This window comes from Enterobacter sp. Ap-867, from assembly GCF_011752855.1.
GTDB lineage: Bacteria > Pseudomonadota > Gammaproteobacteria > Enterobacterales > Enterobacteriaceae > Cedecea.
Window position 1 is genome coordinate 1 of the sequence record NZ_VWWS01000007.1, and the last position, 112,946, is coordinate 112,946.

Sequence of the window (112,946 nt, forward strand, 5' to 3'; positions counted from 1 at the left end):
CTGGCGGCCGTAGCGCGGTGGTCCCACCTGACCCCATGCCGAACTCAGAAGTGAAACGCCGTAGCGCCGATGGTAGTGTGGGGTCTCCCCATGCGAGAGTAGGGAACTGCCAGGCATCAAATTAAGCGTGCTGATATGGCTCAGTTGGTAGAGCGCACCCTTGGTAAGGGTGAGGTCCCCAGTTCGACTCTGGGTATCAGCACCACTTTTTAGGTTAAAGTTCGGCACGTAGAAAAGAATTTGCCTGACGGCCGTAGCGCGGTGGTCCCACCTGACCCCATGCCGAACTCAGAAGTGAAACGCCGTAGCGCCAATGGTAGTGTGGGGTCTCCCCATGCGAGAGTAGGGAACTGTCAGGCATCAAATAAAGCATTAACCCCGACCGAAAGGCCGGGGTTTTTTGCTTTCAGAGATGTGCAAAACAGCATAAAAAAGGCCGCGTCCGCGGCCTTTGTCGTTTAATGGATAACCTGAGACAAGAAAGCTCGCGTTCTTTCCGATTTCGGATGGGCAAAAAACTCTTCAGGCGGTGCCTGCTCTACGATCTCTCCACGGTCCATAAAGATAACCCTGTCGGCAACGGTACGCGCAAACCCCATTTCGTGAGTCACGCACAGCATCGTCATCCCGGATTCGGCCAGGCCAATCATGGTATCCAGCACTTCCTTCACCATTTCCGGGTCAAGTGCAGACGTCGGTTCATCGAAGAGCATGATTTTAGGCTTCATGCATAACGAGCGAGCAATGGCCACACGCTGCTGCTGGCCACCGGATATTTGCCCCGGGAATTTATGCGCATGTTCAGCGATTCGTACTCGTTCGAGATAATGCATCGCCAGCGCTTCCGCTTCTTTCTTCGGCATCTTACGCACCCAAATCGGAGCCAGGGTGCAGTTCTGCAAGACCGTTAAATGTGGGAACAGGTTAAAGTGCTGAAAGACCATGCCGACTTCGGTACGGACTTTTTCTATATTGCGGAGATCGTCATTCAACTCTGTGCCGTCAACGACAATACGCCCCTGCTGATGCTCTTCAAGATGGTTAATACAGCGAATAGTCGTTGATTTCCCGGAGCCCGATGGCCCACACAGCACGATACGCTCACCCTGCTTCACATTGAGATTAATATCTTTTAAAACATGGAATTGCCCGTACCATTTGTTCACATTTTCCAATGTGATCATCGTGTCGGCAGCCTGCAGTGTCATTTTACTCATCATAATCCTTAGTGCGGCGTGCGGCCGGTGTGGAAGCGCTTCTCCAGATGCTGGCTATAGCGCGACATACTGAAACAGAAAATCCAATAGACGATAGCGGCAAAGACATAGCCTTCTGTCGACATCCCCAGCCAGGCCGGATCGACAGTGGCTTGCTGTACGCTACTAAACAGATCGAACAGGCCGATGATGATCACCAGACTGGTGTCTTTAAACAGCGCAATAATCGTGTTCACCAGCCCCGGGATCACCAACTTCAGGGCCTGAGGTAAAATCACCAATCCTTGCATTCTCCAGTAACCAAGCGCCAATGACTCTGCTGCCTCATATTGCCCTTTGGGCAGAGCCTGCAGCCCGCCACGAACCACCTCGGCCACATAGGCTGACTGGAATAAAATCACCCCGACCAATGCCCGAATCAGTTTATCGATGGTGGTGCCTTCCGGTAGAAACAGCGGCAGCATCACGGAAGACATGAACAGCACCGTGATCAGCGGTACACCTCGCCAAAATTCGATAAACATTATTGAAAGGATTCTCACAACCGGCATGCGCGATCGTCTGCCTAGTGCCAGCACAATACCCAGCGGCAGGGCGCCTGCGATGCCGACGGAAGCAATGATTAGCGTGAGGGTTAATCCGCCCCAAAGACGAGTCTCCACGCGGTCCAGCCCCAGGAATCCACCGTACATCAAGAGCCAAACGAGGAGCGGATAGGTCACGGCCCAGGCGGCGATATAGCGACCACGGTGAGGAAGCGACTTCCAGAACATTGCGGCTACGGAAAGTAACCCAATGATCAGTGCAAGGTTGATGCGCCAGCGCAATTCGTGAGGATAAAGTCCATACATAAACTGCCCGAAGCGGTCGTGGATAAAGACCCAACACGCCCCTCCCTGAGTACAGTCGGCTCTTGTCTCACCTACCCAATTCCCCTGGAAAACCGCCCAGTTCAGAAGCGGAGGGATAAGCGTCCACATCAGCCCGAGACAAAGCAGTGTGAGCAGAGTATTCAGCCAGCTGGAGAAGAGATTTTTACGCATCCAGCGCCAGATTCGTTCCGGGTGGTTAGCTGCCTGGCGGGCGTCGTGCGCCGTTAAAACTTTAGTCATCGACATTCCTTAACGCTCGACGAGGGCGATACGGCGGTTATAGACGTTCATCAGCAGCGAAATAACCAGGCTGATAAGCAAATAAACGGACATCGTGATAGCGATGGTTTCGATAGCCTGGCCCGTTTGGTTAAGCACGCTGCCGGCAAACAAAGACACCATATCCGGATAACCAATGGCTGCTGCCAGGGAAGAGTTTTTGACGATGTTCAAGTACTGGCTGGTCAACGGCGGAATGATGACTCTCAGCGCCTGGGGCACAATCACCTGGCGAAGCGTCACCTGCTTAGGCAGACCCAGGGACAAAGCCGCCTCATGCTGGCCAAAGGGGACGGACTGAATACCTGAGCGAATGATTTCCGCGATAAAGACCGAGGTGTAAACCGACAGCGCCAGCGTTAAAGCCGCCAGTTCAGGGATAAGTACAATCCCACCGCTGAAGTTGAAACCGTGCAGAGCTGGAATATCCCAGTGAAGGGCTGCCCCGAAGATCAAATGCGCCAGCAGCGGAAGCACAACGATCAACGCGATCGTCACGGGCCAGGTGCGACGAATCTGCCCGGTTCTCATTTGGTGCATTTTGTTATAGCGATACAGGCCAGCAGAAACGATCAGTGCGCACAGAATGGCAACCGCAAATGCCAGCAGACCTTCCCCCATAATCGGAGCCGGAAGAGACAGCCCGCGATTGCTCAGGTACATCAGGCCAAAGGCATCCAGAGCCTGGCGTGGGCCCGGCAGATTACGCAGCACGGCAAAGTACCAGAAGAAAATTTGCAGCAGTGGGGGGATGTTGCGAAACGTCTCTATATAAAAGGTAGAGAGTTTACGCACCAGCCAGTTATCAGAGAGGCGTGCCAGGCCCACAAAGAAGCCGATAAATGTCGCGAATACAATACAGAGAACAGACACCAGCAGGGTATTCAGCAGCCCAACAACAAAGACTTTGCCGTAGGTATCTCCCTGATCGTAGTCGACAAGATGCTGGACAATGCCGAACCCGGCGGCGCGATCGAGAAAGGCAAAACCGGAGGTAATACCGCGGCTGTCCAGGTTGGTAATGGTGTTGTGAATCAAATAAACCGCCACGCCAATAACCAAGGCGATGGCGATGATTTGATACAGCCAGGCGCGAACCGAGGGGTTAGAAAAAGATAAGTCGGCCTTCACGGCTGGGCGGTGATGACGCATAAGCAAACCTCAGTAACAGGAACATAAATCTGGGGCACCGCAATGGGCAGTGCCCTGTTCTGGTATGTCGCTTAGCGAACTGGTGGGGCGTACTGAATCCCACCGTTGTTCCACAGGTTGTTCTGGCCGCGTTTTATTTTCAGCGGGCTTTGGGCACCGACGTTACTCTCGAAAATCTCAGCGTAGTTACCGACCTGCTTCACGATGTTGTAGGCCCACTTGTTGTCCAGCTTCAGGTCTTTGCCGAAATCACCCTCTTTCCCTAACAGGTGCGCCATATCCGGCGTGGTCGGGTTGGCGGCCATCTGGTCGACGTTTTTAGAATTAATGCCCATCTCTTCGGCATTCAGCATGGCGAACAGCGTCCAGCGCACGATGGAGAACCAGTCATCGTCCCCGCGGCGTACAACGGGTCCCAGGGGTTCTTTAGAGATGACTTCTGGCAGCACAAGCCATTCTGCCGGATTGCTGAGCTTGATGCGCAGGGCGTACAACTGAGACTGATCTGAGGCCAGAGTATCGCAGCGCCCGGACTCCAGCGCTTTGGCCGACTCGTCTGAACGGTCAAAGGTGACCGGCGTGTACTTCATCTTATTGGCTTTGAAGTAGTCGGCGACGTTCAGCTCGGTGTCGGTTCCGGCCTGAATACAAACCGTGGCACCGTCGAGCTCTTTCGCGCTTTTGAGGCCGGCTTTATTGTGGGTCAGGAAGCCGATACCGTCATAGTAAGTGACGCCGGTGAACACCATCCCCATGCCCGCGTCGCGGGAAGAAGTCCAGGTGGTGTTACGGGAAAGAATATCTACCTCGCCGGACTGCAGCGCCGTAAAGCGCTCTTTTGCTGTCAGAGGCGTGTATTTGACTTTAGAAGCATCGCCGAAGACTGCCGCCGCCACGCCACGGCAAACATCCACATCGATACCGGTAAACTTGCCGCTGCCGTCAGCGTAAGAAAAGCCCGGCAGACCATCGCTGATTCCACATTGCACGAAGCCTTTCTTTTTGACGGCATCCAGCGTGGTGCCTGCATGAGCCTGATTAGCCATCGCAAACAGCGTGCCGGTAGCGACCAGAGTGGCGATCATCATCTTCTTCATAAATGCATCCTGAGTGGCAAAATTATCATTATTGGCGAAATGGCATCCGGGAGGTGCCAGATCCGTATTCGTGGCAAATGCCCGAGTCATAGTCTTTAAAGCAAAGGGGATGCCAGGTTTTTGCGGGGGCGTCTTATGAAGAAGAAGGCAGGTAGCCATGAAGGTATGGGCAAGAAAATGCGCCGAAATAGTGCAGGCCTGCAACTAACGGCGCATTTCAGAGCAAAATGATTCAGGTGTTGCAGGAAGAAGAAACAAAAAAGCGCGAGAGCCTCGCGCTTTGGTCGAGGGGGGAACTTATTTGGTGAGTGCCACGATACCCAGGGCTACGCCTGCCACTGCAGCGGTACCGGCGGCAATCGCGCCAGCGGTTTCCCAGTTATCCTGAGTGGTGCCTTTCATACAGGTATTGGTGTGCACCAGGCGCCCCTGGTCATCATAGACCGGTACGCAAGGGGAATCGGTCGCACAGCCAGCCAGAAAAGTAGTGAGCAACGCGACAGCGATGAATTTAGTCATTTTGAACCTCGGTTTTACCAAACGCCGGAACAGGGATTGCTCTCGTAGGTGCCCATAAAGGTACGAAGCTTTCACGGATGCTGCACCGGTGTGAATGTGGCTATTTTACCACTGCGACTCAGACCACAGGATCGAGGAATAATTGCAAAGCGTGTGAAGTGTAAACAAAGTGAAGGAAAGGGCGATGCAGCGATGAATGATGAGGAAAAACGTCAGATTCGGGGTGTAGAAAAGAGAAAAGGCGCTTTCCCATGCCGAGTCGCGCCTTTTCACAACACTAACTGATTAGTATCAGTTCATGCCGTATTTTTTCAGTTTCTTACGCAGCGTACCGCGGTTGATACCCATCATCAGGGCAGCGCGGGTCTGGTTGCCGCGGGTGTATTGCATCACCATGTCCAACAGTGGCTGTTCAACTTCAGCCAGTACCAGCTCATACAGGTCATTCACATCCTGACCATTCAGTTGAGCAAAATAGTTCTTCAGTGCCTGTTTAACCGAGTCACGCAGGGGCTTTTGAGTTACCTGATCCTGAGAGTTAACGGTGGAAACGGTCAGTACGTCAGAATTTACGCGTTGTTCGAACATAGTTCTGTCAGCTCTTTATTTCATTACGCAAGATTTTCGAAGTATGCCTCCAACGCCTCCAGCTGTTCGCTGGTATCCTCAATGGCGTTGAATGTGCGCCGAAACTGGTCATCTGGAGCGTGCTCCTGGAGATACCAGGAGACGTGTTTACGAGCAATTCGGTAACCTTTTACATCGCCATAAAAGCTATGCAGTTCCCGAACGTGCGAGCAAAGTAAGCGCTTCACCTCTGCCAGAGGCAAGGGGGGCAGCAGCTCTCCAGTGTCCAGATAATGCTGGATTTCCCGAAAGATCCAGGGTCTTCCCTGAGCCGCACGGCCTATCATCAGGGCATCAGCCCCCGTATAGTCAAGTACAGCTCTGGCTTTAAGCGGGTCAGTAATGTCACCATTCGCGATAATCGGAATGGAAACTTTCTGCTTAACTGCCCGAATGCTGTCGTATTCAGCATCGCCCTGGAATAAACAGGCGCGTGTGCGTCCATGAATTGTCAGAGCCTGAATCCCACAGTCTTCAGCCAGTTGGGCAATCTCTACACAGTTACGGTGCGCGGGCTCCCAGCCGGTACGAATTTTCAACGTCACAGGAACATCCACTGCCTTCACTACCGTCGTCACGATGTCCTTTACCAGACTCGGGTACTGTAGAAGCGCTGAACCTGCCAGCTTACGATTCACCTTTTTTGCCGGACAACCCATATTGATATCAATAATCTGGGCGCCATTAGCCACGTTAATTCGCGCGGCTTCTGCCATCTCTTCCGGTACGCTGCCGGCAATTTGCACGGTGCGAATACCCGGTTCATCCACATGAACCATGCGTAAACGGGACTTATCGCTCGCCCAAACTTCTGGGTTAGAGGACATCATCTCGGAAACGGTTAACCCGGCTCCCATCTCGTAGCACAGCGTCCTGAATGGTCTGTCAGTGATGCCAGCCATAGGTGCTGCGATCAGGCGATTTCTGAGCTGGTGGTGTCCGATGCGCATGAGTTAAGAAATGACCATACTGTGCCTGCAAGGCGGCGTATATTACGCATTTTTCACACGAGATGAAAGGCCAAACTTTGAACAATCCTCTGTCACAGATCAATGAAGCGGCAACAAATGCGGCGAGAATACGTAATTCATTCAATTAATCAGATGGTTAGGATTTTTCGTTTATTTCATGCTGTTTTAAATTTTCCTGAAAGTTAGCAGAAATATGCTGTCCAACAGGCTATTTTTACCAGATAAACCGCTGTTTTTGTGGTCGGTTTTGGGGTTTTTATGCGAACAAGCTCTCATTTTTACATGTGGCTTGTTCACTAAAACTGGCTGAAAACGGCACACGGCGCGATGTCCGTATGCCGTTATTTTGATCAGCCTTGCTTGCGGCCGGTGATACGGCACCACTCTTCTTTTTCCGCAACCGGGTCAAGCGTGAACTTATCGACATAAGCTTCACACACCCCTTCGGCTTGGCTTGCCAGAACGCCGGAAAGGCCAAGTAAACCGCCCTCAACAGGCAGCACGCTGATTAACGGCGCTAACTCACGCAAAGGGCCTGCCAGGATGTTAGCGACCACCACGTCGGCGCTCATGACTTCTGGCTGATCTTTCGGCAGGTAAAGCTCAAGCCGGTCAGAAACACCGTTACGCTCAGCGTTATCGCGGCTCGCCTGAATTGCCTGCGGATCGATATCGATGCCGATAGCTTTTGCGGCCCCCAGTTTAAGAGCGGCAATCGCCAGGATCCCGGAGCCGCAACCAAAGTCGATCACAGTTTTGCCCGCCAGGTCCAGGCCGTCGAGCCATTCGAGGCACAGCGAGGTGGTTGGATGGGTTCCGGTGCCAAACGCCAGACCCGGGTCGAGCATCACGTTCACGGCAGTTGCATCCGGCACATCGCGCCAGCTTGGGCAGATCCACAGGCGGTTGCCGAAGCGCATTGGGTGGAAGTTGTCCATCCATTCGCGCTCCCAGTCTTTATCTTCCAGCTGTTCCACTTTGTGGTGGAAACCCTGGCCTAACAAAGGGCAGTGCTCGAGGATAGCGACAACTTCTTCCATGTCGGTTTCCGCGTCATACAGGCCGATAACGTCGGTATCGCCCCAAAGGCGAGTTTCACCCGGCAGCGGTTCAAAGACCGGCGTATCGTGGGTGTCCTGGAAGGTGACGGAAACCGCCCCGCTTTCAATCAGCGCATCGCCTAAGCTTTCAGCGTTGCCGCCGGTGGTGTTAATTTTCAGTTGGATCCATGGCATGGCGAAACTCTTTATTTATCAGTAGTGGAAACAAGAAGGGGCTCCGGAACGGCACGACCAAAACGGTTACCTATCAGGAACGCCAGCAAGCTGAACAGGAGCGAAGGCACAATCGGGTGGAAGCCCAGAAGCTGCAGGCCAAAACTGGCGAGCACCGCGTATAGTCCGCCGCCGACAATCATGCCGCTCAGCGCGCCTGCTGCGTTCGCTTTCTCCCAATAGAGGCCCAGCACCAGCGGCCACAGGAAAACGGCCTCAAGGCCCCCGAAGGCCAGCAGATTAAGCCAGATAATCATCTCAGGTGGTCGCCAGGCGGCCAGCATCATCAGAATGCCCAGCACCAGCGTAGTGGTGGTGGAAATGCGCTTCAGGCGGCGCTCCTGATGAATTTTAGTCGGACTTGCGCTAAGCCACAGGTCTTTCACGATCGTCGCGGAGGCCTGCAGCAAGTGGGCGTTCACGTTGGACATAATGGCGGCCATTGGCGCGGCCAGGAATAACCCAGCGGCCCAGGGCGGCAGAACCTGCATCATCAGCGTAGGGATAACCAGATCCGGCACCGTCAGGCCCGGGAGTACCGCTCTGCCCAGCGCGCCAGCAAGGTGCATACCCAGCATCAGGATTGCGACCACAATGGTGCCTATGATGATGCCGCGGTGCACGGCTTTGCTGTCTTTATAAGAGATACAGCGTACCGCCGTGTGGGGCAGGCCGATCACGCCAAAACAGACCAGTACCCAGAAGGAAGCCATAAACGTTGGCGTCAGAATGTCACCCGCGCCCTGAGGGCTGACGAGTTTCGGATCGATGTGTTCTAACGTTTGTACCGCGTTGCCCAGCCCGCCAGCGGCATGAACCACGCCGACCAGCAGCACGATGGTGCCTATGAGCATTACCATGCCCTGCATGGTGTCGTTGAGCACGCTGGCGCGGAAGCCGCCGAAGGACGTATAGAGCGCGATGGTGATCCCGAAAATCAGCAGGCCAGTTTCATACTTTATCCCTGCGGCGGTTTCCAGCAGACGCGCGCCACCGATGAACTGGACGGCAATCGCGCCAACAAACGCGACCAACAGGCTAATGCTGGCAATCCAGACGACGGCCCGATTCTGGTAGCGAGCCTGGAGCATGTCATTCAGCGTGATGGCGTTATAGCGGCGTGCCAGGATAGCGAATTTCTTCCCGAGGATCCCCAGAGAAAGCCAGATCGTTGGGATCTGAATCATGGCCAGCAGCACCCAACCCAGACCGAACTTATAGGCTGCACCCGGGCCGCCGATAAACGAACTGGCGCTGATGTAGGTGGTGGTGAGCGTCATGGCCAGGACGAAGCCGCCCATCGAACGGCTGCCGAGGAAATATTCACTCAGAAAGGTGCCTGATGTGCGCTGGCGCATGGCATAAACGGAAAGACCAAAGACCGCGATCAGGTAGATAACCAGCACGGCAATCACTTCATTTTGCATGGTCATCCCCCAGAGGAATGTCGCGGAATATGTATTTCACCATCAGCCAGCAAAGCAGGATAAACAGTAGCGGCACCAGCAGGCAGGCCATCTCGAACCAGTGCGGCAAGCCGGTGATCCCCTGTGTATTGTCAGGTAAGTAAGCAGCCACTAACCATGCGGCAAGATAGAGCAAGGTCAGCCAGAGCGCCCAGCGCGCTTCTTTATGGGCCTGAACAAAACGGTTGTCCATTTTTGTCCCTTGAGTTCGCAGAAAGCGGGGATTGTAACGCATCCATCCTGTCGGAGGATAAAAAAAGAAAAAGGCCGGAAATCCGGCCTTTTGTCGACATGTTCAACGGAAACTTAGTGCTGAAGACCGAGTTTCTTCTCCAGATAGTGGATGTTGGTTCCACCGTGCTGGAAGTTTTCGTCGTTCATGATTTTGGTCTGCAGATCGATATTAGTTTTGATGCCATCGATAATCAGTTCTGCCAGGGCGTTTTTCATGCGGGCAATAGCCACTTCACGCGTTTCGCCGTAGCAGATGAGCTTCCCAATCATTGAATCGTAGTACGGCGGTACTGTGTAACCGGCGTAGATATGCGATTCCCAACGCACGCCAAAACCACCAGGCGCGTGGAAGCGCGTGATTTTGCCCGGGCTTGGCAGGAAGGTGTTCGGGTCTTCGGCGTTGATACGGCATTCCACCGCGTGGCCGGTAACGTGAACGTCTTCCTGTTTGATGGACAGCGGCTGACCGGCTGCGATACGCAGCTGCTCTTTGATCAGGTCAACGCCGGTGATCATTTCGGTAACCGGGTGTTCTACCTGAATACGGGTGTTCATTTCGATGAAATAGAACTCGCCGTTTTCGAACAGGAACTCAAAGGTACCTGCGCCGCGATAGTTAATGTCGATACAGGCTTTGGCGCAGCGGTCGCCGATGAATTTACGCAGCTCAGGCGTGATGCCCGGGGCAGGTGCTTCTTCAACGACTTTCTGGTGGCGGCGCTGCATGGAGCAGTCACGTTCAGCCAGATAGATAGCGTGCCCCTGGCCGTCGGCCAGAACCTGAATCTCGATATGGCGTGGGTTCTCGAGGTATTTCTCCATGTAAACCATGTCGTTGTTGAAAGCTGCTTTGGCTTCCGCACGGGTCATGTTGATGGATTGCTCGAGCTCCGCGTCGCTGCGCACTACGCGCATACCACGACCGCCGCCGCCGCCGGAGGCTTTGATAATCACCGGGTAGCCGATGCGTTTTGCATGGGCACGGTTTTTATCCATGTCGCCGTCCAGTGGGCCGTCAGAACCTGGTACCGTTGGTACGCCCGCTTTTTTCATCGCGGTGATCGCGGAAACTTTGTCGCCCATCAGGCGGATAGTTTCAGCTTTCGGGCCGATGAAGATAAAGCCGGAACGCTCAACCTGCTCGGCAAAGTTGGCGTTTTCTGACAGGAAGCCGTAACCCGGGTGAATCGCTACCGCGCCGGTGATTTCCGCCGCAGAGATGATTGCCGGGATGTTCAGGTAGCTTTTTACGGACGGAGCCGGGCCGATACAGACCGTCTCATCCGCCAGTAATACGTGTTTCAGATCGCGGTCCGCGCTTGAGTGCACAGCGACAGTCTTGATGCCCAGTTCTTTACAGGCACGAAGAATACGCAGTGCAATCTCGCCGCGGTTGGCGATGACAATTTTATCCAGCATGTTCGCCTCGTTACTCGATGACGACCAGCGGCTCGTCAAATTCTACCGGCTGACCATTCTCAATCAGAATTGCTTTCACCACACCGGCTTTATCTGATTCGATCTGGTTCATCATTTTCATTGCTTCAACGATGCACAGGGTGTCGCCCACGTTAACTTTCTGGCCCACTTCCACAAACGCTTTGGCATCCGGGCTAGGGGTACGGTAGAAGGTACCGACCATTGGGGAACGTACGATGTGACCACTGACTTCAGCAGCTGCAGGGGCTTCCATTGCTGGGGTTGCGGCTGGTGCAACGGCCTGAGCCAGACCCGGCTGTGGCTGCGGCTGGTACATTGGCGCAGCGTAAGCCTGTTGCATCATTGGGAAACCAGCGTTTGCCGGGGAGCGGCTGATGCGTACAGACTCTTCGCCTTCAGAAATTTCCAGTTCAGCGATGCCTGATTCTTCAACCAGCTCGATCAGTTTTTTAATCTTACGAATATCCATGAGTGGGTTCCGTACTCTTTGTTTAGATGGATTTTGACAGGCGTTTTACCGCCGTCTGTAAAGCATATGAATAGCCGTCAGCGCCTAATCCGCAGATCACGCCGATGGCCTTATCTGATAGATAGGAATGATGGCGGAACGGTTCACGCGCGTGCACATTGCTGAGGTGAATCTCGATAAACGGGATATCCACCGCCAGTAACGCATCGCGCAGCGCGACGCTGGTATGCGTGAACGCGGCCGGATTAATCAGGATAAAGTCGACAGTGTCTTTGGCCTGATGAATTCGGTCAATCAACGCATATTCGGCGTTAGATTGCAGGTGACTGAGCGTCACGCCAAGGCTGGTTGCCTCCGCCTCAAGCGTGTTAACAATTTCTGCTAACGTCTGGTGGCCGTACTTCTCCGGCTCCCGCGTGCCCAGCATGTTTAGATTAGGGCCATTCAAAAGCAAAATGTGAAATTCACCCGACATCGTGCTGCCATCTCCTGCGATTAGTAGGCAATTTACAAAATATACCTAAGTTTTCCGGTTGTCACCTTTTCGAACCGAAAATGGTCGTCAGAAAAAACCGAAGTCGCACATTATAACGATTTCGTAGCATTTGGCAGCTAAATACTGGTCTTATCAGGGAAGATGATCAACCGATATCCAGTTAAGGATACCGATCGATGTTTATTCTGCGGAGAAGCACACGCTTTTTGGCTAGCGCCACCACTGGCGAAACTTCTTGTAGCGAAGTGCAAGAAGAATGATCGCGCCCAGCGCATAAAGCAAGGGTTGAGGGGACAAAATCTTAACCGACCAGAGGAAATGAATCGGTGCGAGGATCGCGACCAGATAGACGAAGTTATGCAATTTCTGCCAGCGGGCACCCAAAAAACGCTGCGCTCGCTGGGTCGACGTCACGGCCAGGGCCAGCAGGATAATCCAGCAAATGATACCCAGCGTAAGATAAGGGCGGGAAACCAGTTCCTGGCCAAGCAGGCCAAGATTGCTGATCCCTAGCTCAAGCAGGGAATAGCTGGTGAGGTGCAGCGTCGCCCAGACGAAGCACCACACGCCCAACAGGCGGCGGGTACGAATCAATAGCGGCTGTTTAGCGTAACGCGCGAGTGGCGTGACAAGTAACGTCGCCAGCAGCAGTTTGAGCGCCATTCTGCCGGTAAAATGCTGAATGTCTTTTGCCGGGTCGGCGCTAAAAAGTCCCTGGCTTGCCGCGTAAAACAGCCAGACGAAGGGCAGGAAAGCGGCCAGATGAAGCCCCACTTTCAGCCAGGTAATCTGTTTTACCGTCAGGCGCACTCAGAAGTTCTCCTTCAGGTTCAGGCCGCGATACAGCGAGGCGACCTGGTCTGCGTAGCCGTTGAACAGCAGGGTGGGTTGGCGCTTAACGTCCAGCACGCCGCCCGAGCCAATAAAGCGTTCTGAAGCCTGTGACCAGCGAGGGTGATCAACGTGCGGGTTTACGTTGGCGTAGAAACCATATTCATTCGGTGCGGCAAGGTTCCATGTCGTAGGCGGCAGCTCGCGCACCAGTTTTATGCTGACAATCGATTTAATGCCTTTAAAACCATATTTCCACGGCACCGTAAGGCGAATCGGTGCGCCGTTTTGCGGCGGCAGAGCTTTACCATAAACGCCCACGGTTAACAGCGTGAGCGGATGCATTGCTTCATCCAGCCGCAATCCTTCTACATAAGGGTATTGCAGCCCGCCCCCGATAAACCGGTCCTTTTGGCCCGGCATCTGCTCCGGGTCATAAAGCGTTTCAAAGGCAACGTATTTTGCGTTGCTGGTGGGCTCAACCATAGCGAGCAGCTTGTGAAGCGGGAAGCCAATCCAGGGGACGGCCATCGACCATGCCTCAACGCAGCGCATACGGTAAATGCGCTCTTCCAGCGGGAAGCGCTTATAAAGGTCATCGTGATCGAGCGTCATGGGTTTAGCCACTTCGCCGCTGATTTTAATCTGCCAGGGATCGGTTTTTAGCCCGCCGGCGTTAGCGGCAGGGTCGGCCTTATCCAGGCCAAATTCATAGAAGTTGTTGTAGCCCGTGACTTTGTCTTCCGGGGTCAGGGCCAGTTTGGCCTGGTACTCTTCTGGCTTAGTGAACGTCAGCGGTTTGCCGGCAGGTGCCGGGGGGCGATCGTGACCTTTGAACCAGGACAGAATATCGGCGTTGGCTGTCTGAGGGAGTGACAGGGCGGCCGCGCTGATGCCCAGCGCTTTCAGTACCTGGCGGCGCTTCATCATAAACACGGATTCTGGCGTAACGTCGGCTTCGGTGAGCCGGGTGACCTTTTTCATGACGTTCTCCTCGTAGCGATAGCCTAAGCATGACCGAGAGAAAGCGTTCCGGCGAATATGTCACGAAAAATTGAAATTTGAGGAGCGACAGGGCGTCGCTCCTCGGGCAAGGTTTAACGCACTTTTACCAGGGTTCTGCCCTGAGCGGCGTTGTTAATGATATCGCTGGCGTACTTTGGCGCTTCTGCCAGGCCGATTTCGGTCGTTGCTTGCTGGTAGAAGGCATCCGGCAAGTCTTTCACGAGGCGTGCCCAGGCGGCCGCGCGGCGATCCGGCGGCGTCATGACGGAATCCACACCCTGCAGGCGAACATTACGCAGAATAAACGGCATGACGGTGGTTGGTAGCGCGAAGCCACCGGCTAAGCCACAGGCCGCCACGCAGCCGCCGTAGTTCATTTGCGCCAGAACTTTCGCCAGCACTTTATCGCCGACGGTATCAATGGCGCCGGCCCAGAGCTGTTTTTCCAGCGGACGGGTTTCGGCGAACTCATCGCGGCCAAGAATACGGTCGGCACCGAGGCTGCGAAGGTAATCATGCGTACTTTCGCGGCCGGATACGGCGGCCACCTTATAGCCCAGTTTGTGCAGCAGCGCGATGGCAGTGCTGCCTACGCCGCCGCTTGCGCCAGTGACGACGATTTCGCCGCTTTCTGGCGTCACACCTGCGTCTTCAAGTGCCATCACGCAGAGCATCGCGGTAAAACCGGCCGTGCCGATAATCATCGCCTTGCGCGCATCTAAACCTTCGGGCATTGCAACCAGCCAGTCACCTTTTACCCGTGCGGCTTCTGCCAGGCCACCCCAGTGGTTTTCTCCAACGCCCCAGCCGGTGAGCAGCACCGCCTGGCCCGGCTGAAAACGAGTGTCCTCACTGGTGAGCACTTTGCCAGCAAAGTCGATGCCCGGCACCATCGGGAAATTACGGATGATTTTGCCTTTGCCGGTGATGGCCAGCGCGTCTTTGTAATTCAGGCTGGAGTAATCAATCTCCACGGTGACGTTGCCTTCTGGCAACGCGTCGTGGTCGATCGTTTTTACCGCGGCCAGGGTTTGGCCTTCGGACTGTTCCAGGATTAATGCCTGCATGGGCGTTCCTCGGTCGGTAGCAATGGGAAAAAAATCTTAGCAGACTATACTCCGATACTGATGTGAAGAGCCGACCTGACGCAATAAATGCTCAGAAATTCCCGAGGGGTTTCGTTTGCCTGAGGTCGGCCTTTGCTATTTAATGCTTCCTCGTTTGGGGCCCATGATGAGTGTGGTTAATTTTCACTAACCGGAGTTAACACAGGGATGCGATTAACGACGAAACTTTCAGCCTTTATTACCCTTTTAACCGGGCTTGCGATTTTCGTTACGCTCTTTGGGTGCCTGCTAAGTTTCTATAACTCTGTTCACGACAAAACTCAGCAGCGCATTATGGCGGTTGCCACGATCGTTGATAACCAACTGGTCTCACGCTCGCCCCAGGATCTGGTGGATCACTTTAGCGAGCTGATGATACCGGTGGATATCACCGAAATTCGCCTGATGGCGGATAAAACTTACCTCTTCCAGCACGTTTTACCCGAAGGCTATCGCCCGGCAGGGACGCAATATACCTACCGCACTATTAACGTCGCGTTGATGAAGCACCCAGGTATGACGCTGCAGCTGACTTATCTCGACCCGATTGCTGTCTACTATCACGCCATGTTTACCACGACGCCATTAACTGCGGCGGTCGCTTTTATGCTGGTGGTGCTCTTCCTGGCCGGGCGCTGGCTGAGACGACAGCTTTCCGGGCAAGAGCTGCTGGAAATCAGAGCCGGAAAAATCATTAGCGGGGAGCGAGGGGCAGAAGTGCGTGGTTCCGTGCATGAATGGCCGCCGCTGGTGAGCAGCGCAATGGATGCCCTACTTTCGGACCTGCAAAGCGCCAGCGAGCAGCGAAGCCGCGTGGATACCCTCATCAGGGCATTTGCCGCCCAGGACATTAAAACCGGCCTCAATAACCGTTTGTTCTTTGATAACCAACTGGCCACGCTGCTGGAAGGCCAGGAGCAAGTCGGTGCTCACGGCGTGGTGATGATGATTCGCCTGCCTGATTTCGAGCTATTAAAAGAGACCTGGGGCAACGGCCCGGTTGAAGAATACTTATTCACTTTGGTTAACCTGCTCTCGACCTTTGTGATGCGCTACCCTGGCGCGTTATTAGCCCGCTATTTCCGCAGTGATTTTGCGGTATTGCTGCCGCACCGTACGCTGAAAGAAGCGGATGGTATTGCCAGCCAACTGCTGAATTCCGTGGATGCACTGCCGTCAACCCGTATGGTTGATCGTAGCGATATGCTGCACATTGGCATTTGCGCATGGCGCAGCGGGCAAACAAAAGAGCAGGTTATGGAGCATGCGGAAATCGCGACCCGCAATGCCGCTTTCCAGGGGGCCAACAGCTGGTCCGTCTACGACGATAAGCTCCCTGAACAGGGCCGGGGCAACGTGAAATGGCGCACTTTGCTTGAGCAGGTCCTCAAGCAGGGCGGCCCGCGCTTTTACCAGAAACCCGCGGTTGATAAACATGGGGTGGTTCACCACCGTGAAATCATGTGCCGTATCTTCGACGGTGAGCAGGAGGTGTTGTCGGCTGAATACATGCCGATGGTCAGGCAATTTGGTTTATCCGAACAATATGATCGGCAGATCGTGTCCAGGCTGTTGCCGCTGCTAAACTTCTGGCCGGAAGAAACCCTTGCCATTCAAATTACCGTTGACTCGCTGATCCGCGCCCCATTCCAGCGCTGGCTGCGTGATTCGCTGATGCAGTGCGAAAAATCGAAGCGCGCACGGATTATTTTTGAACTTGCTGAGGCAGATGTCTGTCAACACATCAGCCGATTGCAACATGTTGTAAGGTTAATCACTGCATTAGGGGCAAGGGTTGTGATTATCCAGGCGGGATTAACGGTCGTCAGCACAACTTATATAAAAGAGCTGGATGTGGAGTTAATCAAGCTGCATCCGGGTCTGGTCAGAAGCATCGGCAAGCGTACCGAAAACCAGCTTTTTGTGAAGAGCCTGGTTGAAGCCTGTAACGGGACGCGAATCCATGTTTTTGCCACAGGAGTGAGGACCCGCGGCGAGTGGCAGACGCTGATTGATAACGGGGTTGCGGGGGCGCAGGGCGATTTTATCGCCGCATCTCAGCCGCTTGACAGTAATGTGAAAAAATATTCACAAAGATACTCGGTTTAACCTGCCGTTTGCCATTATTTCACGTAGAATAACGCGCGCTGCATCTCAAGGGGGCTAGTCAGCCTGCCAGCCAGATTGTCGCAGCCGTTATGAACCGGTTTGCTGCTGTTAGCTGTTCGTTTATTCTACCGCGTTTGCCGCATTTCTGAACGCCATGTAGGAAGACGTTTCAAAAGTGTTACAGCCGTAGTGAACTGCACTATTTTTCACCGTTGCAGAACATTTTTGCGCCTTGTCGCTGTAGCGTGTGGTTGGTAAAGTAAGCGGATTTTGTATCCGCCCCAGCTTTCAGGATTATCCCTTAGTATGTTGAAAAAATTTCGTGGCATGTTTTCCAATGACCTGTCCATTGACCTGGGTACTGCGAATACCCTGATTTATGTGAAAGGACAAGGCATCGTACTGAATGAGCCCTCCGTTGTGGCCATTCGCCAGGACCGCGCCGGCTCGCCAAAAAGCGTTGCGGCCGTAGGCCATGATGCTAAACAGATGCTGGGCCGTACCCCGGGCAACATCGCGGCTATTCGTCCGATGAAAGACGGCGTTATCGCTGACTTCTTCGTGACTGAGAAAATGCTGCAGCACTTTATCAAACAGGTTCACAGCAACAGTTTCATGCGCCCAAGCCCGCGCGTGCTGGTGTGTGTGCCGGTAGGTGCTACCCAGGTTGAACGCCGTGCTATTCGTGAATCCGCACAGGGTGCAGGCGCACGTGAAGTGTTCCTGATTGAAGAACCTATGGCTGCGGCAATTGGCGCAGGCTTGCCGGTATCTGAAGCAACCGGCTCCATGGTTGTGGATATCGGTGGCGGTACCACCGAAGTGGCCGTTATCTCCCTGAACGGCGTGGTTTACTCCTCTTCCGTACGTATCGGCGGTGACCGCTTCGATGAAGCTATCATTAACTATGTGCGCCGTAACTACGGTTCACTGATTGGTGAAGCGACCGCGGAACGTATCAAACACGAAATCGGTTCTGCCTACCCGGGCGATGAAGTGCGTGAGATCGAAGTTCGCGGCCGTAACCTGGCTGAAGGTGTGCCACGCGGCTTCACCCTGAACTCTAACGAAATCCTCGAAGCATTGCAGGAGCCACTGACCGGTATTGTTAGCGCGGTGATGGTTGCGTTGGAACAGTGCCCGCCAGAGCTGGCATCCGATATCTCCGAGCGCGGTATGGTTCTGACCGGCGGTGGCGCATTGCTGCGTAACCTCGATCGCCTGCTGATGGAAGAGACGGGTATCCCGGTAGTAGTTGCAGAAGATCCACTGACCTGTGTTGCCCGCGGCGGCGGCAAGGCACTGGAAATGATCGACATGCACGGCGGCGACTTGTTTAGCGAAGAGTAACAGCCACAGGCCAGGGGGAGCTTTGCGCTGCCCCTGCTTGCTGGTTTGGGAATACGCATAGCCTATGAAGCCAATTTTTAGCCGTGGCCCGTCGCTACAGATTCGCCTTATTTTGGCGGTGCTGGTGGCGCTTGGTGTCATTATCGCCGACAGTCGCCTCGGTATGTTCAGCCAGATTCGAACATACATGGATACAGCCGTCAGTCCTTTCTATTTTGTCTCTAATGGTCCCCGTGAATTACTCGACAGCGTGTCTCAAACGCTGGCCTCGCGCGACCAACTTGAACTTGAAAATCGGGTTCTGCGTCAGGAGTTAATCCTGAAAAACAGTGAATTGCTGATGCTGGGTCAATACCGGCAGGAGAACGCGCGCCTGCGCGAGCTGCTCGGTTCCCCGCTGCGTCAGGATGAACAAAAAATGGTGACCCAGGTCATCTCCACCGTTAACGATCCGTACAGCGATCAGGTGGTGATCGACAAGGGCAGCGTGAACGGCGTGTACGAAGGTCAGCCGGTTATCAGTGATAAAGGCGTTGTCGGCCAGGTTGTCGCAGTCGCGAAGCTGACCAGCCGGGTGCTGCTGATTTGCGATGCCACTCACGCGCTGCCTATTCAGGTACTGCGTAACGATATCCGCGTGATTGCCGCCGGTAACGGCTGCACGGACGATCTGCAGCTGGAGCATCTGCCGGCCAATACCGATATTCGTGTCGGCGATGTGCTGGTGACTTCTGGTCTTGGCGGCCGCTTCCCTGAAGGCTACCCGGTTGGCGTTGTATCATCCGTTAAGCTGGATACCCAGCGCGCCTATACCGTGATTCAGGCTCGTCCTACCGCCGGTCTGCAGCGTCTGCGCTATCTGTTGCTGCTTTGGGGCGCGGATAAAAACGGCTCGTCGCCAATGCCGCCAGAGGAAGTCCACCGCGTGGCCAATGAGCGTCTGATGCAGATGATGCCTCAGGTTCTGCCGCCGCCGGGTTCAATGGGCCCTCCTGCGCCGGTCCCAGCGCCAGCAACCGGTATCACACAGCCTGCTACGGGAGCACAGTAGTGGGAAGTTATCGCAGCCAGGGCCGTTGGGTTATCTGGCTTTCATTTTTGATTGCCCTGCTACTGCAGGTCATGCCCTGGCCGGATGACCTCAAGTTTTACCGGCCGGATTGGGTATTGTTGATTCTGCTTTACTGGATTTTAGCTCTGCCGCACCGCGTTAACGTCGGGACGGGTTTTATTGTGGGCGCCATACTGGATTTGATTAGCGGCTCCACGCTCGGCGTGCGTGCTCTATCATTGAGTATTGTGGCTTACCTGGTGGCGCTGAAATACCAGCTTTTCCGTAACCTCGCCCTTTGGCAGCAGGCGCTGGTTGTCATGCTGCTCTCGCTGGTCACAGACATCATTGTTTTCTGGTCAGAATTTTTAGTGATCAACGTCTCTTTCAGACCGGAAGTGTTCTGGAGTAGTGTAGTTAACGGTATCCTGTGGCCCTGGATTTTCCTGTTAATGCGCAAAGTTCGCCAGCAATTCGCTGTGCAATAAAAGGTAAACATGACTACGTTGTATCTGGCATCCGGTTCGCCTCGCCGTCAGGAGCTTCTGACCCTGCTGGGCGTTTCTTTCGAGCGCCTCGTGCCTGGCATTGAAGAACAGCGGCAGCCGCACGAAAGCGCGGAACAGTATGTTCGCCGTCTGGCGCGCGAAAAAGCGCAGGCCGGGGTGGCGATGGCCGCCGAAGATTTGCCTGTACTGGGTGCGGATACAATCGTTATCTTCAACGGCGAAGTGCTGGAAAAACCACGGGATACAGAGCATGCCGCACAGATGCTACGTTTGCTCTCCGGCAATCAGCATCAGGTGATGACGGCAGTTGCTATTGCCGACGCCAGTCAGGTGCTGGAAGCGTTGGTGGTGACCGATGTGACGTTCCGCCGCTTATCCGAACAGGATATTGCCGATTATATTGCCAGCGGTGAACCTATGGACAAAGCCGGAGCTTACGGCATTCAGGGGCTTGGTGGCTGTTTCGTTAAAAGGATTAATGGCAGTTATCATGCAGTGGTGGGATTACCGCTGGTGGAAACTGGTGAGTTGCTGAGCAATTTTCACGCGCTGCGTGACGGACGAGGAAAAGATGACGGCTGAACTATTAGTCAACGTTACCCCATCAGAGACGCGGGTGGCCTATATTGACGGTGGCATACTGCAAGAAATTCATATTGAGCGCGAAGCGCGCCGCGGAATAGTAGGGAATATCTACAAAGGTCGCGTTAGCCGGGTGTTGCCTGGAATGCAGGCGGCGTTTGTAGATATTGGCCTGGACAAGGCGGCATTCCTTCATGCTTCTGACATTATGCCGCACACCGAGTGCGTCGCCGGTGAGGAGCAAAAGAACTTTAGCGTGCGCGACATCGCCGAACTGGTTCGCCAGGGGCAGGATTTAATGGTGCAGGTGGTCAAAGATCCGCTGGGCACCAAAGGCGCTCGCCTGACCACCGACATCACGCTTCCTTCCCGTTACCTCGTTTTCATGCCCGGCGCTTCTCACGTCGGTGTTTCCCAACGTATCGAAAGCGAAGCCGAGCGCGACCGCCTGAAGCGTATCGTGAATGAGTATTGCGATGAGCAAGGTGGTTTCATTATTCGTACCGCTGCGGAAGGCGTGTGTGAAGAAGATTTAGCCTCTGATGCGGCTTACCTGAAGCGCGTATGGACCAAGGTCAGCGAGCGTAAAAAACGCAATCAAACCCGCTACCAGATGTACGGTGAACTGGCGCTGGCCCAGCGCGTATTGCGTGATTTTGCCGACGCGGCGTTGGACAGAATTCGCGTTGATTCCCGCCTGACTTACGAAATGCTGCTGGAATTTACCGCCGAGTACATGCCGGAGATGACCAGCAAAATCGAGCATTACAGCGGCCGCCAGCCGATTTTCGATCTCTACGACGTTGAGAATGAAATCCAGCGTGCGCTGGAGCGTAAGGTGGAACTGAAGTCTGGCGGCTATCTGGTGATTGACCAGACCGAAGCGATGACCACGGTGGATATTAATACCGGCGCGTTCGTGGGCCATCGCAATCTCGACGACACAATTTTTAATACAAATATCGAAGCGACTCAGGCCATCGCGCGCCAGCTCCGGCTGCGTAATCTGGGCGGCATTATCATCATCGACTTCATCGATATGAGTAATGAAGATCACCGCCGCCGCGTGCTGCATTCTCTCGAGCAGGCGCTGAGCAAAGATCGCGTGAAGACCAGCATTAACGGCTTCTCCCAGCTCGGCCTGGTCGAGATGACTCGCAAGCGCACGCGCGAAAGCGTAGAGCATGTGCTGTGCAACGAATGCCCGACCTGCCACGGTCGCGGCACCGTAAAGACGGTGGAAACGGTTTGCTACGAAATTATGCGTGAAATCGTTCGTGTGCATCATGCCTACGATTCCGACCGTTTCCTGGTCTATGCTTCTCCTGCGGTGGGCGAGGCGTTGAAAAGCGAAGAGTCTCACGCGCTGGCTGAAGTAGAAATCTTTGTGGGTAAACAGGTCAAAGTTCAGATTGAACCGCTCTACAATCAGGAGCAGTTCGACGTCGTGATGATGTAAATGCGCATTGCAGACGACTGACAAACCTCTGATGATAGAAGAAATACCAGACGTTTAGTCAAAAAAAACAGGAAAATCAATTCGTTGATTTTCGGTTGATAATCACAAAGAGGGAAAAACCACGCTTTTTCCCTCTTTGTCAGCAACCTCAAATGTGCGGATGTGCATTTTGCCCGTAAGGCTGACAAGGAGAGAAAGGTGAGGCGACTGCCCGGCATTCTGCTGCTCACAGGCGTAACGTTGGTTGTTATCGTCGCGCTACTGGTGAGTGGCCTGCGGCTCGTTTTGCCGCACCTGGATGCCTGGCGGCCCGCGCTGCTGGATAAAATTGAAGCCGCCACAGGTTTGCCGGTGGAAGTCAGTAAGTTACAGGCAAGCTGGGAGAATTTTGGCCCCACGCTTGATGTTCGCGACGTTAAGGCCGGCCTCAAAGACGGCGGCACGCTGAGTATCAAACGCGTTACGCTGGCGCTGGATGTCTGGCAAAGCCTGCTGCACGCTCGCTGGCAGTTTCGTGACCTGACCTTCTATCAGCTGCAAATGCGTACCAACACGCCGCTCAGCCAGAACGGTGGAGATGGTACGCTGGAAGCGGACAAAATCAGCGATCTTTTCCTTCGTCAGTTCGATCACTTCGATCTTCGCGACAGCTCCCTTAGCTTCCTGACGCTCTCCGGCCAGCGGGCCGAACTTTCTATTCCTCAACTGACCTGGCTTAACGGTAAAAACCGCCACCGCGCAGAAGGCCAGGTCAGCCTGTCCAGCTTTAACGGCCAGCACGGCGTGGCCAACGTTCGTATGGATCTGCGGGATGAAAACGGGATTCTGAACAACGGCAAGGTCTGGCTGCAGGCAGATGACGTCGACGTGAAGCCCTGGCTGGGCCGCTGGATGGAAGACAATGTCGACCTGAAAAGCGCCCGTTTTAGCCTCGAAGCCTGGATGGATGTGAAAGAAGGGGATATCAGCGGCGGCAGCATCTGGCTGAAAAAAGGCGGGGCAAGCTGGCCGGGTTCCGGCAGCGTGACGCACTCGCTTTCGGTCGATAATCTTACCGCTCAGGTCAGCCGGGAGAAATCCAGCTGGCAGATCTCCGTCCCTTCTACCAATATCACGCTGGATGACCAGGCGTGGCCGAAAGGCTCGCTCTCTGTGGCCTGGGTAGCCCCGCAGGATGTAGGCGGGAAACAAAGCCAGCGCAGCGATGAACTTCGCGTACGCGCCAGCAATATGGAACTGGACAGGTTTAATGGCCTGTTGCCGATTGCCGCCAAAATTTCGCCGCAGCTGGGGGATATCTGGACTTCGCTGCAGCCTCAGGGCCACATTGACGTGCTGGCGCTGGACATTCCGCTCCAGCAAACCGAGCTGACTCGTCTGCAGGCCCGGTGGAAAGATGTGAGCTGGAAGCAGTGGAAACTGTTGCCTGGCGCGGAGCACTTCTCAGGATCGGTGACCGGCAGCGTCGCAAACGGGCAGCTTAATGCCGAAATAACCGACGCAAAAATGCCTTATGAAACCGTCTTCCGCGCGCCGCTTGAGATTGAGAAAGGCGTAGCGACGCTTGCCTGGCAGAAAAACGCAGACGGCTTCCAGCTAGACGGCAAGAATATCGACGTTAAGGCTCGCTCCGTTTGGGCGCGTGGCGATTTCCGCTACTTCCAGCCCGCCAGCGGCGATCCGTGGCTGGGCATTTTGGCGGGCATTAGCACCGATAACGGTGCGGACGCCTGGCGCTACTTCCCGGAAAACCTGATGGGCAAAGAGCTGACGGATTATCTCAGCTCGGCGATTCAGGGTGGCCAGGCCGATAACGCCACGCTGGTGTACGGCGGCAACCCACATCTTTTCCCCTACGAGCACAATGAAGGCCAGTTTGAGGTGTACGTCCCGCTTCGTAACGCAAAATTTGCTTTCCAGCCGGACTGGCCTGCGCTGGAAAACCTCGATATCACGCTAGATTTCATCAATAACGGGCTGTGGATGAACAGCAAGTCGGTCAAGCTGGGCGGTGTAACGGCCACTAACTTGACGGCAAACATCCCCGATTATGCCAAAGAAAAGCTGCTGATAGATGCCGACATCAATGGCCCGGGCAATGCGGTAGGGCCTTATTTCAAAGATACGCCGCTGGAGGATTCCCTGGCTGCCGCGCTGGATGAACTCCAGATTGGCGGCGATGTGAATGCCCGCTTACATCTGGATATTCCTCTCACTGGTGAAATGACAACGGCCAAAGGCGATGTGCGGCTGAACAACAACACGCTGCTGATCAAACCGCTGAACAGTACGCTGCATAATCTGAGCGGCAAATTCAGCTTTACCAACGGTGACCTGCAGAGTGAAGCGATGAGCGCGAGCTGGTTTAATCAGCCGGTGAGCCTGAACTTCAACACCAAAACTGGCGATAAAGACTATCAGATTGGCGTCAACCTGAGCGGCGACTGGCAGCCCAATAAAACCGGTGTGTTGCCGAAGCAGGTCAACGACGCGCTCAGCGGAAACATCGCGTGGAAAGGCGACGTGGGTATTACGCTGCCTTATCACGGCAGCGCCAGTTACAAGGTCGATCTGGCGGGCGATCTGAAGAATGTGAGCAGTCACTTACCTGCGCCTGTAGATAAAAAATCCGGGGCAGCGCTGCCGCTGAATATCGCCGTTAAGGGCGATTTAAAGAGCTTCGATCTCACGGGCAATGCAGGCGCGCTCAATCACTTCTCCAGCCGCTGGCTGCTGAATAAGAAACTCACCCTCGACCGGGCTATTTGGGCGACGGACAGTAAAACTGTGCCGCCTCTGCCAGAGCAACCGGGCGTGGAGCTCGATCTCCCTGCAATGGACGGCGCTCAGTGGCTGGCGCTCTTCAGTGAAGGCGCGGCGGACAGCGTTGGGGGATCTGCCGTCTTCCCGTCCGCAGTGACACTGCGGACCCCGGCATTAACGCTGGCGGGCCAGCAATGGCATAACCTGAGCCTGGTTTCTCGCCCGGAGATGAACGGCACGCAGGTTGAGGCCCAGGGGCGTGAAATTAATGCCTCGCTGAACATGAAGAACAACGCGCCCTGGCAGGCCAGCGTTAAGTATCTTTATTTCAACCCGAACTGGAGCGTTCTCCCGAGTGGTGCAAACGGAACGAAGACGCAGCAGGTCCCGGAAAGCGGCGATACGCTTAGCTTCCGTGGCTGGCCAAATGTGCAGTTGCGCTGCGCGGAGTGCTGGCTGTGGGGACAGAAATATGGCCGTATCGATGGGGATGTGACCATTAATGGCGACACGCTGCAGCTGGCCAATGGGCTGATTGATACCGGCTTTGCTCGCCTCACCGCCGACGGTGAATGGGTGAATAAACCCGGCAGCGAACGTACTTCCCTGAAAGGCAAGCTGAAGGGCGAGAAGCTCGACGCGGCCGCGAACTTCTTTGGCGTGAAAACGCCGCTGCAGGGCTCTTCTTTCGACGTTGATTATGACCTGCACTGGCGGGCGGTACCCTGGAAGCCGGATGAAGCTTCGCTGAACGGTATTCTGCATACCAGGCTGGGGAAAGGGCAAATTACCGACGTCAGCACGGGCCATGCGGGCCAACTTCTGCGCCTGGTCAGCTTTGACGCGCTGCTTCGCAAACTCCGTTTCGATTTTAGCGATACCTTTGGCAGCGGATTCTACTACGACTCGATTCGCAGCACCGCCTGGATAAAAGATGGCGTATTGCATACTGACGACACGCTGGTTGACGGGCTTGAGGCGGATATCGCGATGAAAGGCTCGGTGGACTTAGTCCGTCGTGAGCTAAATATGGAAGCGGTTGTTGCCCCTGAAATCTCCGCGACGGTAGGCGTGGCTACCGCTTTTGCGGTTAACCCAATAGTCGGCGCCGCGGTGTTTGCCGCCAGTAAAGTGCTTGGCCCGCTGTGGAGCAAAATCTCGGTGCTGCGCTACAGCATTACCGGCCCGGTAGATAAACCGAAAATTGATGAAGTGCTGCGGCAGCCGCGCACCAGCGAAGCTCACTGATTTGACGTTAGCGGTTAATTGCCGCAAGCTCCATAAATAAACCATTCCTCGCCAAACGGGCGATAAGCAATAAGAGTAGCGAAACGATGAGTCTTAACCTGGTAAGTGAGCAGTTGCTGTCTGCGAATGGCTTAACCCATCAAGATCTGTTTTCCATTCTCGGGCAGCTGTCCGAGCGCCGTCTCGACTACGGCGATCTCTATTTCCAGTCCAGCTATCATGAATCCTGGGTGCTGGAAGACCGCATTATTAAAGACGGTTCATGGAATATCGATCAGGGCGTTGGCGTTCGTGCGGTTAGCGGTGAGAAAACCGGGTTTGCCTATGCCGATCAAATTACTTTGCAAGCGCTGGAGCAAAGCGCTCATGCGGCCCGCAGCATCGTTCGTGAGCAGGGCGACGGACGCGCCCGTACGCTGGGTAACGTTCCGCATAGTGCGCTTTATACCAGCGCCGATCCGCTGCTAAGCATGACGCGTGAAGAGAAGCTCGACATCCTGAGACGCGTGGACAGCGTTGCGCGCGCCGCGGATGCCCGAGTGCAGGAAGTTAGCGCCAGCCTGACCGGCGTGTATGAATTGATCCTGGTTGCGGCCACGGACGGGACGCTGGCGGCTGATGTTCGCCCTCTGGTGCGCCTGTCGGTTAGCGTTCAGGTTGAGGAAGACGGCAAGCGCGAGCGCGGTGCAAGCGGCGGCGGCGGTCGTTTTGGCTATGAGTATTTCCTGGAAAGCGTGAACGGCGAAGTGCGGGCTGATGCCTGGGCGAAAGAAGCCGTGCGCATGGCGATGGTTAATTTGTCCGCCGTTGCTGCTCCGGCGGGAATGCTTCCGGTGGTACTGGGCGCAGGCTGGCCAGGCGTGCTGCTGCACGAAGCGGTCGGGCACGGTCTGGAAGGCGACTTTAACCGTCGCGGGACTTCGGTCTTCAGCGGCCAGATGGGCCAGCTGGTGGCCTCCGAACTCTGTACCGTGGTGGATGATGGCACGATGGCTAACCGCCGTGGTTCCGTCTCTATTGATGACGAAGGCGTGCCGGGTCAATACAACGTGCTGATCGAAAACGGCATTCTTAAAGGCTATATGCAGGACAAGCTCAATGCCCGCCTGATGGGCGTGGCGCCTACCGGGAACGGTCGCCGTGAGTCCTATGCCCACCTGCCGATGCCGCGCATGACCAACACCTACATGCTGGCCGGGAAATCCACGCCGCAGGAGATTATCGAGTCCGTGGATTACGGCATCTTCGCGCCAAACTTCGGCGGTGGTCAGGTAGACATCACCTCCGGCAAGTTTGTGTTCTCCACCTCGGAAGCCTACCTGATTGAAAAAGGGAAGGTGACCAGGGCAGTGAAAGGCGCCACGCTGATTGGGTCCGGCATCGAAACCATGCAGCAAATTTCGATGGTTGGGAACGATCTGGCGCTGGATAACGGCGTCGGCGTCTGCGGTAAAGAAGGCCAAAGCCTGCCGGTTGGCGTCGGCCAGCCAACCCTGAAGGTTGATAACCTGACCGTGGGCGGCACTGCCTGAGTTAATATGAGGCCGGACTAGCTCCGGCCCGTTTGTTTTGCCTTCCCGTTCCTGCCCTGCACGCCCTGATAAAGCTCCGCTACCTTCACAAAATAGTTCGTCAGATAGTTAATACATACCTGCACCTTCAGCGGCAGTTTGTCTTTTTCGGTATACAGCGCGTACACAGGACGGGGATCGGACTGATAGCGTGGGAACAGGATCTCCAGCTGTCCGCTATTGATCTCGTCGATCACCCACATCAGCGGCGCATAGCCAATACCTGCCCCGGCTTTCAGCCACCGGCTGAGCGTCATCGGATCGTTGGTGACAAAGCGGCCCTGCGGCAACAGGCGGGTCGAGATCCCTTCGGGCGCAATCAGCTCAAATTCGTTATCCGGCCGGATGCTGTATTCCAGCCATGAATGGTTAGCCAAATCAGCCGGTTTTTCCGGCGTACCGTGAATGTGCAGATAGCTTTTGGCGGCACAAACCACCATTGGCATTGACCCCAGCCTGCGGGAAAACAGGCTAGAATCCTGCAAAGCGCCGACGCGAATGACCAAATCAAGACCATCGGCAATCAGGTCAGGTGCCGGTATGCCGGTGACCAGGTTGACGGTCAGGCCGGGATGTTCACGCAGCATTTCGGCGGTCATGTCGGCGAGAACATTCTGTGCCATAGTTGAAGAGCTACCGATGCGCAGCGTGCCGATAGGCGTGTTGTTAAAGGCGTAAAGCTGCTCGTGGACTTCCTGTGCTTCGTGCAGCATTTTGCGGCAGCCTTGATAATAAATTTTACCGGCTTCGGTCAGGCCAATGCTGCGGGTGCTGCGGTTAAGCAGCTTAACCTGTAGCTCATCTTCCAGCTTGGACACGATCTGGCTGATGGAAGAGACGCTCATTTGTAGCTGCCTTGCGGCAGCGGTGTAGGAGCCAAGTTCAACGACTTTGGCAAACACCGACATACGTTTCAGTCGTTCCATTGTTCACTCTGAGTGAAAAGTGATTTAGATCACACATTATAGATAACAGGGTAACAGTTACGTTAATATATTATTATTAACATAACTCATACCGCACGCTCGCCCGCCTTTTCTGGCCTCTCCGTCGCGGTTTGTCGTCGAGTTATGTATCGCCTGCATTATCTTATCAAGGTCAAAATGAGTCTATTTCCGGTTATCGTAATATTCGGTCTTTCCTTTCCGCCGATATTCTTCGAATTAATTCTGTCGCTCGCCGCGTTCTGGCTGGCGCGTCGGCTGCTGACCCCAACCGGCATTTATGATTTTGTCTGGCACCCTGCATTATTCAATACAGCGCTCTATTGCTGCCTTTTTTATCTGATTTCGCGTTTGTTCGTTTGAGGTTGATGTGAAAATACTAACAAGAAACATAACCCGTACCGCTATCACGCTTTTGCTGGTGCTGCTGGCCTTCATCGCTATCTTCCGTGCGTGGGTGTTTTACACCGAATCCCCGTGGACACGAGACGCGCGTTTCACCGCTGACGTTGTTGCCATTGCGCCGGACGTGTCCGGGCTTATTACCAGCGTGAACGTTCAGGACAACCAACTGGTGAAAAAAGACCAGGTGCTGTTCACCATCGACCAGCCGCGCTACCAGAAAGCGCTCGAGCAGGCCGAAGCAGACGTGGCTTATTACCAGGCGCTGTCCTCTGAAAAACGTCGTGAAGCCGGACGGCGTAACTCCCTTGGCATTCAGGCCATGTCGCGCGAAGAGATTGATCAGTCCAACAACTCGCTGCAAACCGTTCTTCATCAACTAGATAAAGCCCAGGCGACGCGCGATCTGGCCAAACTAGACCTGCAGCGCACGGTCATTCGTGCCCCAGCGGACGGCTGGGTAACCAACCTTAACGTGCACACCGGGGAATTTATTAACCGCGGCGCGGCGTCCGTCGCGCTGGTGAAACAGAATTCGTTCTACATTCTGGCCTACATGGAAGAAACCAAACTGGAAGGAATTCGTCCGGGCTATCGCGTACAGATCACGCCGCTTGGCAGTAACCGCGTGCTGCGCGGCAGCGTCGACAGCATCTCTGCCGGAGTGACAAACGCCAGCAGTACCAGCGATTCAAAAGGCATGGCAACGGTCGACTCCAACCTTGAGTGGGTGCGCCTTGCTCAGCGTGTGCCGGTCAGAATCCGCCTTGATGAACAGATGGGGAATCTGTATCCCGCCGGGACAACGGCCACCGTCGTTGTGACGGGAGAAAAAGACCGCAAAGCGGAGAATGACTCAGCCTTTATTAAGCTGATGCATCGTCTGCGCGAGTTCGGTTAAGCAGGCCGCTATGTATAACATTTCCAGGCTGCACGTCCGCTTTGCGATAAAGCTCGCTTTCGCCATTGTTCTGGCGGTGTTTGTCGGTTTTCACTTTGAGCTGGAAACGCCGCGCTGGGCGGTGCTGACCGCCGCGATTGTGGCCGCCGGGCCAGCCTTTGCCGCTGGAGGAGAGCCTTATTCCGGGGCCATACGCTACCGCGGGATGCTGCGCATTATCGGGACATTTATTGGCTGTGCGGCCGCGCTGGTCATCATTATCACGCTGATCCGTGCCCCGGTTGTCATGCTGCTGGTGTGCTGTATCTGGGCCGGATTCTGTACCTGGATCTCCTCGCTTGTTCGCGTCGAAAACTCCTACGCCTGGGGCCTCGCGGGCTACACTGCGCTGATTATTGTGGTCACTATTCAGGTTGCTCCGCTCACTACGCCGCAGTTTGCCGTTGAACGCTGTAGCGAAATCGTTATCGGGATTGTGTGTGCCATCGTCGCCGACCTGCTGTTTTCTCCGCGTTCCATCAAGCAGGAGATTGACCGGGAACTGGATAACCTGCTGGTGGACCAATACCGCCTGATGCAGCTTTGTATTGCCCACGGCGACAAAGAAGAGGTGGATAAAGCCTGGAGCGGGCTGGTGCGTAAAGTCACCGCGCTGAACGGCATGCGTGCCAACCTGAATATGGAATCCGCCCGCTGGGCGAAGGCCAACCGACGCCTGAAAGCGATCAACACCCTTTCGCTGACGCTGATCACCCAGGCCTGTGAAACTTTCCTGATTCAAAACACCCGGCCCGAATACGTCACGCCAGAATTCCGCCAGCTTTTTGCCGTCGAAGTGGAAACCGCCGACGACGTTTATAAGCGGATGAAATTGCTGCGCCGAGCGATATCTGCGATGGGCGAAAAGGCCACACCGATAACCATCGGATCCTGGGTTTCCGCCTCGACCCGCTATCTGTTGCTGAAGCGCGGGTTTATCAGTAATAGCCGCGTGAGCGCGATTGAAGAAGAAGTGCTGAACGGTGAAGCGGTGGTGAAGGTGGAATCCGCCGAGGGCCACCACGCGATGATTAACTTCTGGCGCACGACGATTTCCTGCGTGCTTGGAAGCCTGTTCTGGCTCTGGACCGGCTGGACATCCGGTAGCGGCGCGATGGTGATGATTGCGGTGGTGACGGCGCTGGCAATGCGCCTGCCTAACCCGCGCATGGTTTCGCTCGACTTCCTGTATGGCATGCTGGTGGCGCTGCCGCTCGGCGCGTTCTACTTCCTTGTGGTGCTGCCGTCCACGCAGCAGAGTATGCTGCTGCTGTGTATCAGCCTTGCCCTGCTGGGTTTCTTTATGGGCATTGAGGTGCAGAAGCGGCGGCTGGGTTCTATGGGGGCGCTGGCCGGGACGATAAATATTATCGTGCTGGATAACCCGATGACTTTCCATTTCAGCAGCTTCCTCGACAGCGCGCTGGGGCAGATCGTCGGTTGTTTCCTGGCCATGATGGTGATCCTGCTGATCCGAGATAATTCGAAAGAGCGCACGGGCCGCACGCTACTGAACCAGTTTGTCTCCGCTGCGGTATCGGCGCTGACGACCAATAATGCCCGGCGGAAAGAGAACCACCTTCCGGCGCTGTATCAGCAGCTGTTTTTACTGTTGAACATGTTCCCTGGCGACATAGATCGTTATCGCCTTGCGCTGACGCTAATCATCGCGCATCAACGCCTGCGCGATGCGCCTATCCCGGTCAATGACGATCTCTCTGCCTTCCACCGGCAGTTGCGTAAAACGGCGGATAAGGTGATTTCTGCCAGCAGTGATGATAAGCGAGAGCGCTATTACGAAAGCCTTTTAGGCGAGCTGGAAATCTATCAAGAGAAACTTCGCCTGTGGGAAGCGCCGCGGCAGGTCACCGAGCCGGTGAAGCGGCTGGCGGACATTTTACATCGCTACCGGCATACGCTGATTAACGCCTGAGCCCAACCTTAGCCTGAAGAGCCGACGCCTGCGTCGGCTTTTTTCTATCTATACTTAACTGCGGTCCATGGGATGAACACTTATGAACAGGAGCTATTATGACGAATCAGACACTCCCGCAAAGTGAGCTCTTTAAAACCGGCTATCTGGTCGCAGGCAAGTGGCATTCGCTCGAAGACACTTTTGATGTGCTGAATCCTGCTACGGGAGAAATAGTGGCCAGAGTGGCAAGAGCCGGCAAACGAGAAACCGACGCCGCGATTGAGGCCGCCAGCAAAGCTTTCCCCGCCTGGCGGGCGAAAACCGCCAAACAGCGATCTGAAATTCTCTACCGTTGGTTTGAACTGATGCTGGCGAACAAAAGCTGGCTCGCCCGGTTAATGACCCTTGAGCAGGGGAAACCGCTCAAAGAGGCTGAGGGTGAAGTGGATTACGCCGCCAGCTTCATTCAGTGGTTTGCTGAACAGGGCAAACGCGCCAACGGCGAGATTATTCCTCCGGTTAAGCCCGGTTCTCGCATTCTGGCCACGCGTGAACCCGTCGGCGTAGTCGCGGCAATCACGCCGTGGAATTTCCCCATGGCGATGCTGACCCGCAAGCTCGGGCCTGCTCTGGCCGCTGGCTGTACCGGAGTGATAAAGCCCGCGAATAACACGCCTCTTTCCGCTTTTGCTTTGCTGGAACTGGCGAAGCAGGCCGGCGTGCCGGACGGCGTATTGAATGCCGTGGCCGGGAAAACCCAGGAAATTAGCGATGCCATTATGGCCAGCCATCAGGTGCGCAAAATCTCCTTCACGGGTTCAACGGCGGTGGGCAAAACGCTGATGCGCAATGCCGCAGAAACGATGAAAAAAGTGTCGATGGAGCTGGGGGGAAATGCGCCTTATATCGTGTTTGATGACGCGGATATTGACGCGGCGGTAAAAGGTGCCATTGCTAACAAATTCCGTAATGCTGGCCAGGTTTGCGTCAGCGTTAACCGTTTCTTCATCCAGCAAAATGTGTACGACAGTTTTGTGAATAAGCTTGCTGCAGAGGTTGGGAAGCTGAAAGTAGGCAACGGCCTGGAAGAGGGCGTGATTGTCGGGCCGCTGATTGAGCAATCTGCGGTGGAAAAAGTACGAGAGCATGTTGATGACGCGCTGGCGAAAGGTGGGAAAGCGCTTGTCGGCGGCAAGCCCCATGCGCTGGGCGGCAATTTCTGGCAGCCCACCGTTATCATCAACGCTAACGATGATATGAAACTGGCCAGGGAAGAGACGTTTGGCCCCCTTGCGGCCTGCTTCCGCTTTGAAACGGAAGAAGAGGTCATCGAAAGAGCCAACAATACGCCATTTGGGCTGGCGGCCTATTTCTATACCCAGAATTTACAGCGCGTTTTCCGCGTCTCTCAGGCTCTGGAAAGTGGCATGGTTGGGATCAATGAATGTGCTGTTTCTACGGAACTGGGGCCCTTCGGCGGCGTGAAAGAGTCGGGGTTAGGGCGTGAAGGCTCCGTGCTGGGGCTGGACGAGTTCCTTGAAGTGAAAACGCTACATATCGGCGGGCTTTAGCTCAGCGCTTGCTTAAAAGAGTCGGGGCGGCAGCGATGAAAAAATTTACTTTTGATTTTAACCACATCGAGGACAACCTGGCTTTCTATCGCCAGTTTGCGGAGCAACTCGCGCTACGCAAAGAGCAGGTTCACGACCTGGATAGCCTGTGGGACGTGGTCACGGCGTCAATGTTACCGCTGCCCGTGGAGATCGAATTTGCGCATTTGCCGGAGAGCAAGCGGCGCAGGTTCGGGGCGCTCATTCTGCTTTTTGACGAGGCAGAAGAAGAACTGGAAGGCCAGCTCCGCTTTAACATTCACGGCTAGCGTTTGATCAGCGGCCATAAAAAAGCCCCCGGCGAGCGGGGGCAAAGTCGTAGGACAAGTACGACGAGGGTTTATTTGTACAGCTCTGCAGTTGCGTGCCAGTTATCGCCGCTACGGGCTTCAATCACGCGGTAAGCAGAGGCACCTTGTTCTGTGGCTTTCTGGGACAATTCCTGACGCATATCCATTGGTGCGCTGCCGACCTGGCTTACAGAAATGGAACCCATGGATTGCAGGCCTTGAGCTTGTTCGCTGTTGATCTGGTGTGCGGCAGCGCTAGCGCCTAAAGAGATAACGGACAGCAGGCTCAGTGCGGCGATAGTTAATTTGGTTTTCATAGTCTTTACTCCTGAAGGTTTAACGTGGCGGCCGGAAGGGCTTAATCGCGATTTTTCTACTTGGGGCCGCCGAGGCTTAACGTTTCTACTCAACTCTATTCAACTGGCTTAGGGCTAAGAACGCTTATTTGTACAGTTCTGCCGTTGCGTGCCAGTGTCCACCGGTGCGTGCTTCGATCACGCGATAAGCGGAAGCGCCGTTTTGCTCTGCTTTCTGGTTCAGCATCTCGTGCATATCCATCGGAGAACTGCCGATGTCATCAACGGAAACGGTACCCAGTGACTGGCGATTCTGCGCTTGCTGAGCGTCGATAGAGTCAGCGGCGAAAACGCCGAATGACAGAGCGGAGAGCAGGCTGGCGGTAACTAAAGTGGCTTTCATGTTCATGGTTTTTTCCTCGTCGTATTCTTTTGGTTGGGTCATCGTTCTGTGACCCTCATCACGAAATCAAGTATACACTAGTTACGGGAAAAATTAATACCCTGCTAATTGTTGCCTATGCAACTTTAAATTAACGTAATGATTTTTTATTCCTGATAGTTATTAAAAAGACGTTTTTATCACGGCTTTTTTGTTAAATATAAGTAAAATCATAGATATGGGTGAATTTGACTATTTGTGCGGTAACACGCAGAACAATGCCCTGTGGAATGGTATTGAAGCAATTCCATACGCTGGATTGAGGTTTATTTACGGAAGATTACCGACTGAGAGGCCCGCCGCGTCGTGACGGCGGGCTGAGAAGAGGGGGAGTGATTACAGCTCTTGTTCGAACAGCACCAGGATGGCTTCGTACAGCTCTTTCACCGTGAAGTTATTGGCTGGCGTGGTGAAAATAGTGTCGTCCCCGGCAATGGTGCCCAGAATACCCTCCGCTTTTCCCAGTGAGTCCAGCAGGCGAGCAATGAGCTGTGCGGCGCCAGGGCTGGTATGGATCACTACGACGGCGTCGTTATAGTCGATATCCAGAACCAGGTTTTTTAGCGGGCTGGAGGTCGTCGGGACGCCCAGCTCGGCAGGCAGGCAGTAGACCATTTCCATTTTTGCATTACGCGTTCTTACCGCGCCGAATTTGGTCAGCATGCGGGACACTTTGGATTGGTTGATGTTTTCGAAGCCGTCGTTTTGTAACGCCTGAACTATCTCGCCCTGTGAGCTGAATTTCTCTTCTTTAAGTAATGCTTTGAAAGCCTTTACTAATTCTTCTTGTTTTGAGGAGTTACGCATAAATAACCTATCCTGGGTAAAAGAGATAACATTATTATGCATTTAAATGAATTTTTATGCAAATTGTTCATCTTCCTTCAGGTGCCTGATTTTACGGCGGCCTGAATAGCGTGGGAGAATCATCCGGCGGAGATCAGCCTGAAATAATGTTATGAAAGCGGGCGATTTTATCAAATTTCGTTATCGGCGAACATGCCTGTGTCACGACTCGCAAATAAGCTTCAAAGTAAATTAAATGTTATCAAAATGATGTTGTTTTGGTGTGCGCGGAGGGGTAATGTAACCGCCGTTGATGTAACCACATCAGGTCGTGACCGGGCGCTATGGCGTCGTTCCTCCCGGCGAGTAAATGCAGCAGCAACGCGGTCGGTGATTGCTTTATATCGCAATCTGGCGGCGGGAAGATTGTAATTATCTCCTCTCTGGATTATGGTCGCCACCGCATGGAGTTACGGCACGATTTTGCTAACCATAATAAGGAGTTTAGGATGAAAGTTGCAGTCCTCGGCGCAGCTGGCGGTATCGGCCAGGCGCTTGCCCTTCTACTTAAGACCCAACTGCCTTCAGGCTCAGAACTCTCTCTGTATGACATTGCGCCAGTAACCCCAGGGGTTGCGGTGGATCTGAGTCATATCCCGACTGACGTGAAAATCAAAGGTTTCTCCGGCGAAGATGCTACCCCTGCGCTGGTGGGTGCAGATGTGGTGCTGATCTCCGCAGGTGTTGCACGTAAACCAGGTATGGATCGTTCCGACCTGTTCAACGTGAACGCGGGTATTGTGAAAAACCTGATCGAGCAAGTGGCGAAAACCGCCCCTAAAGCTTGCATCGGTATTATTACCAACCCGGTAAACACCACCGTGGCGATTGCCGCAGAAGTGCTGAAAAAAGCGGGCGTTTACGATAAGAACAAACTGTTCGGCGTCACTACGCTGGATATCATCCGCTCCAACACCTTTGTTGCCGAGCTGAAAGGCAAGCAGCCAACGGATATCGAAGTCCCGGTGATTGGCGGCCACTCTGGCGTAACCATTCTGCCGCTGCTGTCCCAGATCCCTGGCGTGAGCTTCACCGAGCAGGAAGTCGCTGACCTGACCAAACGTATCCAGAACGCGGGTACTGAAGTGGTTGAAGCGAAAGCCGGTGGCGGGTCCGCAACGCTGTCTATGGGCCAGGCTGCGGCTCGTTTCGGTCTGTCTCTGGTTCGCGCTTTGAAAGGCGAAAGCAACGTTGTGGAATGCGCTTACGTTGAAGGCGACGGCGAGCACGCACGTTTCTTCTCCCAGCCGCTGCTGCTGGGTAAAAATGGTATCGTTGAGCGTAAAGCTATCGGCACCCTCAGCGCATTTGAGAAAAACGCGATGGAAGGCATGCTGGATACCCTGAAGAAAGATATCCAACTGGGCGAAGAATTCGTTAAGTAATCGACGCCTGAATAAAAAAAACCGGAACTCAGGTTCCGGTTTTTTTATGTCTGCCGTTTAGCTTCCGGCGGGGTATTCCTGCACGGTGACCTGCAGCGTGAGTTTCTTGTCTTCACGCATGACCTCGACCGGAATCACCGAGCCCGGGCGAATTTCCGCCACCTGGTCCATGGTTTCCAGCGCCGAGATAGCCGGTTTGTGGTTAACCGAGATAATCACGTCGTTAACCTGAATACCAGCCTGAGCTGCCGGGCCGTCCGGGGATACAGCATTAACGATAATCCCTTGCAGCTGATCGATGCCGGTGGAAGGGCCATGCAGCGGGGTGATTTCTCTGCCGCCAATGCCGATGTAGCCTCGAATAACCCGGCCATCGCGGATGAGCTTATCCATTATTTTGGTCGCCAGTTGGGTTGGTATCGCAAAACCAATCCCTTCCGGCGTTTCGCCGTCATTGCTCTTGTCAAACGACAGGGTGTTGATGCCCATCAGTTCCCCGAGCGAATTCACCAGCGCCCCGCCGGAGTTACCGCGGTTAATTGAGGCGTCAGTTTGCAGGAACGACTGTCGGCCCGAAGGGCTCAGGCCGATGCGGCCGGTCGCGCTGATAATGCCCTGCGTGACCGTCTGCCCCAGGTTGTAAGGGTTACCGATGGCCATGACCACATCGCCAATATGGGGCTGGCGCTTGCCGTTAATAGGAATGATCGGCAGGTTGGTGGCGTTGATTTTCAGCACAGCCAGGTCGGTCAGGCTATCGGACCCAATAAGCAGGGCTTCAAACACTCGCCCGTCCTGGAGCGCAACGATGATTTGCTCGGCATCGTTGATCACGTGTTTATTGGTAATGATGTAGCCGCGTCCGTCCATGATAACGCCGGAGCCGAGCGTCTTGATTTGAAGCTGGTTTTGGCCGTTATTGCCGACGCTGCGATTGTATACGTTCACTACCGCCGGGGCAGCGCGGCGCACGGCCGGATTAAAGCTCATCGGCGTTTCGTCGGTGCTGTCATATTGTGCAGGCGCAAGTGGGCCCACGGCTTTGCGTAACGACGGCATCGCGAGCAGCAGCAGCCCCGCAACAATCAGCCCAATGATCACCGAACGTAAGATCTTTAGAAACATGAGTTTGAGTTAATAAGTGAGAGATCGACCGCAGAATAGCATGAGTTGGACGGACATCGTACAGACGATGTCCGTTTCTCTGCTTCCGTTAACGCAACAGCAAATAGAGGCTCTGTTCGCCGCGAACAACATGCAGCGCAATGACCGCAGGCTTGGTTTCCAGCACTTTGCGCATTTCGGCGATGGTATGAATTCGCTCACGGTTAATGCCGACGATGATATCGTCTTTGTGCAGACCAACCTGAGCCGCAGGCGTGCCTTTATCCACGTTATCCAGACGAATGCCCTTGCCGCCGTCCTTCAGTTGCCCATCGCTTAGCGTGGCACCCTGCAGCGCCGGCAGGATCATTTCTGCGCTTGCGGAAGAGGCGGTGCTCTTGTCCAGCGTCACGCTCACTTCCAGTGGTTTGCCGTCGCGCAGCAAGCCCAGTTTCACCACGGTGCCGGGCTCGGTTGTGGCAATTTTCGCTCGTAATTCGGCGAAACTGCTCAGCGGGTTACCGTTCAGGCTGGTGATGATATCCCCGGCTTTAACGCCCGCTTTTGCCGACCCTGACTGAGGCAGAACTTCACTGACAAAGGCACCGCGCTGGGTGGAAAGGTTAAACGCTTTGGCGATGTCGGCGTTCATCTCCATGCCTTTGATTCCCAGCAGGCCACGTTTGATTTCACCAAATTCCATCAGCTGTTTAGCGAGGGTTTGGGCCATATTGCTCGGGATAGCAAAACCAATCCCTACGCTGCCGCCTGCGGGAGCAAGAATCGCAGTGTTGATGCCAATCAGTTCGCCGTTCAGGTTGAGCAGCGCGCCGCCGGAGTTACCACGGTTGATTGAAGCATCTGTTTGAATAAAGTTTTCCAGACCTTCAAGGTTCAGGCCGCTGCGGCCCAGTGCGGAAACGATGCCGGAAGTCGCTGTTTGACCGAGGCCAAATGGGTTACCCACCGCAACCGCAAAATCACCCACTTTGAGCTTGTCAGAGTCGGCCACTTTGATTTCGGTAAGCCCGGTTGCGTTTTGCAACTGAAGTAGCGCGATGTCGCTCTGATCGTCCCCGCCAATCAGTTTGGCATCAAATTCACGCCCGTCATTCAGCTGCACGCTGATTTTCTGTGCCTGATTAATCACATGATTGTTGGTCAGGACATAGCCTTTTGCGGCGTTGATGATGACGCCGGAACCCAAGCCTTCAAACTGTTGAGGTGTGTCGGAGGGGGCTTCATCGCCGTAGAATTTTTTGAACTCTTCCGGCACTTTCTGGCTGGACGCTGAGGCGGTGCCTTCAACCTGTACGCTGACGACCGCCGGTAAGACTTTTTCCAGCATCGGCGCAAGGCTTGGCAAAGCCGGCTGGCCTGGAACCTGGGAAGGCAGTGACGCGCTTGCCAGAGGGGATACGCCGAGCGTCAGAGCGACGCTTAACGCTAATGCATTCAACAGCCGTGTTTGTTTCTTCATTGGATGCTGGCTCTCGTCACCTGGAAAAAGGAATGCCCACTCACGCAATTGATGTTATTGAAAGATCAATCGACTCACAATGGCGTAATAAGAAAGCACAAGATAATTAAATGATAGCTGGGTCAGGAATGGATGGGGCACCTGAACTGTGCCCCGGAAAAGCTAAAACAGGGATTAATCGCGTTTTGCACCGGCGCGAAGCAGGCCGGAAGCACCGTCTGAATAATCGCGCGGCATCTGAACTGGCGCCTGATCGTTCCCGGCTTCAGACTCGGCAAGACGGTTACGGAACGGATTGGCTTCCGCTGTCATCTCCGGCAGCAGGCTGCTGGAGCTTTTTGCCATGTGCTGATACAGCTGGCGATAATCGTGCGCCATGTTATCCAGCAGCTCGGCGCTGCGGGCAAAATGGCTGACTAACTCTTCGCGGTACTCTTCAAGCTCCGCTTTGTTTTTTTCCAGCTCATACTGCAGAGCTTGCTGTTGGCGCAGCTTACGATTGCCGAAACGCATGGCTACGGCGCCGATAATAAGGCCCACTACTAACCCAATAAGCGCATATTCCCAAGTCATGAACTTCTCCCGTTATCTTGTGATTCCGTAGGGTAATGTAGCCACTATAACCGTTAACCTAAGAGAAGTGGAATCCTGACGCTGCATCGCTTAGGGTAGAACGGCCTTTTTTTGGACAACCGGTTCGAAAAAGGCAGTTAACGGCTATCCGATTATAAAGGGAAGATAATAATACCATGCAAAATCTCTCTCCTGCATCGCGCTACCAGCAGGCCCTGGCAGAAGGCAGTTTTCAACCTGATGATGTGCAGCGCGAAGCGATTATGCGCCTGGACGCTATCTGGCAAGCATTGTCCGTTGCACCTACGCCCGCGCCTGCCGGTGGGTTGCTGACTAAGTTCGGCAAGCTGTTCGGTAAAAAAGAGGTTCAGGCCGGGCAGGAGCCCGCCCGGGGTTTGTATATGTGGGGAGGCGTGGGGCGAGGTAAAACCTGGCTGATGGATATGTTTTTTCAGAGTTTGCCGGGAGAGCGCAAACTCAGGCTGCACTTTCACCGCTTTATGCTTCGGGTTCACGAAGAGCTGGCGCAGCGGCAGGGCCACACGGATCCGCTGGAAATTATTGCTGACGGCTTTAAGGCCGAAACGGATGTGCTGTGCTTCGACGAATTTTTTGTCTCTGATATCACCGATGCCATGCTGCTGGGTACATTAATGAAAGCGCTTTTTGCGCGAGGCATCACGCTGGTGGCCACCTCGAACATCCCGCCGGATGATTTGTACCGCAATGGGCTGCAGCGCGCGCGGTTCTTACCCGCCATCGAAGCAATCAAACGCTATTGCGACGTGATGAACGTGGATGCCGGGATTGATTACCGCCTGAGAACGCTGACTCAGGCGCACCTTTGGCTGTCACCGCTGAATGCAGACTCCGCGCTGCAAATGGAAAAGCTTTATGTCGCTCTGGCCGGGGCAAAGCGCGAAGGGGCGCCGGTACTGGAAATCAACCATCGGCCAATGGTGACGATGGGGGCCGCAAACCAGACGCTGGCTATCGATTTCAACACGCTATGCGTGGACGCGCGCAGCCAACATGATTACATCGCGCTTTCGCGCCAGTTCCACACCGTCCTGCTGTTTAATGTAACGGTGATGACAACGTTGATGGAGAGTGAGGCTCGCCGTTTTATCGCTATGGTGGACGAATTCTATGAGCGCCACGTCAAGCTGGTGGTGTCTGCTGAGACCGAGCTATTCAATATTTATCAAGGGGAAAGGCTTAAGTTTGAGTTCCAGCGTTGTCTTTCCAGGCTGCAGGAAATGCAAAGTGAAGAGTATTTACGCCGGCCTCATCTGCCGTGACGATGAATATGTGATATCAACGACAAATTGTGGTCGATCTTTGAGGTCGACTTCTCTATAATCTTGCGACCCCACGTTACAACCAAAGTTTTTTTCCCAAAACTTTTGTCGTGCCGGCATAGGCTATTCGAAGGGGTAGGTTTGCTGGACAATGTCGCGTGAACCTCGACTGATTTTAAACGTTTGGGTGTTCACCAACGTGTAACTATATATTGGGTAAGCTTTTAATGAAAACTTTTACAGCTAAACCAGAAACTGTACAGCGCGACTGGTATGTCGTTGATGCTGAAGGTAAGACCTTAGGTCGTCTGGCTACTGAACTGGCTCGCCGTCTGCGCGGTAAGCACAAAGCGGAATACACTCCGCACGTTGATACTGGTGATTACATCATCGTTCTGAACGCTGACAAAGTTGCTGTAACCGGCAACAAGCGTACTGACAAAGTGTACTACCACCACACCGGCCACATCGGTGGTATCAAACAAGCGACCTTTGAAGAGATGATTGCCCGCCGTCCTGAGCGTGTGATTGAAATCGCGGTTAAAGGCATGCTGCCAAAGGGCCCGCTGGGTCGTGCAATGTTCCGTAAACTGAAAGTTTACGCGGGCACCGAGCACAACCACGCGGCACAGCAACCGCAAGTTCTGGACATTTAATCGGGATTATAGGCAATGGCTGAAAATCAATACTACGGCACTGGTCGCCGCAAAAGTTCCGCAGCTCGCGTGTTTATCAAACCGGGCAACGGCAAAATCGTTATCAACCAACGTTCTCTGGAACAGTACTTCGGTCGTGAAACTGCCCGCATGGTAGTTCGTCAGCCGCTGGAACTGGTCGACATGGTTGAGAAACTGGATCTGTACATCACCGTTAAAGGTGGTGGTATCTCTGGTCAGGCTGGTGCGATCCGTCACGGTATCACCCGCGCTCTGATGGAGTACGATGAGTCCCTGCGTTCCGAGCTGCGTAAAGCTGGCTTCGTTACCCGTGATGCTCGTCAGGTTGAACGTAAGAAAGTCGGTCTGCGTAAAGCACGTCGTCGTCCTCAGTTCTCCAAACGTTAATTGTTCTCTGCCTGTTCAGGCAGCAAGACAGTTGGCAAAAAGCCCGGTCCTGGTACCGGGTTTTTTTATGCCTGTAATTTATATTATTGCTTCTAACATTTTGAAATTATTTGCCTTTCAGGCAAATTCGATATACGACCACCACAAAACCAGTAAAATCTGGTAAACTATCATCCAATTTTCTGCCCAAATGTCGGCATCCAGTTGTTTTCGCCCTGATAAGGCGTCAGCGATGTTTCGGCGAAGCATTGGGTAATAACGGTCAGGTTAGTCGCCGCTTGCGGCTATTAGCAGTAATTTTCTGGATAAACTTGGAGGTTTTCATGGCTGTCGCTGCCAACAAACGTTCGGTGATGACGCTGTTTTCCGGTCCTACTGACATCTACAGCCACCAGGTCCGTATCGTCCTGGCTGAGAAAGGTGTTAGCGTTGAAATTGAGCATGTGGAAACGGATAACCTGCCTCAGGATCTGATTGACCTCAACCCCAATCACAGCGTACCGACCCTGGTTGACCGCGAGCTGACGCTGTGGGAATCCCGCATCATCATGGAATACCTTGATGAGCGTTTCCCGCACCCACCTTTGATGCCGGTTTATCCGGTTGCGCGTGGTGAAAGCCGTCTGTACATGCACCGCATTGAGAAAGACTGGTATTCGTTGATGAACGTGGTGATGAACGGCTCAGCGCAGGAAGCGGAAGCCGCTCGTAAGCAGCTGCGTGAAGAGCTGTTGAGTATCGCCCCGGTCTTTACCCAGAAGCCTTTCTTCCTGAGCGACGAGTTCAGCCTGGTCGACTGCTATCTGGCTCCGCTGCTGTGGCGCTTGCCGCAGATGGGCATTGAGCTGACAGGTGCGGGCTCCAAAGAGATGAAAGGGTACATGACCCGCGTCTTCGAGCGTGACTCCTTCCTGGCCTCTTTGACCGAACCTGAGCGCGAAATGCGTCTGCAGACCCGAGGCTAATTGATGGATATGTCGCAGCTGTCGCCGCGCCGTCCTTATCTGCTGCGGGCCTTTTATGAGTGGCTGCTGGATAACCAGCTCACGCCGCATCTGGTGGTAGATATCACACTACCGGGCGTACAGGTTCCGATGGAGTATGCGCGTGACGGGCAAATTGTGCTGAACATCGCCCCGCGAGCCGTAGGGAATCTGGAGCTGGCCAATGACGAAGTGCGCTTTAACGCGCGTTTCGGCGGCGTACCTCGCCAGGTTAACGTACCTATGGCTGCCGTGCTGGCTATCTATGCACGTGAAAATGGCGCGGGCACCATGTTTGAGCCGGAAGCGGGCTATGATGAAGACGCTGAAAGCCACAACGATGACCAGCCCGTTATCGGTGAGACTGAAACAGTTATGCAGGTTATTGACGGCGATCGCCCGGATCACGGCGATGATGACAATAACCCGGATGACGATCCGCCGCCGCCTCGCGGTGGTCGCCCCGCACTGCGCGTGGTGAAATAACAAAAAGCCAGTCGAAAGACTGGCTTTTTTTATGGAGGATTCGGCGCAATCTGGCAGCCTGAGCCGCCAGATTTTAACGCTTATACTTCGAGGAAGTTCAGGATCCCGTCTGCGGCTTTGCGCCCTTCAGCAATAGCGGTGACCACCAGATCGGAACCGCGAACCGCATCGCCACCGGCGAAGATTTTCGGGTTGCTGGTCTGGAAAGCGTTCTCGCTAGCTTCTGGTGCGAGAATACGCCCCTGGCTGTCCAGCTCAACGCTGTGCTGCTCCAGCCAGGTCATGCTGTGAGGGCGGAAACCGAAGGCCATTACCACCGCATCGGCAGGCAATACGTGCTCGGAGCCGGCGACGATCTCCGGGCGACGACGGCCATTCGCATCCGGCGCACCCAGCTCGGTACGGGCCACTTTCACACCGCACACCCGGCCATTTGCGTTAATTTCCACGCCCAGCGGCTGCAGATTGAACTGGAACTCCACGCCTTCTTCGCGCGCGTTTTTCACTTCGCGTTTAGAGCCCGGCATATTTTCTTCGTCACGACGGTAGGCACAGGTCACGTGGGTTGCACCCTGGCGCACTGAAGTACGCACGCAGTCCATAGCGGTGTCCCCGCCGCCCAGCACGACAACGCGTTTACCTTCCATGCTGACATACGGCTCTTCAGCTGTTTCGCCGAAGCCCATGATCTGCTTGGTATTGGCGATGAGGAACGGCAGGGCGTCATACACGCCAGGCGCGTCTTCATTTTCGAGACCACCGCGCATCGACTGATAGGTGCCGACGCCCAGGAACACGGAATCGTATTCGCTCAGCAGCTCGTCCATCTGCACATCGCGGCCCACTTCGGTATTGAGTTTGAATTCAATCCCCATCCCGCTGAAGATTTCGCGACGCTTGGTCATCACCTCTTTTTCCAGCTTAAAGGCTGGAATACCGAAGGTCAGCAGACCGCCGATTTCTGGGTGTCGGTCGTAAACCACCGCCTTCACGCCGTTACGTGCCAGAACGTCGGCACAGGCAAGCCCGGCAGGGCCTGCCCCGATGATAGCCACGCGTTTACCGGTTTGCTTCACGCCGGTCAGGTCCGGCTTCCAGCCCATCTCAATCGCTTTATCGTTGATATAGCGCTCGATGTTACCGATAGTCACCGCCCCGAACTCGTCGTTCAGCGTACAGGAGCCTTCGCAAAGGCGGTCCTGCGGGCAAACGCGGCCGCAGACTTCCGGCAGGCTGTTGGTCTGGTGAGACAGCTCGGCTGCCTCAATAATGCGCCCCTCATTGGCCAGTTTCAGCCAGTTTGGAATGTAGTTATGAACCGGGCACTTCCACTCGCAGTACGGGTTGCCGCAGGAGAGGCAGCGGTCGGCCTGAGCCTTGGCCTGCCCCTCAGAGAACGGCTCGTAGATTTCCACAAATTCAATTTTGCGGATCTTCAGCGGCTTCTTCGGCGGATCAACGCGCTGCAAGTCGATAAATTGATAAACGTTTTGACTCATCGTGACCTCTTACTGCGCCTGCACCCGCAGCTCAGCTGCGGAACGACTGCGGTGACCCAACAATGCTTTAACATCACTGGACTTCGGTTTAACCAGGGTGAATTTCGAGGCGAATGCCGGCCACTTGGCCAGGATTTCTTCGCCGCGCTGGGAGCCGGTCAGCTGAACGTGTTCGGTGATCATGCCTCGCAGGTGCTCTTCATGAATCGCCAGCTCTTCCACATTCAGTAATTCAACCAGTTCCGGGTTCACGCGTTTGCGGAATTCACCGTCTTCGTCCAGTACGTAGGCGAAGCCGCCCGTCATACCAGCCCCGAAATTAACCCCCGTTTTGCCCAGAATACAGACGATACCGCCGGTCATGTATTCACAGCCGTTATCACCGATGCCTTCAACCACGGTAATCGCCCCGGAGTTACGCACCGCGAAACGCTCGCCTGCACGGCCTGCGGCATACATCTTCCCGCCGGTGGCGCCATACAGGCAGGTGTTGCCGATAATGGTCGCTTCGTGGCTACGGAAGGCTGAGCCTACCGGTGGACGCAGAGAAATCAGCCCGCCCGCCATACCTTTACCGACATAGTCGTTGGCATCGCCGGTCAGGTGCAGCTCAACGCCGCCCGCGTTCCAGACGCCGAAGCTCTGGCCTGCGGTACCGTTAAAGTGCGCCTTGATTGGGTCAGACGCCAGGCCTTGATCGCCATGTTGCTGGGCAATGTAGCCGGAGAGAGAAGCTCCAATCGAACGGTCGGTGTTGCGAATATCAAACCAGAACGTTTTACTCTGCTTGTCGTCCACATACGCCTGTGCCTGGTTCAGCAGCTGTGCGTTAAGGTCGCCCTTATCGAACGGCGGGTTATGCTCGGTGCAGTACACCGCTTTGCCCGGCATCGGTTCAGCCGTTTTCAGCAGGGCAGAGAGATCCAGCTTCTGCTGCTTCGCCGTAAACCCGTCCAGCTCTTTCAGCAGGTCGGTACGGCCAATCAAATCAACCAGACGTTTCACGCCCAGCAGCGCCATCAGTTCTCGGGTTTCGCGGGCGATGAATTCAAAGTAGTTGGTCACTTTGAACGGCAGGCCGTGGTAATGGTTTTTACGCAGTTTGTCATCCTGAGTTGCCACGCCGGTAGCGCAGTTGTTCAGGTGACAAATTCGTAGGTATTTACAGCCCAGCGCAACCATTGGCCCGGTACCGAAACCGAAGCTTTCTGCCCCAAGAATTGCTGCCTTGATGATGTCGAGGCCGGTTTTCAGGCCACCGTCCACCTGCAGACGAATCTTATGGCGCAGGCCGTTAGCCACCAGTGCCTGCTGGGTTTCCACCAGACCAAGTTCCCACGGGCAGCCCGCGTATTTCACGGATGACAGTGGACTTGCCCCAGTGCCGCCGTCGTAGCCAGCAATAGTAATCAGGTCCGCATAGGCTTTGGCTACGCCCGTTGCGATGGTGCCGACGCCCGGTTCGGAAACCAGCTTCACGGAAATCATCGCCTTCGGGTTAACCTGCTTCAGGTCAAAAATCAGCTGCGCCAGATCCTCGATAGAGTAAATATCGTGGTGAGGCGGAGGGGAAATCAGCGTCACGCCCGGCACGGAGTAGCGCAGCTTGGCGATATAAGGCGTCACTTTATCGCCCGGTAGCTGACCGCCTTCGCCCGGCTTCGCGCCTTGCGCAACTTTAATCTGGATAACGTCGGCGTTGACCAGGTAGGCAGGCGTCACCCCGAAGCGGCCGGAAGCAACCTGCTTGATACGGGACACTTTATTGGTGCCGTAGCGCGCCGGATCTTCACCGCCTTCGCCGGAGTTAGAGTTCCCGCCGATTCTGTTCATCGCTTCAGCCAGGGATTCGTGTGCTTCCGGGCTCAGAGCGCCGATGGACATTGCCGCGGTATCGAAGCGTTTGAACAGCTCGGTCGCTGGCTCAACGTCTTCAATTTTGACGGACTCGTCCTGCGGATTCAGCGCAAGCATATCGCGCAGCGTGGCGACCGGGCGCTCGTTAACCAGTTTCGCGTATTGCTGATAGTCGCTGTACTCGCCGCTTTGCACCGCTTTTTGCAGCGTCTGCACTACGTCCGGGTTATAGGCGTGGTATTCCCCGCCGTGAACGAATTTCAGCTGGCCACCCTGATCCAACGGCTTACGTACCAGCCAGGCGCGTTTGGACAGGTTCAGCAGATCCTGCTGGAAGTCGCCGAAGCCTGCCCCGCCGATGCGGCTGACCGCGCCCTGGAAGCAAAGCTCGGACACTTCTTTATGCAGACCCACCGCTTCGAACAGCTTAGAGCAACGGTAAGAGGCGATAGTCGAGATGCCCATTTTGGACATGATCTTGTACAGCCCTTTGTTGATGCCGTTGCGGTAGTTTTGCATCACCGTGCGGTAGTTTTTATCGATGGCGCCGTTGTCGACCAGCTTCGCCAGGGTTTCATAGGCGAGATACGGGTAGATAGCGGTCGCACCGAAGCCCAGCAGCACGGCGAAGTGGTGCGGATCGCGGGCGCTGGCGGTTTCAACAATGATGTTGGCATCGCAGCGCAGGCTCTTCTCAACGAGGCGAGTCTGGATGGCGCCTACGGCCATCGGGGCCGGAACCGGCAGGCGATTTTTCGCAATATTACGGTCGGACAACACCAGCAAGACGGTGCCATTCCGAACCATGCGTTCAGCTTCGTCGCACAGCGCCATCACCGTTTCGTGCAGCGACTTCTCGGTCACGTCATAGGTGATGTCGAGCGTATCGGCGCGATAGTGTTCCTCTTCCAGCGTGGTGAGCTGCTGGAAATCAGACCACAGCAGAATCGGCGATTTAAAGCTCAGGCGGTGTGCCTGGCCTTCTGCCTCGCAGAAGACGTTCATTTCACGGCCAATGCTGGTGGCCAGGGACATAACGTGCGCTTCACGCAGCGGATCGATTGGCGGGTTGGTCACCTGCGCAAACTGCTGGCGGAAGTAATCGTAAATAATGCGTGGCTGGCTGGAAAGCACGGCAAATGGGGTGTCATCGCCCATTGAACCCACGGCTTCCTGGCCATTCTCGCCCAGCACGCGGATCACTGAATCCAGCTCTTCGCTGCTGTAGTTAAACTGTTTCTGATAGCTGGCAAGCGTATCGTCGTCCAGCTCCCGCGAACCTACTTTTTCATCCGGCAGGTCTTCAAACGGCACCAGGCGGCGAACGTTGTTCTCCATCCACTCTTTATACGGATGGCGGCTTTTCAGCTCGGCATCGGTTTCAGCGGAGTGCAGAATACGCCCGACACGGGTGTCGATAACCATCAGCTCACCCGGGCCAACGCGGCCTTTCTCTACCACTTCATCCGGCTGGTAGTCCCAGATTCCGACTTCAGAGGCGCAGGTGATGAGCTTGTCTTTGGTGATCACGTAGCGCGCCGGACGCAGGCCGTTACGGTCCAGGTTACAGGCGGCGAAACGTCCGTCAGACATCACGATCCCGGCCGGGCCATCCCACGGCTCCATGTGCATGGAGTTAAAGTCAAAGAAGGCGCGCAGCTCGGGATCCATGTTCGGGTTGTTCTGCCATGCAGGCGGAACCAGCAGACGCATGGCGCGTACGATATCCATCCCGCCGGCCAGCAGCAGCTCAAGCATGTTATCCATGGAGCTGGAGTCGGAGCCGGTTTCGTTCACGAACGGCGCAGCGTCGTGCAGATCGGGGATCAGCGGCGTCTGGAATTTATAGGTACGGGCGCGCGCCCACTGGCGGTTACCGGTGATGGTGTTGATTTCGCCGTTGTGCGCCAGATAGCGGAACGGCTGAGCCAGCGGCCAGCGTGGCACTGTGTTGGTGGAGAAGCGCTGGTGGAACAGGCAAATGGCCGATTCCAGGCGCAGGTCCGCCAGGTCCAGGTAGAAGCGCGGCAGGTCAGCCGGCATACACAGACCTTTATAAATGTTCACCAGGTTAGACAGGCTGCAGATATAGAAGTCTTTATCTTCCTGGATACGTTTTTCGATACGGCGACGGGCGATAAACAGGCGGCGTTCCATATCACGAGGGCGCCAGCCCGCCGGGGCGTTAACGAATATTTGTTCAATACGTGGCAGAGAGGAGAGGGCGATTTCACCGAGCACGTCCTTGTTCACCGGCACTTCACGCCAGCCAACAATAGACAGGGTTTCGTTTTGCAGCTCTTCTTCAACAATGCGGCGGCTGGCGCGGGCAAGCGCGTCATCCTGGTTCAGGAAAATCATGCCAACGGCATAGTTCTTGGCCAAACGCCACTGGCGTTCTTCTGCAACAATGCGGAAGAAACGATCGGGTTTTTGCAGTAGCAGGCCACAACCGTCGCCGGTTTTACCGTCGGCAAGGATGGCACCACGGTGCTGCATGCGGGCTAGCGCGTGAATAGCGGTACGCACTACCTTGTGGCTAGGTTCGCCTTCTATGTGGGCGATCAGGCCGAAACCACAGTTATCCTTCTCAAGGGATTTATCGTACAACATATCAGTGAACCTCCCCAGGCTCTACGTTACTCCCAACCGTTTGCGCGTGGACGCAGCAAGGGCATGGCGACGGGGTTTGCGCATCATACGCTTGCCTCGCGTGTCGCCCTCTTAATGTCCAACGCATCCGGTGTCACAAGTGTTGAGGACTTGCTTTAGAGGGAATCTCAATTACTGCATAAATATGATGGGCACAGAACCCATCCAGAAAGCTTCCAGCGGATTTCCAACTTATCGGGAAAGAGCACACAGGTCAAATGGCATTCTTATTTATACGGAATCGTACTAAGAGTGGCTTAATTAAATGAATTTAATGGTTTTTTTTGCCTTTTTGGCTGTGGGGGGACGACGGTGAACGCCGAGTGTTATGTGATCGTCCTCACTATCCGAATGGCCGTGAAACTCCAGACCATGCTGGCATGAATGATATTGCCAGCATGATATGCTGCTTAACCCCCGCGGAGTGCAGCATGACACTGTTTTTCACCGTTCGTCATATTCTTTAAATAAAGGGCGGCGTCATAAGGAAAAGTAATCAAGTGCTATGTGAATAGAGTTGCACTTATTTTGAGTTTATATGCAATGGATAAGGCTGCGCCAAAGCGATTGATCCAGGTCATCGCCGGTGCGAGAAGAAAATGGCAGGCTAGGTCCCTTTTTCGGGACGGCCCCTCAGATTATGCAGTTACAGAAATTAGTCAATATGTTTGGCGGCGATCTCTCTCGTCGCTATGGGCAAAAAGTCCATAAACTCACGCTGCATGGTGGTTTCAGTTGCCCCAATCGCGATGGGACTATCGGGCGAGGCGGCTGTACTTTTTGCAACGTGGCCTCTTTCGCTGACGAAGCGCAGCAGCACAATTCCATCGCTGAGCAGCTCGCACACCAGGCCAGCCGGGTGAACCGCGCTCAGCGTTATCTGGCCTATTTCCAGGCCTATACCAGCACCTGGGCTGAAGTGCAGGTGTTGCGGTCGATGTACCAGCAGGCGGTGAGCCAGACCAGCATCGTGGGGCTGTGCGTCGGTACCCGGCCTGACTGCGTGCCCGACAGCGTGCTGGATTTGCTAAGCGATTATCATGCACAGGGCTATGAGGTATGGCTGGAGCTGGGGTTACAGACGGCGAATGACAAAACGCTGCACCGTATCAACCGGGGGCACGATTTTGCCTGTTATCAGGAAACTACCCGCCGGGCCCGAGCGAGAGGTTTAAAAGTTTGCAGCCATCTTATTGTCGGTTTACCGGGTGAAGGCCAGCAGCAATGTATGGACACGCTGGAGAAAGTGGTTGAAACCGGTGTGGACGGCCTGAAGCTGCATCCTTTGCATATTGTTGACGGCAGCGTAATGGCCAAAAGCTGGCGGGCTGGTCGCCTTGAGGGGATCGCGCTGGATGAGTATGTCGTCACCGCGGGAGAAATGATTCGCCATACACCGCTTGATGTCGTGTTCCATCGTATTTCGGCTAATGCCCGGCGCCCAACCTTGCTTGCGCCTTTATGGTGTGAGAACCGCTGGGCCGCGATGGTGGATATCGACAGGTATTTGCAAACGCACGGGGCGCAGGGGTCAGCGCTGGGTACGCCGTGGGATCTCTCAGTTCTTTCGTAAATCCTGAGCCCGGTTCCTTTTTGCGGTATATTTAGCGCATCCAAGGCGAAGGAATCGTTCCATGAAGCAAATTCGGTTATTGGCGCAGTATTACGTTGATCTTATGGTGAAGCTGGGGCTGGTGCGCTTCTCCCTGCTGCTGGCCTCGGCGCTGGTCGTGCTGGCGATGGTGGTGCAAATGGCCGTCACCATGCTGCTGAGCGGCCAGGTTGAAAGTATCGACGTTGTCCGCTCTATCTTCTTTGGTTTATTGATTACGCCCTGGGCGGTTTACTTCCTGTCGGTTGTGGTAGAACAGCTTGAGGAGTCCAGGCAGCGGCTGTCGAAGCTGGTGGAAAAGCTGGAGGAGATGCGCGAGCGAGACCTCATTCTGAACGTGCAGCTTAAGGACAATATCGCCCAGCTAAACCAGGAAATCGCCGACCGTGTCAAAGCGGAGGCCGAGCGCCAGACCATGCTGGAGCAGCTCAAAGTTGAGATGCAGGAGCGTGAAGAGACGCAAATCCGGCTTGAGCAACAATCCTCTTTCCTGCGCTCTTTCCTTGATGCTTCGCCCGATCTGGTCTTCTACCGCAACGAAGACCGGGAGTTTTCAGGCTGCAACCGGGCGATGGAGCTGCTGACCGGCAAGAGCGAGAAACAGCTTATCCATCTCAAGCCGCAGGATGTGTACTCTGCCGAAGCCGCTGAGAAAGTGCTGGAAACAGACGAAAAAGTGTTTCGTCATAATGTCTCTCTGACCTATGAGCAGTGGCTGGATTACCCGGATGGCCGCAAAGCCTGCTTTGAAATTCGTAAAGTGCCTTATTACGACCGCGTCGGTAAACGCCACGGGCTGATGGGCTTTGGCCGCGATATTACCGAGCGTAAACGCTATCAGGACGCGCTGGAGCGTGCGAGCCGGGACAAGACCACCTTTATCTCCACCATCAGCCACGAGCTGCGTACGCCGCTGAATGGCATTGTCGGCCTGAGCCGTATTCTGCTGGACACCGATCTCACCGCCGAGCAGACCCATTACCTGAAAACGATCCACGTGTCGGCCATCACGCTGGGAAATATTTTCAACGATATCATTGATATGGATAAGCTCGAGCGCCGCAAAGTGCAGCTCGATAACCAGCCGGTGGATTTCACCAGCTTCCTTGCCGATCTGGAAAACCTCTCAGGCCTGCAGGCTCAGCAGAAAGGGCTGTCATTTGTGATGGACCCAGCGCTGCCGCTGCCGCACAAGGTGGTGACGGACGGGACGCGTCTGCGCCAGATCCTCTGGAACCTGATCAGCAATGCCGTGAAGTTCACGCCGAAGGGGGGATTAGTCACGGTACGCGTTCGTTACGAAGAAGAGAGCTGCCTGCGCTTTGAGGTTCAGGACTCCGGGATTGGCATTCCGGTGGACGAGCAGGACAAAATCTTTGCTATGTACTATCAGGTTAAAGACAGTCACGGCGGCAAGCCCGCGACAGGAACGGGGATTGGGCTGGCGGTTTCTCGCCGTCTGGCAAAAAGCATGGGCGGGGATATTACCGTGACCAGCAAGCCGGGTGAAGGTTCGCTGTTCACGCTGACCGTTCAGGCGCCGAGCGTGGCTGAGGAAGTGGAAGACACGCTGGAAGATGACGATATGCCGCTGCCAGCCCTGCATGTGCTGCTGGTGGAGGATATTGAGCTTAACGTCATCGTGGCGCGTTCTGTACTCGAGAAGCTTGGCAATAGCGTTGACGTAGCAATGACTGGGAAAGATGCGCTGGAGATGTTTATACCGGGCGAATATGACCTTGTGCTGCTGGATATCCAGTTGCCGGATATGACCGGGCTTGATATTTCTCGCGAGCTGAATAAACGCTTTAGCAAAGAGGAACTGCCGCCGCTGGTGGCGCTCACGGCCAACGTGCTGAAAAACAAGACTGAGTATCTTGAGGCCGGGATGGATGACGTGCTGAGTAAGCCGCTCGCCGTGCCGGCCTTGATGTCGATGATCCAAAAATTCTGGGATAAGCAGATAACGGATAAGGAGCCTGTGGTGACAAAAGTCGATAGTGAAAAACAGCAAGCATTACTCGATATTCCGATGCTCGAACAATATATCGAGCTGGTGGGCCCAAAACTCATTACCGATGGCCTGGCGATGTTTGAAAAAATGATGCCGGGTTATTTAGAGGTGCTCGATTCCAATATGACCGCGCGGGATAACAAAGGCGTGGTGGAAGAGGGGCATAAAATTAAAGGTGCGGCAGGCTCCGTTGGTTTGCGGCATTTACAGCAGGTTGCCCAGCAAATTCAGTCCCCGGACTTGCCTGCGTGGTCTGATAATGTCGGTGAATGGATCGAAGAGCTGAAACAAGAGTGGCAACATGACGTTAGCGTATTAAAAGCGTGGGTTGCGGAAGCTGGAAAAAAATGACCCCGGCCAGGCCGGGGTGCGCGAATACTGCGCCAACACCAGGGAAAACAGGGTTGCGCCTTTTTTAGCGTTGAATTATTGAACGGCACAACCAGCAATTCGCGGGCTGTCAGCCATATAAGATAGCAAACCTTAAAATATTTGTTACGTGAATCAGTAAAATATGTGAAGCATAGCGATCAAATTAACGTGGCTGATACTGATTCACCCGGAACGAAAAGGAACTGACGGATGAAAAAAATAGGCGTAGTGCTGAGCGGCTGTGGGGTTTATGACGGCAGTGAGATTCATGAGGCCGTATTAACGCTGTTGGCCATTTCTCGCGCTGGTGCGGAAGCCGTTTGCTTCGCGCCGGATAAACCTCAGTCTGACGTGATCGATCATTTAACCGGCGAAGCTGCAGCAGAAACTCGCGACGTGCTGGTGGAGGCTGCGCGTATTACTCGTGGCAATATTCAGCCGTTGCATGAAGCTTTGTCTGAAAACCTTGACGCATTGATTGTGCCCGGCGGTTTTGGCGCGGCGAAAAATCTAAGCACTTTTGCTTCAAAGGGGGCAGATTGTGAGGTTGATGCCGATCTCCGTCGCGTTGCACGGGAATGCCACGAACAGGGCAAGCCGCTCGGTTTTATGTGTATTGCCCCGGCGATGCTGCCAAAGATTCTGGATATGCCTGTGCGTCTGACCATCGGCACCGACATCGATACCGCAGAGTTACTGGAAGCCATGGGGGCAGAACACATCCCTTGCCCGGTGGATGATATCGTGGTGGACGAAGAACAGAAGGTTGTCACCACTCCTGCTTACATGCTCGCGCAAAATATCGCTGAGGCCGCTGCCGGGATCGACAAGTTGGTTGCCCGCGTGCTGGAACTTAGCGCATGAGTAAAGGGCGTTTCGCGCCGTGGCAGTGGGTTAAACGCTGGCTGTTAAAAGCGGTTCTGGCGGTTTTGGCGATTTGGTTCATGGGCATCATGACCTTCCGCTTCCTCCCGGTGCCGTTTTCCGCAGTGATGGTGGAGCGGCAGTTCAGCGCGTGGTTCAGCGGTAACTTCGGTTACGTTGCCCATTCTGACTGGGTTTCCATGGATGATATTTCGCCGTGGATGGGGCTGGCAGTGATCGCCTCTGAAGATCAAAAATTTCCCGAGCACTGGGGCTTTGATACTGATGCCATCGAAAAGGCGCTGGCCCATAATGAACGCAACGAAAATAGGGTACGAGGCGCGTCGACGCTTTCCCAGCAAACCGCAAAAAATTTGTTCCTGTGGGATGGACGGAGCTGGCTACGTAAAGGGCTGGAAGCCGGCCTCACGGTGGGGCTCGAAACCGCGTGGAGCAAGCGACGTATTCTGACGGTGTATCTCAATATCGCCGAATTTGGTGAAGGTGTTTTCGGCGTGGAAGAAGCCTCCCGTCGTTACTTCAACAAGCCAGCTAGCCGCCTGACACCTGCCGAAGCAGCGCTGCTCGCCGCCGTCCTGCCTAACCCAATTCGTTTTAAGGCTAATGCGCCTTCAGGCTATATTCGCCAGCGCCAGCAGTGGATTTTGCGACAGATGCGCCAGCTGGGCGGAGAGTCATTCCTTGAGCAGCACAATTTAAAATAAGCCGCATCCAACGCACTCGCGCGCTCTCCACGACAAGGTAAACGCTATGATGACCTCTTGCCTGAAAGAAGATACCGCCCGGCAAATTGTCCAGCGCACCATGAACATCATCGATCACTCGGTGAATGTGATGAGCGAGCAGGGGGTGATTATTGCCTCTGGCGATCCACGCCGTCTGTATCAGCGCCATGAAGGTGCTGTCCTGGCGCTGACGGAAAACCGGACCGTGATTATTGATGAGGCTTCTGCCCGGCGGCTGAAAGGGGTTAAACCCGGTATTAATTTGCCCATCGTCTTTCGCCAGAAAATCGTTGGCGTGGTGGGGATTTCTGGTGAGCCAGAGAAAGTGCAGGCTTATGCCGAACTGGTCAAAATGGCGGCCGAGCTGATCCTTGAGCAGGCGGAAATGCTTGAGCAAAATCAGTGGGAAAAGCGCTACCGGGAGCAGCTCGCCGCGCAGATTATTTCAGGCCAGCAAAGTCTGGCGGAACTGCGCCCTATGGCCAGCGGCCTTGGCGTAGACCTTGAATTGCCACGGTTTGCGCTGATGATTCATTTTCCCTCTCGAGATGTTTTGCGTCAGCGGGAGCTGCTCGAGCGGCTTGGCGGCTACGACAACCAGGCATTAGTCACGCCATTCGGTTTTGAACAAATCGCAATGCTACTACCCCTTGGCGGTGGCCGGCCTGAGGAGTGGCAGGCATTGCTGAAAAAAACGCTGCGCAAACTTCATTCTCAGCTGCTGGCGCATTTTGAAGTCACCCTGTCAGTTGGGGGATGCTTCGACGGCGACGACGCGTTACGACGATCCTGGCTTAGCGCCGTGGCGCTGCATGAGATGGCTTCACGGCAAAAAATTGGCCGGTCGATTTTGTACTATCAGGATTTTTTATTGCCTGTGTTGCTCAACGGACTTTCCGGCAGCTGGCAGGCCGAGGAAATGGGGCGAGCATGGAAAACGCTTTGTGAAGCCGATCCGAAAGGCGTGCTTCGCCGCACGCTGCGCTGCTATTTTGAACAGAATTGTGATCTGTCTCAAACGACAAAATTGCTGCATATTCACGTCAATACATTGCGCTATCGGCTAAGTAAAATAGAGTCGATAACGGCTTTAGATATTAATAAGTTAGATTCGACTCTTCAGCTGTTTATTGGTATGCAGCTCAGCGACTGATTTGTAGTAATCTACAAGAAAACGTTTCTTTCACCGCCCATTTTCTGGTGTTTTCTCTCAAGCTATTTGCAGCCCGCTCAGGGTAATGTCCCGCCGTACCTTTCGATCTCCCTAAAAAAATCAAAACAGGAGTGATTCATGACCACGGTTTCGGCTCTGGGCGCCCTGGTGGCGCTGGTTGTTTCTATTGTCCTAATTTTACGCAAGGTTCCTCCGGCCTACGGCATGATTGCTGGCGCTCTGGCTGGCGGGTTAGTTGGCGGCGCTGATTTAGTGCAGACGCTTTCGCTTATGATTACCGGGGCGCAGGGGATTACCAATGCGGTACTGCGCATTCTCGGGGCAGGCATACTGGCGGGCGTGCTGATTGAGTCCGGGGCAGCCAACACAATTGCCGAAACCATTGTCCGTAAGGTGGGTGAGAAAAGGGCGCTGTTCGCTTTGGCAGTGGCGACCATGTTGCTGACCGCCGTCGGCGTATTTATTGATGTTGCCGTTATCACGGTCTCTCCTATTGCCCTGGCGATTGCCCACCGGGCCGATATTTCGAAAATGGCTATACTGCTGGCGATGATTGGCGGCGGGAAGGCCGGCAATGTAATGTCGCCCAATCCTAATACGATTGCGGCGGCTGACGCTTTCCACGTTCCACTCACCGACTTAATGATGGCGGGCGTTGTACCGGGTCTGTTTGGGCTGGCGCTCGCCTATTTTCTGGCGAAGCGGTTGCAGCATCGGGGCTCTAAAGTTGCCAGCAGTGAGTTGATTGCCGGGGAAAAAGAAAAGGCCTTGCCTGCGTTTGGCGCGGCAATAGCGGCGCCGCTGGTGGCTATTTGCCTGCTTGCACTTCGCCCGATTGCCGGCATTGCGATTGATCCGCTGGTTGCGTTGCCGATAGGCGGCCTGATTGGGGCTATAGTGATGGGGCAGTGGCGGCAGACAAATCATTTTATGGTGTCGGGGCTGGCGCGTATGTCTCCGGTGGCGATTATGCTGCTGGGGACCGGAACGCTGGCCGGGATCATCGCCAACTCCGGCTTGAAGGATGTGCTGATTAACGGTTTAACGGCCTCCGGTATGCCGTCCTACCTTCTGGCACCTTTTTCCGGGGCGCTGATGTCCATGGCTACCGCATCAACAACGGCAGGAACGGCGGTGGCTTCTGCGGTGTTTAGCTCAACGCTTGTCGATATGGGAATTTCTGCACTCGCCGGGGCGGCAATGATCCATGCCGGGGCGACGGTGCTTGACCATATGCCGCACGGCAGCTTTTTCCATGCCACCGGGGGCAGCGTGAATATGCAGGTTCATGAACGCTTAAAACTGCTTCCCTACGAAACAGCCGTTGGTTTGGCCATCGCTTTTGTTTCAACCCTGATGTTTGGTGTGTTTAATTTAGCGGGTTAATGAGGTTGCCATGAAAATTGTTATTGCCCCCGATTCTTTCAAAGAGAGCCTGAGCGCGATGCAGGTCGCCGAGGCCATTGAGCAAGGTTTTCGCGAGATTTACCCGAACGCAGAGTATATCAAGCTGCCGATGGCCGACGGAGGAGAAGGGACCGTTGAATCGATGGTTGCCGCGACGCACGGGCAAATTATCCCTGTAACGGTGACCGGCCCGCTGGGGCTGCCTGTTGAGGCTTTCTTTGGCATCACGGGCGATAGCGAAACAGCCATCATTGAAATGGCGGCCGCTTCAGGGCTGCATCTGGTGCCGCCCGAAAAACGAAATCCGCTGCTGACCGGCACTTTTGGCACCGGGGAGCTTATTCTGGCGGCGCTGGATCGCGGCGCACGTAAAATCATTATTGGTATCGGTGGCAGTGCGACCAACGACGGCGGGGCCGGCATGATGCAGGCGCTGGGCGTCAGGCTTCGTGATGCACAGGGTAATGTGCTTTGCGCAGGCGGTGCTGCCCTGGCTGAGCTTGCAGAGATTGATGTTAGCCAACTGGATGCCCGCCTGGCACAGTGCGACATTCTGGTGGCCTGTGATGTCGATAATCCGCTGTGCGGTGAGCGCGGTGCGTCAGCGGTCTTTGGGCCGCAGAAAGGCGCTACGCCCGAGCAGGTTATGCAGCTTGATACTGCACTCAGGCATTATGGCGAACAGCTGGAGCACATCAGCGGTAAGGATGTGATTGCCGTAGCAGGTGCCGGGGCGGCAGGGGGCATGGGGGCGTCTTTGTTTGGTTTGCTTCATGCCCGCCTGCAGCCCGGTGTGGAAATTGTCACCGAAGCTTTGCGGCTTGCCGAGGCTGTTCAGGGGGCGGACCTGGTTATCACCGGAGAAGGGCGTATAGACAGCCAGACCATTTATGGCAAAACGCCGATAGGCGTGGCGAGAGTGGCGAAGCGTTTTCAGGTGCCGGTTATCGCGCTGGCTGGCGGTATGACGACTGATTACGGCGTAGTCCATCAGCACGGGCTCGACGCTGTATTTTCGGTGCTTAATCGGGTTCAGACGCTGGCGGAGGCGTTGGAAAAGGCGGGCGAGAATATTTGCGTGACAGCGCGTAACGTTGCCGCAGTATGGAAAATAGGGCGCGGTTAGATCCGCGCACGGCGGTTAGTCTTCGTCAAATCCGGCATTGAACAGAGCAATCACGGCCGCCAGGGCTTGCTCTTCTTCCGGGCCTGTGACTTCTATTTCTATGTGGCCTCCTTTGGCGGAGTCCAGCATCAGGAGGGCAATCACGCTGCTGGCTTCAGCTTCGGTGCCCGCTTCGTTTCTCAGCATCACTTCTGCGTCAAAACTTTGTACCAGCTCAAACAGTTTCATCGCCGGGCGCGCGTGCATGCCCAGCTTGTTGGTGATTTCAACGGTCTGCTTTACGCTCATGTTTTACGTTTTTCCAGCGTGCGGTGACGGGACTGGACGTTCTTCCCGCGTGAGCGGAAGTAGTCAGCCAGCTGCTCTGCAATATAAACCGAACGGTGTTTACCGCCGGTACAGCCAATCGCCACGGTCAGGTAGCTACGGTTGTTGGTTTCAAGCATCGGTAACCATAACTCAAGATAGCTGCGGGTCTGGTAGATAAAATTGTGTACTTCTGTGTGCCTGTCGAGGAAGGCGGCGACAGGGCGATCGAGGCCGGTCATTGGACGCAGTTTTGGATCCCAGTGCGGGTTAGGAAGAAAACGCACGTCGAACACATAATCGGCGTCAATCGGTATGCCGTGCTTAAAGCCAAAAGACTCGAACACCATGGTGAGTTCGCGTTCACGTTTTCCCAACAGACGAGTACGCAGCATCTCCGCCAATTCGTGTACCGACATTTCGGAGGTGTCGATGATCAGGTCCGCGCGGGATTTTAGTGGTTCGAGGAGATCGCTTTCTTCGTCAATCGCACTTTCCAGAGAGAGATTTTTGCTGGAAAGCGGATGAAGGCGGCGCGTGTCACTGTAGCGGCGGATTAGCGTATTACGATCGGCATCAAGGAACAGCAGCTGCGGAGAAAAAGCGTCCGGCAGGCTGTCCATTGCGTGCTCGAAGATTTCCGGCGACTCCGGCATGTTGCGCACGTCTATGCTGACGGCAGCAGAGATTTGCCGATCGGCAAGCGTTTTTGCCAGCTCTGGCAACAGGACAACCGGCAGGTTATCCACGCAATAGAATCCCATATCTTCCAGTGCGCGCAAGGCTACAGACTTCCCTGAACCTGAGCGGCCGCTGACAATCATCAGCACCATGTAATCATTCTCCCGATTTATCTGTCTGAGACATCAAACGCGCCGATTATTCATTTTCGCTGTCGTGATCGACTTCTGTTTCAGTAATTATCTGGTAAAGCTCTTCGTCACTGCCGGCTGAGCGCAGCCTGCGACAAATGGTTTTATCCGCCAGACGCTTGGCCACCAGGGAAAGCGTGTGCAGGTGGGTTTTTGTCTGGTCAGCAGGTACCAGTAACGCAAATAACAGGTCAACCGGTTGATTGTCGATGGCATCAAAAGCGATTGGCGTTTCCAGTTGAATAAAGACGCCGACGGCGCGAAGCGTATCTTCCTCCAGCTTGCCGTGGGGAATAGCGATACCGTTGCCAATGCCGGTACTGCCCATACGCTCACGGGTCAGTACGGCTTCGAAAACGACCTGCGGTGGAAGGCCAAGCTGTTTGGCTGCCAGTTCGCTGATGATTTCCAGCGCACGTTTTTTACTCTGGCAGTGGACGCCACTGCGAGTACATTCCTGGTTAAGGACATTGCTCAGTTGTAGAGCGGAATCGTTGTTCATCATAAGTTCACCTAAGCACTTTTGTGCAAACGGCCCGCGACTTAAGCAGCGGGCCGGCCATATGCACATCGGATGCCCGGATTATCAGTGTTGTTTTAGTTTATCTTTGTGTTTCGTTAACTGTCGGGCCAGTTTATCAATCAGGCCGTCAATCGCCGCATACATGTCCTGGCCTTCGGCACTGGCATGCAGTTCTCCACCGTTCACATGCAGCGTAGCATCCGCTGTATGGGTGACTTTTTCCACCTTTAATACAATATAGACCTGGTTGATTCTTTCGAAGTACTGCTCCAGTTTGGCAAACTTCGAGTTCAGAAATTCACGCAGTGCTTCAGTGATCTCGACGTTTTGTCCCGTAATGTTGAGCTGCATAGTGTCTTCCTTATCGGTAAAGTCACACCAGCTGTTTACGCTGGTTTGACGGTGGAATGGATAAAGACTCTCGGTACTTCGCAACTGTGCGGCGCGCCACCATAATACCTTGATCCGACAGTATTGAGGTTAACTTACTGTCGCTCAGCGGTTTGGCGGGGTTTTCCGCAGCAATTAACTTCTTCACCAGCGCCCGAATTGCCGTGGAGGAGGCTTCACCGCCGCCTTCGGTATTGACGTGGCTGGAGAAGAAATATTTCAATTCAAAGATGCCGCGTGGGCTATGCAAATATTTCTGAGTGGTCACCCTCGAAATTGTCGACTCGTGCATGTCCACTGCCTGAGCAATATCGGCCAGCACCATCGGTTTCATATGCTCTTCACCGTGCTCAAAGAAGGCCTGCTGCTGTTCGACAATGCATCGGCTCACGCGCAATAACGTATCATTGCGGCTTTCCAGGCTTTTAATCAACCATTTCGCTTCCTGCAGGTTGCTGCGGATGAACTGCGAGTCGCTGTCATTGCGCGTGTTGCCGCTCATGGCTGCGTATTGCTGATTGATTTTGAGGCGCGGGATGCTGTCTGCGTTAAGCTCTACAACCCAGCGCGTCAGGTGCTTACGCACCAGTACATCAGGAATAACGTACTCAGGTTCACCCGTTTGGATCGACTGGCCGGGGCGAGGATCGAGGGACTGAATCAGGCACATGGCCTCTTTAAGCGCGTCCTCTTTGATACGCGTGACCCGCATCAACGTCCGGAAGTCGTGATTTGCCAGCAGATCTAAATGATCGCTAACAATAAGCCGGGCTTCCGCCAGCCATGGGGTCTCTTTGGCGTACTGAGAAAGCTGAATTAACAGGCAATCGCGTAAGTCTCGTGCTGCGACGCCGACGGGATCAAAACGTTGGATGCGTTTGAGGACGGCTTCCACTTCGTCAAGGCTTACATCGTCGTGGCCCAGACTTTCCAGAATGTCTTCCAGCGGCACGGTGAGATACCCGGTTTCATCCACTGCATCGACAATAGACGTCGCGATAGCGGCGTCCGTATCGGAAAATGGCGTCAAATCGACCTGCCACATCAGGTAGTCCTGCAGGGACTGGGTGGTCTCGCCCTGGTAGACAGGCAGCTCGTCGTCCAGATAGTCAGTTCCCGTACCTGAAGGCGTTCCAGCGGTGTAAATTTCATCCCAACTGGCATCCAGCGGCAGCTCATCGGGCATCTCTTTCTGCTCGAGGGCTTCACGGGTGTCCATTGCTTCGCTCTCAGGCACTTCCTGAGTATCGATCTCATCATGCAGGTCGGTTTGCTCAAGCAATGGATTACTGTCCAGTGCCTGCTGGAGTTCTTGCTGAAGCTCTAACGTTGAGAGCTGAAGCAGACGGATGGCCTGCTGCAGCTGGGGCGTCATAGCAAGTTGTTGGCTAAGCCGTAATTGCAAACCTTGCTTCATGTTCAGAGCAAACGTCCTCAAATAAGTCGTGTAAGACTTCCCACCCTATCAGAGTCTGAACTCTTCGCCCAGATAGACTCGCTTAACTTGCTCGTCTTCAAGGATTTCTTCCGGTGTACCGTGGGCAATCAGGTGCCCCTGACTAACGATGTAGGCGCGTTCGCAGACGGCCAGCGTTTCGCGGACGTTATGGTCTGTAATCAATACGCCGAGGCCGCTGTCACGCAGGTGCTCGATAATGCGTTTGATATCAATAACGGAAATAGGATCAACCCCGGCAAAGGGTTCATCCAGCAAAATGAACTTCGGGTTTGCCGCAAGCGCGCGAGCAATTTCTACGCGGCGGCGTTCACCGCCGGACAGTGACTGCCCGAGGTTATTACGCAGGTGCGAGATATGGAACTCTTCCATCAGCTCGTTAGCGCGATCGTCACGCTGCTCTGACGTCAGATCATCGCGAATCTGCAGCACCGCCATCAGGTTATCAAACACGCTCAGGCGGCGGAAAATGGACGCTTCCTGCGGCAAATAGCCGATGCCGCGACGCGCACGAGCATGAAGTGGCAGCAAGCTGATGTCTTCTTCATCAATAATGATGTTACCTGCATCGCGTGGCACGATCCCCACTACCATGTAAAACGTCGTGGTTTTACCGGCGCCGTTTGGCCCGAGCAGCCCAACGATCTCACCTGATTTAACGGTCAGGCTGACGTCTTCGACTACGCGGCGGCCTTTGTAGGCTTTGGCCAGGTTTTTCGCAATTAAAGTTGCCATAACGAATCAGTTACTCTTTTTTGGTGCCGGTTGCTGGCCGTTTTTGTTTTGCAGCTGAGACGGCACCAGCACGGTGGTCACGCGTTTGCCTTTCTCGCTAAACGCCTGCATTTTTTGCTCTTTCACCAGGTAGGTGATCTTGTCGCCGGTGATGTTGCTGTCCAGCTGTTCAAGGTAAGCGTTGCCGGTCAGTACAACGAAATCTTTAGCCAATTCATAATGCATGGTGGACGCGTGGCCTTTTACCGGCTTACCGTTGTCCTGCATTTGATAGAAAGTAGCTGGGTTACCGTAGCCATCAATCACCTCTTTGCCTTGTTCACCGCCTGGGCGGGTCACAACGACTTTATCGGCGTTGATTTTGATCGTGCCCTGAGTCACAACGACATTGCCGGTAAAGGTAACGACGTTGCCCTGCATATCGAGAGACTGTTGGTCGGATTCGATATGAATAGGTTGGTCGGTGTCACCGGTCAGTGCCCAGGCTGACAGCGGTACGGCAAAAAGCGAACCAAGCAGAACAAGTTTAAGGCTGAGTTTGTTTATTCTGGATTTCATATGAGGTTTTAACCTTTTCAATCAGCTGTGCAGTTTGGCTGCGTAAGTTGCCACGCATTTTCAGGCCACTGGAGTTAAATGTGGTGCCGTACAAAGTCACCAGGTCGTCAGAAGCGACATCCTGAGTAATTAAATTCACCTGCGCATTGTCCGTCGTGATTCTGCGTAACTGAGAGTCAGGTGTTAACGCAGTGACGACGACGTTGCCATACAAATAAAGCATTTTGTCATCGGTAAGTTTGGCGCGATCCGCCTGAATTTCCCAGGTGGCGATTTTATTTTCATCGTACTGGGTCATGACGGGTTTGGTGAACCATGAAATACCCGTATCCGAGAAGTATTCAACGTGTTGAGCAATAAGCTTATAGTTCAGCGCGCCCTGTGGGTTGTATACGACTGTCGTGGAAAATTCGCTTTGATAAGTTGGCGTATCGCTGTTAACGGTTACGCCGGACTCGTCCTTCTCCGTCAGATTCAGGCCGATAAGCACTAATGCCGCAATGGCAAGCAGGAAAATAATCCAACGTCTGGTCTTGCTCATATGGATTGCCCTTTCGCCTCATCAAGCTTGCCTTGCGCCATCAACAGGAGATCGCAGATTTCCCGCACTGCGCCTCGCCCGCCGCTGATTCTGGTCACGTAATCCGCTTTTGGCGTCAATAATGGGTGGGCGTCTGCAACGGCAACGCTTAAACCGACCCGTTCCATGACTGGCCAGTCGATCAGGTCATCGCCAATGTAGGCAACCCGATCGGGAGAAAGCGCAACCTTTGACAACAGATCGTGGAACGCCACAACTTTATCGGATTGCCCTTGATAAAGGTGGGTAATGCCCAACGTTTCGCAGCGATCTTCCAGCAGTTTTGCTTTCCTGCCTGTAATAATAGCGACTTCAATTCCGGAGGTCAGGGCGCAGCGAATGCCATAGCCATCGCGTACGTTAAAGGCTTTCAGCTCTTCACCGCTGTTGCCCATGTAAATAAGGCCGTCAGACATTACGCCGTCAACGTCCAGAATCAGCAGGCGAATCTCTTTCGCTTTCGCTATGACCTGCGCGCTTACCGGCCCGTAGCAGGTATTAAGCAGCGCATCATGGTTACTCATTAAGGCTAATCCTTTTTTAAACTACGCCCGCGCGTAGCATGTCATGCATATGTACCACACCCAGCAACTGGTCGCCATCCGCCACCATAACCGAAGTAATATGGCGTGACTGCATCAGGTTTAATGCGTCCACAGCTAATGTGCCAGGGCGTACGCGAATGCCTCCCGTTGTCATGACATCCGCAATACGTAAGGTATGTAAATCAACACCCATATCGAACACGCGACGTAAATCGCCATCGGTAAAGATGCCCTCTATTTTCATCAGGTCATTGCAGATGACCGTCATCCCCATATTTTTACGGGTAATCTCCAACAGCGCATCCCGCAAAGAGGCTTCTTTGCTTACGTGCGGGATATCATCACCCGTGTGCATGATATCGTTCACGCGGAGTAATAGCTTACGCCCCAGCGCGCCGCCAGGATGAGACAGAGCAAAATCTTCAGCGGTAAAACCACGAGCCTTCAGTAACGCCACGGCCAGCGCATCGCCCATAACCAGCGTCGCCGTTGTGCTGGAGGTTGGCGCGAGGCCGAGAGGGCAAGCTTCCTGAGGCACTTTGATGCACAGATGAATATCCGCTGCACGGCCCATTGAGCTTTCCGGGCGGGCGGTCATGCAAATCAAAGGCACCTGAAGGCGCTTTAATACCGGGATGAGCGCCAAAATTTCGTTCGACTCGCCGGAATTAGAAATCGCCAGGACGATATCCTGTGCCGTGACCATGCCTAAATCACCGTGGCTGGCTTCTCCTGGGTGCACAAAAAAGGCTGGCGTGCCGGTACTGGCAAAGGTTGCCGCGATTTTTTTCCCAATATGACCCGATTTTCCCATCCCCATGACAACAACTTTACCGGGACAATAGAATATCTTCTCACAGGCCAGCGAGAAATCGTCGTTGATGTACTGGTCGAGTTGAGCCAGGCCTTCACGTTCAATATTGAGCACGTCTTTGCCCGCTTGTTGAAAGTCAAAACCCGGCGCTAAATCTATATGAGACATAATTCCCGTTTCCGCTTTATTCGACGACAGGTGGCGCAACGAACCACAGCACCACAATCCATATGATGAATCCACATGTTAACAGAGCGCCCGCGAGCTTGCCGATTTGGCGAGGTTTGCGCCAGCAGAGCAGGGCAAAAACAGCACTTACCGCTAACATCAACCAATAATCCCGGGCAAAAGCTAACGGGTTGAGGTGGCCCGGTGCCACCAACGCAGGAATGCCAAGCACAAACACAACGTTAAAAATGTTCGAACCGATGATATTACCAATCGCAATATCATCTTCGCCCTTGCGCGCGCCGGCTATGGCGGTCGCTAATTCCGGCAGACTGGTACCAATCGCAATGATCGTCAAACCGATAACCAGTTCGCTTACGCCAAAATAATGGGCAAGCACCGAGGCATTATCGATGACCATTCGCGTTGCCATCGGCATAATAACCAACGCCACTCCCAGCCATAAAAATGCGACGGACAGACTGCCTTCTTGAGGGAGTTCGGCCTGCTGCTCCCGCGTCAGACTATCGATCCCCTGCCGTTCCGCAAGGCGGCCTATTCTAATGATAAAGAGTAGATATAACACTGCGATTGTCAGCAGCATGACGCCCTCGGCCTGCGTCAGTTCACCGTCATAGAGAAACAGACCTGCGGCGGCACTCACCGCCAACATTAGAGGCAATTCACGACGTAGAATATCGGAATTAACGGTAAATGGGTGCAGCAGCGCGGCGAGCCCCAGGATCAGCATAATGTTAGTGATATTTGAGCCGATAGCTGTCCCTACGGCCAAATCCAACTGGCCGTGCAGCGCTGACGTACTGGCGATGATAATTTCAGGCAGTGAAGTGCCAATGCTGACCACCGTCATGCCGATAATCAGCGGCGGGATCCCGATGCTGCGACAAAGTATCGCTGCGGCGAAAACTAAACGGTCGGCACCATAGACCACCAGGAGTAAACCAATAATTAATAGCGCCGTAGCTAACAGCATGAAAAATCCTTTATTAGGGTATAATCGCCGATCCTGAGGGGCTGAAGGGTCGGGCAAAACGAAGTGCAGCCTGAGCCTGGCGATAAGTCTTAATTCTGACTTTATGCGGCGAAAAAGTAAAACAAATGCCAGCTTTCGCTAACCTGCGCAGGTAATATTCTGTAAAAATGTTGGGTTTTAGCATCCCTTTGAGGCCATGCTTGCCGGCAAACATAAAAAAGGAAGGGCGATGAGTCAGACAGAAGCCAATCTGGTTGAGATCCGTGGGATGAGTTTCTCTCGCGGCGAGCGCCAGATCTTCGAGAATATTTCGCTGACGGTACCACGCGGCAAGGTGACGGCGATCATGGGGCCATCGGGGATCGGTAAAACTACGCTGTTGAAGCTTATTGGTGGGCAGATCCAGCCGGACAGCGGCGAGATCCTTTTTGATGGTGAGAACGTACCGTCGATGTCGCGCTCACGGCTTTTTACCGTGCGTAAACGCATGAGTATGCTGTTCCAATCCGGCGCCTTATTTACCGATCTTAATGTGTTTGAAAACGTGGCTTATCCACTGCGTGAACATCTTCAGTTACCAGAACCGCTATTGCACAGCACGGTGATGATGAAACTGGAAGCCGTGGGGCTTCGCGGGGCGGCCAATCTTATGCCTTCTGAATTATCTGGCGGGATGGCGCGCCGCGCGGCGTTGGCCCGTGCTATAGCGCTTGAGCCAGACTTGATTATGTTTGATGAACCTTTCGTCGGACAGGATCCCATTACCATGGGCGTGCTGGTTAAGCTTATTTCAGAACTTAACAGCGCTCTTGGCGTCACCTGCATTGTGGTATCACACGATGTACCAGAAGTATTAAGCATCGCGGATTACGCTTATATTGCTGCCGATCAGCACATTATTGCTCAAGGTAGCCCGGCGGAATTGCGTGAAAACCACGATCCACGCGTTAGACAGTTCCTTGATGGGATCGCGGATGGCCCGGTGCCATTCCGTTATCCAGCCGGGGATTATCAACAAGATTTATTACCTGGAACGAGGAGCTAAACTGCTCATGCTGCTAAATGCACTGGCATCTCTCGGGCGACGCGGGATAAAAACCTGCGCTTCGTTTGGACGTGCCGGACTGATGTTATTCAACGCGCTGGTAGGGAAACCGGAGTTTCGCAAGCATGCGCCGTTGCTGGTTCGTCAGCTTTATAATGTCGGCGTACTGTCGATGTTGATCATTATGGTTTCCGGCCTGTTCATCGGGATGGTGCTTGGCTTACAGGGCTATCTTGTGCTGACGACTTACAGCGCTGAGTCGAGTCTAGGCATGCTGGTGGCGCTTTCACTGCTCCGTGAACTTGGCCCGGTTGTTGCCGCGCTACTGTTTGCCGGGCGTGCGGGTTCTGCTTTAACCGCCGAAATTGGCCTGATGCGTGCGACGGAACAGCTGTCCAGCATGGAGATGATGGCTGTCGATCCGCTGCGCCGCGTCGTTTCACCGCGATTTTGGGCTGGGGTTATCTCGCTGCCGCTTCTGACGCTTATCTTCGTTGCCGTGGGCGTTTGGGGTGGTGCTCTGGTGGGCGTGAACTGGAAAGGCATTGATGCCGGTTTCTTCTGGTCAGCAATGCAAAATGCAGTCTCATGGCGGCTGGATTTGGTTAACTGCGTGATTAAAAGCGTAGTCTTCGCCATTACCGTAACGTGGATTGCGTTATTCAACGGGTACGATGCTATTCCGACTTCTGCCGGGATTAGCCGGGCAACCACGCGCACCGTTGTGCACGCTTCTCTGGCCGTTTTGGGCCTCGATTTTGTGCTGACAGCACTGATGTTTGGGAATTGAGTTCATGCAAACAAAGAAATTTGAAGTTTGGGTTGGTGCTTTTCTGCTGGTCGCGCTGGTCGCTATTATTTTTCTCTGTCTGAAAGTGGCGAATGTTACCTCTCTGCGTAGCGAACCGACTTATCGGGTATATGCCACCTTCGACAACATCGGTGGCCTGAAAATGAGTTCGCCGGTTCGTCTTGGTGGTGTTGTTATTGGTCGAGTTGATGGTATCGCTCTTGACCCGAAAACCTATTTGCCTCGCGTAACGCTGGACATTGAACAGCGCTACAACCAGATTCCGGATACCAGCTCTCTGGCGATTCGCACGTCTGGCCTGTTGGGTGAGCAATATATTGCTCTTAACCTCGGCTTTGACGACCCGGAACTGGGGTCATCTATGCTGAAAGATGGCAGCACCATTCAGGATACGAAATCTGCTTTGGTTCTTGAGGATCTGATAGGTCAGTTCCTTTACAAGAGCGGCAACGGCGACAATAAGAATTCTGGCGATGCTGAAGCGCATTCCGCAGGCCATACTGATGCTGCACCGCAGTCAGGTACTACGAATTAATTTAAGAGGAACAAGTGATGTTTAAGCGTCTTATGATGGTAGCTATGCTGGTTATCGCCCCATTTGCGATGGCGGCAGACCAGACCAACCCTTACAAATTAATGAATGAGGCGGCGCAGAAGACCTTTGATCGCCTGAAAAACGAGCAGCCTCAAATTCGACAGAATCCGAATTATCTGCGGGATATCGTTGGCCAGGAACTGCTGCCTTATGTTCAGGTAAAATACGCGGGGGCGCTGGTGTTAGGGCGTTACTACAAAGATGCTACGCCTGCGCAGCGTGACGCTTACTTCAAGGCTTTTGAAGAGTACCTGAAGCAGGCCTATGGTCAGGCGCTGGCGCTGTATCACGGTCAGACTTATCAAATCGCCCCGGAGCAACCTCTTGGTAATGCTGATATTGTGGCGATCCGTGTGACGATAATCGATCCAAATGGGCGTCCACCAGTGCGTCTTGATTTCCAATGGCGTAAAAATAGCCAAACCGGGAACTGGCAGGCATACGATATGATTGCCGAAGGGATCAGCATGATCACCACCAAACAAAACGAGTGGAGCGATCTGCTCCGTACGAAAGGTATCGATGGTTTGACCGCGCAGCTGCAGTCGATTTCGAAACAGCCAATTACCCTGGACAGTAAAAAGTAATGGCGGAAGAACTAAGCTGGAAGCAGGACGGTGCAACGCTGCATTTCTTCGGAGAGCTGGATGGCGTCACCGTTAATTCGCTTTGGCAGCAGCGTGAGAAAATGGTCACGGGTATCAGTCTCTTTGAGCTAAGTGGCTTAACTCGCGTTGATACCGCCGGGCTGGCGTTGCTTATTCACCTGACAGCCATCGTGGCTCGCCAGGGGAACAAGATTGAGCTTAGGGGCGCTACTGATAATTTGCGCACACTGGCTCAACTCTACAATCTGCCAGAGGCGCTATTGCCACATCTGGCAGGCTAATGATTTCAGCACGTTACTTTCAAAGCCCTCGAACTGCTAAGTTCTGGGGCTTTTTGCTTATTTAAGCGGACGCCACTTTCCTCTAAGATGTGTGGCTTATTTCATCATTTATTAATCGACGAATAGATACCCCATGGAAAATCATGAAATTCAGACAGTGCTGATGAACGCACTGCCCCTCCAGGAAGTCCACGTCTCAGGCGATGGCAGCCACTTTCAGGTTATAGCGGTGGGTGAGTTATTCGCCGAGTTAAGTCGCGTCAAAAAACAGCAAACCGTGTATGCCCCGCTGATGGAATTTATCGCGGATAATCGCATGCATGCTGTGTCTATTAAGACCTATACGCCAGAAGAGTGGGCGCGCGATCGCAAACTGAATGGTTTTTGAATCATCGGCTCAGGCTGGTGATAACGTTTTGAATTTAAAAGAGAGCAGTTTCAATGGATAAATTTCGTGTGCAGGGGCCTACCCGCCTGAGTGGAGAAGTCACAATCTCAGGGGCTAAAAACGCCGCGCTGCCAATCCTCTTCGCCGCGCTTCTGGCGGAAGAGCCGGTAGAGATTCAGAACGTTCCAAAACTGAAAGACATTGATACCACGATGAAGCTGCTGAGCCAGCTGGGTACCAAAGTTGAGCGCAACGGTTCCGTCTACATTGACGCCAGCGGCGTAAATATTTTCTGTGCGCCATATGACCTGGTGAAAACCATGCGAGCCTCTATTTGGGCGCTAGGGCCACTGGTTGCTCGCTTTGGCCAAGGGCAGGTTTCTCTGCCTGGTGGTTGTGCCATTGGCGCTCGTCCGGTGGATTTGCACATTACTGGTCTGGAGCAGTTGGGTGCGGAGATTAAGCTCGAAGAAGGCTACGTTAAGGCGTCGGTAAATGGCCGCCTTAAAGGTGCTCATATCGTGATGGATAAGGTCAGCGTGGGTGCAACCGTGACCATCATGAGTGCGGCCACGCTTGCGGAAGGCAAAACGATCATTGAAAACGCTGCCCGTGAACCGGAGATCGTCGACACTGCGAACTTCCTTAACACCCTGGGCGCGAAGATCAGCGGTGCGGGCACCGATCGTATTACTATCGAAGGCGTTGCTCGTTTGGGCGGGGGCGTTTACCGCGTGCTGCCTGACCGTATTGAAACCGGGACGTTCCTGGTGGCTGCGGCAATCTCTGGCGGTAAAATTCTTTGCCGTAACGCGCAGCCGGATACTCTGGATGCTGTTCTGGCGAAGCTGCGTGAAGCTGGCGCGGAAGTTGAAACGGGTAAAGACTGGATCAGTCTTGATATGCATGGCCAACGTCCAAAAGGCGTAACGGTGCGTACTGCTCCACACCCAGGTTTCCCTACCGATATGCAGGCGCAATTCACCCTGCTGAACCTGGTGGCGGAAGGGACGGGCGTTATCACCGAAACTATCTTCGAAAACCGCTTTATGCATGTGCCTGAATTAATCCGTATGGGCGCGCATGCTGAGATCGAAAGCAATACAGTTATCTGCCACGGTGTCGAAAAGCTTTCCGGCGCTCAGGTAATGGCAACCGATCTTCGTGCGTCTGCAAGTCTGGTTCTGGCGGGCTGTATCGCAGAAGGGACAACGATAGTGGATCGTATTTACCACATTGATCGCGGCTATGAGCGCATTGAAGATAAGCTTCAGGCGCTGGGGGCTAAGATCGACCGCGTCAAGGGAAGCGAGTAAACATCCTCCCTTCAAGACGGATAGCCGGGGCATGCCCCGGCTTTTTTATAGCTGCCGGATCTTCCGTGTTCGGTCGATAAACTCACGTGTCACCGGGTCGTGGTAGCGTGAAGGCCAGATAACCTGTGGTGCAACACCTAAAGCCTTAGCGATAATAAACTCCCCTTTGGGCCAGGGGCGAGACAGCGCATTGGCGAGCGTTGATGAGCTTAAACCTGACTGGCGTGATAAGGCGGCGAGCGACGTTTTCTTTTTTCGCAGTCCGGCAATAATGTCCGCCGGATGCCAGTCCACAAATTGATTTTCCATAATCTCTCCCTGTGATCTTACTAATCCTGCTCTGAGATGAGCGATGGCACAGGAAATTTATAACATAAAAATTTCCAAATAATTCCAGTAAGTGCAAGGAATAATAGATTCTGTGTTTTCATCCGCAAATATGATGAAAGCTAGTGAGAATGAAATATTCAGGAAAGAGGGAAGGGTTGAGGATCTGTTTTACTGGAAACTTTAGCGCGCCAACTGGCGCGCTAAAGTTGATGTTAGTGGTCGCGTTGAACGGACATGTGCGCCAAAGAAATTAGCGCTTCACGGTAAGGAGTATCAGGCAGCACTGAAAGGGCATCGATTGCTTTATCTGCCTCTTCTTCGGCGCGTTGACGAGTCCATTCCAGAGAACCGCAATCCGACATAGCTCTCAGTACGGGATCCAGTAAATGACGGCCATTTCCCTGTTCGATCGCTTCACGAATCATCTGAGCCTGCTCTGGTGAGCCGTTGCGCATGGCGTGTAACAGCGGCAGCGTCGGTTTGCCTTCGTTCAGATCATCGCCGACATTTTTACCCAGCGTTTGCCCATCTGAGCTGTAATCCAGCAGGTCATCAATGAGTTGAAACGCAGTACCCAGGTACCGCCCATAATCCTGCAGCGCTTTTTCCTGAATCTCCGTTGCGCCTGCCAGAATCCCCGAGCATTGAGCCGCAGCTTCAAACAGGCGGGCCGTTTTGCTGTAAATGACCCGCATATAGCTTTCTTCAGTAATGTCTGGGTCATTACAGTTCATCAGCTGTAGCACTTCGCCTTCAGCGATAACGTTTACGGCCTCTGACATCACTTCCAGCACTTTCAGCGAACCGAGGCTGGTCATCATCTGGAATGCTCGCGTATAGATGAAATCGCCGACCAAAACGCTCGCAGCGTTGCCGAAAGCGGCATTGGCTGTGGCTTTACCCCGACGCATATCTGATTCGTCCACGACGTCATCATGAAGTAGCGTGGCGGTATGTATAAATTCGATCAGCGCTGCAATTCTGACATGTGCTTGCCCTTCGTAAGCAAGCGCCCGCGCGGCAAGTACGGCAATCATTGGGCGGATGCGTTTACCGCCACCGCTGACGATGTAGTAGCCCAACTGGTTGATCAGTTGAACATCGGAATTCAATTGCTCAAGGATTGTCGCATTGACACCCGCCATATCTTGCGCGGTTAACTCATTAATTTTTTCTAAATTCATCGCAAAAGTCTGGCTTTCGTCCTGTTTATTCCATATCCATATGGCATAACGAGAGGGTTGAGGTTCGATACTGTAGTACAGATTGTACTGAAAAAACGAGGCAGATAAACGGTGTGTGTGCTGTTGCGTTTTTTTTCTACGGTAATTGACGATCGGGCTTGTCAAACCCTCACGATTTGCGTAATATTCGCGCCCTATTGTGAATATTTATAGCGCTACCTGAAACCTATGTAAGGTAAGCGCGGAAAGCGGAGTTTTATATGTACGCGGTTTTCCAAAGTGGTGGTAAACAACACCGAGTAAGCGAAGGTCAGACCGTTCGCCTGGAAAAGCTGGACATCGCAACTGGCGAAACTGTTGAGTTCGCTGAAGTTCTGATGATCGCAAACGGTGAAGAAGTCAAAATCGGCGTTCCTTTCGTCGATGGTGGCGTTATTAAAGCTGAAGTCGTTGCTCACGGTCGTGGCGAGAAAGTTAAAATCGTTAAGTTCCGTCGCCGTAAACACTATCGTAAGCAAGCGGGCCACCGTCAGTGGTTCACTGATGTGAAAATCACTGGCATCAGCGCCTAAGACCTGAGGAGTAGATTAAATGGCACATAAAAAGGCTGGCGGCTCAACTCGTAACGGTCGCGATTCAGAAGCAAAACGCCTGGGTGTAAAACGCTTTGGTGGTGAAACTGTACTGGCTGGTAGCATCATCGTTCGTCAACGTGGTACCAAATTCCACGCTGGCAACAATGTAGGTTGTGGTCGTGACCACACCCTGTTTGCTAAAGCAGACGGTAAAGTGAAATTCGAAGTTAAAGGCCCGAACAATCGTAAATACATCAGCATCGTTGCTGAGTAAGTTTTTCGGTCCGGTAACGGATGAAAGCCCCGCAACGTGTTGCGGGGCTTTTTACATTGTACGCCTGGTAAATTAAGACAGGGAATGGGCATGGGGCAGCAGGCGGGAATCGGTATTCTTTTAGCGTTAACCACGGCGATGTGCTGGGGGGCGTTACCCATAGCGATGAAGCAGGTGCTTCCGGTGATGGCGCCACCAACCGTGGTATTTTATCGATTTCTGATGGCCAGTATTGGCCTGGGTATTTTCCTTGCGATTCGGGGGAAATTACCGCCGCTCAGGATGTTCCGTAAGCCCCGGTGGCTAGTACTGTTAGCGATCGCCACTGGGGGATTATTTGGCAACTTTCTGCTCTTTAGTTCTTCCCTGCAGTATTTAAGTCCTACTGCGTCTCAGGTTATTGGCCAGCTTTCTCCTGTCGGGATGATGGTGGCGAGCGTAGTAGTGCTAAAAGAGAGAATGCGTGGCACGCAGATTATTGGTGCCATGATGCTCTTGTGTGGTCTGGTGATGTTCTTCAACACCAGTCTTGTAGAGATTTTTACCCGCCTGACGGATTACACCCTTGGTGTTATCTTCGGCGTGCTGGCGGCAACGGTTTGGGTCAGCTATGGTGTGGCGCAGAAAGTGTTATTACGCCGGTTAGCCTCACAGCAGATCCTCTTTTTGTTGTACACTTTATGTACTATTGCACTTTTGCCGCTGGCAAAACCTGGTGTGATTTTCCAGCTCAGTAGCTGGCAACTGGCATGTCTGGTTTTCTGCGGTCTGAATACGCTGGTAGGCTATGGCGCGCTCGCTGAGGCGATGGCGCGCTGGCAGGCCTCCCAGGTTAGCGCCATCATTACGCTAACCCCGTTATTTACGTTGCTGTTCTCAGACCTGCTGTCTCAGGCCTGGCCCGAGTATTTCGCCATACCGATGCTTAACCTTGTGGGTTATATCGGGGCTCTCGTGGTTGTGGCTGGTGCGATGTATTCCGCGATTGGCCACCGCCTTTGGGGGCGCTGGCATAAAACCGAAACGATCACGCCGGTGCAGCGTTCGGGCGAATGATTTACGGAGAAGTAAGATGAAGTTTGTTGATGAAGCAACGATCCTGGTCGTAGCAGGTGATGGCGGTAACGGCTGCGTTAGCTTCCGTCGTGAAAAATATATCCCGAGAGGCGGCCCGGACGGTGGTGATGGTGGTGACGGTGGTGACGTATGGCTTGAAGCCGACGAGAACCTGAATACGCTTATCGATTATCGTTTTGAAAAGGCCTTCCGCGCAGAACGTGGCCAGAACGGCCAAAGCCGCGATTGTACCGGTAAACGTGGGCATGACGTCACTGTAAAGGTACCAGTGGGTACCCGAGTGATCGATCAGGGCACCGGTGAAACCATGGGCGATATGACGCAGCATGGCCAAAAGCTGATGGTTGCCAAAGGCGGCTGGCACGGTCTGGGTAATACCCGTTTTAAATCCTCCGTAAACCGTACCCCACGTCAGAAAACGATGGGGACTCCGGGTGAAAAACGCGATCTGCAGCTAGAGCTGATGCTGCTGGCCGATGTCGGTATGCTGGGTATGCCAAATGCGGGTAAATCTACCTTTATCCGCGCGGTATCTGCAGCGAAGCCAAAAGTGGCTGATTATCCGTTTACTACGCTAGTGCCAAGCCTGGGCGTTGTTCGTATGGACAATGAAAAGAGCTTCGTTGTCGCGGATATCCCGGGGCTTATCGAGGGCGCCGCTGACGGCGCTGGTTTGGGCATTCGCTTCCTTAAACACCTTGAGCGCTGCCGCGTATTGCTGCATCTCATTGACATTGAACCTATCGATGGCTCTGACCCGGTTGAAAACGCCCGCATCATCGTTGGCGAACTGGAGAAATACAGCGAAAGCCTGGCGTCAAAACCTCGCTGGCTCGTGTTTAACAAAATCGATCTGATGGATAAAGCGCAGGCCGAAGAAAAAGCGAAAGCCATTGCCGAAGCGCTTGGTTGGGAAGATAAATACTACCTGATCTCCGCTGCCAGCCAGATGGGCGTCAAAGATCTCTGCTGGGATGTGATGACCTTTATCATCGAGAACCCGATTACGGCGGCTGAGGTCGCTAAGCAGCCAGAGAAAGTCGAGTTTATGTGGGATGATTACCATCGCCAACAGCTCGATGAAATGGAAGCTGAAGCAGAAGAAGACTGGGATGACGACTGGGATGATGAAGACGACGAAGGCGTCGAAATTATCTACCAGAAGTAAGTCTCAACGAAGAAGGCCGGTGCTCCCGGCCTTTTTTATTGGATGCTGTTCGGAAGCCAGCAGTCAGCCTGCAAGCCGCCTTCCGCACGATTGCCTAATGCCAGGCGGCCATGGTGAAGTTGAACAATCCGCTGCACAATGTTCAGACCCAGTCCGCTACCGCCATAGCGCTGATCCATACGCCTGAAGGGTTCCGTGATTTGTTGAAGATATTCGTCTTTAATGCCCGGGCCGCTGTCGGCCACGCTCAAGATCGTTCCACCCTCTTTTTCCGTCAATGCTATATGAATTTCGCCTTTTTCCGGGCTATAGCGGGAGGCATTTTCCAGCAGGTTACGCAACATTAAACGCAGCAGCACGGCATCACCTTGCACGGTCAGAGCGGATGCTGCAGGCCAGGTTAGCTTTTGCGAGCGCTGTGCCGCCAACTCTTCCATTTCCATTTTAAGCGGCGCAATGATGTCGTCACTCCAGACCAGCGTATTGTAATGCCCGCTGGCCAGAGCTTGCCCGGCGCGCGAAAGCATCAGGAGCTGTTCAATGGTATGCATAAGCTGATCGATACGTGTTAGCAGCATCGGGGCCTGCGCTACCCCATTTTTTACCATCAATTCCAGATGTAACCTGAGACCAGCAAGCGGTGTTCTCAGTTCATGGGCCGCATCGGCAGTGAATAAGCGCTCCTGTTGAATCGTATGATCCAGCCGGCCAAGCAGCTGGTTGAGGGAATTGGTTACAGCCACCATTTCGTCCATGTCGGAAAACATAGGCAGGGGAGTGAGGTTGTCGGCTGAGCGGTTAGCCAGGCTTGAACGCAGCTGATTCAGCGGGCGGGTTATCCAGGTAATTGCCCAGAAAGAGAAAAACAGCGTAAAGGCAACCATGACCAGAGAAGGCACCAACAGGGAAGCAATCGCTTCACGAATCTCTTTTTCGACCTGCTGGTTTCGGGCTTTTGCGGAGAGCGTTTCACTCACCAAAAAACCAATCTGCTCACGGCTTTCATGCCACAGCCAGACAACGCTAATCAACTGGAAGAAAAGAAGAATAAGCGCCAGCAGGATCATCAGGCGCCGGCGCATGCTGCTCATGAGCGGCTTTCCAGCCTGTAGCCAACGCCGCGCACGGTTTTGATTCTGTCTTTGCCTAATTTTCGGCGTAGGTTGTGAATGTGTACTTCAAGAGTGTTGGAGCCAGGATCGTCCTGCCAGCTGTAAATATCCTGCTGTAGCGTTTCACGGTGGACCGTCTGGCCGATTCGCATCATCAGGCGTGTCAGAAGAGCGAACTCTTTGGGCGTAATTTCTACAGCCTGATTGGCGAGCAGCACCTGCTGAGTCTGCAAATTGAGGGTTAAATCGTCTTCCTGAAGCAGATTGTCGCTGTGTCCCTGGTAGCGACGGATCAGCGCTCTCGCACGCGCCTGCAGTTCTGCAAGCGCAAAAGGCTTAACCAGATAATCATCCGCGCCGGAGTCCAGACCATTTACTCTGTCTTCAAGCGCGTCACGAGCCGTGAGGATTAGCACCGGGTTTTTTACCCCACGCCGACGCCATTGACTCAACAGCGTGGCACCATCTTTGTCCGGAAGCCCCAGGTCGAGAATAATCAGGCTGTATTCACCGCTTTGCAGCAAGGCATCAGCCTCCGCAGCCGTCGCGGCGCAGTCCAGCGCGTAGCCTTCCCCACCTAACGCCAGCGCAAGACCTTCCTGTAACAGTAAATCGTCTTCAACAATAAGCAGTTTCATAACTAGTTATTCTGGTAAATGTCTTTGTAAAGCCGGCTTTCGAAGCGCACTAACGGGATGCGGCGATTACGCTGGTCCGCTGGTTCAACGGCATAACCAGAGAGATACTGCACAAAGGCCATGCGCTGCCCGCTTGCCGTGGTGATGAAGCCAGCCAGATTATAAACACCCTGCAATGAACCCGTTTTCGCCGACACTTTCCCATCCACGCCAGCCTGATGTAGGCCGGCACGATACTGCAGAGAGCCATCGTAGCCCGCGAGCGGCAGCATAGAGATAAAGTTTAGCTGATTATCATTCTGCGCGATGTATTGCAGCACCTGCATCATTGTGGCCGGTGAAATCAGGTTATGACGCGAAAGGCCTGAACCATCGACGACAATACTGTTCCCCAAATCTACGCCCGCTTTTTGGCGCAATATCTGGCGTACAGCATCAGAACCTGCCCGCCAGGTGCCAGGAACACCCAGCCGGTTATGTCCGATGGTCCTGAATACGGTATCGGCAATCATGTTGTCGGATTTCTTGAGCATGATTTTAAGCAGGTCATGCAACGGGGCTGACTGTTTGCTGGCTATCACCGTGCCCGGTTCGTTGGGTTGAGTCTGGCGCAGTAGTGTTCCGCTATAGCTGATCCCTGCCTGCTTCAGTTCATCTTTAATGATGGCACCTGCATAGCTTGCACCATCCTGAATGGCAAAGGCTAAGGGCAGCGGATCGGCACGTTGTGTAAGGCAGCCGGTAAGCGTATAGCGGTTGAGATCGCCCGGGACAACATCCAGTTCGCAGTATTGGGCGTCAGGAGAACCTTTGGCCAGCGTTCTGACCTGACTAAACATCACGACCGGATAGTACGAAGCAATGCGGATAAAGGCTAAATCGTCAGCTTTTGGCGCGCTGTATAAGGAAATAGAGAAGCAGTTACGGTCCACGATGGCGGCGGCGGGTGGTGCGCTGAAGCACTGTGTCATGTCGTTCCACGGCCAGCCCGGTGCTTTATCGTGGCTGGCGAAAATAGACGTGTCGACCAGCACGTTGCCCTTAATCTGTTGGACGCCCGCTTTTTTTAATTCGGCAACCATGTTGCGAATATCCTGACGCTTAAGCGTAGGATCTCCGCCGAAACGAGCGATAAGATCGCCGTTAAGTACGCCATTATCGATTTGAGCACGGCTTTCCAGCGTGGTGGTAAAACGAAAATCCGGGCCCAACTGAAGGAGCGCCGCTAGCGCCGTAATCACTTTCTGCGTACTGGCAGGCAGAGCCATTTGTTGGCTGTGATAATCAATGAACGGGCTTGTCGCACCGACTTTTTGTACCATCAGCGCCAGGTTCGCCCCGTCAGGCAACTGGGAGGTGTACTCTTCAACGTTCGCAGCCTGAACATTGATGGCTACGGCAGCGGTCAACCCAATGACAAATCTCAAAAATCGCATAATCTCGCGGTAACGGCCTGGAAACGTGACCGCCATACTACGGTGCATTATGGTGCAAAGTAAACGATGACCCTCAGGGAACTCCAGGGTAAAATACCGGTCAATTTGAAAACTGTTACTGACCTGGAGTCATTACCCCGGGTCGGTTTTCTTTTATTTGTTGCCGGAGAGACTTGCGTTACCGGCCATGCTCTTAAGCCAGCACGGTGTTTACCCTGCTGCAGAGGACTGATTTTAAGAGGTATAACAAATGCAACCTATTCCGATGACCTTACGTGGCGCTGAACAACTCCGCGAAGAACTGGATTTCCTGAAGTCCGTTCGTCGCCCTGAAATCATTGCTGCGATTGCTGAAGCTCGCGAGCATGGCGATCTGAAAGAAAACGCTGAATATCATGCCGCGCGTGAGCAACAGGGCTTTTGCGAAGGCCGCATCCAGGATATCGAAGCGAAGCTTTCTAATGCTCAGGTGATCGACGTCACAAGAATGCCAAATAACGGCCGTGTGATCTTTGGTACTACCGTAACAGTATTGAATCTGGACAGTGATGAAGAGCTTACTTATCGCATCGTTGGCGACGATGAGGCTGATTTTAAAAAGAATCTTATTTCTGTAAACTCGCCTATTGCTCGCGGTCTTGTGGGCAAGGAATGCGACGATGTTGTCGTAATTCGCACGCCGGGCGGTGATGTCGAATTCGAAATCTTAAAAGTAGAATATTTGTAATTTTTACTACGCTGGCTAAAGGGTTGGCGTATTGTAAAGAAAAGAAAAAGGCCGCATAGCGGCCTTTTATCAACGAACATAGCGTGGCATTTTGCACACCTCTGCTTATTTCGGCAGAGAAATCTTACGCTCTTTAGAAGGGCGGTAGAGCACCAGCGTTTTACCGATGACCTGTACATTACAGGCGCCGGTTTCCCGCACGATGGCATCCACAATTAAGGTTTTGGTTTCGCGATCTTCCGTTGCGATCTTCACCTTGATTAATTCATGGTGCTCAAGCGCTTGTTCAATCTCGGCCAGTACCCCTTCGGTCAAACCATTATTGCCAAGCATAACCACCGGCTTGAGCGGATGGGCCAGACCTTTTAGGTGCTGTTTTTGTTTAGTACTCAGATTCATCGTATTTTTTGCTTACGTTGGGATTGAAAACGGTTCATTCTACCGCCATCTCCAGTGTATCGCCAAATCGGCTGTGCTGATTGTTAGTTAGCCTGCTATTCACGATGAACAAAGTTGGATATTGAGATGACAGGTAAGAAGCGTTCTGCCAGCTCCAGTCGCTGGCTGCAGGAACACTTTAGCGATAAATATGTTCAACAGGCACAGAAAAAGGGGTTGCGGTCCCGTGCCTGGTTTAAACTTGATGAAATACAGCAAAGTGACAAACTTTTTAAGCCAGGAATGACTATTGTTGATCTTGGTGCTGCACCCGGCGGGTGGTCACAATATGTCGTGACGCAAATCGGGAATCAGGGGCGAATCATCGCTTGCGATCTTTTACCAATGGATCCTATCGTTGGTGTGGACTTCCTTCAGGGCGATTTTCGTGATGAATTAGTCGTCAAGGCCCTGCTGGAACGTGTTGGTGACAGTAAAGTGCAGGTTGTCATGTCAGATATGGCGCCAAACATGAGCGGGACACCGGCAGTCGATATTCCCCGCGCTATGTACTTGGTTGAACTGGCACTGGAAATGTGTCGGGACGTGCTGGCGCCGGGCGGTAGTTTTGTAGTGAAAGTGTTTCAGGGCGAAGGTTTCGATGAATACCTGCGAGAAATTCGCTCCCTGTTTACGACGGTTAAAGTTCGTAAACCGGACTCTTCTCGTGCCCGCTCACGTGAAGTGTACATTGTAGCGACCGGGCGCAAACTATAGTACCCTGACGCTGTTTGTTAACACAGTTGTAATATGAGGTTAATCCCTTGAGTGACATGGCGAAAAACCTAATACTCTGGCTGGTCATTGCCGTTGTGCTAATGTCTGTATTCCAGAGCTTTGGGCCCAGCGAGTCAAATGGCCGTAGGGTGGATTACTCCACTTTCCTGTCTGAAGTTAATCAGGACCAGGTTCGCGAAGCGCGCATCAACGGACGTGAAATCAACGTTACCAAGAAAGATAGTAACCGATACACGACTTACATCCCCGTTAATGATCCCAAGCTGCTTGATAATCTGATTACCAAGAACGTGAAAGTTGTGGGCGAACCGCCTGAAGAGCAAAGTCTGCTGGCAACTATCTTCATTTCCTGGTTCCCAATGCTGCTGCTGATTGGGGTCTGGATCTTCTTTATGCGTCAAATGCAGGGCGGCGGTGGCAAAGGTGCCATGTCGTTCGGTAAGAGCAAGGCGCGCATGCTAACGGAAGACCAAATCAAAACCACCTTTGCTGACGTCGCTGGCTGTGATGAAGCGAAAGAAGAGGTGGGTGAGCTGGTTGAATACCTCCGTGAGCCGAGCCGCTTCCAGAAACTGGGCGGTAAAATCCCGAAAGGTGTCCTGATGGTCGGCCCTCCGGGTACGGGTAAAACGCTGTTGGCAAAAGCGATTGCTGGCGAAGCGAAAGTACCGTTCTTCACAATTTCCGGTTCTGACTTTGTTGAAATGTTCGTTGGTGTTGGTGCATCCCGTGTGCGTGACATGTTCGAACAGGCCAAAAAAGCGGCACCTTGTATTATCTTCATCGATGAAATCGATGCCGTAGGTCGTCAGCGTGGTGCTGGTCTGGGCGGTGGTCACGACGAACGTGAGCAAACCCTGAACCAAATGCTGGTTGAGATGGATGGCTTTGAAGGTAACGAAGGGATCATCGTTATTGCGGCAACTAACCGTCCTGACGTGCTTGACCCTGCGCTGCTGCGTCCTGGTCGTTTCGACCGTCAGGTTGTCGTGGGTCTGCCAGATGTTCGTGGCCGTGAGCAAATCTTGAAAGTTCATATGCGTCGCGTACCGCTTGCACCGGACATCGATGCCGCAATTATCGCTCGTGGTACACCTGGCTTCTCTGGTGCCGATTTGGCTAACCTGGTAAACGAAGCTGCGCTGTTTGCTGCTCGCGGTAACAAGCGTGTGGTGTCGATGGTTGAATTCGAGAAAGCGAAAGACAAAATCATGATGGGGGCAGAACGCCGCTCCATGGTGATGACGGAAGCGCAGAAAGAATCGACCGCTTATCACGAAGCAGGCCATGCGATTATCGGTCGCCTAGTACCGGAGCACGATCCGGTCCATAAGGTAACGATTATCCCTCGTGGCCGCGCCCTGGGTGTGACCTTCTTCCTGCCTGAAGGCGACGCAATTAGCGCCAGCCGTCAGAAACTGGAAAGTCAGATTTCCACGCTGTATGGCGGTCGTCTGGCTGAAGAGATTATCTACGGGGCAGAACATGTTTCTACCGGTGCGTCGAACGACATTAAAGTAGCGACTAACCTGGCTCGTAACATGGTGACTCAGTGGGGCTTCTCCGACAAACTTGGCCCGCTGCTGTATGCGGAAGAAGACGGTGAAGTATTCCTGGGCCGTTCAGTGGCAAAAGCGAAGCATATGTCTGATGAGACTGCGCGTATCATCGATCAGGAAGTTAAATCCCTGATTGAACGCAACTATGCCCGTGCTCGCCAGTTGCTGAATGAGAACATGGATATTCTGCACACCATGAAAGACGCATTGATGAAGTATGAAACCATTGATGCCCCGCAGATTGACGATCTGATGGCGCGCCGTGAAGTTCGCCCGCCAGCAGGTTGGGAAGATGCGAGCAAAAACAACAATAACTCTGACAACAACGGTACCCCGAATGCGCCGCGTCCGGTTGATGAACCACGTACGCCAAATCCGGGCAACACGATGTCTGAGCAACTGGGCGACAAATAAGACGCTCACCGAGATGTTTTTGCAGTAATCTATAAACCCCGGGCCTGCCCCGGGGTTTTTGTTTTTGTACAGCCTAAGACGAACGCAAAGGAAGAAGAATGAAACTCACCGCGCAAGGCTCCACGCTGGATCTCTCGCATCCTCACGTCATGGGGATTTTAAACGTCACGCCGGACTCCTTTTCCGACGGTGGTCAGCACAATTCCCTGGTTGAGGCCCTCAAGCATGCAAATGCGATGATCAATGCCGGGGCGACAATCATCGACGTTGGCGGAGAGTCAACCCGGCCTGGCGCGGCAGAGGTGAGCACAGAAGAAGAACTTGAGCGCGTTATTCCGGTGGTCGACGCGATCGCTCAACGGTTTGAAGTCTGGGTCTCAGTGGATACATCGAAAGCCGAAGTTATTCGCGAATCTGCACGAGTAGGGGCGCATCTTATCAACGATATTCGTTCCTTAACGGAGCCAGGTGCGCTAGCTGCCGCTGCGGAAACGGGGCTCCCTGTTTGCCTGATGCATATGCAGGGCGAACCGAAAACGATGCAACAGGCACCACAGTACGATGACGTATTTGCCGATGTGAATCGCTTTTTTGTGGAGCACATTGCCCGCTGTGAAGCCGCAGGGATTTCAAAAGATAAATTGCTGCTCGACCCGGGCTTTGGTTTCGGTAAGAATCTCACCCACAATTATCAGTTATTGGCTCGCCTTTCGGAATTTCATCGCTACGGTATGCCGCTACTGGTAGGCATGTCCCGTAAATCGATGGTCGGGCAACTGCTTAATGTTGGCCCGGATCAGCGCCTGAGCGGTAGCCTTGCCTGCGCGGTGATTGCTGCGATGCAGGGGGCTCAAATTCTTCGCGTTCATGACGTAAAAGAGACTGTTGAAGCTATGCGCGTGGTCGAAGCTACGCTTTCAGTGAAGGAAAACAAATACTATGAGTAACCGTAAATATTTTGGCACCGATGGTATCCGTGGTCGCGTGGGCGATGCACCTATTACCCCCGATTTTGTTCTGAAGCTTGGCTGGGCTGCGGGTAAAGTCCTGGCTCGTCATGGTTCGCGTAAGATTATTATCGGTAAGGACACGCGTATTTCCGGCTACATGCTGGAATCTGCACTGGAAGCAGGTCTGGCTGCAGCCGGGTTGTCTGCTTCGTTTACTGGTCCAATGCCTACGCCTGCAGTTGCTTATTTAACTCGTACATTCCGCGCTGAAGCCGGGATTGTTATCTCCGCCTCACACAACCCGTTCTATGATAACGGTATAAAATTCTTCTCGATCGACGGGACTAAACTGCCGGATGAGGTCGAAGAAGCTATTGAAGCGGAGATGGAAAAAGAGATCACCTGCGTGGATTCGGCGGAGTTGGGTAAAGCCAGCCGTATTGTCGATGCAGCAGGGCGCTATATTGAATTCTGCAAAGGCACGTTCCCGAACGAACTGAGCCTTAATGGCCTTAAAATCGTCGTAGACTGCGCCAACGGCGCGACTTACCACATTGCCCCGAATGTATTGCGTGAACTGGGTGCAAAAGTCATTGCCATCGGCTGTGAGCCGGATGGGGTGAATATTAATGAAAAATGCGGTGCGACCGATGTGCGTATGCTGCAAGAGCGCGTGCTGGCGGAAAAAGCCGATCTAGGCATCGCGTTTGACGGCGACGGCGACCGGGTAATTATGGTGGATAACCAGGGCCTTAAAGTCGATGGCGATCAGATCCTTTATATCGTTGCCCGGGAAGGATTACGTCAGGGGCAGCTTCGCGGCGGTGCCGTGGGTACGCTAATGAGTAATATGGGACTTGAAGTCGCGCTGAAGCAGTTGGGTATTCCTTTTGCCCGCGCGAAAGTTGGCGACCGCTATGTTCTGGAAAAACTGCAGGAGAAAGGCTGGCGAATTGGGGCTGAAAACTCCGGTCACGTCATTCTGCTGGACCAAACCACCACCGGTGACGGCATAGTCGCAGGTTTGCAAGTGCTTACCGCAATGGTTCGTAACCATATGAGCCTGCACGATCTCTGCAGCGGAATGAAATTGTTCCCGCAGATTCTGGTTAACGTTCGCTTTACCGCAGGCAGCGGCGATCCGCTTGAAAACGAAGAGGTTAAGCGCGTTACGGCTGAAGTGGAAGCTGCATTGGGCAGCCGTGGACGGGTGTTGCTGCGTAAATCCGGAACGGAGCCACTCATTCGCGTGATGGTCGAGGGTGAAGATGAAGCCCAGGTTACCGCGTTTGCTCATCAGATCGCAGACGCAGTGAAGGCCGTTTAATATTTTTTCTTCGCAAACTGATTGAAAAGGCGGCAGTTGCCGCCTGTTTCTTTGGTGGAAATTACTTGTTTGCTGTTTTTTTCCGCAGTCAGTGCATTGTTAATAAATTGCCCTTGCGCACCAGTCTGGCTTTGGTTAGTATTCTCACCCGCTTCAGTGGGTAATGACAAACGTATCCGCTTAACTGGTTTGAAGCAATTGGCGTGCGGTAACCCCGCAAGGAACAGGTTGATTATGTACGAAGCTCTTTTGGTTGTTTTCCTTATTGTAGCGTTGGGCCTTGTAGGTCTTATCATGCTGCAGCAAGGTAAAGGCGCTGATATGGGAGCCTCCTTCGGAGCAGGCGCTTCCGCTACGTTATTCGGTTCAAGTGGTTCTGGTAACTTCATGACCCGCATGACCGGTGTGCTCGCAACGCTGTTCTTTATCCTGAGCCTGGTTCTGGGTAACCTCAGCACCAACAAAACCAGTAAAGGAAGCGAGTGGGAAAATTTAAGTCAGCCAGCACAAACTGAGCAGACTGCGCCAGCGGCACCTACCAAGCCGAGCAGCGATATCCCACAGTAAGTTTGTCAGCTTCAATGCGGTGACATGAAGGTTACCGTATTCAAAGAGTGCCGAGGTGGTGGAATTGGTAGACACGCTACCTTGAGGTGGTAGTGCCCGATTGGGCTTACGGGTTCAAGTCCCGTCCTCGGTACCAAATCCTAGCAATTCTTGCATTTAATGCAATTCTGGCGTAGTATTTGCCACGTTTTCGGACGCGGGGTGGAGCAGCCTGGTAGCTCGTCGGGCTCATAACCCGAAGGTCGTCGGTTCAAATCCGGCCCCCGCAACCACTTTCCCTGAGAGTTCTTTTTCAAATATACTGTGAACACCAGTTTCGGTGCCTTCGCGAAGAATTTAGAAAAAAATTCTCCTGGACGGTGTCCGGGCCGCAGTTGCGGCATACAGGGTTCAGTTATATAAAGCCCCGATTTATCGGGGTTTTTTGTTATCTGACTTTAGAATAACTGGGCTATATGCCCTTTTTTTATGTCTTGGGGGTGGGCTTGTCCACATTAGAGCAAAAATTAACAGAGATGATTTCAGCACCGGTCGAAGCACTGGGCTATGAACTTGTAGGCATCGAATTCGTTCGGGGCCGCACGTCTACGCTGCGCATCTATATTGATAGTGAAGATGGCATCAATGTTGATGATTGTGCTGATGTCAGTCACCAGGTCAGTGCCGTACTGGATGTCGAAGATCCCATCACCGTGGCCTATAACCTGGAAGTGTCCTCACCTGGCCTCGATCGCCCAATGTTCACCGCAGAACACTACGTTCGTTTTACCGGCGAAGAAGTGAGCATTGTATTGCGTATGGCTGTGCAAAACCGCCGCAAATGGCAGGGTATTATTAAAGCCGTAGACGGTGAGATGATCACGGTAACGGTCGAAGGAAAAGACGAAGTGTTCGCGCTGAGCAACATCCAGAAAGCGAACCTGGTACCCCACTTTTAATAGTTTGGATTGAGGTGAAAACCCAGGATGAACAAAGAAATTTTGGCTGTTGTTGAAGCAGTTTCCAACGAAAAAGCGCTGCCGCGTGAGAAGATTTTCGAAGCGCTGGAAAGTGCGCTGGCAACGGCGACCAAGAAAAAATACGAGCAAGAAATTGACGTTCGCGTTGAGATCGACCGCAAAAGCGGTGATTTCGATACCTTCCGCCGTTGGGTTATCGTTGAAGAAGTCACTCAACCTACGCGTGAAATCACTCTCGAAGCGGCTCAGTTTGAAGATCCGGCTCTCGGCCTCGGCGATTACGTTGAAGACGAAATTGAGTCCGTCACCTTTGACCGTATCACCACTCAAACTGCGAAGCAGGTTATCGTGCAGAAGGTTCGCGAAGCCGAACGTGCGATGGTAGTAGATCAGTTCCGCGATCAGGAAGGTGAGATTGTTACCGGTGTAGTGAAAAAAGTTAACCGCGACAATATCTCCCTTGAACTGAAATCGGAAGGCATGTCCGGCAACGCTGAAGCTGTGATTCTGCGTGAAGATATGCTGCCACGTGAAAACTTCCGCCCGGGCGACCGCATTCGCGGCGTGCTTTACGCAGTACGTCCTGAAGCTCGCGGTGCGCAGTTGTTCGTTAGCCGTTCCAAACCTGAAATGCTGATCGAACTGTTCCGCATTGAAGTGCCGGAAATCGGTGAAGAAGTTATCGAAATTAAAGCCGCCGCACGCGATCCGGGCTCTCGCGCCAAAATCGCCGTGAAAACAAACGACAAACGTATCGACCCGGTCGGTGCTTGCGTTGGTATGCGCGGTGCGCGCGTTCAGGCGGTTTCTACTGAGTTAGGCGGTGAGCGTATTGATATCGTGCTGTGGGACGACAACCCGGCGCAGTTTGTTATCAACGCAATGGCACCGGCCGACGTAGCATCCATTGTTGTCGACGAAGACAAACATACGATGGATATCGCGGTAGAGGCAGGCAACCTGGCGCAGGCCATTGGCCGTAACGGTCAGAACGTTCGCCTGGCATCACAGCTGAGCGGCTGGGAACTCAACGTTATGACCGTTGATGACCTGCAGGCTAAACATCAGGCTGAAGCGCATGCGGCTATTGATACCTTTACCAAATACCTCGATATTGACGAGGATTTCGCCACCGTGTTGGTCGAAGAAGGTTTCTCCACGCTTGAAGAACTGGCCTATGTGCCAATGAAAGAGCTGCTGGAAATCGACGGCCTTGATGAAGATACCGTGGAAGCATTACGCGATCGCGCTAAAAACGCGCTCACCACACTGGCTCTGGCACAAGAAGAGAGCCTTGGCGATAAAAAACCTACTGAGGATCTGCTGAACCTCGAAGGGATGGATCGCCCGCTGGCCTTTAAACTGGCTGCTCGTGGTGTTAGCTCGCTGGAAGACCTTGCCGAGCAAGGTGTTGACGACCTGTCTGATATCGAAGGCTTAACGGATGAGAAAGCCGGCGAGTTGATCATGGCAGCGCGTAACATTTGCTGGTTTGGCGGCGAAGCGTAATAAACTGTAGCAGGAAGGAACAGCATGACAGATGTAACCGTAAAAGCGCTGGCCGCAGAGATTCAGACCTCCGTGGACCGCCTGGTACAGCAATTTGCTGACGCAGGGATCCCGAAGTCTGCTGATGACTCCGTTTCGGCGCAAGAGAAACAAACGCTGCTGGCACACCTGAACCACGAACATGGTTCAGGCCCAGACAAGTTGACTTTACAGCGCAAAACGCGCAGTACTTTAAACATTCCAGGTACCGGTGGGAAAAGTAAATCGGTACAAATCGAAGTCCGCAAGAAGCGCACCTTTGTGAAACGTGATCCGCAAGAGGCAGAACGCCTTGCTGCGGAAGAACAGGCGCAGCGTGAAGCGGAAGAGCAAGCCCAGCGTGAGGCAGAGGAAGCTGCCAAACGTGCGGCACAAGAAAAAGCTAAGCGTGAAGCTGAAGAACAAGCTAAGCGCGAAGCCGCTGATAAAGCGAAACGTGAAGCTGCGGAAAAAGACAAAGTGAGCAATCAACAAACTGATGAAATGACGAAAGCCGCCCACGCCGAGAAGGCTCGCCGTGAAGCGGAAGCTGCTGAACTGAAGCGTAAAGCTGAAGAAGAAGCCCGTCGCAAACTCGAAGAAGATGCCCGTCGCGTGGCGGAAGAAGCCCGTAAAATGGCTGAAGCTAACGCTGGCGTTTGGGAAGAGCAGGAGAAGGTGGAAGACGATAAGTCTGACTATCACGTCACCACTTCCCAGCACGCTCGTCAGGCAGAAGACGAAAACGATCGTGAAGTTGAAGGCGGTCGTGGTCGTGGTCGTACTGCAGCTAAAGCGCCGCGTCAGAAAAAAGCTGGCGGTAAGCACGGCGAGTCTAAAGCTGACCGTGAAGAAGCTCGTGCAGCCGTTCGCGGTGGCAAAGGTAAGCGTAAGCCAAGCAGCCTGCAGCAGGGCTTCACCAAGCCAGCACAGGCCGTTAACCGTGACGTTGTGATTGGTGAAACCATCAGCGTTGCTGAACTGGCTAACAAAATGGCCGTTAAAGGCTCTCAGGTCATCAAAGCGATGATGAAGCTGGGCGCAATGGCGACCATCAACCAGGTTATCGATCAAGAAACCGCTCAGCTGGTTGCTGAAGAGATGGGCCACAAAGTTATCCTGCGTCGTGAGAACGAGCTGGAAGAAGCGGTAATGAGCGACCGTGACACCGGCGCTGCGGCAGAAACCCGTGCACCGGTTGTGACCATCATGGGTCACGTTGACCACGGTAAAACTTCTCTGCTGGACTACATTCGTTCTACTAAAGTTGCCTCCGGAGAAGCGGGTGGTATTACCCAGCACATCGGTGCTTACCACGTAGAAACCGACAACGGAATGGTTACCTTCCTGGATACCCCAGGTCACGCAGCATTTACTTCTATGCGTGCTCGTGGTGCTCAGGCAACGGATATCGTTGTTCTGGTTGTTGCTGCCGATGATGGCGTAATGCCACAGACTATTGAAGCTATCCAGCACGCAAAAGCGGCGCAGGTACCGGTAGTTGTCGCGGTGAACAAAATCGATAAGCCAGAAGCGGATCCGGATCGCGTTAAAAACGAACTGTCCCAGTATGGCATCATGCCGGAAGAGTGGGGCGGCGAAAGCCAGTTCATCCACGTTTCTGCAAAAGCCGGTACCGGTATCGACGACCTGCTGGATGCAATCCTGCTGCAGGCCGAAGTTCTGGAGCTGAAAGCCGTCCGTAAAGGTATGGCAAGCGGCGTGGTCATCGAATCCTTCCTGGATAAAGGTCGTGGTCCGGTTGCTACCGTTCTTGTGCGTGAAGGTACTCTGAACAAAGGCGATATCGTTCTGTGTGGCTTCGAATACGGCCGTGTACGTGCGATGCGTGACGAGATGGGGCGTGAAGTGACCGAAGCGGGTCCTTCTATTCCAGTTGAGATCCTCGGCCTGTCCGGCGTGCCTGCCGCGGGTGACGAAGTGACCGTTGTTCGTGACGAGAAGAAAGCTCGTGAAGTTGCTCTGTATCGTCAGGGTAAATTCCGTGAAGTGAAACTGGCTCGTCAGCAGAAATCCAAACTGGAAAACATGTTCGCCAACATGACCGAAGGCGAAGTGTCCGAAGTGAACATCGTGCTGAAGGCAGACGTTCAGGGTTCTGTGGAAGCAATCAGCGACTCCCTGCTGAAACTGTCTACCGATGAAGTTAAAGTTAAAATCATCGGTTCCGGCGTGGGTGGGATCACCGAAACTGACGCAACGCTGGCTGCAGCATCCAACGCCATTCTGGTTGGCTTCAACGTCCGTGCTGATGCGTCTGCGCGCCGCGTGATTGAAGCAGAAAGCCTGGATCTGCGTTACTACTCCGTCATCTATAACCTGATCGACGAAGTGAAAGCGGCGATGAGCGGTATGCTGTCTCCAGAGCTGAAACAGCAGATCATCGGCCTGGCTGAAGTTCGTGATGTCTTCAAATCACCGAAGTTTGGCGCGATTGCTGGCTGTATGGTTACCGAAGGTGTGGTGAAACGTCACAACCCAATCCGCGTACTGCGCGACAACGTGGTTATCTATGAAGGCGAGCTGGAATCCCTGCGCCGCTTCAAAGATGACGCAAGCGAAGTCCGTAACGGTATGGAATGTGGTATCGGCGTTAAGAACTACAACGACGTGCGCGTGGGCGATATGATCGAAGTCTTCGAAATTATCGAGATCAAGCGTACCATCTCCTGATAGCCGTACCGCATCAACTATCTTAGGGGGGCCGTGTGCCCCCCGTTTTGTCTGGAGAAATTATTATGGCGAAAGAATTTGGTCGCCCGCAGCGCGTTTCTCAGGAATTGCAGAAAGAAATTGCCATTATCCTGCAGCGTGAAATTAAAGACCCGCGTCTGGGCATGATGACCACCGTTTCTGGGGTCGAAGTCTCCCGTGACCTGGCGTATGCCAAAGTATTTGTGACCTTCCTGAACGACAAAGACGAAGATGCCATCAAAGAAGGCATCAAAGTTCTGCAGGACGCGTCGGGCTATATCCGAACTTTAGTTGGCAAGGCAATGCGTCTGCGTATCGTGCCTGAGCTGACCTTCTTCTACGATAACTCGCTGGTTGAAGGGATGCGCATGTCTAACCTGGTTTCCAATGTCATCCGTCATGATGACGAGCGTCGCGTGAATACGGACGACAGCAAGGAGGATTGATGAGTCGTCCTCGTCGTCGCGGTCGTGATATTCATGGTGTACTGTTGCTCGATAAGCCTCAGGGCCTTTCGTCCAACGACGCACTGCAAAAAGTAAAACGTCTTTATAACGCGAACCGCGCGGGTCATACCGGGGCGCTGGATCCGCTGGCGACCGGTATGCTGCCGATTTGCCTTGGTGAAGCGACGAAGTTCTCCCAGTACCTGCTGGACTCCGACAAACGTTATCGCGTTATTGCCAAACTTGGGCAGCGCACGGACACGTCAGATGCCGACGGCATTGTGGTCCAGGAACGCCCAATTAGCTTTAGCACCGAGCAGCTTGCTGCCGCGCTGGAGAGCTTCCGCGGGGATACCGAGCAGGTTCCATCGATGTACTCTGCGCTTAAGCATCAGGGTAAGCCCCTGTACGAATACGCGCGCGCGGGGATTGATGTTGAACGTGAAGCTCGCCCAATCACGGTGTACGAGCTGTTGTTTATTCGCCATGAAGGGGATGAACTGGAGCTGGAAGTCCATTGCTCTAAGGGAACGTACATTCGTACGATCGTTGACGATCTCGGTGAAAAACTTGGCTGTGGGGCGCATGTTATCTTCCTGCGTCGTCTGGCTGTAAGTAAATATCCGATTGAGCGGATGGTCACTCTGGAGCAGCTTAATGAGCTGGTAGAACAGGCACATCGGCAGGGGCGCGAGCCAGCGGAAATGCTGGATCCGCTGCTGATGCCGATGGACAGCCCAGCCTCCGATTTCCCGCTGGTGAATTTGCTGCCTGAAGTTGCCGTCTACTTTAAAAACGGTAATCCAGTTCGGGTGGCAGGCGTTCAGGCCGAAGGGTTGGTGCGCGTCACCGAAGGCGAAGAGAAGAAATTCATCGGTATGGGTGAAATCGATGGCGAGGGCCGGGTTGCTCCGCGTCGTCTGGTCGTCGAATATCCCGTCTGACTTTTGCCGCTACCTTGCGGTAAAAGGGCGCTACAGGTAAAATAGCGCGGCTTAACGGCTGGCCGATTGTTTAACAAACGGTTCAGGCGTGCACTGGGGTTGCTGAATTAGAGATCGGCACCCTGTTTATTTATCTATAATGTTGGAGTTGAAAATGTCTCTAAGCGTTGAAGCTAAAGCTAAAATCGTTTCCGAGTTTGGTCGTGGTACTAACGACAGCGGTTCTACCGAAGTTCAGGTTGCACTGCTGACTGCACAGATTAACCACCTGCAGGGTCACTTTGCAGAGCACAAAAAAGATCACCACAGCCGTCGTGGTCTGCTGCGTATGGTTTCTCAGCGTCGTAAACTGCTCGACTACCTGAAACGTAAAGATGTAGCACGTTACACTGGCCTGATCGAGCGCCTGGGTCTGCGTCGCTAGTTCTTGCGAGTTTCAGAAAAAGGGGCCTGTAAGGGCCCCTTTTTTCAACCAGACGGCAGCAATTCTATGGAAACTAATGTATTGTTGCTGAGTGTGATCTTTATTGCAGAGGTTCGCGCGGCTAATGAGAGGCTTTACCCGTCAGAGCGGGTTAGGATTGTCATTAGTCGCGAGGATGCGATGAAGGTCGGGTACCAACGGCGGCGCGTGAAGCCACGTGCTGCCCGTCATTTTAAAGGATCTTATTTTGCTGAATCCGATCGTTCGTAAATTCCAGTATGGCCAGCATACGGTCACGCTTGAAACCGGCATGATGGCTCGCCAGGCTACCGCTGCTGTAATGGTAAGCATGGATGACACCGCGGTATTCGTTACCGTTGTTGGCCAGAAAAAAGCCAAGCCAGGCCAGGACTTCTTCCCGCTGACCGTTAACTATCAGGAGCGTACCTACGCTGCTGGTCGTATCCCAGGTAGCTTCTTCCGTCGTGAAGGCCGTCCAAGCGAAGGCGAAACCCTGATTGCGCGTCTGATTGACCGCCCGGTTCGCCCGCTGTTCCCTGAAGGTTTCGTCAACGAAGTGCAGGTTATCGCCACCGTTGTCTCCGTTAACCCGCAGGTTCACCCTGATATCGTAGCCATGATCGGTGCTTCTGCAGCACTGAGCCTGTCCGGTATTCCGTTTAACGGCCCAATCGGTGCCGCTCGTGTTGGTTACATCAATGACCAGTATGTGCTGAACCCGACCGCTGAAGAACTGAAAACCAGCAAGCTGGATCTGGTTGTTGCCGGTACCGAAAGCGCAGTGCTGATGGTTGAATCCGAAGCTGAACTGCTGAGCGAAGACCAGATGCTGGGTGCCGTTGTCTTCGGTCACGATCAGCAGCAGGTTGTTATCAAAGAAATCAACGCGCTGGTTGCCGAAGCCGGCAAACCACGCTGGGACTGGCAGCCTGAAGCGGTAAACGAAGCGCTGAATGCGCGCGTTGCCGCGCTGGCTGAATCCCGTCTGAGCGATGCTTACCGCATCACTGAGAAGCAAGAGCGTTATGCACAGGTTGACGTCATCAAAGCTGACGTTATCGCGACGCTGACCGCAGAAGACGAATCTCTGGATGCCGCTGAACTGTCTGACATTCTGCACGCTATCGAGAAAAACGTTGTTCGTAGCCGCATCCTGGCTGGTGAACTGCGCATCGATGGCCGCGAAAAAGACATGATTCGTGGTCTGGACGTGCGTACTGGTGTTCTGCCGCGCACTCACGGTTCTGCACTGTTCACTCGTGGTGAAACTCAGGCGCTGGTTACCGCCACGCTGGGTACTGCACGTGACGCACAGACGCTGGACGAGCTGATGGGCGAGCGCACTGACAGCTTCCTGTTCCACTACAACTTCCCTCCGTACTCCGTAGGCGAGACCGGGATGGTAGGTTCGCCTAAGCGTCGTGAAATTGGTCACGGCCGTCTGGCGAAGCGTGGTGTTCTGGCCGTTATGCCAGAAGCTGACAAATTCCCGTACACCGTTCGTGTGGTTTCTGAAATCACCGAATCTAACGGTTCTTCTTCCATGGCCTCTGTGTGCGGTGCATCTCTGGCACTGATGGACGCTGGTGTGCCAATCAAAGCCGCCGTTGCGGGCATCGCGATGGGCCTGGTGAAAGAAGGCGACAACTTTGTTGTTCTGTCCGACATTCTGGGTGACGAAGATCACTTGGGTGACATGGACTTCAAAGTAGCCGGTAGCCGTGAAGGTATCTCTGCGCTGCAGATGGATATCAAAATCGAAGGTATCACCCGCGAAATCATGCAGGTGGCTCTGAACCAGGCTAAGGGTGCGCGTCTGCACATTCTGGGCGTGATGGAGCAGGCTATCGACGCACCGCGTGGCGATATTTCTGAGTTCGCACCACGTATTCACACCATTAAAATCAACCCAGACAAGATCAAAGACGTGATCGGTAAGGGTGGGGCTGTAATTCGTGCGCTGACTGAAGAAACCGGCACCACCATCGAAATCGAAGATGACGGTACCGTTAAAATCGCAGCGACCGACGGCGACAAAGCGAAACACGCTATCCGTCGTATCGAAGAGATCACCGCGGAAATCGAAGTGGGCCGTATCTATAACGGTAAAGTCACTCGTATCGTTGATTTCGGTGCGTTTGTTGCTATCGGCGGCGGTAAAGAAGGTCTGGTTCACATCTCTCAAATCGCCGACAAGCGCGTAGAGAAAGTGACTGACTATCTGCAGATGGGTCAGGAAGTTCCGGTGAAAGTACTGGAAGTTGACCGTCAGGGCCGCGTCCGTTTAAGCATTAAAGAAGCAACCGAGCAGTCTCCGGCAGAAGGTGCAGCACCAGCCGCGCCAGAAGCTGAGTAAGGTTTGCCAATTAAGCTCTCCATGGTGACATGGAGAGCTGTTTGTTACGGGACAGGATGTCTCGTTTGCAGCCGGGGGACAGGACGTTCATCCATTTGTTGTCTTCGGGAGTAGGAAATGAAGCCTTTTTTGCGCTGGTGTTTCGTTGCGACAGCTATCACGCTGGCCGGATGCAGCAACTCTGCCTGGCGTAAGAACGAAGTATTAGCGGTGCCATTGCAGCCTACGCTGCAGCAGGAAGTGATTCTGGCACGCATGGAACAAATACTTGCCAGTCGGGCTTTAACCGATGACGAACGCGCACAGCTTTTATATGAGCGCGGAGTGTTGTATGATAGCCTCGGTCTGAGGGCTCTGGCGCGGAATGATTTTTCACAAGCGCTGGCCATCCGTCCCGATATGCCTGAAGTATTCAATTACTTAGGCATTTATTTAACGCAGGCAGGCAATTTTGATGCTGCCTATGAAGCGTTTGATTCTGTACTTGAGCTTGATCCAACTTACAACTACGCGCACTTAAATCGCGGTATCGCCCTCTATTACGGTGGTCGTTATCGTTTAGCGCAAGATGATCTGCTGGCGTTTTATCAAGACGATCCCAACGATCCTTTCCGTAGCCTGTGGCTCTATATTGCTGAACGCAATTTGGACGAAAAACAGGCCAAAGTGGCGCTACAACAGCGTCTCGAGAAATCGGATAGAGAGCAATGGGGATGGAATATTGTCGAGTTCTACCTGGGCAACATTAGCGAAAAAGAGCTAATGGAACGCCTCAAGGCGGACGCAACGGATAACACCTCGCTCGCTGAGCATCTCAGTGAAACCAACTTCTATTTAGGTAAGTACTACCTAAGTCTGGGGGATAAGGACAGCGCCAAGGCACTGTTCAAGTTAGCGGTTGCTAACAACGTACACAACTACGTTGAGCATCGTTATGCATTGTTGGAATTAGCGCTCTTGGGCCAGGAGCAAGACGACCTGGCAGAATCGGACCAGCAATAGCTGACGAACAACGATCGTCCCATAAACTTTTTAACTAAAGTCATCACCTTCACGGGTGAGGGCGTTTTTGTTCGTTAATCAATCAAATTTGAGCCGGTTCACACTTTTCAATGAAAATTGCAGATCAATTTCACGATGAGTTACGTAGACTGGCCGCCATCAACGAGGCACATGTACTACATGACTGATATCATCGAAACCACTTTTTCTGATCTGGGGCTGCACGCCTCCATCATTCAGGCCCTGAACGATCTGGGCTACGAAAAGCCATCACCCATTCAGGCTGAGTGTATCCCACACCTGCTGAATGGCCGCGACGTTCTGGGTATGGCCCAGACCGGTAGTGGTAAAACCGCAGCGTTCTCTCTGCCGCTGCTGAACAACCTCGATCCTGAGCTGAAAGCACCGCAAATCCTGGTGCTGGCCCCGACCCGCGAACTGGCGGTTCAGGTTGCTGAAGCCATGACGGATTTCTCTAAACACATGCACGGCGTGAACGTTGTTGCCCTTTACGGCGGTCAGCGTTATGACGTGCAGCTGCGCGCTCTGCGTCAGGGACCACAGATTGTTGTGGGTACCCCAGGGCGTCTGCTTGACCACCTGAAACGCGGCACTCTGAACCTGTCCGGCCTGAAAGGTCTGGTCCTGGACGAAGCGGACGAAATGCTGCGTATGGGCTTCATCGAAGACGTTGAAACCATCATGGCGCAGATCCCGGCTGAACATCAGACCGCGCTGTTCTCTGCCACCATGCCGGAAGCGATTCGTCGTATTACCCGTCGCTTCATGAAAGATCCTCAGGAAGTGCGCATTCAGTCCAGCGTAACTACTCGCCCGGACATCAGCCAGAGCTTCTGGTCTGTTTATGGCATGCGTAAAAACGAAGCGCTGGTTCGTTTCCTGGAAGCAGAAGACTTTGATGCGGCGATTATCTTCGTTCGTACCAAAAACGCGACTCTGGAAGTGGCTGAAGCGCTGGAGCGTAGCGGTTACAACAGCGCCGCGCTGAACGGTGACATGAACCAGGCGCTGCGTGAGCAGACCCTGGAGCGCCTGAAAGATGGTCGTCTGGATATCCTGATCGCCACCGACGTTGCGGCCCGTGGCCTGGACGTGGAGCGTATCAGCCTGGTTGTTAACTACGACATCCCGATGGACTCCGAGTCTTACGTTCACCGTATCGGCCGTACCGGTCGTGCTGGCCGTGCTGGCCGTGCGCTGCTGTTCGTTGAGAACCGCGAGCGTCGCCTGCTGCGCAACATCGAACGCACCATGAAGCTGACGATTCCTGAAGTAGAACTGCCAAACGCAGATCTGCTGGGTGAGCGTCGTCTGGCTAAATTCGCCGCTAAAGTTCAGCAGCAGCTGGAAAGCAGCGATCTGGATCTGTACCGTGGCCTGCTGGCAAAAATTCAGCCTTCCGCTGAAGAAGAGCTGGACATCGAAACGCTGGCTGCAGCACTGCTGAAAATGGCTCAGGGTGAACGTCCTCTGATCCTGCCACCAGATGCACCGATGCGCCCACGTCGCGAATTCAAAGAGCGTGACGATCGCTTCGAACGTCGCGGCGACCGTAATGACCGTGGCCCACGTGGCGATCGTCCAGAGCGTGGTGGTGAAGATCGTCCGCGTCGCGAACGTCGTGATGCTGGCGATATGGAACTGTACCGCATTGAAGTGGGCCGTGATGATGGGGTTGAAGTTCGTCACATCGTTGGCGCTATCGCTAACGAAGGCGACATCAGCAGCCGTTACATCGGTAACATCAAGCTGTTCGGGACCCACTCCACCATCGAGCTGCCGAAAGGCATGCCGGGTGAAGTTCTGCAGCACTTTACCCGCACTCGTATTCTGAACAAGCCGATGAATATGCAACTGCTGGGTGACGCGCAGCCTCGTCCAGAGCGTAGTGGCGAACGCCGCGGCGGTCGTGACGGCGGTGGCCGTGGCTTCGGCGGCGAGCGTCGTGAAGGCGGTCGTGGCCCACGTCGCGAAGGCGCTGGTGCCGGTGCTGGCCGTAGCTTCAGCGGTGAACGCCGTGAAGGTGGTCGTGGCCCGCGTCGCGAAGACGGAGCTGCAACCGCTCGTCGTCGCTTCGGTGATGCATAATTGACCTATAATCTGCCGTATTATTTTTAAACGGCAGTGATAAAAGCCCCGGTTATTGCAATCGGGGTTTTTTTTATCCCTTTTGTACTCATGTACTGGTACAATGAACCGCATAAGACAATTTCGTCGTGCTCAGTTTTTCAGGGATTCGATATGACAACGTTAACCGCCCCCGGCACAAAGCCTTCGTTAATTGGCGGGGTGATGATCATCGGTGGGACAATCATTGGTGCAGGGATGTTTTCGCTCCCGGTGGTGATGTCGGGGGCCTGGTTCTTTTGGTCGCTGGCTGCGCTGGTCTTCACCTGGTTCTGCATGCTGCATTCCGGGCTGATGATCCTGGAGGCGAACCTGAACTACCGCATCGGCTCCAGCTTCGACACTATCACTAAAGATCTGCTGGGGCGCGGCTGGAACGCGATCAACGGCCTGTCGATTGCGTTTGTGCTTTATATCCTGACTTACGCCTATATTTCTGCCAGCGGCTCCATCCTGCATCATACGTTTTCAGAGATGTCGCTGGACGTGCCGGCTCGCCTGGCGGGGCTCGCCTTTGCGCTGGCTGTGGCGTTTATCGTCTGGCTGAGTACCAAAGCGGTTAGCCGCATGACGGCCATTGTGCTTGGTGCCAAAGTCATCACTTTCTTCCTGACCTTCGGCAGCCTGCTTGGGCACGTCACGCCAGTAACGCTATTTAACGTGGCGGAGAGCAATGCCTCCTACACGCCCTATTTATTAATGACGCTGCCGTTCTGCCTGGCCTCTTTTGGCTATCACGGCAATGTACCTAGCCTGATGAAGTATTACGGCAAAGATCCTCGCACCATTATTCGCTGCCTGGTTTACGGCACGCTGATGGCGCTGGGGCTGTATACCATCTGGCTGCTGGGAACGATGGGGAATATTCCACGCCCTGAGTTTATTGGCATCGCGGAGAAGGGCGGCAACATTGACGTGCTGGTGCAGGCGCTGAGCGGCGTGCTCAACAGCCGAAGCCTGGATTTGTTACTGGTGGTGTTCTCGAACTTTGCGGTGGCGAGCTCATTCCTCGGCGTCACGTTGGGGCTGTTCGATTACCTGGCGGATCTGTTTGGGTTTGACGATTCCGCACTGGGGCGTTTGAAAACGGCACTGCTGACTTTCGTCCCGCCGATTGTCGGTGGTCTGCTGTGGCCGAACGGCTTCCTGTATGCGATTGGCTATGCGGGACTGGCGGCGACGATCTGGGCGGCCATTGTCCCTGCGCTGCTGGCGAGAAAATCACGTAAACGCTTTGGCAGCCCGAAATTCCGCGTCTGGGGTGGCAAGCCGATGATTGCCCTGATTCTGATCTTTGGCGTGGGCAATGCGCTGGTACACATCCTGTCTACCTTCGACGTCCTGCCGGTTTATAAATAAATACTAACGGGCCCTCCGAGCTGAGAGGGCCCCACACCACGTTAGCCTAAAAGCTCTTCTTTCACCTGCATGGCCAAATCGAACGAATGTAAGCGCGCCTGGTGATCGAAAATCTGGCCGTTAACCATAATTTCATCCGCTTCAGTTTCGCGCAGAACGGACTCCAGGCCGTGGCGCACCTTCGCTTTATCCCCCACCAGAGACATGCTCAGTGCCTGCTGAACCCCATATTGCTCAGAGGCAGACCAAAGCTGGTGCATATTCTCCACCGGTGGCGGAAGCTGCCCGGTTTCACCGCGACGGAGGCGAACAAAAGCCTGCTGCATGGAAGTAAACAGGAACTCGGCATCGCGGGTGCTGTCTGCCGCCACGATATTGATGCAGACCATCGCGTAAGGTTTTGCCAGCCGCTCGGACGGCTTGAAGTTTTCACGGTAGAGCTGCAGCGCCCGGAACAGCATATCTGGCGCAAAGTGCGAGGCAAAAGCAAACGGCAGGCCCAGCTGTGCCGCCAGTTGAGCGCCGTACAGGCTGGAGCCTAATAGCCAGACTGGTACCTTTTCGCCATAACCCGGCACGGGGCGTACATGCGGGTTCGGATCGCGGGCATCAAACCAGTCCACCAGCTCAGCAACATCCCGGGGGAAGTTATCCACGTCGCCGCTCATATGGCGTCGCAACGCCCTCATGGTCGGCTGATCGCTGCCTGGCGCACGACCAAGTCCGAGATCGATACGCCCCGGATAAAGCGCATTGAGGGTACCGAACTGCTCGGCAATCACCAGCGGGGAATGGTTCGGCAGCATCACACCGCCGGAACCTAAATGCAGCGTGGTGGTATTCGCGGCCAGGTAACCAATCAGCACCGAGGTTGCCGCGCTGGCAATACCGACCATATTGTGATGTTCCGCCAGCCAGTAGCGATGGTAGCCGCGTTTTTCGGCCAACCGGGCGAGATCCAGAGAGTGGGAAAAAGCCTCCTGCGCCGAGGAGCCTTGAGGGATCGGCGCTAAATCCAGCACCGAGAAAGCAACATTTTTGTCAGTCATAACCGCTCACTTTAGTTACAGCGTAGTCATCAGATTGAAGGTCTTCTTCCAGCCTGGCGCAGGAATACCGCGCCGGCCAGAAAAGCTGCACTTTTAATAGTGCATTAAACAATGACCAAATTTGTTAACAAAGTGAGCTATTATCAGGCCCGAAGCTCCAGCCCGGCGACGCGTCGCCAGTAGCCGTTACAGTCGCTGCGGTTGGCCAGCGGCAGCGGTGCGCTACCGTTCTCATTAGCGCGGAAGGCGTTCAAAATATCCAGCGTCCCTAAGCCCATGGGGGACAGACGAACAATATCCACCAGCCCTTTCATCGACGTCAGCTCATTGCCGAGGTTATAGACATAGCCGCTCATGGTCTGAATGCCGTTCAGCACAAAGACCTGCTGCTGCTCCTGAGAGCGCATATCCCGGCCATTGGGGTACTTAATGCAGCAAGTTTCGCATTCGTCCTTGGCGCGGTCTTCGGAGCGGGCGGTAAAGCAGCGGGCGGAATAAGCCAGCGGCAGATGGCCGTAGCTCAGCACTTCCACTTCGAATTTGTTACGAATGCCGAGCTCATCGCACTGCTGGAGCATATTGGCTAACCAGTCGCGGGAAAGCTCGACCGGCATACACCAGCGCGTCATGCCCTGTTTTAATAACAGGCGCAGCGTCACGGCGTTATAGCAGTTGAGCGCATGCCCGGCGACAAACGGCAGTTTGCGCTCGGCGGCCATATTCACGCTGCCGATATCATTGGCTTCAATCAGAAAGTCGCCGTTTTCTACATAGCGCTTCAGTTCCCCCAATTCTGACGGAGCCTGCACCAGCGCCAGCGTGGAAAGCACCACCTGCTTGCCCTGGCCTGCGAGCATTTTCGCCATATCCAGCCAGTCGCTAACTTTGGTTGCCCGGCGCTTGCTGCATACCGCTTCACCCAGGTAAATCACATCGGCCCGGCTTTTCGCCGCGGCCTGATAAAACTTTTCCAGCGTCTCTTTTGGCCAATAGTAAAGCACCGGCCCTAATGAATATTTCATGCTTTTCCCTACTGCCATTTGCGGTGATAGGCACCAAGCGTTGTTTGCGTGCCTTCGGCCATAGATCCCAGGGTCTCCATCCAGGTAGGTTGGGCCTGGTAGCCTTTGGGATCGGCCATGCAGCGATCGATAGCCTGGCGCCAGACTTTTGCCACCTGAGTCACATAAGCCGGACTGCGCTGGCGGCCCTCGATTTTCACCGACGCAATATTGGCGGCGAGCAGCTCCGGCAGCAGTTCGAGCGTGTTAAGGCTGGTGGGTTCTTCCAGCGCGTGGTAAGGCCTGTCGTCAACCAGATAGCGCCCTTTGCAGAGGGTGGGATAGCCCGCATTTTCGCCGTCTTGATAGCGGTCAATCAGCACGTCGTTGAGACGGGACTCCAGCCCCTGGGACGTTTGTTGCCAGCGTACAAAGCGAGCGGGGGAGCAGGCACCCACGGTATTGGGCGACTCGCCGGTAAGGTAAGACGAAAGATAGCAACGCCCTTCCGCCATAATGCACAGGCTGCCAAAAGCGAAGACTTCCAGCGGCACCGGCGTGACGCGAGCGAGCTGTTTGACCTGATGAATAGAAAGCACGCGCGGGAGCACCACGCGGGCAACATCGAAGTGGCGATGATAAAACCGGATCGCTTCTTCATTGGTGGCCGAAGCCTGCACCGATACATGACGCTCGATGTGTGGATAGCGCTCAGCGGCATATTCCAGCATGGCTAAATCTGCCAGGATCAGCGCATCGGCCCCCAGTTGGGCGGCCATATCAACCGCCCGCTGCCAGCGGGAGTAGCCGTCCGGGTGGGCAAAAGTATTGATGGCAATATGCAGCTTACGGCCGCGAAGATGCACGTAGCTGACGGCTTCCTGCAGCTTTTTCTCGGTGAAATTAAGACCAGCAAAATGACGCGCATTGGTATCATCTTTCAGGCCGATGTACACCGCATCTGCACCGTTATCGATGGCCGCTTTCAACGCCGGAAGGTTTCCGGCCGGGCAAAGCAACTCCATATTTTATCCTGAATCATAGGGGGCATGAATACGTGCCCGCGCTGCACAGGGACGGGCAGCATAATTGTTAACGAACCGGGATTTTAGTTAACCTGTCGGCGACAATTTTTGATTTGGGGCAGAGAAAGGCGTATTGCTTAGTGTCGCCGCCGCCAATTCGGCCCCGCAGCAACCTGCGGAATTGTTGATTTGGCGCGCCATCGGGAATTGTCGTTATGGCAAAATAGCGACAAATCTTTTAAAGGAGTTAAACCCGTGTTCGATAAACTGCGTTCTCGCCTGGTTCAGGCTGGTCCTTCTTTGCTGCGGGTTCCGGTCAAGCTAACCCCTTTTGCCGTTAAGCGTCAGGTCCTGGAGCAGGTGCTGGGCTGGCAGTTCCGTCAGGCGCTGCAGGATGGCGAGCTGGACTTTCTGGCAGGCCGCTGGCTAAGTATTGAAGTACGCGATCTGGGCCTGAAGTGGTTTACTTCCGTTGAGGACAATAAGCTGCTGGTGTGCGACGATGCACCTGCAGATGTGAGCTTTAGCGCTGAGGCCAACGATCTGTTGCTGATCGCCGCTCGCAAGCAGGATCCTGATACCCTGTTTTTCCAGCGTCGTCTGGTTATTGAAGGCGACACGGAACTCGGGTTATATGTGAAGAATCTAATGGATGCCATTGAGCTGGATGCCATGCCTAAACCGCTGCGCATCCTGCTATTACAGCTGGCTGATTTTGTTGAGGCGGGTTTGAAACACAACGCCGCCCCTGAAGGTAATTCGATAGGTGAGCCATGTTAATTCGTGTAGAAATTCCCATTGATGCACCCGGCATCGACGCGCTGCTGCGCCGTTCCTTTGAAGGTGAGGGTGAAGCTGAGCTGGTGAAAGCACTGCGGGAAGACGGGCTGTTAACGCTGGGTCTCGTCGCCACCGACGATGAAGGGCAGGTGATTGGCTACGTGGCCTTCAGCCCGGTCGCTGTAGAAGGCGAAGAGCTGCAGTGGGTGGGACTTGCACCGCTGGCGGTGGATGAGTCGGTTCGCGGGCAGGGCATTGCCAAACAGCTGGTATACGAAGGGCTGGATTCCCTGAATGAGTTTGGCTATGCCGCCGTGGTCACGCTGGGTTCGCCGGAGATGTATGGTCATCTTGGCTTCCAGCCTGCGGCCCGTTACGATCTGCGCTGCCGCTGGCCTGGCACCGAAGCTGCATTCCAGGTTCATCCGCTGGCGGATGATGCCCTGAACGGCGTCAGTGGCCTGGTAGAATATTCTGACCACTTCAACACCGTTTAGCGAGTTTCCCCTTGAAGGCTTGTCAGCAGGTCTTCAAGGGCTACCTTGCCCACTACCAGCCGCTCTTTCTCGGCCTTGCTCAACTGTTTAATTCGGTATTCGGCCCGCAGCGCCAGCGACCGGTTGCCCACCACCTGACTAAATACCAGATCCAGCTCCCCCTTGCCGCGCAGCGCCTTGGCTCCTTTCCCTGACTGATGCTGGGCAAAGCGGCGAACTACGTCGGTGGTGATGCCGGTATAAAGGCGGTTATCGGGGCAGCGAATTAAATAGAGATACCAGGGAGTCATAGGGCGGGCGCATAATTAACATTTGTCGCAGAGTAACACTGTTCAGGATGACGATGGAATCACTCAATGCCATCAGCCGCTGGCTGACAAAACAACATGTTCTCAGCTACTGCGTGGGCAGTGGGCATTCGCTTTGGTGCGCGAACGCGTTTTACATTTTCGACCCTGAACGCGTGGCCTTTTATCTGTTGAGCGAGACTTCATCCCACCACGGTGAGCTGATTGGGGAGCAGGCCCCGGTCGCCGGGACGATAAACGGCCAGCCCAAAACCGTGGCGCTTATCCGGGGCGTACAGTTCCGGGGGGAAATTCGTCTGCTGGCGGCAGAAGAAGCGGCCGACTTTCGTATTCGCTACCTGAAGCGTTTCCCGATAGCCAAAGTCATGTCGGCCCCGATGTGGGAAATTCGGCTGGGTGAGCTAAAAATGACTGACAACACGCTCGGCTTCGGGAAAAAGCTACACTGGCTACGTGACGAGTAAATTCATTCTCAGGAGGCAGTATGAGTCGTGTTCTGATCGTCGGCGCCACGGGGCTTGTGGGCGGCCATTTACTCCGCCTGCTTAGTCAGGAATCGCGCGTTACCTCGATTGTGGCACCCACCCGCCGTCCGCTGCCGGTAGCGCTGAACAAGGTTGTTAATCCACACGATCCACAGCTGTCAGACGCGTTCGCGCAGGTCACGGAACCGGTTGATACGGTCTTTTGCTGCCTGGGTACAACACTTCGCGAGGCCGGCAGCAAAGAGGCGTTTATCCTGGTCGATTACACACTTGTCGTGGACGCCGCTCTTACGGGCCAGCGGCTTGGGGCAAAACAGATGCTGGTGGTCAGCGCGCTGGGCGCGAACAGCCGCTCGCCGTTCTTCTACAACCGCGTGAAGGGTGAAATGGAAGATACGCTGATAGCGCAAACCTGGCCGCGTCTGACTGTTGCCCGCCCCTCAATGCTGCTGGGACATCGCCAAACCCGTCGCTTAAACGAAGTCGTCATGCTGCCGATTTTTAAAATGCTGCCCGGCAATCTCAAAGCCATTGAATCGTTGGACGTGGCAAAAGCCCTGCTTTTTGAAGCGTTCAACCCCGTTCGGGAAGGAGTAACGATTGTTAATTCTGCCGAACTACGAGAACGCGCTCAGCAGTATGCCGTGGAGTAATTGTTCCAGAGAGATTATGTGGCATTATTTACGTTGGTTTTGTAAATAAAAGCCACATTATTACATGGCTTTTTAATAGCAAAGGCATGCCGCTCAATAAACTATTGAGAAGATAACTGTCAGGTGTTAAAGGCTAAATATTAAAAGGACTGCAGGTAATCAATATATCCTTTAGCACTGCTTTCCAGTTGCTGGGCGGAAACTTCATATTCGGCGCCATAAAATGCGTAGAAAGGCTGATAATCCGCTTCGACATATTTCGCGGTCATTTCAAACGGCAGAAGTATTTCCTGTAACGAATGCTGATAGCGGCCGTCAGTGGAAAAATCCTCCTCTTTGATGCCGGCACTCACTGCCAGTGCGAACTTACGGCCTCTGAGCTTATGCCCGCTGGTAGAGCCGTAGGCCCAGCCATAGGTAAAGACCTCATCCAGCCACTGCTTTAACAACGGTGGGCTGTTAAACCAGTACAGCGGAAATTGCAGAATAATTTTATCGTGTTGTTCAATCAGTTTCTGCTCCCTTTCCACATCAATAACGCCATCTGGATAAGCCTGATAAAGATTGTGGACGGTATATAACGCTGGATGCTTTTCTAATTCACTTACCCAGCGATTATTAATTTTAGACTCATTAATATTCGGATGAATAACAACAATTAACGTATTCATGGTTAATTCCTCTTGAGGTCGCTGTCCATTATCGTTTGTTTGATGTTTGCATCATAGGGAGCTTTAAATTAAAGTACAATACTGTCATTGTTGATATGTACTATACCAAAGGATAGTGTTATGAGCGAAAAGGCTGTGCCGGATTCTTGCGCATTTATGGGCGACACGGGCTTTGCCTACACGCTGTCGCTGGTGAATGGGAAATATAAAATGATCATTCTCTATGCGCTGGCTGAGCATAAGCCGGTGATTCGCTTCAACGAGCTCAAGCGCAGCATTGAGACTATTTCGTTCAGAACCCTGAGCCTGACGCTGAAAGAACTGGAGAATGACGGGTTGATTATCCGGAACGAATATCCGCAAATTCCGCCCAAGGTAGAGTACAGCCTTTCAGAGCGCGGTAAGTCGCTGATCCCGGTGTTGGATATGATGTGTGAATGGGGAAACGTGCATCGTCATGATGTGCTGCAGTGAAGCTTCCCGCCAGCTATCGGGAAGCCTGATTTAACGCAGATGATGAACGACCTGGTTACTGCTGCCTCGCCAGATAAGCGCCGGATCTTTTAAATCCTGAACAAACTTACCGTCCACCAGCACGTTGATTAACGCTACCACTTCCTGCTGTGCGGCGTTCAGTTCATCGATCTTATATCCCGTCCACACCCAGATGTCCTTGCCCGGGCATTCGGCACGCACGCGCTGCACCAGCTTTAGAATCTCGGGCACGTTCTGCGGATGCAGCGGATCGCCGCCCGAAAGCGAGATTCCCTGGCGCTTAACGCGGGTGTCGTTCAGGTCGGTAATAATGCGATCGGCCATTTCTGCGGTAAACGGCATGCCCGAATTTACGCGCCAGGTGCTTTTGTTGTAGCAGCCGGGGCATTCATGCACGCAGCCTGAGACAAACAGCGTGCAGCGAGTGCCGGGGCCATTGACGATGTCGACGGGGTAGTACTGGTGATAATTCATTTTCGCATCTCAATTGACGCCATAGCTGCCTCACTCACCACGGCCCTCTGTCACAGGAGAGGGAGAAAACCAGCGCGCGGCGTAAGTATTTACACAGACTGTTCCCTCTCCCCTTAGGGGAGAGGGTTAGGGTGAGGGGAGTTCGCTTTATGGCTTAACCGATCTGCCCGTTGCCCAGGTGCTTCACTCGGCGCTTAACTTCTTCCTGCTTGCCGGCGTTAAACGGACGTGCGTCCGGGCTGCCGAGATAACCGCATACGCGGCGGGTAACCGACACGCGCGCCGCATCGTGGTTACCGCATTTCGGGCAGGTAAAGCCCTTGCTGGTACATTCGAACTCGCCGGTGTAGCCGCACTCGTAGCATTCATCGATTGGCGTATTGGTGCCGTAGTAAGGCACGTGCTTATAGCTGTAATCCCACACATCTTCCAGCGCCCGCAGGTTGTGCTGGATGTTCGGGTACTCGCCGTAGCAAATGAAGCCGCCGTTAGCCAGAGGTGGGTAAGGTGCTTCGAAATCTATTTTGTCGTAAGGATTCACCTTTTTCTCCACGTCGAGGTGGAAGCTGTTGGTGTAGTAGCCTTTGTCGGTAACGCCAGGCACGACGCCGAACTCAGCGGTATCCAGACGACAGAAGCGGTCGCACAGGTTCTCACTTGGCGTGCTGTAGAGGCTAAAGCCGTAGCCGGTTTCTGCCTTCCAGCTGTCGGTGGCTTCGCGCAGACGAGCCACGATAGCAACAGCTTTCTTACGCAGGGCTTCGCTGTCATATACGTGCTGATTACCGAACAGGGCGTTCACCGTTTCGTGGATGCCGATGTAGCCCAGGGAAATGGACGCCCGGCCATTTTTAAAGATCTCAGACACGTCGTCGTCGGCCTTCAGGCGCACGCCGCAGGCGCCTTCCATATAGAGGATCGGGGCCACTCGGGCTTTGACGCCTTCCAGGCGGGCAATGCGGGTCATCAGCGCTTTACGCGCCAGCAGTAAGCGTTCGTCCAGCAATTTCCAGAAGGTGGCTTCATCCCCTTTGGCTTCCAGCGCAATGCGCGGCAGGTTCAGGCTGATCACGCCGAGGTTGTTACGCCCGTCGTGGATCTGCTCGCCGTTTTCTTCGTATACGCCGAGGAAGCTGCGGCAGCCCATTGGCGTTTTAAACGAGCCGGTGACTTTCACCACCTGATCGTAATTAAGAATGTCCGGGTACATGCGTTTGGACGCGCATTCCAGTGCCAGTTGCTTAATGTCGTAGTTGGCGTCGCCGAACTTATGGTTCAGACCGTCCTGGATCGCAAAGACCAGTTTTGGGAACACCGCGGTCTTGCGATTTTTACCCAGGCCGGCGATGCGGTTGCGCAGAATCGAAGTCTGGATCAGGCGTGATTCCCAACGGGTACCGAGGCCAAAACCAAAGGTGACAAACGGCGTCTGCCCGTTGGCGGTATGCAGGGTATTCACTTCGTATTCAAGGGACTGGAAGGCGTCGTAGCACTCCTTCTCGGTGCGGGAGTGAGCATATCCCTCCGCGTCGGGGATCTGCCACTCTTCAGCAATTTTACGGTGCTTGTTAAAGCTTTCGGTCACAAACGGGGCCAGCACTTCGTCGATGCGGTTGATGGTGGTTCCGCCGTAAATATGGCTGGCAACCTGGGCGATGATCTGCGCGGTAACCGCCGTTGCGGTAGAAATGGATTTTGGCGGTTCGATTTCGGCGTTACCCATTTTAAAACCGTGGGTCAGCATACCTTTGAGATCGATAAGCATGCAGTTGAACATCGGGAAAAACGGAGAGTAGTCGAGATCGTGATAGTGAATATCGCCGCGCTCGTGCGCGAGCACCACGTCGCGCGGCAGCAGGTGCTGCTTGGCATAGTGCTTGGCGACGATCCCGGCCAGCAGGTCGCGCTGAGTGGGGATCACTTTACTGTCTTTGTTAGCGTTCTCGTTGAGCAGGGCGGAATTAGTCTGCTCAACCAGGCCACGAATTTCCTGGTTCAGGCGGCCACGCTTCTCGCGCTCAATATCGCGGTCATGGCGATACTCAATATAGGCGCGCGCCAGCTGCTTGTAGTTTCCGGCCATGAGCTGGTTTTCCACGGCGACCTGGATCTCGCCGATGTCGACCTGGCTGCGACCGGCCATCTGCTGACTGACGATATCTGCGACGGTGGCGCAATAGTCCGCGTCATCGACTCCCGCTGCTTTAGCTGCACGCAGAATGGCTTCTCTGATGCGCTCTGAAGTGAAAGGTACCTTGCACCCGTCTCTTTTCATCACATGCGGTGTCATGATTTCTCCGTTTATTTTTAGGTTATCCACAAATGTAGGGGGATCTCCGGGAGCTCGTAGCCAGTTGTCCTGTCAAAATTTCCCGAAAGTTGGCCCTTTTTATCCACAGATAATCCCCAAGCTTATCCTGAGGGCCTTGTCGTTATAATAGTCGATGAATACAACATGTAGGGCCGGGATGCATTCTAAGTTCTATATATAGTGATTTGCATCAAACATGTTTGCGATTTTATTGATTCAGAACAAAGTAAATCGGGGGCGGTAGAAACGGCGGGCGTTGTCTATGGGAGGGAAATTATCCGATTAATTTTTCGTATAAATATTCTACAAACACCCGAGTCTTTGGCGGGATTTTTCCTCCGGCATACTTCACCCAGAGCTGCTGCGGCTCGGGGGCTGAACCCTGCAAAATCGGCACTAATTTGCCTTCGGTGATGGGACGGGTGAGATACCAGTCGGCGAGATAAACGATCCCCATGCCGGACAGCGCGGCATCCATCAGAGAATCTGGCGAGGTGGAGATAAACCAGGCTGAAGGCTCATCAAACAGCGTTTCGTTATTCATCCATTGCTGAAGGCGCCCGGTGCCGGAGTTGCGGTGGATGAGGCAGCGATGCTTCGCGAGATCTTCTGGCGTTTGTGGCGTTCCGTGTTGAGCTAAATAGGCCGGTGACGCCGCCGTAATCATTTTCGAGGTATACAGTTCGCGCGCCACCACGCGGTTATCTCTTACCGTGCGGTGGCCGATGGCCACGTCAATGCGCTCGCCAATGAGGTTGACGCTGCGGGCTTCCATCGACATCTCAAAGCGAATCAGCGGATAGCGCCGCTGGAATTCGGCCAGGATCGGCATCAGGCAGTGACGGCCAAAGCCAGGGATCACGCTGACGCGCAGCAGCCCCGAAGGTTCCGCCCCCGGATTAACCAGCGCCTGGTTCAGCGCCTGCCACAGCGGAGCGACCTCTTCACGCAGCGCAGTCCCTTCTTCGGTCAGCACCACAAAGTGCGTATTGCGCACAAAGAGCACGATGCCCAGCCGCAGTTCAAGCTGACGTATGCTTTTGCTCACCGCCGCGGGCGTAATGCCCAACTGACGGGCTGCCTCGGAAAAACTCTGGCAGTCTGCCGCCGCCAGAAAAGCGGGAATGAGCCGATGAACGTCAGCGGAAAGCATCATGCTTGTAACCTTTGGTTGAAACAGATGTGCCATGTTATGGACTACAGGTAAGTCCTGTCATCTGAAAAGATAGCCTCATCCCAAAAATGAGGTCTGAAAGATGAATAAAATATTAGTGCTGGCGGCACATCGTGCCCCTGAAGAATCTCGTATTAACCGCGCTGGCGTTACGGCCCTGAAAAGCATCGCAGGCGTCACCGTGCACGAACTTAAGCGTGAGTACCCGGATCATCAGATTGACGTTGAGCGTGAACAGGCGCTGCTGGTGGAACATGACGCGATTGTGCTGATGTTCCCGTTCTGGTGGTACAGCTCCCCGGCGATCCTGAAAGACTGGCAGGATCAGGTGCTAACCTTTGGCTTTGCCTACGGGACTAACGGCACCGCGCTGCACGGCAAAAAGCTGATGGTCATGACGTCGACGGGCGGCCAGGCGGAGGCTTATCGTGCAGAAGGTGCTAACCGCTACACGGTGGAAGAGCTGCTGCTGCCGTTCCACGCGATGGCGAATAAGACCGGTATGATATGGCAGGCTCCTGCGCTTATTCAGGGGGCGAATACGATTACGGAAGTGCTGATCGACGAAGGCGTTAACGGCTGGCTGAGCCGGGTTCAGGCGCTAAAAGGGTGATTTCCCCTCATCCCGGCCCTCTCCCCAAAGGGGCGAGGGGGCAAACAACGGGGTAAAGCAGTACTCAATCTATTCCCTCTCCCTTTGAGGGAGAGGGGTAGGGTGAGGGTCAGAAGCGACATTGGGGGTTGTCAGTAATCAGACTAACGCTTAATCCAGTACACCGCCTCAAACGGCCTCAGGCTCATCTCCGCAGGTTTAGGGGCGGCATCAGCGTAGTTACTCATCAGTACTTCCCATTCACCTTCGTGCCCTTCCAGCTGCAGCCATTGCGCCTCTGCGCTAAGGTTTGCGGCAACTACCAGCGTCTGGCCTTCATGTTGGCGGCTGTAGCTCCACACCAGCGGGTGCTCCGGCAGCAGATCCTGATAATTCCCCCAGGTCAGCACCGGTTCTGCCTTACGCAGCTTGATCAACTGCTGGTAGGTATAGAAGACCGACTCTTTGTCCTCCAGCGCCGCTGCGGCGTTGACCGTCTGGTAGTTATCGCACAGGCCAATCCACGGCGTGCCTTCGCTAAAGCCTGCATTACTGCCGGCATCCCACTGCATCGGCGTGCGGCTGTTATCGCGTGACTTGCTGGCAAGAATAGCCATCAGCGTGTTGCTGTCGCGTCCAAGGGTTCGCAGCTCGGCAAACATATTCAGGCTTTCCACGTCGCGGTACTGATCGATGCTGGAGAAATGCGGATTGGTCATCCCAATCTCTTCCCCCTGATAGATGTACGGCGTGCCTTGCATGCCGTGCAGCACCATCGCCAGCATCTTCGCGGAGGTGGTTCGCAGCTCGCCTTCGTGACCAAATCGGGACACGATGCGCGGCTGGTCGTGGTTACACCAGAACAACGCGTTCCATGCCACGTTGTGCATACCCTGCTGCCAGTGGTTGAAGATTGACTTCAGCTCCACGTAGTCAGGTTTTGCCAGCGT

Annotated in this window: 112 protein-coding genes, 3 tRNA genes and 2 rRNA genes (1 of these 117 running past the window's edge); 65 read left to right on the forward strand and 52 right to left on the reverse strand. The window is 54.0% G+C overall.

The features are described from left to right. From rrf (F3J26_RS16730) to rrf (F3J26_RS16740), 3 genes are all read left to right on the forward strand, one after another. Positions 1-115 (forward strand): 5S ribosomal RNA (gene rrf / locus F3J26_RS16730). 14 nt (positions 116-129) lie between these two features. Then, a tRNA-Thr gene (locus F3J26_RS16735) sits at positions 130-205 on the forward strand. A 38-nt stretch (positions 206-243) separates the two neighbouring features. After that, positions 244-359, forward strand: a 5S ribosomal RNA gene (gene rrf, locus F3J26_RS16740). A 99-nt stretch (positions 360-458) separates the two neighbouring features. Here the strand turns inward: rrf (F3J26_RS16740) and F3J26_RS16745 are convergent. From F3J26_RS16745 to acuI, 16 genes are all read right to left on the reverse strand, one after another. Continuing rightward, positions 459-1,217 (reverse strand): amino acid ABC transporter ATP-binding protein, encoded by a 759-nt coding sequence (locus F3J26_RS16745; protein WP_039298264.1) that lies wholly within the window; start codon positions 1,215-1,217, stop codon positions 459-461. 8 nt (positions 1,218-1,225) lie between these two features. Then, positions 1,226-2,329 carry an amino acid ABC transporter permease gene (locus tag F3J26_RS16750; RefSeq protein ID WP_166994973.1) on the reverse strand — a complete coding sequence of 368 codons (1,104 nt, stop codon included), beginning with the start codon at positions 2,327-2,329 and terminating at the stop codon, positions 1,226-1,228. Between the two features lie 9 nt (positions 2,330-2,338). Continuing rightward, a complete protein-coding gene (locus F3J26_RS16755; RefSeq protein ID WP_166994975.1) occupies positions 2,339-3,520 on the reverse strand; it encodes an ABC transporter permease subunit in 1,182 nt (393 codons plus the stop codon). A gap of 71 nt (positions 3,521-3,591) precedes the next feature. Beyond that, positions 3,592-4,617, reverse strand: coding sequence for an amino acid ABC transporter substrate-binding protein (locus F3J26_RS16760; protein WP_008454925.1), 1,026 nt, complete (start codon positions 4,615-4,617; stop codon positions 3,592-3,594). Positions 4,618-4,914: 297 nt separating this feature from the next. Further along, positions 4,915-5,136 (reverse strand): putative periplasmic lipoprotein, encoded by a 222-nt coding sequence (locus F3J26_RS16765; protein WP_039288243.1) that lies wholly within the window; start codon positions 5,134-5,136, stop codon positions 4,915-4,917. 291 nt (positions 5,137-5,427) lie between these two features. Then, on the reverse strand, positions 5,428-5,724 hold the full coding sequence (gene fis / locus F3J26_RS16770) for a DNA-binding transcriptional regulator Fis (protein WP_000462905.1): 297 nt from the start codon (positions 5,722-5,724) through the stop codon (positions 5,428-5,430). A 23-nt stretch (positions 5,725-5,747) separates the two neighbouring features. After that, complete coding sequence (gene dusB / locus F3J26_RS16775; RefSeq protein WP_008454922.1) at positions 5,748-6,713, reverse strand: tRNA dihydrouridine synthase DusB; 966 nt, start codon at positions 6,711-6,713, stop codon at positions 5,748-5,750. A 371-nt stretch (positions 6,714-7,084) separates the two neighbouring features. Continuing rightward, complete coding sequence (prmA, locus tag F3J26_RS16780) at positions 7,085-7,969, reverse strand: 50S ribosomal protein L11 methyltransferase (protein ID WP_166994977.1); 885 nt, start codon at positions 7,967-7,969, stop codon at positions 7,085-7,087. A gap of 11 nt (positions 7,970-7,980) precedes the next feature. Then, on the reverse strand, positions 7,981-9,435 hold the full coding sequence (gene panF, locus F3J26_RS16785; protein WP_166994979.1) for a sodium/pantothenate symporter: 1,455 nt from the start codon (positions 9,433-9,435) through the stop codon (positions 7,981-7,983). Next, positions 9,425-9,667, reverse strand: coding sequence for a YhdT family protein (locus F3J26_RS16790; protein ID WP_166994982.1), 243 nt, complete (start codon positions 9,665-9,667; stop codon positions 9,425-9,427). Before F3J26_RS16790 ends, panF begins: the two co-directional genes overlap by 11 nt. Before the next feature lie 113 nt (positions 9,668-9,780). Beyond that, a complete protein-coding gene (gene accC, locus F3J26_RS16795) occupies positions 9,781-11,127 on the reverse strand; it encodes an acetyl-CoA carboxylase biotin carboxylase subunit (protein ID WP_008454915.1) in 1,347 nt (448 codons plus the stop codon). Between the two features lie 10 nt (positions 11,128-11,137). Further along, complete coding sequence (gene accB, locus F3J26_RS16800; protein WP_008454913.1) at positions 11,138-11,617, reverse strand: acetyl-CoA carboxylase biotin carboxyl carrier protein; 480 nt, start codon at positions 11,615-11,617, stop codon at positions 11,138-11,140. Between the two features lie 22 nt (positions 11,618-11,639). Continuing rightward, positions 11,640-12,092 (reverse strand): type II 3-dehydroquinate dehydratase, encoded by a 453-nt coding sequence (aroQ, locus tag F3J26_RS16805; RefSeq protein ID WP_008454912.1) that lies wholly within the window; start codon positions 12,090-12,092, stop codon positions 11,640-11,642. A 231-nt stretch (positions 12,093-12,323) separates the two neighbouring features. After that, entirely contained in the window at positions 12,324-12,923 is a 600-nt protein-coding gene (gene msrQ, locus F3J26_RS16810) for a protein-methionine-sulfoxide reductase heme-binding subunit MsrQ (protein WP_008454910.1), read from the reverse strand. After that, a complete protein-coding gene (gene msrP / locus F3J26_RS16815; protein ID WP_166994984.1) occupies positions 12,924-13,928 on the reverse strand; it encodes a protein-methionine-sulfoxide reductase catalytic subunit MsrP in 1,005 nt (334 codons plus the stop codon). It lies immediately after the preceding gene. A 113-nt stretch (positions 13,929-14,041) separates the two neighbouring features. Continuing rightward, positions 14,042-15,016, reverse strand: a complete 975-nt coding sequence (gene acuI, locus F3J26_RS16820) for an acrylyl-CoA reductase (NADPH) (protein ID WP_166994986.1) — start codon at positions 15,014-15,016, stop codon at positions 14,042-14,044. 207 nt (positions 15,017-15,223) lie between these two features. Between acuI and csrD the strand changes: the two genes are divergently transcribed. The 8 genes from csrD (at position 15,224) to tldD (ending at position 27,658) form a co-directional block, all read left to right on the forward strand. Next, positions 15,224-17,164 (forward strand): RNase E specificity factor CsrD, encoded by a 1,941-nt coding sequence (gene csrD, locus F3J26_RS16825; protein ID WP_166994988.1) that lies wholly within the window; start codon positions 15,224-15,226, stop codon positions 17,162-17,164. 306 nt (positions 17,165-17,470) lie between these two features. Further along, complete coding sequence (mreB, locus tag F3J26_RS16830) at positions 17,471-18,514, forward strand: rod shape-determining protein MreB (RefSeq protein ID WP_000913396.1); 1,044 nt, start codon at positions 17,471-17,473, stop codon at positions 18,512-18,514. 64 nt (positions 18,515-18,578) lie between these two features. Continuing rightward, entirely contained in the window at positions 18,579-19,565 is a 987-nt protein-coding gene (mreC, locus tag F3J26_RS16835) for a rod shape-determining protein MreC (protein ID WP_008454901.1), read from the forward strand. Beyond that, the gene (gene mreD, locus F3J26_RS16840; protein ID WP_008454899.1) at positions 19,565-20,053 is read left to right on the forward strand and encodes a rod shape-determining protein MreD; all 489 of its coding nucleotides are present in this window, start codon (positions 19,565-19,567) and stop codon (positions 20,051-20,053) included. The genes mreC and mreD overlap by 1 nt, the downstream gene beginning before the upstream one ends. Before the next feature lie 9 nt (positions 20,054-20,062). Further along, on the forward strand, positions 20,063-20,656 hold the full coding sequence (locus F3J26_RS16845; RefSeq protein WP_008454898.1) for a Maf family protein: 594 nt from the start codon (positions 20,063-20,065) through the stop codon (positions 20,654-20,656). Then, on the forward strand, positions 20,646-22,115 hold the full coding sequence (rng, locus tag F3J26_RS16850) for a ribonuclease G (protein WP_008454897.1): 1,470 nt from the start codon (positions 20,646-20,648) through the stop codon (positions 22,113-22,115). The genes F3J26_RS16845 and rng overlap by 11 nt, the downstream gene beginning before the upstream one ends. Before the next feature lie 198 nt (positions 22,116-22,313). Continuing rightward, the gene (gene yhdP / locus F3J26_RS16855) at positions 22,314-26,126 is read left to right on the forward strand and encodes an AsmA2 domain-containing protein YhdP (RefSeq protein WP_166994990.1); all 3,813 of its coding nucleotides are present in this window, start codon (positions 22,314-22,316) and stop codon (positions 26,124-26,126) included. 86 nt (positions 26,127-26,212) lie between these two features. Next, the gene (gene tldD, locus F3J26_RS16860) at positions 26,213-27,658 is read left to right on the forward strand and encodes a metalloprotease TldD (RefSeq protein WP_166877719.1); all 1,446 of its coding nucleotides are present in this window, start codon (positions 26,213-26,215) and stop codon (positions 27,656-27,658) included. Positions 27,659-27,675: 17 nt separating this feature from the next. Here the strand turns inward: tldD and aaeR are convergent, their stop codons facing one another. Continuing rightward, a complete protein-coding gene (aaeR, locus tag F3J26_RS16865; protein WP_034807694.1) occupies positions 27,676-28,623 on the reverse strand; it encodes an HTH-type transcriptional activator AaeR in 948 nt (315 codons plus the stop codon). Between the two features lie 177 nt (positions 28,624-28,800). Here aaeR and aaeX point away from each other — a divergent pair, with 177 nt between their 5' ends. The 5 genes from aaeX to F3J26_RS16890 all read left to right on the forward strand — a co-directional run bounded on the left by aaeX (position 28,801) and on the right by F3J26_RS16890 (position 33,777). Further along, a complete protein-coding gene (aaeX, locus tag F3J26_RS16870; RefSeq protein ID WP_008454892.1) occupies positions 28,801-29,004 on the forward strand; it encodes a p-hydroxybenzoic acid efflux pump operon protein AaeX in 204 nt (67 codons plus the stop codon). A 7-nt stretch (positions 29,005-29,011) separates the two neighbouring features. Continuing rightward, entirely contained in the window at positions 29,012-29,944 is a 933-nt protein-coding gene (aaeA, locus tag F3J26_RS16875) for a p-hydroxybenzoic acid efflux pump subunit AaeA (RefSeq protein WP_008454891.1), read from the forward strand. Between the two features lie 10 nt (positions 29,945-29,954). Then, a complete protein-coding gene (aaeB, locus tag F3J26_RS16880) occupies positions 29,955-31,916 on the forward strand; it encodes a p-hydroxybenzoic acid efflux pump subunit AaeB (RefSeq protein WP_166994992.1) in 1,962 nt (653 codons plus the stop codon). 98 nt (positions 31,917-32,014) lie between these two features. Beyond that, a complete protein-coding gene (locus tag F3J26_RS16885; protein ID WP_166994994.1) occupies positions 32,015-33,469 on the forward strand; it encodes an NAD-dependent succinate-semialdehyde dehydrogenase in 1,455 nt (484 codons plus the stop codon). Between the two features lie 35 nt (positions 33,470-33,504). After that, a complete protein-coding gene (locus F3J26_RS16890; protein WP_008454888.1) occupies positions 33,505-33,777 on the forward strand; it encodes a barstar family protein in 273 nt (90 codons plus the stop codon). 71 nt (positions 33,778-33,848) lie between these two features. On the opposite strand, the gene yhcN (F3J26_RS16895) is transcribed toward F3J26_RS16890, so the two are convergent. From yhcN (F3J26_RS16895) to argR, 3 genes are all read right to left on the reverse strand, one after another. After that, positions 33,849-34,115: a peroxide/acid stress response protein YhcN gene (gene yhcN, locus F3J26_RS16895; protein ID WP_166994996.1), complete on the reverse strand. Its 267-nt coding sequence runs from the start codon at positions 34,113-34,115 to the stop codon at positions 33,849-33,851. A 124-nt stretch (positions 34,116-34,239) separates the two neighbouring features. Then, a complete protein-coding gene (gene yhcN, locus F3J26_RS16900; protein WP_008454886.1) occupies positions 34,240-34,503 on the reverse strand; it encodes a peroxide/acid stress response protein YhcN in 264 nt (87 codons plus the stop codon). Between the two features lie 369 nt (positions 34,504-34,872). Beyond that, positions 34,873-35,343, reverse strand: a complete 471-nt coding sequence (gene argR, locus F3J26_RS16905; protein WP_008454885.1) for a transcriptional regulator ArgR — start codon at positions 35,341-35,343, stop codon at positions 34,873-34,875. Between the two features lie 488 nt (positions 35,344-35,831). Here argR and mdh point away from each other — a divergent pair, with 488 nt between their 5' ends. After that, on the forward strand, positions 35,832-36,767 hold the full coding sequence (gene mdh, locus F3J26_RS16910) for a malate dehydrogenase (protein ID WP_008454883.1): 936 nt from the start codon (positions 35,832-35,834) through the stop codon (positions 36,765-36,767). A 57-nt stretch (positions 36,768-36,824) separates the two neighbouring features. On the opposite strand, the gene degS is transcribed toward mdh, so the two are convergent. From degS to zapG, 3 genes are all read right to left on the reverse strand, one after another. Next, on the reverse strand, positions 36,825-37,892 hold the full coding sequence (degS, locus tag F3J26_RS16915; RefSeq protein ID WP_008454882.1) for an outer membrane-stress sensor serine endopeptidase DegS: 1,068 nt from the start codon (positions 37,890-37,892) through the stop codon (positions 36,825-36,827). 88 nt (positions 37,893-37,980) lie between these two features. Continuing rightward, positions 37,981-39,351: a serine endoprotease DegQ gene (gene degQ / locus F3J26_RS16920; protein WP_166877728.1), complete on the reverse strand. Its 1,371-nt coding sequence runs from the start codon at positions 39,349-39,351 to the stop codon at positions 37,981-37,983. Positions 39,352-39,525: 174 nt separating this feature from the next. Next, positions 39,526-39,924 (reverse strand): Z-ring associated protein ZapG, encoded by a 399-nt coding sequence (gene zapG, locus F3J26_RS16925; RefSeq protein ID WP_008454880.1) that lies wholly within the window; start codon positions 39,922-39,924, stop codon positions 39,526-39,528. Between the two features lie 176 nt (positions 39,925-40,100). On the opposite strand from zapG, the gene zapE reads away from it, so the two are divergent. The 5 genes from zapE (at position 40,101) to sspB (ending at position 43,758) form a co-directional block, all read left to right on the forward strand. Continuing rightward, positions 40,101-41,225, forward strand: a complete 1,125-nt coding sequence (gene zapE / locus F3J26_RS16930; protein WP_166994998.1) for a cell division protein ZapE — start codon at positions 40,101-40,103, stop codon at positions 41,223-41,225. Between the two features lie 227 nt (positions 41,226-41,452). Then, entirely contained in the window at positions 41,453-41,881 is a 429-nt protein-coding gene (gene rplM / locus F3J26_RS16935) for a 50S ribosomal protein L13 (protein ID WP_008454874.1), read from the forward strand. Positions 41,882-41,896: 15 nt separating this feature from the next. Continuing rightward, positions 41,897-42,289 carry a 30S ribosomal protein S9 gene (gene rpsI, locus F3J26_RS16940; protein ID WP_000829818.1) on the forward strand — a complete coding sequence of 131 codons (393 nt, stop codon included), beginning with the start codon at positions 41,897-41,899 and terminating at the stop codon, positions 42,287-42,289. Positions 42,290-42,612: 323 nt separating this feature from the next. Further along, the gene (gene sspA, locus F3J26_RS16945) at positions 42,613-43,254 is read left to right on the forward strand and encodes a stringent starvation protein SspA (RefSeq protein ID WP_008454872.1); all 642 of its coding nucleotides are present in this window, start codon (positions 42,613-42,615) and stop codon (positions 43,252-43,254) included. A gap of 3 nt (positions 43,255-43,257) precedes the next feature. Continuing rightward, complete coding sequence (gene sspB / locus F3J26_RS16950) at positions 43,258-43,758, forward strand: ClpXP protease specificity-enhancing factor (protein ID WP_166877734.1); 501 nt, start codon at positions 43,258-43,260, stop codon at positions 43,756-43,758. 80 nt (positions 43,759-43,838) lie between these two features. Here sspB and F3J26_RS16955 read toward each other — a convergent pair whose 3' ends face one another. Together F3J26_RS16955 and gltB are read right to left on the reverse strand one after the other, a co-directional pair. Continuing rightward, positions 43,839-45,257 (reverse strand): glutamate synthase small subunit, encoded by a 1,419-nt coding sequence (locus tag F3J26_RS16955; protein WP_008454857.1) that lies wholly within the window; start codon positions 45,255-45,257, stop codon positions 43,839-43,841. A gap of 9 nt (positions 45,258-45,266) precedes the next feature. Beyond that, a complete protein-coding gene (gltB, locus tag F3J26_RS16960) occupies positions 45,267-49,727 on the reverse strand; it encodes a glutamate synthase large subunit (RefSeq protein WP_166995000.1) in 4,461 nt (1,486 codons plus the stop codon). Positions 49,728-50,406: 679 nt separating this feature from the next. On the opposite strand from gltB, the gene mnmL reads away from it, so the two are divergent. The 7 genes from mnmL (at position 50,407) to F3J26_RS16995 (ending at position 59,081) form a co-directional block, all read left to right on the forward strand. Then, entirely contained in the window at positions 50,407-51,339 is a 933-nt protein-coding gene (gene mnmL, locus F3J26_RS16965; protein WP_166995002.1) for a tRNA modification radical SAM protein MnmL/YtqA, read from the forward strand. A gap of 61 nt (positions 51,340-51,400) precedes the next feature. Further along, complete coding sequence (gene arcB / locus F3J26_RS16970; RefSeq protein WP_008454851.1) at positions 51,401-53,743, forward strand: aerobic respiration two-component sensor histidine kinase ArcB; 2,343 nt, start codon at positions 51,401-51,403, stop codon at positions 53,741-53,743. A gap of 231 nt (positions 53,744-53,974) precedes the next feature. Continuing rightward, entirely contained in the window at positions 53,975-54,628 is a 654-nt protein-coding gene (elbB, locus tag F3J26_RS16975) for an isoprenoid biosynthesis glyoxalase ElbB (RefSeq protein ID WP_166995004.1), read from the forward strand. Beyond that, a complete protein-coding gene (mtgA, locus tag F3J26_RS16980) occupies positions 54,625-55,353 on the forward strand; it encodes a monofunctional biosynthetic peptidoglycan transglycosylase (RefSeq protein WP_166995006.1) in 729 nt (242 codons plus the stop codon). The genes elbB and mtgA overlap by 4 nt, the downstream gene beginning before the upstream one ends. Positions 55,354-55,399: 46 nt before the next feature. Next, a complete protein-coding gene (locus F3J26_RS16985; protein WP_166995008.1) occupies positions 55,400-56,527 on the forward strand; it encodes a sugar diacid recognition domain-containing protein in 1,128 nt (375 codons plus the stop codon). Between the two features lie 138 nt (positions 56,528-56,665). Beyond that, positions 56,666-57,934, forward strand: a complete 1,269-nt coding sequence (locus F3J26_RS16990; protein WP_166995010.1) for a GntT/GntP/DsdX family permease — start codon at positions 56,666-56,668, stop codon at positions 57,932-57,934. A gap of 10 nt (positions 57,935-57,944) precedes the next feature. Continuing rightward, entirely contained in the window at positions 57,945-59,081 is a 1,137-nt protein-coding gene (locus tag F3J26_RS16995; protein ID WP_166995012.1) for a glycerate kinase, read from the forward strand. A 15-nt stretch (positions 59,082-59,096) separates the two neighbouring features. Here the strand turns inward: F3J26_RS16995 and npr are convergent, their stop codons facing one another. The 11 genes from npr to F3J26_RS17050 all read right to left on the reverse strand — a co-directional run bounded on the left by npr (position 59,097) and on the right by F3J26_RS17050 (position 67,022). After that, positions 59,097-59,369, reverse strand: a complete 273-nt coding sequence (gene npr / locus F3J26_RS17000; protein WP_008454837.1) for a PTS phosphocarrier protein NPr — start codon at positions 59,367-59,369, stop codon at positions 59,097-59,099. Then, positions 59,366-60,220 (reverse strand): RNase adapter RapZ, encoded by an 855-nt coding sequence (rapZ, locus tag F3J26_RS17005; RefSeq protein WP_008454836.1) that lies wholly within the window; start codon positions 60,218-60,220, stop codon positions 59,366-59,368. The genes npr and rapZ overlap by 4 nt, the downstream gene beginning before the upstream one ends. Positions 60,221-60,266: 46 nt before the next feature. Next, positions 60,267-60,764: a PTS IIA-like nitrogen regulatory protein PtsN gene (gene ptsN, locus F3J26_RS17010; RefSeq protein ID WP_008454834.1), complete on the reverse strand. Its 498-nt coding sequence runs from the start codon at positions 60,762-60,764 to the stop codon at positions 60,267-60,269. 81 nt (positions 60,765-60,845) lie between these two features. Continuing rightward, on the reverse strand, positions 60,846-61,133 hold the full coding sequence (gene hpf, locus F3J26_RS17015) for a ribosome hibernation promoting factor (RefSeq protein WP_008454833.1): 288 nt from the start codon (positions 61,131-61,133) through the stop codon (positions 60,846-60,848). A gap of 22 nt (positions 61,134-61,155) precedes the next feature. Then, positions 61,156-62,589: an RNA polymerase factor sigma-54 gene (gene rpoN / locus F3J26_RS17020; protein ID WP_008454831.1), complete on the reverse strand. Its 1,434-nt coding sequence runs from the start codon at positions 62,587-62,589 to the stop codon at positions 61,156-61,158. A gap of 48 nt (positions 62,590-62,637) precedes the next feature. Beyond that, on the reverse strand, positions 62,638-63,363 hold the full coding sequence (gene lptB, locus F3J26_RS17025) for an LPS export ABC transporter ATP-binding protein (protein ID WP_008454830.1): 726 nt from the start codon (positions 63,361-63,363) through the stop codon (positions 62,638-62,640). Positions 63,364-63,369: 6 nt separating this feature from the next. After that, complete coding sequence (gene lptA / locus F3J26_RS17030; RefSeq protein ID WP_008454829.1) at positions 63,370-63,921, reverse strand: lipopolysaccharide ABC transporter substrate-binding protein LptA; 552 nt, start codon at positions 63,919-63,921, stop codon at positions 63,370-63,372. Next, positions 63,890-64,462 (reverse strand): LPS export ABC transporter periplasmic protein LptC, encoded by a 573-nt coding sequence (lptC, locus tag F3J26_RS17035; RefSeq protein WP_166877761.1) that lies wholly within the window; start codon positions 64,460-64,462, stop codon positions 63,890-63,892. Before lptC ends, lptA begins: the two co-directional genes overlap by 32 nt. Continuing rightward, positions 64,459-65,025, reverse strand: a complete 567-nt coding sequence (gene kdsC, locus F3J26_RS17040) for a 3-deoxy-manno-octulosonate-8-phosphatase KdsC (RefSeq protein WP_008454827.1) — start codon at positions 65,023-65,025, stop codon at positions 64,459-64,461. The genes lptC and kdsC overlap by 4 nt, the downstream gene beginning before the upstream one ends. 16 nt (positions 65,026-65,041) lie before the next feature. Beyond that, positions 65,042-66,028 carry an arabinose-5-phosphate isomerase KdsD gene (gene kdsD / locus F3J26_RS17045; RefSeq protein ID WP_008454826.1) on the reverse strand — a complete coding sequence of 329 codons (987 nt, stop codon included), beginning with the start codon at positions 66,026-66,028 and terminating at the stop codon, positions 65,042-65,044. Between the two features lie 16 nt (positions 66,029-66,044). Next, the gene (locus F3J26_RS17050) at positions 66,045-67,022 is read right to left on the reverse strand and encodes a calcium/sodium antiporter (protein WP_008454825.1); all 978 of its coding nucleotides are present in this window, start codon (positions 67,020-67,022) and stop codon (positions 66,045-66,047) included. 229 nt (positions 67,023-67,251) lie between these two features. Here F3J26_RS17050 and mlaF point away from each other — a divergent pair, with 229 nt between their 5' ends. The 7 genes from mlaF to murA all read left to right on the forward strand — a co-directional run bounded on the left by mlaF (position 67,252) and on the right by murA (position 72,066). Further along, the gene (gene mlaF / locus F3J26_RS17055; protein WP_166995014.1) at positions 67,252-68,067 is read left to right on the forward strand and encodes a phospholipid ABC transporter ATP-binding protein MlaF; all 816 of its coding nucleotides are present in this window, start codon (positions 67,252-67,254) and stop codon (positions 68,065-68,067) included. 7 nt (positions 68,068-68,074) lie between these two features. Continuing rightward, positions 68,075-68,857, forward strand: coding sequence for a lipid asymmetry maintenance ABC transporter permease subunit MlaE (mlaE, locus tag F3J26_RS17060; protein WP_008454823.1), 783 nt, complete (start codon positions 68,075-68,077; stop codon positions 68,855-68,857). 4 nt (positions 68,858-68,861) lie between these two features. Beyond that, a complete protein-coding gene (gene mlaD, locus F3J26_RS17065) occupies positions 68,862-69,413 on the forward strand; it encodes an outer membrane lipid asymmetry maintenance protein MlaD (RefSeq protein WP_008454822.1) in 552 nt (183 codons plus the stop codon). A 17-nt stretch (positions 69,414-69,430) separates the two neighbouring features. Continuing rightward, a complete protein-coding gene (mlaC, locus tag F3J26_RS17070) occupies positions 69,431-70,060 on the forward strand; it encodes a phospholipid-binding protein MlaC (protein WP_008454821.1) in 630 nt (209 codons plus the stop codon). Then, positions 70,060-70,362, forward strand: a complete 303-nt coding sequence (gene mlaB / locus F3J26_RS17075; RefSeq protein WP_166995016.1) for a lipid asymmetry maintenance protein MlaB — start codon at positions 70,060-70,062, stop codon at positions 70,360-70,362. Before mlaC ends, mlaB begins: the two co-directional genes overlap by 1 nt. 133 nt (positions 70,363-70,495) lie before the next feature. Further along, the gene (gene ibaG / locus F3J26_RS17080) at positions 70,496-70,750 is read left to right on the forward strand and encodes a BolA family iron metabolism protein IbaG (RefSeq protein ID WP_008454819.1); all 255 of its coding nucleotides are present in this window, start codon (positions 70,496-70,498) and stop codon (positions 70,748-70,750) included. Between the two features lie 53 nt (positions 70,751-70,803). Beyond that, the gene (gene murA, locus F3J26_RS17085; protein ID WP_008454818.1) at positions 70,804-72,066 is read left to right on the forward strand and encodes a UDP-N-acetylglucosamine 1-carboxyvinyltransferase; all 1,263 of its coding nucleotides are present in this window, start codon (positions 70,804-70,806) and stop codon (positions 72,064-72,066) included. Positions 72,067-72,111: 45 nt separating this feature from the next. Here murA and sfsB read toward each other — a convergent pair whose 3' ends face one another. Both sfsB and ispB read right to left on the reverse strand, forming a co-directional pair. Beyond that, positions 72,112-72,375: a DNA-binding transcriptional regulator SfsB gene (gene sfsB, locus F3J26_RS17090; RefSeq protein WP_008454817.1), complete on the reverse strand. Its 264-nt coding sequence runs from the start codon at positions 72,373-72,375 to the stop codon at positions 72,112-72,114. Positions 72,376-72,608: 233 nt separating this feature from the next. Next, complete coding sequence (ispB, locus tag F3J26_RS17095; RefSeq protein WP_008454813.1) at positions 72,609-73,580, reverse strand: octaprenyl diphosphate synthase; 972 nt, start codon at positions 73,578-73,580, stop codon at positions 72,609-72,611. Positions 73,581-73,840: 260 nt separating this feature from the next. On the opposite strand from ispB, the gene rplU reads away from it, so the two are divergent. The 4 genes from rplU (at position 73,841) to cgtA (ending at position 76,674) form a co-directional block, all read left to right on the forward strand. Further along, positions 73,841-74,152, forward strand: coding sequence for a 50S ribosomal protein L21 (rplU, locus tag F3J26_RS17100; RefSeq protein ID WP_008454812.1), 312 nt, complete (start codon positions 73,841-73,843; stop codon positions 74,150-74,152). A gap of 19 nt (positions 74,153-74,171) precedes the next feature. After that, positions 74,172-74,429, forward strand: coding sequence for a 50S ribosomal protein L27 (gene rpmA, locus F3J26_RS17105; RefSeq protein WP_007673187.1), 258 nt, complete (start codon positions 74,172-74,174; stop codon positions 74,427-74,429). Between the two features lie 90 nt (positions 74,430-74,519). Next, on the forward strand, positions 74,520-75,485 hold the full coding sequence (locus tag F3J26_RS17110; RefSeq protein ID WP_166995018.1) for an EamA family transporter: 966 nt from the start codon (positions 74,520-74,522) through the stop codon (positions 75,483-75,485). Between the two features lie 16 nt (positions 75,486-75,501). After that, entirely contained in the window at positions 75,502-76,674 is a 1,173-nt protein-coding gene (gene cgtA, locus F3J26_RS17115) for an Obg family GTPase CgtA (RefSeq protein ID WP_008454808.1), read from the forward strand. Between the two features lie 35 nt (positions 76,675-76,709). Here cgtA and pmrB read toward each other — a convergent pair whose 3' ends face one another. The 3 genes from pmrB to dacB are packed head-to-tail and all read right to left on the reverse strand — an operon-like array spanning position 76,710 to position 79,860. Next, positions 76,710-77,765, reverse strand: coding sequence for a two-component system sensor histidine kinase PmrB (pmrB, locus tag F3J26_RS17120; protein WP_166995020.1), 1,056 nt, complete (start codon positions 77,763-77,765; stop codon positions 76,710-76,712). Further along, on the reverse strand, positions 77,762-78,424 hold the full coding sequence (pmrA, locus tag F3J26_RS17125) for a two-component system response regulator PmrA (protein ID WP_008454804.1): 663 nt from the start codon (positions 78,422-78,424) through the stop codon (positions 77,762-77,764). Before pmrA ends, pmrB begins: the two co-directional genes overlap by 4 nt. Before the next feature lie 2 nt (positions 78,425-78,426). After that, a complete protein-coding gene (gene dacB / locus F3J26_RS17130; RefSeq protein ID WP_166995022.1) occupies positions 78,427-79,860 on the reverse strand; it encodes a serine-type D-Ala-D-Ala carboxypeptidase in 1,434 nt (477 codons plus the stop codon). Positions 79,861-80,110: 250 nt separating this feature from the next. On the opposite strand from dacB, the gene greA reads away from it, so the two are divergent. Next, the gene (gene greA, locus F3J26_RS17135) at positions 80,111-80,587 is read left to right on the forward strand and encodes a transcription elongation factor GreA (protein WP_008454799.1); all 477 of its coding nucleotides are present in this window, start codon (positions 80,111-80,113) and stop codon (positions 80,585-80,587) included. Between the two features lie 105 nt (positions 80,588-80,692). On the opposite strand, the gene yhbY is transcribed toward greA, so the two are convergent. Next, positions 80,693-80,986, reverse strand: coding sequence for a ribosome assembly RNA-binding protein YhbY (yhbY, locus tag F3J26_RS17140; RefSeq protein WP_008454796.1), 294 nt, complete (start codon positions 80,984-80,986; stop codon positions 80,693-80,695). A 126-nt stretch (positions 80,987-81,112) separates the two neighbouring features. On the opposite strand from yhbY, the gene rlmE reads away from it, so the two are divergent. The 4 genes from rlmE to glmM all read left to right on the forward strand — a co-directional run bounded on the left by rlmE (position 81,113) and on the right by glmM (position 86,013). Continuing rightward, positions 81,113-81,742, forward strand: coding sequence for a 23S rRNA (uridine(2552)-2'-O)-methyltransferase RlmE (gene rlmE, locus F3J26_RS17145; protein WP_008454794.1), 630 nt, complete (start codon positions 81,113-81,115; stop codon positions 81,740-81,742). Between the two features lie 56 nt (positions 81,743-81,798). Then, positions 81,799-83,736, forward strand: a complete 1,938-nt coding sequence (gene ftsH / locus F3J26_RS17150) for an ATP-dependent zinc metalloprotease FtsH (protein WP_166877784.1) — start codon at positions 81,799-81,801, stop codon at positions 83,734-83,736. 98 nt (positions 83,737-83,834) lie between these two features. Beyond that, complete coding sequence (gene folP / locus F3J26_RS17155) at positions 83,835-84,683, forward strand: dihydropteroate synthase (protein ID WP_166995024.1); 849 nt, start codon at positions 83,835-83,837, stop codon at positions 84,681-84,683. Further along, positions 84,676-86,013 carry a phosphoglucosamine mutase gene (glmM, locus tag F3J26_RS17160; RefSeq protein WP_008454789.1) on the forward strand — a complete coding sequence of 446 codons (1,338 nt, stop codon included), beginning with the start codon at positions 84,676-84,678 and terminating at the stop codon, positions 86,011-86,013. Before folP ends, glmM begins: the two co-directional genes overlap by 8 nt. Here glmM and F3J26_RS17165 read toward each other — a convergent pair. Continuing rightward, positions 86,010-86,183, reverse strand: a complete 174-nt coding sequence (locus F3J26_RS17165) for a hypothetical protein (protein WP_157141373.1) — start codon at positions 86,181-86,183, stop codon at positions 86,010-86,012. The two genes, glmM and F3J26_RS17165, sit on opposite strands and share 4 nt — an antisense overlap. Positions 86,184-86,247: 64 nt before the next feature. Between F3J26_RS17165 and secG the strand changes: the two genes are divergently transcribed. From secG to mtr, 14 genes are all read left to right on the forward strand, one after another. After that, positions 86,248-86,580 carry a preprotein translocase subunit SecG gene (gene secG / locus F3J26_RS17170; protein ID WP_038478508.1) on the forward strand — a complete coding sequence of 111 codons (333 nt, stop codon included), beginning with the start codon at positions 86,248-86,250 and terminating at the stop codon, positions 86,578-86,580. A gap of 49 nt (positions 86,581-86,629) precedes the next feature. Beyond that, positions 86,630-86,716, forward strand: a tRNA-Leu gene (locus F3J26_RS17175). A gap of 59 nt (positions 86,717-86,775) precedes the next feature. Then, positions 86,776-86,852 (forward strand) — tRNA-Met (locus tag F3J26_RS17180). 213 nt (positions 86,853-87,065) lie between these two features. Continuing rightward, the gene (gene rimP, locus F3J26_RS17185) at positions 87,066-87,518 is read left to right on the forward strand and encodes a ribosome maturation factor RimP (protein WP_008454786.1); all 453 of its coding nucleotides are present in this window, start codon (positions 87,066-87,068) and stop codon (positions 87,516-87,518) included. Positions 87,519-87,545: 27 nt separating this feature from the next. Further along, positions 87,546-89,048 (forward strand): transcription termination factor NusA, encoded by a 1,503-nt coding sequence (gene nusA / locus F3J26_RS17190; RefSeq protein ID WP_008454785.1) that lies wholly within the window; start codon positions 87,546-87,548, stop codon positions 89,046-89,048. A gap of 24 nt (positions 89,049-89,072) precedes the next feature. Further along, positions 89,073-91,760: a translation initiation factor IF-2 gene (infB, locus tag F3J26_RS17195; protein WP_166995026.1), complete on the forward strand. Its 2,688-nt coding sequence runs from the start codon at positions 89,073-89,075 to the stop codon at positions 91,758-91,760. A gap of 65 nt (positions 91,761-91,825) precedes the next feature. After that, positions 91,826-92,227, forward strand: coding sequence for a 30S ribosome-binding factor RbfA (gene rbfA, locus F3J26_RS17200; RefSeq protein WP_008454782.1), 402 nt, complete (start codon positions 91,826-91,828; stop codon positions 92,225-92,227). Next, entirely contained in the window at positions 92,227-93,171 is a 945-nt protein-coding gene (gene truB / locus F3J26_RS17205; RefSeq protein ID WP_166995028.1) for a tRNA pseudouridine(55) synthase TruB, read from the forward strand. The genes rbfA and truB overlap by 1 nt, the downstream gene beginning before the upstream one ends. A gap of 154 nt (positions 93,172-93,325) precedes the next feature. Next, positions 93,326-93,595 carry a 30S ribosomal protein S15 gene (gene rpsO / locus F3J26_RS17210; protein WP_008454776.1) on the forward strand — a complete coding sequence of 90 codons (270 nt, stop codon included), beginning with the start codon at positions 93,326-93,328 and terminating at the stop codon, positions 93,593-93,595. Positions 93,596-93,842: 247 nt separating this feature from the next. After that, positions 93,843-95,972 (forward strand): polyribonucleotide nucleotidyltransferase, encoded by a 2,130-nt coding sequence (gene pnp / locus F3J26_RS17215; protein ID WP_008454773.1) that lies wholly within the window; start codon positions 93,843-93,845, stop codon positions 95,970-95,972. 117 nt (positions 95,973-96,089) lie between these two features. Continuing rightward, positions 96,090-96,974, forward strand: coding sequence for a lipoprotein NlpI (gene nlpI / locus F3J26_RS17220; protein ID WP_008454770.1), 885 nt, complete (start codon positions 96,090-96,092; stop codon positions 96,972-96,974). 110 nt (positions 96,975-97,084) lie between these two features. Then, positions 97,085-97,162: a protein YrbN gene (yrbN, locus tag F3J26_RS17225; RefSeq protein WP_099458804.1), complete on the forward strand. Its 78-nt coding sequence runs from the start codon at positions 97,085-97,087 to the stop codon at positions 97,160-97,162. After that, the gene (locus tag F3J26_RS17230; protein WP_008454769.1) at positions 97,155-99,083 is read left to right on the forward strand and encodes a DEAD/DEAH family ATP-dependent RNA helicase; all 1,929 of its coding nucleotides are present in this window, start codon (positions 97,155-97,157) and stop codon (positions 99,081-99,083) included. Before yrbN ends, F3J26_RS17230 begins: the two co-directional genes overlap by 8 nt. 153 nt (positions 99,084-99,236) lie before the next feature. After that, positions 99,237-100,481: a tryptophan permease gene (gene mtr, locus F3J26_RS17235; protein ID WP_166877798.1), complete on the forward strand. Its 1,245-nt coding sequence runs from the start codon at positions 99,237-99,239 to the stop codon at positions 100,479-100,481. A gap of 41 nt (positions 100,482-100,522) precedes the next feature. On the opposite strand, the gene F3J26_RS17240 is transcribed toward mtr, so the two are convergent. The 3 genes from F3J26_RS17240 to ubiU form a co-directional block, all read right to left on the reverse strand. Beyond that, the gene (locus F3J26_RS17240) at positions 100,523-101,530 is read right to left on the reverse strand and encodes a luciferase-like monooxygenase (RefSeq protein ID WP_008454765.1); all 1,008 of its coding nucleotides are present in this window, start codon (positions 101,528-101,530) and stop codon (positions 100,523-100,525) included. 143 nt (positions 101,531-101,673) lie between these two features. Next, complete coding sequence (locus F3J26_RS17245; RefSeq protein WP_502706586.1) at positions 101,674-102,552, reverse strand: U32 family peptidase; 879 nt, start codon at positions 102,550-102,552, stop codon at positions 101,674-101,676. Between the two features lie 8 nt (positions 102,553-102,560). Further along, positions 102,561-103,556 (reverse strand): ubiquinone anaerobic biosynthesis protein UbiU, encoded by a 996-nt coding sequence (gene ubiU, locus F3J26_RS17250; protein WP_008454763.1) that lies wholly within the window; start codon positions 103,554-103,556, stop codon positions 102,561-102,563. A gap of 255 nt (positions 103,557-103,811) precedes the next feature. On the opposite strand from ubiU, the gene ubiT reads away from it, so the two are divergent. Continuing rightward, entirely contained in the window at positions 103,812-104,336 is a 525-nt protein-coding gene (gene ubiT / locus F3J26_RS17255; protein WP_039288056.1) for a ubiquinone anaerobic biosynthesis accessory factor UbiT, read from the forward strand. After that, positions 104,330-104,833, forward strand: coding sequence for a GNAT family N-acetyltransferase (locus tag F3J26_RS17260; protein WP_008454760.1), 504 nt, complete (start codon positions 104,330-104,332; stop codon positions 104,831-104,833). The genes ubiT and F3J26_RS17260 overlap by 7 nt, the downstream gene beginning before the upstream one ends. Here the strand turns inward: F3J26_RS17260 and F3J26_RS17265 are convergent. Beyond that, on the reverse strand, positions 104,830-105,123 hold the full coding sequence (locus F3J26_RS17265; protein WP_166995032.1) for a GIY-YIG nuclease family protein: 294 nt from the start codon (positions 105,121-105,123) through the stop codon (positions 104,830-104,832). The genes F3J26_RS17260 and F3J26_RS17265 overlap by 4 nt on opposite strands. 53 nt (positions 105,124-105,176) lie before the next feature. Here F3J26_RS17265 and F3J26_RS17270 point away from each other — a divergent pair, with 53 nt between their 5' ends. Further along, the gene (locus F3J26_RS17270) at positions 105,177-105,605 is read left to right on the forward strand and encodes a YhbP family protein (RefSeq protein ID WP_166995034.1); all 429 of its coding nucleotides are present in this window, start codon (positions 105,177-105,179) and stop codon (positions 105,603-105,605) included. A 20-nt stretch (positions 105,606-105,625) separates the two neighbouring features. Beyond that, positions 105,626-106,279, forward strand: coding sequence for an NAD(P)H-binding protein (locus tag F3J26_RS17275; protein WP_166995036.1), 654 nt, complete (start codon positions 105,626-105,628; stop codon positions 106,277-106,279). 140 nt (positions 106,280-106,419) lie between these two features. Here the strand turns inward: F3J26_RS17275 and F3J26_RS17280 are convergent, their stop codons facing one another. Further along, a complete protein-coding gene (locus F3J26_RS17280; RefSeq protein WP_166995038.1) occupies positions 106,420-106,950 on the reverse strand; it encodes an NAD(P)H-dependent oxidoreductase in 531 nt (176 codons plus the stop codon). A gap of 120 nt (positions 106,951-107,070) precedes the next feature. Between F3J26_RS17280 and F3J26_RS17285 the strand changes: the two genes are divergently transcribed. Continuing rightward, the gene (locus tag F3J26_RS17285; RefSeq protein ID WP_008454744.1) at positions 107,071-107,424 is read left to right on the forward strand and encodes a winged helix-turn-helix transcriptional regulator; all 354 of its coding nucleotides are present in this window, start codon (positions 107,071-107,073) and stop codon (positions 107,422-107,424) included. 30 nt (positions 107,425-107,454) lie between these two features. Here the strand turns inward: F3J26_RS17285 and nrdG are convergent, their stop codons facing one another. The 3 genes from nrdG to F3J26_RS17300 form a co-directional block, all read right to left on the reverse strand. Beyond that, positions 107,455-107,919, reverse strand: a complete 465-nt coding sequence (nrdG, locus tag F3J26_RS17290; RefSeq protein ID WP_166995040.1) for an anaerobic ribonucleoside-triphosphate reductase-activating protein — start codon at positions 107,917-107,919, stop codon at positions 107,455-107,457. 154 nt (positions 107,920-108,073) lie between these two features. After that, positions 108,074-110,209 carry an anaerobic ribonucleoside-triphosphate reductase gene (gene nrdD / locus F3J26_RS17295; RefSeq protein ID WP_008454740.1) on the reverse strand — a complete coding sequence of 712 codons (2,136 nt, stop codon included), beginning with the start codon at positions 110,207-110,209 and terminating at the stop codon, positions 108,074-108,076. A gap of 295 nt (positions 110,210-110,504) precedes the next feature. Further along, a complete protein-coding gene (locus tag F3J26_RS17300; RefSeq protein ID WP_008454738.1) occupies positions 110,505-111,386 on the reverse strand; it encodes a LysR family transcriptional regulator in 882 nt (293 codons plus the stop codon). A gap of 100 nt (positions 111,387-111,486) precedes the next feature. Here F3J26_RS17300 and F3J26_RS17305 point away from each other — a divergent pair, with 100 nt between their 5' ends. Then, positions 111,487-112,017, forward strand: coding sequence for an NAD(P)H-dependent oxidoreductase (locus F3J26_RS17305; protein WP_166995042.1), 531 nt, complete (start codon positions 111,487-111,489; stop codon positions 112,015-112,017). Positions 112,018-112,160: 143 nt separating this feature from the next. Here the strand turns inward: F3J26_RS17305 and treC are convergent, their stop codons facing one another. Further along, positions 112,161-112,946, reverse strand: the 3' end of a protein-coding gene (gene treC, locus F3J26_RS17310; RefSeq protein WP_166995044.1) for an alpha,alpha-phosphotrehalase. It continues 873 nt past the right edge of the window; 786 of the gene's 1,659 nt are visible here — the last part of the coding sequence; its start codon lies beyond the right edge, outside the window; its stop codon occupies positions 112,161-112,163.

What these genes read in the sequence shown, in the direction of transcription:
- sspA (WP_008454872.1), top strand. Translation starts at nt 42,613, where the DNA reads ATGGCTGTCGCTGCCAACAAACGTTCGGTGATGACGCTGTTTTCCGGT.
- panF (WP_166994979.1), bottom strand. Translation starts at nt 9,435, where the DNA reads ATGCAAAATGAAGTGATTGCCGTGCTGGTTATCTACCTGATCGCGGTC.
- aroQ (WP_008454912.1), bottom strand. Translation starts at nt 12,092, where the DNA reads ATGTCGGGTGAATTTCACATTTTGCTTTTGAATGGCCCTAATCTAAAC.
- mreB (WP_000913396.1), top strand. Translation starts at nt 17,471, where the DNA reads ATGTTGAAAAAATTTCGTGGCATGTTTTCCAATGACCTGTCCATTGAC.
- rplM (WP_008454874.1), top strand. Translation starts at nt 41,453, where the DNA reads ATGAAAACTTTTACAGCTAAACCAGAAACTGTACAGCGCGACTGGTAT.
- F3J26_RS17305 (WP_166995042.1), top strand. Translation starts at nt 111,487, where the DNA reads ATGAATAAAATATTAGTGCTGGCGGCACATCGTGCCCCTGAAGAATCT.
- sspB (WP_166877734.1), top strand. Translation starts at nt 43,258, where the DNA reads ATGGATATGTCGCAGCTGTCGCCGCGCCGTCCTTATCTGCTGCGGGCC.
- accC (WP_008454915.1), bottom strand. Translation starts at nt 11,127, where the DNA reads ATGCTGGATAAAATTGTCATCGCCAACCGCGGCGAGATTGCACTGCGT.
- F3J26_RS16755 (WP_166994975.1), bottom strand. Translation starts at nt 3,520, where the DNA reads ATGCGTCATCACCGCCCAGCCGTGAAGGCCGACTTATCTTTTTCTAAC.
- F3J26_RS16750 (WP_166994973.1), bottom strand. Translation starts at nt 2,329, where the DNA reads ATGACTAAAGTTTTAACGGCGCACGACGCCCGCCAGGCAGCTAACCAC.
- truB (WP_166995028.1), top strand. Translation starts at nt 92,227, where the DNA reads ATGAGTCGTCCTCGTCGTCGCGGTCGTGATATTCATGGTGTACTGTTG.
- nrdD (WP_008454740.1), bottom strand. Translation starts at nt 110,209, where the DNA reads ATGACACCGCATGTGATGAAAAGAGACGGGTGCAAGGTACCTTTCACT.
- mtgA (WP_166995006.1), top strand. Translation starts at nt 54,625, where the DNA reads ATGAGTAAAGGGCGTTTCGCGCCGTGGCAGTGGGTTAAACGCTGGCTG.
- npr (WP_008454837.1), bottom strand. Translation starts at nt 59,369, where the DNA reads ATGAGCGTAAAGCAGACCGTTGAAATCACCAACAAGCTGGGCATGCAC.
- F3J26_RS16985 (WP_166995008.1), top strand. Translation starts at nt 55,400, where the DNA reads ATGATGACCTCTTGCCTGAAAGAAGATACCGCCCGGCAAATTGTCCAG.
- mtr (WP_166877798.1), top strand. Translation starts at nt 99,237, where the DNA reads ATGACAACGTTAACCGCCCCCGGCACAAAGCCTTCGTTAATTGGCGGG.
- F3J26_RS16890 (WP_008454888.1), top strand. Translation starts at nt 33,505, where the DNA reads ATGAAAAAATTTACTTTTGATTTTAACCACATCGAGGACAACCTGGCT.
- ubiU (WP_008454763.1), bottom strand. Translation starts at nt 103,556, where the DNA reads ATGGAGTTGCTTTGCCCGGCCGGAAACCTTCCGGCGTTGAAAGCGGCC.
- lptA (WP_008454829.1), bottom strand. Translation starts at nt 63,921, where the DNA reads ATGAAATCCAGAATAAACAAACTCAGCCTTAAACTTGTTCTGCTTGGT.
- kdsC (WP_008454827.1), bottom strand. Translation starts at nt 65,025, where the DNA reads ATGAGTAACCATGATGCGCTGCTTAATACCTGCTACGGGCCGGTAAGC.
- zapE (WP_166994998.1), top strand. Translation starts at nt 40,101, where the DNA reads ATGCAAAATCTCTCTCCTGCATCGCGCTACCAGCAGGCCCTGGCAGAA.
- F3J26_RS16995 (WP_166995012.1), top strand. Translation starts at nt 57,945, where the DNA reads ATGAAAATTGTTATTGCCCCCGATTCTTTCAAAGAGAGCCTGAGCGCG.
- nrdG (WP_166995040.1), bottom strand. Translation starts at nt 107,919, where the DNA reads ATGAATTATCACCAGTACTACCCCGTCGACATCGTCAATGGCCCCGGC.
- rpoN (WP_008454831.1), bottom strand. Translation starts at nt 62,589, where the DNA reads ATGAAGCAAGGTTTGCAATTACGGCTTAGCCAACAACTTGCTATGACG.
- F3J26_RS16845 (WP_008454898.1), top strand. Translation starts at nt 20,063, where the DNA reads ATGACTACGTTGTATCTGGCATCCGGTTCGCCTCGCCGTCAGGAGCTT.
- zapG (WP_008454880.1), bottom strand. Translation starts at nt 39,924, where the DNA reads ATGACTTGGGAATATGCGCTTATTGGGTTAGTAGTGGGCCTTATTATC.
- yrbN (WP_099458804.1), top strand. Translation starts at nt 97,085, where the DNA reads ATGAAAATTGCAGATCAATTTCACGATGAGTTACGTAGACTGGCCGCC.
- mreC (WP_008454901.1), top strand. Translation starts at nt 18,579, where the DNA reads ATGAAGCCAATTTTTAGCCGTGGCCCGTCGCTACAGATTCGCCTTATT.
- aaeX (WP_008454892.1), top strand. Translation starts at nt 28,801, where the DNA reads ATGAGTCTATTTCCGGTTATCGTAATATTCGGTCTTTCCTTTCCGCCG.
- mlaD (WP_008454822.1), top strand. Translation starts at nt 68,862, where the DNA reads ATGCAAACAAAGAAATTTGAAGTTTGGGTTGGTGCTTTTCTGCTGGTC.
- gltB (WP_166995000.1), bottom strand. Translation starts at nt 49,727, where the DNA reads ATGTTGTACGATAAATCCCTTGAGAAGGATAACTGTGGTTTCGGCCTG.
- ftsH (WP_166877784.1), top strand. Translation starts at nt 81,799, where the DNA reads ATGGCGAAAAACCTAATACTCTGGCTGGTCATTGCCGTTGTGCTAATG.
- F3J26_RS16990 (WP_166995010.1), top strand. Translation starts at nt 56,666, where the DNA reads ATGACCACGGTTTCGGCTCTGGGCGCCCTGGTGGCGCTGGTTGTTTCT.
- F3J26_RS17280 (WP_166995038.1), bottom strand. Translation starts at nt 106,950, where the DNA reads ATGAATACGTTAATTGTTGTTATTCATCCGAATATTAATGAGTCTAAA.
- nusA (WP_008454785.1), top strand. Translation starts at nt 87,546, where the DNA reads ATGAACAAAGAAATTTTGGCTGTTGTTGAAGCAGTTTCCAACGAAAAA.
- F3J26_RS16955 (WP_008454857.1), bottom strand. Translation starts at nt 45,257, where the DNA reads ATGAGTCAAAACGTTTATCAATTTATCGACTTGCAGCGCGTTGATCCG.
- F3J26_RS17230 (WP_008454769.1), top strand. Translation starts at nt 97,155, where the DNA reads ATGACTGATATCATCGAAACCACTTTTTCTGATCTGGGGCTGCACGCC.
- dacB (WP_166995022.1), bottom strand. Translation starts at nt 79,860, where the DNA reads ATGCGATTTTTGAGATTTGTCATTGGGTTGACCGCTGCCGTAGCCATC.
- cgtA (WP_008454808.1), top strand. Translation starts at nt 75,502, where the DNA reads ATGAAGTTTGTTGATGAAGCAACGATCCTGGTCGTAGCAGGTGATGGC.
- mlaF (WP_166995014.1), top strand. Translation starts at nt 67,252, where the DNA reads ATGAGTCAGACAGAAGCCAATCTGGTTGAGATCCGTGGGATGAGTTTC.
- mdh (WP_008454883.1), top strand. Translation starts at nt 35,832, where the DNA reads ATGAAAGTTGCAGTCCTCGGCGCAGCTGGCGGTATCGGCCAGGCGCTT.
- F3J26_RS17265 (WP_166995032.1), bottom strand. Translation starts at nt 105,123, where the DNA reads ATGACTCCCTGGTATCTCTATTTAATTCGCTGCCCCGATAACCGCCTT.
- ispB (WP_008454813.1), bottom strand. Translation starts at nt 73,580, where the DNA reads ATGAATTTAGAAAAAATTAATGAGTTAACCGCGCAAGATATGGCGGGT.
- mnmL (WP_166995002.1), top strand. Translation starts at nt 50,407, where the DNA reads ATGCAGTTACAGAAATTAGTCAATATGTTTGGCGGCGATCTCTCTCGT.
- hpf (WP_008454833.1), bottom strand. Translation starts at nt 61,133, where the DNA reads ATGCAGCTCAACATTACGGGACAAAACGTCGAGATCACTGAAGCACTG.
- ptsN (WP_008454834.1), bottom strand. Translation starts at nt 60,764, where the DNA reads ATGATGAACAACGATTCCGCTCTACAACTGAGCAATGTCCTTAACCAG.
- accB (WP_008454913.1), bottom strand. Translation starts at nt 11,617, where the DNA reads ATGGATATTCGTAAGATTAAAAAACTGATCGAGCTGGTTGAAGAATCA.
- rbfA (WP_008454782.1), top strand. Translation starts at nt 91,826, where the DNA reads ATGGCGAAAGAATTTGGTCGCCCGCAGCGCGTTTCTCAGGAATTGCAG.
- F3J26_RS17110 (WP_166995018.1), top strand. Translation starts at nt 74,520, where the DNA reads ATGGGGCAGCAGGCGGGAATCGGTATTCTTTTAGCGTTAACCACGGCG.
- F3J26_RS17300 (WP_008454738.1), bottom strand. Translation starts at nt 111,386, where the DNA reads ATGATGCTTTCCGCTGACGTTCATCGGCTCATTCCCGCTTTTCTGGCG.
- msrP (WP_166994984.1), bottom strand. Translation starts at nt 13,928, where the DNA reads ATGAAAAAGGTCACCCGGCTCACCGAAGCCGACGTTACGCCAGAATCC.
- F3J26_RS17245 (WP_502706586.1), bottom strand. Translation starts at nt 102,552, where the DNA reads ATGAAATATTCATTAGGGCCGGTGCTTTACTATTGGCCAAAAGAGACG.
- F3J26_RS17275 (WP_166995036.1), top strand. Translation starts at nt 105,626, where the DNA reads ATGAGTCGTGTTCTGATCGTCGGCGCCACGGGGCTTGTGGGCGGCCAT.
- yhbY (WP_008454796.1), bottom strand. Translation starts at nt 80,986, where the DNA reads ATGAATCTGAGTACTAAACAAAAACAGCACCTAAAAGGTCTGGCCCAT.
- tldD (WP_166877719.1), top strand. Translation starts at nt 26,213, where the DNA reads ATGAGTCTTAACCTGGTAAGTGAGCAGTTGCTGTCTGCGAATGGCTTA.
- pmrA (WP_008454804.1), bottom strand. Translation starts at nt 78,424, where the DNA reads ATGAAACTGCTTATTGTTGAAGACGATTTACTGTTACAGGAAGGTCTT.
- F3J26_RS17050 (WP_008454825.1), bottom strand. Translation starts at nt 67,022, where the DNA reads ATGCTGTTAGCTACGGCGCTATTAATTATTGGTTTACTCCTGGTGGTC.
- csrD (WP_166994988.1), top strand. Translation starts at nt 15,224, where the DNA reads ATGCGATTAACGACGAAACTTTCAGCCTTTATTACCCTTTTAACCGGG.
- kdsD (WP_008454826.1), bottom strand. Translation starts at nt 66,028, where the DNA reads ATGTCTCATATAGATTTAGCGCCGGGTTTTGACTTTCAACAAGCGGGC.
- prmA (WP_166994977.1), bottom strand. Translation starts at nt 7,969, where the DNA reads ATGCCATGGATCCAACTGAAAATTAACACCACCGGCGGCAACGCTGAA.
- sfsB (WP_008454817.1), bottom strand. Translation starts at nt 72,375, where the DNA reads ATGGAAAATCAATTTGTGGACTGGCATCCGGCGGACATTATTGCCGGA.
- rlmE (WP_008454794.1), top strand. Translation starts at nt 81,113, where the DNA reads ATGACAGGTAAGAAGCGTTCTGCCAGCTCCAGTCGCTGGCTGCAGGAA.
- dusB (WP_008454922.1), bottom strand. Translation starts at nt 6,713, where the DNA reads ATGCGCATCGGACACCACCAGCTCAGAAATCGCCTGATCGCAGCACCT.
- F3J26_RS16760 (WP_008454925.1), bottom strand. Translation starts at nt 4,617, where the DNA reads ATGAAGAAGATGATGATCGCCACTCTGGTCGCTACCGGCACGCTGTTT.
- degQ (WP_166877728.1), bottom strand. Translation starts at nt 39,351, where the DNA reads ATGAAGAAACAAACACGGCTGTTGAATGCATTAGCGTTAAGCGTCGCT.
- F3J26_RS17240 (WP_008454765.1), bottom strand. Translation starts at nt 101,530, where the DNA reads ATGACTGACAAAAATGTTGCTTTCTCGGTGCTGGATTTAGCGCCGATC.
- murA (WP_008454818.1), top strand. Translation starts at nt 70,804, where the DNA reads ATGGATAAATTTCGTGTGCAGGGGCCTACCCGCCTGAGTGGAGAAGTC.
- yhcN (WP_008454886.1), bottom strand. Translation starts at nt 34,503, where the DNA reads ATGAACATGAAAGCCACTTTAGTTACCGCCAGCCTGCTCTCCGCTCTG.
- lptC (WP_166877761.1), bottom strand. Translation starts at nt 64,462, where the DNA reads ATGAGCAAGACCAGACGTTGGATTATTTTCCTGCTTGCCATTGCGGCA.
- fis (WP_000462905.1), bottom strand. Translation starts at nt 5,724, where the DNA reads ATGTTCGAACAACGCGTAAATTCTGACGTACTGACCGTTTCCACCGTT.
- mlaC (WP_008454821.1), top strand. Translation starts at nt 69,431, where the DNA reads ATGTTTAAGCGTCTTATGATGGTAGCTATGCTGGTTATCGCCCCATTT.
- greA (WP_008454799.1), top strand. Translation starts at nt 80,111, where the DNA reads ATGCAACCTATTCCGATGACCTTACGTGGCGCTGAACAACTCCGCGAA.
- mlaE (WP_008454823.1), top strand. Translation starts at nt 68,075, where the DNA reads ATGCTGCTAAATGCACTGGCATCTCTCGGGCGACGCGGGATAAAAACC.
- nlpI (WP_008454770.1), top strand. Translation starts at nt 96,090, where the DNA reads ATGAAGCCTTTTTTGCGCTGGTGTTTCGTTGCGACAGCTATCACGCTG.
- mlaB (WP_166995016.1), top strand. Translation starts at nt 70,060, where the DNA reads ATGGCGGAAGAACTAAGCTGGAAGCAGGACGGTGCAACGCTGCATTTC.
- F3J26_RS17270 (WP_166995034.1), top strand. Translation starts at nt 105,177, where the DNA reads ATGGAATCACTCAATGCCATCAGCCGCTGGCTGACAAAACAACATGTT.
- ibaG (WP_008454819.1), top strand. Translation starts at nt 70,496, where the DNA reads ATGGAAAATCATGAAATTCAGACAGTGCTGATGAACGCACTGCCCCTC.
- rapZ (WP_008454836.1), bottom strand. Translation starts at nt 60,220, where the DNA reads ATGGTGCTGATGATTGTCAGCGGCCGCTCAGGTTCAGGGAAGTCTGTA.
- argR (WP_008454885.1), bottom strand. Translation starts at nt 35,343, where the DNA reads ATGCGTAACTCCTCAAAACAAGAAGAATTAGTAAAGGCTTTCAAAGCA.
- F3J26_RS16765 (WP_039288243.1), bottom strand. Translation starts at nt 5,136, where the DNA reads ATGACTAAATTCATCGCTGTCGCGTTGCTCACTACTTTTCTGGCTGGC.
- F3J26_RS16790 (WP_166994982.1), bottom strand. Translation starts at nt 9,667, where the DNA reads ATGGACAACCGTTTTGTTCAGGCCCATAAAGAAGCGCGCTGGGCGCTC.
- glmM (WP_008454789.1), top strand. Translation starts at nt 84,676, where the DNA reads ATGAGTAACCGTAAATATTTTGGCACCGATGGTATCCGTGGTCGCGTG.
- aaeR (WP_034807694.1), bottom strand. Translation starts at nt 28,623, where the DNA reads ATGGAACGACTGAAACGTATGTCGGTGTTTGCCAAAGTCGTTGAACTT.
- degS (WP_008454882.1), bottom strand. Translation starts at nt 37,892, where the DNA reads ATGTTTCTAAAGATCTTACGTTCGGTGATCATTGGGCTGATTGTTGCG.
- yhcN (WP_166994996.1), bottom strand. Translation starts at nt 34,115, where the DNA reads ATGAAAACCAAATTAACTATCGCCGCACTGAGCCTGCTGTCCGTTATC.
- lptB (WP_008454830.1), bottom strand. Translation starts at nt 63,363, where the DNA reads ATGGCAACTTTAATTGCGAAAAACCTGGCCAAAGCCTACAAAGGCCGC.
- rpmA (WP_007673187.1), top strand. Translation starts at nt 74,172, where the DNA reads ATGGCACATAAAAAGGCTGGCGGCTCAACTCGTAACGGTCGCGATTCA.
- folP (WP_166995024.1), top strand. Translation starts at nt 83,835, where the DNA reads ATGAAACTCACCGCGCAAGGCTCCACGCTGGATCTCTCGCATCCTCAC.
- rng (WP_008454897.1), top strand. Translation starts at nt 20,646, where the DNA reads ATGACGGCTGAACTATTAGTCAACGTTACCCCATCAGAGACGCGGGTG.
- rpsI (WP_000829818.1), top strand. Translation starts at nt 41,897, where the DNA reads ATGGCTGAAAATCAATACTACGGCACTGGTCGCCGCAAAAGTTCCGCA.
- F3J26_RS17285 (WP_008454744.1), top strand. Translation starts at nt 107,071, where the DNA reads ATGAGCGAAAAGGCTGTGCCGGATTCTTGCGCATTTATGGGCGACACG.
- aaeB (WP_166994992.1), top strand. Translation starts at nt 29,955, where the DNA reads ATGTATAACATTTCCAGGCTGCACGTCCGCTTTGCGATAAAGCTCGCT.
- F3J26_RS16745 (WP_039298264.1), bottom strand. Translation starts at nt 1,217, where the DNA reads ATGAGTAAAATGACACTGCAGGCTGCCGACACGATGATCACATTGGAA.
- F3J26_RS17260 (WP_008454760.1), top strand. Translation starts at nt 104,330, where the DNA reads ATGTTAATTCGTGTAGAAATTCCCATTGATGCACCCGGCATCGACGCG.
- rpsO (WP_008454776.1), top strand. Translation starts at nt 93,326, where the DNA reads ATGTCTCTAAGCGTTGAAGCTAAAGCTAAAATCGTTTCCGAGTTTGGT.
- rplU (WP_008454812.1), top strand. Translation starts at nt 73,841, where the DNA reads ATGTACGCGGTTTTCCAAAGTGGTGGTAAACAACACCGAGTAAGCGAA.
- F3J26_RS16885 (WP_166994994.1), top strand. Translation starts at nt 32,015, where the DNA reads ATGACGAATCAGACACTCCCGCAAAGTGAGCTCTTTAAAACCGGCTAT.
- pmrB (WP_166995020.1), bottom strand. Translation starts at nt 77,765, where the DNA reads ATGAGCAGCATGCGCCGGCGCCTGATGATCCTGCTGGCGCTTATTCTT.
- elbB (WP_166995004.1), top strand. Translation starts at nt 53,975, where the DNA reads ATGAAAAAAATAGGCGTAGTGCTGAGCGGCTGTGGGGTTTATGACGGC.
- secG (WP_038478508.1), top strand. Translation starts at nt 86,248, where the DNA reads ATGTACGAAGCTCTTTTGGTTGTTTTCCTTATTGTAGCGTTGGGCCTT.
- arcB (WP_008454851.1), top strand. Translation starts at nt 51,401, where the DNA reads ATGAAGCAAATTCGGTTATTGGCGCAGTATTACGTTGATCTTATGGTG.
- acuI (WP_166994986.1), bottom strand. Translation starts at nt 15,016, where the DNA reads ATGCAGGCATTAATCCTGGAACAGTCCGAAGGCCAAACCCTGGCCGCG.
- infB (WP_166995026.1), top strand. Translation starts at nt 89,073, where the DNA reads ATGACAGATGTAACCGTAAAAGCGCTGGCCGCAGAGATTCAGACCTCC.